This window comes from Corynebacterium hesseae, from assembly GCF_037850265.1.
Classification (GTDB): domain Bacteria; phylum Actinomycetota; class Actinomycetes; order Mycobacteriales; family Mycobacteriaceae; genus Corynebacterium; species Corynebacterium hesseae.
This window is the reverse complement of record NZ_CP137211.1, coordinates 1,084,200-1,199,542: the sequence shown is the minus strand read 5'-3', so window position 1 is coordinate 1,199,542 and position 115,343 is coordinate 1,084,200. Positions and strand designations below refer to the sequence as shown.

98 protein-coding genes and 1 tRNA gene (2 of these 99 cut by a window edge) are annotated in these 115,343 nt (G+C 61.7%); 37 read left to right on the top strand and 62 right to left on the bottom strand.

Annotated features, from left to right (window positions below):
- Positions 1-112, top strand: the final stretch of a protein-coding gene (locus tag R3O64_RS05600) for a maltotransferase domain-containing protein (protein ID WP_339017459.1). 1,895 nt of this gene lie to the left of the window's left edge; only the last 112 of its 2,007 coding nucleotides appear in the window; its start codon lies beyond the left edge, outside the window; it ends in the stop codon at positions 110-112.
- 106 nt (positions 113-218) lie between these two features.
- Positions 219-2,339: a 1,4-alpha-glucan branching protein GlgB gene (glgB, locus tag R3O64_RS05595; RefSeq protein ID WP_339017458.1), complete on the top strand. Its 2,121-nt coding sequence runs from the start codon at positions 219-221 to the stop codon at positions 2,337-2,339.
- A gap of 91 nt (positions 2,340-2,430) precedes the next feature.
- Here glgB and R3O64_RS05590 read toward each other — a convergent pair whose 3' ends face one another.
- From R3O64_RS05590 to rho, 21 genes are all read right to left on the bottom strand, one after another.
- A complete protein-coding gene (locus R3O64_RS05590; RefSeq protein WP_070563045.1) occupies positions 2,431-2,829 on the bottom strand; it encodes a low molecular weight phosphatase family protein in 399 nt (132 codons plus the stop codon).
- Positions 2,830-2,876: 47 nt separating this feature from the next.
- The gene (locus R3O64_RS05585) at positions 2,877-4,454 is read right to left on the bottom strand and encodes a peptide ABC transporter substrate-binding protein (protein WP_070561695.1); all 1,578 of its coding nucleotides are present in this window, start codon (positions 4,452-4,454) and stop codon (positions 2,877-2,879) included.
- Between the two features lie 206 nt (positions 4,455-4,660).
- A complete protein-coding gene (locus R3O64_RS05580; protein WP_339017457.1) occupies positions 4,661-5,584 on the bottom strand; it encodes a tetratricopeptide repeat protein in 924 nt (307 codons plus the stop codon).
- Positions 5,581-5,889: a thiamine-binding protein gene (locus R3O64_RS05575; protein ID WP_070597070.1), complete on the bottom strand. Its 309-nt coding sequence runs from the start codon at positions 5,887-5,889 to the stop codon at positions 5,581-5,583. Before R3O64_RS05575 ends, R3O64_RS05580 begins: the two co-directional genes overlap by 4 nt.
- A 10-nt stretch (positions 5,890-5,899) precedes the next feature.
- Entirely contained in the window at positions 5,900-6,184 is a 285-nt protein-coding gene (locus R3O64_RS05570; protein WP_083312509.1) for a hypothetical protein, read from the bottom strand.
- Positions 6,184-6,876 carry an endonuclease NucS gene (gene nucS / locus R3O64_RS05565; RefSeq protein ID WP_144675888.1) on the bottom strand — a complete coding sequence of 231 codons (693 nt, stop codon included), beginning with the start codon at positions 6,874-6,876 and terminating at the stop codon, positions 6,184-6,186. The genes R3O64_RS05570 and nucS overlap by 1 nt, the downstream gene beginning before the upstream one ends.
- 23 nt (positions 6,877-6,899) lie before the next feature.
- Positions 6,900-7,385, bottom strand: a complete 486-nt coding sequence (locus tag R3O64_RS05560) for a DUF2550 domain-containing protein (protein WP_070624897.1) — start codon at positions 7,383-7,385, stop codon at positions 6,900-6,902.
- A gap of 197 nt (positions 7,386-7,582) precedes the next feature.
- Positions 7,583-7,951: a F0F1 ATP synthase subunit epsilon gene (locus R3O64_RS05555; protein ID WP_046648936.1), complete on the bottom strand. Its 369-nt coding sequence runs from the start codon at positions 7,949-7,951 to the stop codon at positions 7,583-7,585.
- Between the two features lie 10 nt (positions 7,952-7,961).
- Positions 7,962-9,410, bottom strand: coding sequence for a F0F1 ATP synthase subunit beta (gene atpD, locus R3O64_RS05550; protein WP_070528745.1), 1,449 nt, complete (start codon positions 9,408-9,410; stop codon positions 7,962-7,964).
- Positions 9,411-9,413: 3 nt separating this feature from the next.
- Positions 9,414-10,397 (bottom strand): F0F1 ATP synthase subunit gamma, encoded by a 984-nt coding sequence (locus R3O64_RS05545; RefSeq protein ID WP_070531166.1) that lies wholly within the window; start codon positions 10,395-10,397, stop codon positions 9,414-9,416.
- A 56-nt stretch (positions 10,398-10,453) separates the two neighbouring features.
- Positions 10,454-12,094 (bottom strand): F0F1 ATP synthase subunit alpha, encoded by a 1,641-nt coding sequence (gene atpA, locus R3O64_RS05540; RefSeq protein WP_070528750.1) that lies wholly within the window; start codon positions 12,092-12,094, stop codon positions 10,454-10,456.
- Between the two features lie 60 nt (positions 12,095-12,154).
- Entirely contained in the window at positions 12,155-12,970 is an 816-nt protein-coding gene (locus tag R3O64_RS05535) for a F0F1 ATP synthase subunit delta (protein ID WP_143335147.1), read from the bottom strand.
- Between the two features lie 6 nt (positions 12,971-12,976).
- Positions 12,977-13,549 (bottom strand): F0F1 ATP synthase subunit B, encoded by a 573-nt coding sequence (locus R3O64_RS05530; protein WP_046648931.1) that lies wholly within the window; start codon positions 13,547-13,549, stop codon positions 12,977-12,979.
- A gap of 45 nt (positions 13,550-13,594) precedes the next feature.
- Positions 13,595-13,837: an ATP synthase F0 subunit C gene (locus R3O64_RS05525; RefSeq protein WP_010187073.1), complete on the bottom strand. Its 243-nt coding sequence runs from the start codon at positions 13,835-13,837 to the stop codon at positions 13,595-13,597.
- 99 nt (positions 13,838-13,936) lie between these two features.
- Complete coding sequence (gene atpB / locus R3O64_RS05520) at positions 13,937-14,749, bottom strand: F0F1 ATP synthase subunit A (protein WP_070525178.1); 813 nt, start codon at positions 14,747-14,749, stop codon at positions 13,937-13,939.
- A 447-nt stretch (positions 14,750-15,196) separates the two neighbouring features.
- Positions 15,197-15,631 carry a hypothetical protein gene (locus R3O64_RS05515; RefSeq protein WP_070525176.1) on the bottom strand — a complete coding sequence of 145 codons (435 nt, stop codon included), beginning with the start codon at positions 15,629-15,631 and terminating at the stop codon, positions 15,197-15,199.
- 16 nt (positions 15,632-15,647) lie between these two features.
- Positions 15,648-16,823: an MraY family glycosyltransferase gene (locus tag R3O64_RS05510; protein ID WP_070525174.1), complete on the bottom strand. Its 1,176-nt coding sequence runs from the start codon at positions 16,821-16,823 to the stop codon at positions 15,648-15,650.
- Positions 16,824-16,833: 10 nt separating this feature from the next.
- Positions 16,834-17,511 (bottom strand): L-threonylcarbamoyladenylate synthase, encoded by a 678-nt coding sequence (locus R3O64_RS05505; protein WP_070597073.1) that lies wholly within the window; start codon positions 17,509-17,511, stop codon positions 16,834-16,836.
- 65 nt (positions 17,512-17,576) lie between these two features.
- Positions 17,577-18,497: a peptide chain release factor N(5)-glutamine methyltransferase gene (gene prmC, locus R3O64_RS05500; RefSeq protein ID WP_070708402.1), complete on the bottom strand. Its 921-nt coding sequence runs from the start codon at positions 18,495-18,497 to the stop codon at positions 17,577-17,579.
- A gap of 24 nt (positions 18,498-18,521) precedes the next feature.
- A complete protein-coding gene (gene prfA, locus R3O64_RS05495) occupies positions 18,522-19,598 on the bottom strand; it encodes a peptide chain release factor 1 (RefSeq protein WP_339017456.1) in 1,077 nt (358 codons plus the stop codon).
- Positions 19,598-21,508, bottom strand: a complete 1,911-nt coding sequence (gene rho / locus R3O64_RS05490) for a transcription termination factor Rho (RefSeq protein WP_339017455.1) — start codon at positions 21,506-21,508, stop codon at positions 19,598-19,600. The genes prfA and rho overlap by 1 nt, the downstream gene beginning before the upstream one ends.
- A 467-nt stretch (positions 21,509-21,975) precedes the next feature.
- Here rho and R3O64_RS05485 point away from each other — a divergent pair, with 467 nt between their 5' ends.
- The 5 genes from R3O64_RS05485 (at position 21,976) to mobA (ending at position 27,325) form a co-directional block, all read left to right on the top strand.
- On the top strand, positions 21,976-23,727 hold the full coding sequence (locus tag R3O64_RS05485; RefSeq protein WP_339017454.1) for a long-chain fatty-acid--CoA ligase: 1,752 nt from the start codon (positions 21,976-21,978) through the stop codon (positions 23,725-23,727).
- 50 nt (positions 23,728-23,777) lie between these two features.
- Positions 23,778-24,911: a GTP 3',8-cyclase MoaA gene (gene moaA, locus R3O64_RS05480; RefSeq protein WP_070525164.1), complete on the top strand. Its 1,134-nt coding sequence runs from the start codon at positions 23,778-23,780 to the stop codon at positions 24,909-24,911.
- A 10-nt stretch (positions 24,912-24,921) separates the two neighbouring features.
- Positions 24,922-26,139, top strand: a complete 1,218-nt coding sequence (locus R3O64_RS05475; RefSeq protein ID WP_339017453.1) for a molybdopterin molybdotransferase MoeA — start codon at positions 24,922-24,924, stop codon at positions 26,137-26,139.
- A 128-nt stretch (positions 26,140-26,267) separates the two neighbouring features.
- Complete coding sequence (gene moaC / locus R3O64_RS05470; RefSeq protein ID WP_070531177.1) at positions 26,268-26,753, top strand: cyclic pyranopterin monophosphate synthase MoaC; 486 nt, start codon at positions 26,268-26,270, stop codon at positions 26,751-26,753.
- Positions 26,754-26,758: 5 nt separating this feature from the next.
- A complete protein-coding gene (gene mobA / locus R3O64_RS05465; RefSeq protein ID WP_101736609.1) occupies positions 26,759-27,325 on the top strand; it encodes a molybdenum cofactor guanylyltransferase in 567 nt (188 codons plus the stop codon).
- Here mobA and R3O64_RS05460 read toward each other — a convergent pair.
- Together R3O64_RS05460 and R3O64_RS05455 are read right to left on the bottom strand one after the other, a co-directional pair.
- Positions 27,312-28,685: a multicopper oxidase domain-containing protein gene (locus R3O64_RS05460; RefSeq protein ID WP_339017452.1), complete on the bottom strand. Its 1,374-nt coding sequence runs from the start codon at positions 28,683-28,685 to the stop codon at positions 27,312-27,314. The genes mobA and R3O64_RS05460 overlap by 14 nt on opposite strands.
- Positions 28,666-29,865 (bottom strand): hypothetical protein, encoded by a 1,200-nt coding sequence (locus tag R3O64_RS05455; RefSeq protein ID WP_046648920.1) that lies wholly within the window; start codon positions 29,863-29,865, stop codon positions 28,666-28,668. The genes R3O64_RS05460 and R3O64_RS05455 overlap by 20 nt, the downstream gene beginning before the upstream one ends.
- 93 nt (positions 29,866-29,958) lie before the next feature.
- Here R3O64_RS05455 and R3O64_RS05450 point away from each other — a divergent pair, with 93 nt between their 5' ends.
- Genes R3O64_RS05450 through R3O64_RS05435 form a run of 4 tightly spaced genes read left to right on the top strand, consistent with a single transcriptional unit; the run spans position 29,959 to position 33,461 of the window.
- Positions 29,959-30,219: a DUF2249 domain-containing protein gene (locus R3O64_RS05450; RefSeq protein WP_046648919.1), complete on the top strand. Its 261-nt coding sequence runs from the start codon at positions 29,959-29,961 to the stop codon at positions 30,217-30,219.
- 22 nt (positions 30,220-30,241) lie between these two features.
- Positions 30,242-30,964, top strand: a complete 723-nt coding sequence (modA, locus tag R3O64_RS05445; protein WP_144675914.1) for a molybdate ABC transporter substrate-binding protein — start codon at positions 30,242-30,244, stop codon at positions 30,962-30,964.
- Between the two features lie 9 nt (positions 30,965-30,973).
- Complete coding sequence (locus R3O64_RS05440; RefSeq protein ID WP_339017451.1) at positions 30,974-32,704, top strand: ATP-binding cassette domain-containing protein; 1,731 nt, start codon at positions 30,974-30,976, stop codon at positions 32,702-32,704.
- A 58-nt stretch (positions 32,705-32,762) separates the two neighbouring features.
- Positions 32,763-33,461, top strand: coding sequence for a helix-turn-helix transcriptional regulator (locus R3O64_RS05435; protein WP_046648916.1), 699 nt, complete (start codon positions 32,763-32,765; stop codon positions 33,459-33,461).
- 5 nt (positions 33,462-33,466) lie between these two features.
- On the opposite strand, the gene thrB is transcribed toward R3O64_RS05435, so the two are convergent.
- From thrB to argS, 4 genes are all read right to left on the bottom strand, one after another.
- Positions 33,467-34,390, bottom strand: coding sequence for a homoserine kinase (gene thrB, locus R3O64_RS05430; RefSeq protein WP_154737119.1), 924 nt, complete (start codon positions 34,388-34,390; stop codon positions 33,467-33,469).
- Between the two features lie 16 nt (positions 34,391-34,406).
- Positions 34,407-35,729 (bottom strand): homoserine dehydrogenase, encoded by a 1,323-nt coding sequence (locus tag R3O64_RS05425; protein WP_070525145.1) that lies wholly within the window; start codon positions 35,727-35,729, stop codon positions 34,407-34,409.
- A 151-nt stretch (positions 35,730-35,880) separates the two neighbouring features.
- Positions 35,881-37,218, bottom strand: a complete 1,338-nt coding sequence (lysA, locus tag R3O64_RS05420; RefSeq protein WP_070525143.1) for a diaminopimelate decarboxylase — start codon at positions 37,216-37,218, stop codon at positions 35,881-35,883.
- Positions 37,219-37,230: 12 nt separating this feature from the next.
- Positions 37,231-38,892: an arginine--tRNA ligase gene (argS, locus tag R3O64_RS05415; protein WP_339017450.1), complete on the bottom strand. Its 1,662-nt coding sequence runs from the start codon at positions 38,890-38,892 to the stop codon at positions 37,231-37,233.
- A gap of 236 nt (positions 38,893-39,128) precedes the next feature.
- On the opposite strand from argS, the gene R3O64_RS05410 reads away from it, so the two are divergent.
- The 6 genes from R3O64_RS05410 (at position 39,129) to R3O64_RS05385 (ending at position 45,920) form a co-directional block, all read left to right on the top strand.
- Positions 39,129-40,781 carry an L-lactate permease gene (locus R3O64_RS05410; RefSeq protein WP_070531193.1) on the top strand — a complete coding sequence of 551 codons (1,653 nt, stop codon included), beginning with the start codon at positions 39,129-39,131 and terminating at the stop codon, positions 40,779-40,781.
- 313 nt (positions 40,782-41,094) lie between these two features.
- Positions 41,095-41,880, top strand: coding sequence for a (Fe-S)-binding protein (locus tag R3O64_RS05405; protein WP_101736598.1), 786 nt, complete (start codon positions 41,095-41,097; stop codon positions 41,878-41,880).
- Positions 41,880-43,385 (top strand): LutB/LldF family L-lactate oxidation iron-sulfur protein, encoded by a 1,506-nt coding sequence (locus tag R3O64_RS05400; protein WP_101736597.1) that lies wholly within the window; start codon positions 41,880-41,882, stop codon positions 43,383-43,385. Before R3O64_RS05405 ends, R3O64_RS05400 begins: the two co-directional genes overlap by 1 nt.
- Positions 43,382-44,011: a LutC/YkgG family protein gene (locus R3O64_RS05395; protein WP_144014730.1), complete on the top strand. Its 630-nt coding sequence runs from the start codon at positions 43,382-43,384 to the stop codon at positions 44,009-44,011. Before R3O64_RS05400 ends, R3O64_RS05395 begins: the two co-directional genes overlap by 4 nt.
- A gap of 104 nt (positions 44,012-44,115) precedes the next feature.
- On the top strand, positions 44,116-45,708 hold the full coding sequence (locus R3O64_RS05390) for an alpha/beta hydrolase (protein WP_070597091.1): 1,593 nt from the start codon (positions 44,116-44,118) through the stop codon (positions 45,706-45,708).
- A gap of 138 nt (positions 45,709-45,846) precedes the next feature.
- Positions 45,847-45,920: transfer RNA gene (locus R3O64_RS05385), tRNA-Arg, on the top strand.
- A gap of 202 nt (positions 45,921-46,122) precedes the next feature.
- On the opposite strand, the gene R3O64_RS05380 is transcribed toward R3O64_RS05385, so the two are convergent.
- From R3O64_RS05380 to R3O64_RS05345, 8 genes are all read right to left on the bottom strand, one after another.
- Entirely contained in the window at positions 46,123-46,563 is a 441-nt protein-coding gene (locus R3O64_RS05380; RefSeq protein ID WP_070597092.1) for a hypothetical protein, read from the bottom strand.
- Between the two features lie 308 nt (positions 46,564-46,871).
- Positions 46,872-47,078, bottom strand: coding sequence for a hypothetical protein (locus R3O64_RS05375; RefSeq protein WP_154737117.1), 207 nt, complete (start codon positions 47,076-47,078; stop codon positions 46,872-46,874).
- A 182-nt stretch (positions 47,079-47,260) separates the two neighbouring features.
- Positions 47,261-47,554 (bottom strand): molecular chaperone GrpE, encoded by a 294-nt coding sequence (locus R3O64_RS05370; RefSeq protein ID WP_070597093.1) that lies wholly within the window; start codon positions 47,552-47,554, stop codon positions 47,261-47,263.
- A 66-nt stretch (positions 47,555-47,620) separates the two neighbouring features.
- Positions 47,621-48,130: a MarR family winged helix-turn-helix transcriptional regulator gene (locus tag R3O64_RS05365; protein WP_070597094.1), complete on the bottom strand. Its 510-nt coding sequence runs from the start codon at positions 48,128-48,130 to the stop codon at positions 47,621-47,623.
- 24 nt (positions 48,131-48,154) lie between these two features.
- The gene (locus tag R3O64_RS05360; protein ID WP_339017449.1) at positions 48,155-50,728 is read right to left on the bottom strand and encodes an AAA family ATPase; all 2,574 of its coding nucleotides are present in this window, start codon (positions 50,726-50,728) and stop codon (positions 48,155-48,157) included.
- Between the two features lie 2 nt (positions 50,729-50,730).
- On the bottom strand, positions 50,731-51,855 hold the full coding sequence (locus tag R3O64_RS05355; protein WP_070597096.1) for a metallophosphoesterase family protein: 1,125 nt from the start codon (positions 51,853-51,855) through the stop codon (positions 50,731-50,733).
- Positions 51,856-51,917: 62 nt separating this feature from the next.
- Entirely contained in the window at positions 51,918-52,751 is an 834-nt protein-coding gene (locus R3O64_RS05350; RefSeq protein WP_339017448.1) for a hypothetical protein, read from the bottom strand.
- Positions 52,752-55,823 carry a DEAD/DEAH box helicase gene (locus tag R3O64_RS05345; RefSeq protein ID WP_339017447.1) on the bottom strand — a complete coding sequence of 1,024 codons (3,072 nt, stop codon included), beginning with the start codon at positions 55,821-55,823 and terminating at the stop codon, positions 52,752-52,754.
- Between the two features lie 242 nt (positions 55,824-56,065).
- Between R3O64_RS05345 and putP the strand changes: the two genes are divergently transcribed.
- The 3 genes from putP to R3O64_RS05330 all read left to right on the top strand — a co-directional run bounded on the left by putP (position 56,066) and on the right by R3O64_RS05330 (position 58,974).
- The gene (gene putP / locus R3O64_RS05340; RefSeq protein ID WP_070524987.1) at positions 56,066-57,628 is read left to right on the top strand and encodes a sodium/proline symporter PutP; all 1,563 of its coding nucleotides are present in this window, start codon (positions 56,066-56,068) and stop codon (positions 57,626-57,628) included.
- Positions 57,629-57,940: 312 nt separating this feature from the next.
- Positions 57,941-58,483, top strand: a complete 543-nt coding sequence (locus R3O64_RS05335; RefSeq protein WP_070531210.1) for an HNH endonuclease family protein — start codon at positions 57,941-57,943, stop codon at positions 58,481-58,483.
- Between the two features lie 47 nt (positions 58,484-58,530).
- Complete coding sequence (locus R3O64_RS05330; RefSeq protein WP_070531213.1) at positions 58,531-58,974, top strand: DUF2269 domain-containing protein; 444 nt, start codon at positions 58,531-58,533, stop codon at positions 58,972-58,974.
- A gap of 112 nt (positions 58,975-59,086) precedes the next feature.
- On the opposite strand, the gene R3O64_RS05325 is transcribed toward R3O64_RS05330, so the two are convergent.
- The 6 genes from R3O64_RS05325 to R3O64_RS05300 all read right to left on the bottom strand — a co-directional run bounded on the left by R3O64_RS05325 (position 59,087) and on the right by R3O64_RS05300 (position 68,401).
- Positions 59,087-61,102 carry a DEAD/DEAH box helicase gene (locus tag R3O64_RS05325; protein ID WP_101736589.1) on the bottom strand — a complete coding sequence of 672 codons (2,016 nt, stop codon included), beginning with the start codon at positions 61,100-61,102 and terminating at the stop codon, positions 59,087-59,089.
- Positions 61,103-61,389: 287 nt separating this feature from the next.
- Positions 61,390-62,568 (bottom strand): imidazolonepropionase, encoded by a 1,179-nt coding sequence (hutI, locus tag R3O64_RS05320; RefSeq protein ID WP_339017446.1) that lies wholly within the window; start codon positions 62,566-62,568, stop codon positions 61,390-61,392.
- Positions 62,569-62,589: 21 nt separating this feature from the next.
- On the bottom strand, positions 62,590-64,266 hold the full coding sequence (locus R3O64_RS05315; protein WP_070531219.1) for a urocanate hydratase: 1,677 nt from the start codon (positions 64,264-64,266) through the stop codon (positions 62,590-62,592).
- 280 nt (positions 64,267-64,546) lie between these two features.
- Positions 64,547-66,100 (bottom strand): histidine ammonia-lyase, encoded by a 1,554-nt coding sequence (gene hutH, locus R3O64_RS05310; protein ID WP_339017445.1) that lies wholly within the window; start codon positions 66,098-66,100, stop codon positions 64,547-64,549.
- A 188-nt stretch (positions 66,101-66,288) separates the two neighbouring features.
- Positions 66,289-67,017, bottom strand: a complete 729-nt coding sequence (locus R3O64_RS05305; RefSeq protein ID WP_070562946.1) for an IclR family transcriptional regulator — start codon at positions 67,015-67,017, stop codon at positions 66,289-66,291.
- 37 nt (positions 67,018-67,054) lie between these two features.
- On the bottom strand, positions 67,055-68,401 hold the full coding sequence (locus R3O64_RS05300; protein ID WP_154736986.1) for a YjiH family protein: 1,347 nt from the start codon (positions 68,399-68,401) through the stop codon (positions 67,055-67,057).
- A 365-nt stretch (positions 68,402-68,766) separates the two neighbouring features.
- On the opposite strand from R3O64_RS05300, the gene R3O64_RS05295 reads away from it, so the two are divergent.
- The 4 genes from R3O64_RS05295 to R3O64_RS05280 are packed head-to-tail and all read left to right on the top strand — an operon-like array spanning position 68,767 to position 74,674.
- Positions 68,767-70,164 (top strand): amino acid permease, encoded by a 1,398-nt coding sequence (locus R3O64_RS05295; protein WP_143335170.1) that lies wholly within the window; start codon positions 68,767-68,769, stop codon positions 70,162-70,164.
- Positions 70,165-70,166: 2 nt separating this feature from the next.
- On the top strand, positions 70,167-71,135 hold the full coding sequence (gene hutG / locus R3O64_RS05290; protein ID WP_339017444.1) for a formimidoylglutamase: 969 nt from the start codon (positions 70,167-70,169) through the stop codon (positions 71,133-71,135).
- A 33-nt stretch (positions 71,136-71,168) separates the two neighbouring features.
- Positions 71,169-71,561, top strand: coding sequence for a (deoxy)nucleoside triphosphate pyrophosphohydrolase (locus R3O64_RS05285; protein WP_070644756.1), 393 nt, complete (start codon positions 71,169-71,171; stop codon positions 71,559-71,561).
- A complete protein-coding gene (locus tag R3O64_RS05280; protein ID WP_339017442.1) occupies positions 71,558-74,674 on the top strand; it encodes a DUF3427 domain-containing protein in 3,117 nt (1,038 codons plus the stop codon). The genes R3O64_RS05285 and R3O64_RS05280 overlap by 4 nt, the downstream gene beginning before the upstream one ends.
- A gap of 354 nt (positions 74,675-75,028) precedes the next feature.
- Here the strand turns inward: R3O64_RS05280 and R3O64_RS05275 are convergent, their stop codons facing one another.
- Positions 75,029-76,264 carry an MFS transporter gene (locus R3O64_RS05275; RefSeq protein WP_239248461.1) on the bottom strand — a complete coding sequence of 412 codons (1,236 nt, stop codon included), beginning with the start codon at positions 76,262-76,264 and terminating at the stop codon, positions 75,029-75,031.
- A 105-nt stretch (positions 76,265-76,369) separates the two neighbouring features.
- Here R3O64_RS05275 and R3O64_RS05270 point away from each other — a divergent pair, with 105 nt between their 5' ends.
- Positions 76,370-76,891 carry a hypothetical protein gene (locus R3O64_RS05270; protein WP_230307869.1) on the top strand — a complete coding sequence of 174 codons (522 nt, stop codon included), beginning with the start codon at positions 76,370-76,372 and terminating at the stop codon, positions 76,889-76,891.
- A 36-nt stretch (positions 76,892-76,927) separates the two neighbouring features.
- Here R3O64_RS05270 and R3O64_RS05265 read toward each other — a convergent pair whose 3' ends face one another.
- The 3 genes from R3O64_RS05265 to R3O64_RS05255 all read right to left on the bottom strand — a co-directional run bounded on the left by R3O64_RS05265 (position 76,928) and on the right by R3O64_RS05255 (position 80,489).
- Positions 76,928-77,779 (bottom strand): hypothetical protein, encoded by an 852-nt coding sequence (locus R3O64_RS05265; protein WP_154762037.1) that lies wholly within the window; start codon positions 77,777-77,779, stop codon positions 76,928-76,930.
- Between the two features lie 63 nt (positions 77,780-77,842).
- The gene (locus R3O64_RS05260; protein ID WP_339017441.1) at positions 77,843-78,691 is read right to left on the bottom strand and encodes a DNA primase; all 849 of its coding nucleotides are present in this window, start codon (positions 78,689-78,691) and stop codon (positions 77,843-77,845) included.
- 76 nt (positions 78,692-78,767) lie between these two features.
- A complete protein-coding gene (locus R3O64_RS05255) occupies positions 78,768-80,489 on the bottom strand; it encodes a carboxylesterase/lipase family protein (protein WP_339017440.1) in 1,722 nt (573 codons plus the stop codon).
- Positions 80,490-80,604: 115 nt separating this feature from the next.
- On the opposite strand from R3O64_RS05255, the gene R3O64_RS05250 reads away from it, so the two are divergent.
- Together R3O64_RS05250 and R3O64_RS05245 are read left to right on the top strand one after the other, a co-directional pair.
- Positions 80,605-81,366: a hypothetical protein gene (locus R3O64_RS05250; protein ID WP_339017439.1), complete on the top strand. Its 762-nt coding sequence runs from the start codon at positions 80,605-80,607 to the stop codon at positions 81,364-81,366.
- Positions 81,367-81,519: 153 nt separating this feature from the next.
- The gene (locus R3O64_RS05245; protein ID WP_339017438.1) at positions 81,520-85,221 is read left to right on the top strand and encodes a multifunctional oxoglutarate decarboxylase/oxoglutarate dehydrogenase thiamine pyrophosphate-binding subunit/dihydrolipoyllysine-residue succinyltransferase subunit; all 3,702 of its coding nucleotides are present in this window, start codon (positions 81,520-81,522) and stop codon (positions 85,219-85,221) included.
- A 423-nt stretch (positions 85,222-85,644) separates the two neighbouring features.
- Here the strand turns inward: R3O64_RS05245 and R3O64_RS05240 are convergent, their stop codons facing one another.
- Both R3O64_RS05240 and R3O64_RS05235 read right to left on the bottom strand, forming a co-directional pair.
- Positions 85,645-91,257, bottom strand: a complete 5,613-nt coding sequence (locus R3O64_RS05240; RefSeq protein ID WP_339017437.1) for a G5 domain-containing protein — start codon at positions 91,255-91,257, stop codon at positions 85,645-85,647.
- Positions 91,258-91,642: 385 nt separating this feature from the next.
- The gene (locus R3O64_RS05235; RefSeq protein ID WP_339017436.1) at positions 91,643-92,419 is read right to left on the bottom strand and encodes a hypothetical protein; all 777 of its coding nucleotides are present in this window, start codon (positions 92,417-92,419) and stop codon (positions 91,643-91,645) included.
- Positions 92,420-92,580: 161 nt separating this feature from the next.
- On the opposite strand from R3O64_RS05235, the gene R3O64_RS05230 reads away from it, so the two are divergent.
- Positions 92,581-93,720, top strand: coding sequence for an Mrp/NBP35 family ATP-binding protein (locus R3O64_RS05230; protein WP_339017435.1), 1,140 nt, complete (start codon positions 92,581-92,583; stop codon positions 93,718-93,720).
- Positions 93,721-93,727: 7 nt separating this feature from the next.
- Here R3O64_RS05230 and R3O64_RS05225 read toward each other — a convergent pair whose 3' ends face one another.
- From R3O64_RS05225 to sigE, 3 genes are all read right to left on the bottom strand, one after another.
- Complete coding sequence (locus R3O64_RS05225) at positions 93,728-94,261, bottom strand: Sec-independent protein translocase TatB (RefSeq protein ID WP_339017434.1); 534 nt, start codon at positions 94,259-94,261, stop codon at positions 93,728-93,730.
- Between the two features lie 94 nt (positions 94,262-94,355).
- Positions 94,356-94,823: an anti-sigma factor family protein gene (locus tag R3O64_RS05220; protein WP_070562905.1), complete on the bottom strand. Its 468-nt coding sequence runs from the start codon at positions 94,821-94,823 to the stop codon at positions 94,356-94,358.
- Positions 94,824-94,907: 84 nt separating this feature from the next.
- Positions 94,908-95,573 (bottom strand): RNA polymerase sigma factor SigE, encoded by a 666-nt coding sequence (sigE, locus tag R3O64_RS05215; RefSeq protein ID WP_070563082.1) that lies wholly within the window; start codon positions 95,571-95,573, stop codon positions 94,908-94,910.
- 164 nt (positions 95,574-95,737) lie between these two features.
- Here sigE and R3O64_RS05210 point away from each other — a divergent pair, with 164 nt between their 5' ends.
- Positions 95,738-96,385: an O-methyltransferase gene (locus tag R3O64_RS05210; RefSeq protein ID WP_070597112.1), complete on the top strand. Its 648-nt coding sequence runs from the start codon at positions 95,738-95,740 to the stop codon at positions 96,383-96,385.
- An 85-nt stretch (positions 96,386-96,470) separates the two neighbouring features.
- On the opposite strand, the gene glgC is transcribed toward R3O64_RS05210, so the two are convergent.
- Complete coding sequence (glgC, locus tag R3O64_RS05205) at positions 96,471-97,688, bottom strand: glucose-1-phosphate adenylyltransferase (protein ID WP_070562089.1); 1,218 nt, start codon at positions 97,686-97,688, stop codon at positions 96,471-96,473.
- Positions 97,689-97,842: 154 nt separating this feature from the next.
- Between glgC and glgA the strand changes: the two genes are divergently transcribed.
- Positions 97,843-98,997, top strand: coding sequence for a glycogen synthase (gene glgA / locus R3O64_RS05200; protein ID WP_070562091.1), 1,155 nt, complete (start codon positions 97,843-97,845; stop codon positions 98,995-98,997).
- An 11-nt stretch (positions 98,998-99,008) separates the two neighbouring features.
- Positions 99,009-100,466 (top strand): GH32 C-terminal domain-containing protein, encoded by a 1,458-nt coding sequence (locus tag R3O64_RS05195; protein ID WP_339017433.1) that lies wholly within the window; start codon positions 99,009-99,011, stop codon positions 100,464-100,466.
- A 510-nt stretch (positions 100,467-100,976) separates the two neighbouring features.
- Here R3O64_RS05195 and R3O64_RS05190 read toward each other — a convergent pair.
- The 7 genes from R3O64_RS05190 to dapE all read right to left on the bottom strand — a co-directional run bounded on the left by R3O64_RS05190 (position 100,977) and on the right by dapE (position 105,878).
- Entirely contained in the window at positions 100,977-101,861 is an 885-nt protein-coding gene (locus tag R3O64_RS05190; protein ID WP_070524936.1) for a methyltransferase domain-containing protein, read from the bottom strand.
- Between the two features lie 10 nt (positions 101,862-101,871).
- Positions 101,872-102,039 (bottom strand): DUF3117 domain-containing protein, encoded by a 168-nt coding sequence (locus R3O64_RS05185; RefSeq protein WP_010187237.1) that lies wholly within the window; start codon positions 102,037-102,039, stop codon positions 101,872-101,874.
- An 89-nt stretch (positions 102,040-102,128) separates the two neighbouring features.
- Positions 102,129-102,428, bottom strand: a complete 300-nt coding sequence (locus R3O64_RS05180; protein ID WP_070524934.1) for a DivIVA domain-containing protein — start codon at positions 102,426-102,428, stop codon at positions 102,129-102,131.
- Between the two features lie 3 nt (positions 102,429-102,431).
- The gene (locus tag R3O64_RS05175; RefSeq protein WP_070524932.1) at positions 102,432-103,169 is read right to left on the bottom strand and encodes a glucosyl-3-phosphoglycerate synthase; all 738 of its coding nucleotides are present in this window, start codon (positions 103,167-103,169) and stop codon (positions 102,432-102,434) included.
- Between the two features lie 3 nt (positions 103,170-103,172).
- On the bottom strand, positions 103,173-103,985 hold the full coding sequence (gene folP, locus R3O64_RS05170) for a dihydropteroate synthase (protein WP_339017541.1): 813 nt from the start codon (positions 103,983-103,985) through the stop codon (positions 103,173-103,175).
- Between the two features lie 26 nt (positions 103,986-104,011).
- The gene (locus R3O64_RS05165) at positions 104,012-104,782 is read right to left on the bottom strand and encodes a TIGR00730 family Rossman fold protein (protein WP_070530393.1); all 771 of its coding nucleotides are present in this window, start codon (positions 104,780-104,782) and stop codon (positions 104,012-104,014) included.
- 7 nt (positions 104,783-104,789) lie between these two features.
- Positions 104,790-105,878, bottom strand: coding sequence for a succinyl-diaminopimelate desuccinylase (gene dapE / locus R3O64_RS05160; RefSeq protein ID WP_339017432.1), 1,089 nt, complete (start codon positions 105,876-105,878; stop codon positions 104,790-104,792).
- Positions 105,879-105,969: 91 nt separating this feature from the next.
- On the opposite strand from dapE, the gene R3O64_RS05155 reads away from it, so the two are divergent.
- The 6 genes from R3O64_RS05155 to R3O64_RS05130 all read left to right on the top strand — a co-directional run bounded on the left by R3O64_RS05155 (position 105,970) and on the right by R3O64_RS05130 (position 112,036).
- Entirely contained in the window at positions 105,970-107,328 is a 1,359-nt protein-coding gene (locus tag R3O64_RS05155; RefSeq protein ID WP_339017431.1) for an amino acid permease, read from the top strand.
- Positions 107,329-107,346: 18 nt separating this feature from the next.
- Positions 107,347-108,318, top strand: coding sequence for a 2,3,4,5-tetrahydropyridine-2,6-dicarboxylate N-succinyltransferase (dapD, locus tag R3O64_RS05150; protein WP_339017430.1), 972 nt, complete (start codon positions 107,347-107,349; stop codon positions 108,316-108,318).
- 126 nt (positions 108,319-108,444) lie between these two features.
- Positions 108,445-109,875, top strand: a complete 1,431-nt coding sequence (locus tag R3O64_RS05145) for an amino acid permease (RefSeq protein ID WP_339017429.1) — start codon at positions 108,445-108,447, stop codon at positions 109,873-109,875.
- 561 nt (positions 109,876-110,436) lie between these two features.
- Positions 110,437-111,282 (top strand): DUF559 domain-containing protein, encoded by an 846-nt coding sequence (locus R3O64_RS05140; protein WP_070524918.1) that lies wholly within the window; start codon positions 110,437-110,439, stop codon positions 111,280-111,282.
- Between the two features lie 69 nt (positions 111,283-111,351).
- Positions 111,352-111,561: a helix-turn-helix transcriptional regulator gene (locus R3O64_RS05135; RefSeq protein WP_070524916.1), complete on the top strand. Its 210-nt coding sequence runs from the start codon at positions 111,352-111,354 to the stop codon at positions 111,559-111,561.
- Complete coding sequence (locus R3O64_RS05130) at positions 111,545-112,036, top strand: transcriptional regulator (protein WP_283175837.1); 492 nt, start codon at positions 111,545-111,547, stop codon at positions 112,034-112,036. The genes R3O64_RS05135 and R3O64_RS05130 overlap by 17 nt, the downstream gene beginning before the upstream one ends.
- A 418-nt stretch (positions 112,037-112,454) precedes the next feature.
- On the opposite strand, the gene R3O64_RS05125 is transcribed toward R3O64_RS05130, so the two are convergent.
- The 4 genes from R3O64_RS05125 to fdxA form a co-directional block, all read right to left on the bottom strand.
- Entirely contained in the window at positions 112,455-113,018 is a 564-nt protein-coding gene (locus R3O64_RS05125) for a GtrA family protein (RefSeq protein ID WP_070562861.1), read from the bottom strand.
- 107 nt (positions 113,019-113,125) lie between these two features.
- The gene (locus R3O64_RS05120) at positions 113,126-113,932 is read right to left on the bottom strand and encodes a pseudouridine synthase (protein WP_143335618.1); all 807 of its coding nucleotides are present in this window, start codon (positions 113,930-113,932) and stop codon (positions 113,126-113,128) included.
- On the bottom strand, positions 113,933-115,018 hold the full coding sequence (dapC, locus tag R3O64_RS05115; RefSeq protein ID WP_070562115.1) for a succinyldiaminopimelate transaminase: 1,086 nt from the start codon (positions 115,016-115,018) through the stop codon (positions 113,933-113,935).
- 3 nt (positions 115,019-115,021) lie between these two features.
- On the bottom strand, positions 115,022-115,343 hold the 3' portion of the coding sequence (gene fdxA / locus R3O64_RS05110) for a ferredoxin (RefSeq protein WP_070524905.1). Its footprint extends 2 nt past the window's final position; only the last 322 of its 324 coding nucleotides appear in the window; only part of the start codon is in view: it crosses the right edge, with 1 base visible at position 115,343; the stop codon is at positions 115,022-115,024.

Here is a 115,343-nt window from a genome sequence, read left to right as displayed (position 1 = left end):
CGTGCGCCTGGAGCCACTGCGTGACGTCGCCCACATCTTCGTCCTCCCGCCGGCACACCATGACCTGCAGGAGCGCATTGCCTGGCGCCGAGTGAACGACTACCGCGCTTAAGCCCTCAGGCCAGTAGATACCCCGCGCTGATTCCGTCCCCCTTTCTGGGTAGCGCGGGGTTTCTTTTCGGCCCCGCGAGCACGTGTTCTTGGGTAATTTGGTCTGTATGAACATCCCGGCCTCAGACCTCGAACGCCTCAACCACTGCCGCCACCACGCGCCCCATGATTTCTATGGTTGGCACGATGGAACCGTCCGCACTCGCCGCCCCGGTGCCGAAGCCGTCGAGCTCGTCACCGCCTCCGACACGATCGCCATGCGCGCGGTTGGGGATGATATCTGGGAGGCCCCGCTCGCCGAAGAAGCAGACTACCGCCTGCGCATCACCTACCCGGGCCAGCCCGCCATCGAGGTAGCGGACGGTTATCATTTCCTGCCCACCTTGGGCACATTGGATCAGCACCTCATCGGGGAAGGCCGCCACGAGCGCCTCTGGGAAGTACTGGGCGCAAATCTCAAGAGCTACACCACCGACCTGGGTGAGGTCGAAGGAACCGCATTTGCCGTATGGGCGCCCAACGCGGAGGGCGTGGCCGTGGTCGGTGACTTCTGCGGCTGGAACCCTACCCAATTCCCCATGCGCAGCCTCGGCTCCACGGGCATTTGGGAGGTCTTCATCCCCGGTGTGGGCGAAGGCGAGCGCTATAAGTTCGCGGTCCACGGCAAGAACTCCCCGCGCATTGATAAGGCGGATCCCCTGGCCAAGCGCACCATTGCCCCGCCGGAAACCGCCTCTGTGGTGGCCCGCTCCAGCTTCGAGTGGAGCGACGAGGAGTGGATGAGCAAGCGCACCGGGGACCTCGACGTCCCGATGAGTGTCTATGAGCTCCACGTCGGCTCATGGAAGGTAGGCGCCAACTACAACAGCTTGCGCGAAGAACTCATCCCTTACCTGGTTGAGCACGGCTTTACCCACGTGGAGCTGCTGCCCGTGGCCGAGCACCCCTTCGGCGGTTCCTGGGGTTACCAGGTCTCCGGCTACTACGCTCCCTCCGCGCGCTGGGGCTCCCCGGATGAGCTGCGCGCGCTTATCGACGACTTGCATAACGCTGGCATCGGCGTCTTCATCGACTGGGTGCCCGCGCACTTCCCCAAGGACGAATGGGCGCTGGGCCGCTTCGACGGGCAGGCACTCTACGAGCACCCGGACCCGCGCCGCGGTGAGCAGGCCGATTGGGGCACCTACGTCTTCGACTTCGGCCGCAACGAGGTTCGCAACTTCCTCGTGGCTAACGCCCTGTACTGGGCCGAGGAGTTCCACGTCGACGGCTTGCGTGTCGACGCCGTTGCTTCCATGCTCTACCTGGACTACTCCCGCGAGGAATGGCTGCCCAATATCTACGGCGGGCGCGAGAACCTGGAGGCAGTCCAATTCCTCCAGGAGACCAACGCCACGCTGAACCGTAACCACCCGGGCGTGCTGACCATCGCTGAGGAATCCACCTCCTGGCCCGGCGTGACCGCACCGACGCACGAGGGCGGACTGGGCTTTAGCCTGAAGTGGAACATGGGCTGGATGAACGACACCCTGGAGTACTTTAAGCACGAGCCGATTCACCGCCGCTACCACCACGGTGAGCTCACCTTCTCCATGGTCTACGCCTACTCGGAGCGCTACGTACTGCCGTTTAGCCACGACGAAGTGGTCCACGGCAAGGGCTCCTTGTGGGAGCGCATGCCGGGCGATGACTGGAATAAGGCCGCGGGCCTGCGCGCGCTGTACGGCTACATGTTCTCCCACCCGGGCAAGCAGCTGATGTTCATGGGCCAGGAGTTTGGCCAGACCACCGAATGGGCAGAGGGCCACTCCGTGGACTGGTCCAATTTGGAGGGCTGGGGCAACGAGTGGCACCACGGCATTAAGCGCCTGGTGCGCGACCTCAACGCGGTGTACAAGCAACAGCCAGCCCTGTGGACCCAGGACTTTACGCAGGATGGCTTCCAGTGGGTTAAGGCTGATGACTCGAACAACAACATGCTCGGCTACGTCCGCTATGGCAAGGACGGCTCCGCCTTGTTGGCAGTGTGCAACTTCTCCGGTAGCTCGGTGCCCAACTATGACCTCTGGGTGCCGCGCGATGGCGAGTGGGAGCTGCTCATCAACACAGACGACGCCGTCTATCAGGGTGCTGGCAACGACCTTGCCCACCGCGTGCGCTCCGAAGGCAACCACGTACAGCTGCACCTGCCGGCCAACTCGGTGCAGTGGTATGCCTTCCGTGGCTAGTTTCTAAGAACACAACTGCCCGACCTGCCAAAGATCACCGCTGAGATCGAATTCCAGCCGCTAGTTTTGGCAACTCGGGCAGTTGCAGTTTTCAGTCTCGTGCGTGAGTATCGAGGAAAGCTCTTACGCGAGCATCAATGTCATCGCGCAACGCATCCATTCGCTCCCCTCCCTCTAGACCACGCACGGACGGGTCCTCAATCTCCCAACGCTCAGCCACTCCGTCATAGTCGGCATCACCAACGATGATGACGTGATCCACCGAAGACGCGAGGCCGGCATCAAGCAACGTTGGCGTTCCTGACATGTCGGCGCCGACCTTTGCAAGAGAGGCCTGCGCCTCGGCGTTCACGCCCTGCGCACGATGCTGTTCAGTGGTCTTTACGCCTGCGGAGTGAACTTCCCAATCGGGCGCATGCTTCTTAGCTAAGGCAGCCGCCATCTGAGACTTACCGCGGTTGGTATTGCAAAGGAAAAGTACGGAGGTCATGCCTCCGCACTTTAGTCATATTTCGGTGTGCCTGTAGGGCCAGATCCCTAGTTCTTCTTCACCGCGTAGTACACCGGCAGGGACTTCCAGTTGAACGTCACGTCCTGGACGTTCTCGGACCAGCCGCCGACCACGTTTGGGTAGAACAGCGGGATTGAAGGAAGGTCACGCAGCAGCAGCTCCTGTGCCTGGTTGTAGAGCTTCGCGGCTTCCTCCTCATTTGCGGCGCCGTTGGCCTTCACAATCAGTTCATCGAACTCCGGGTTGGAGTACTTCGAGTCATTGGAAGCTACACCCGTGGTGAAGTTTGGCCCAAGGAAGTTACCCATCGAGGGATAGTCGGCGAACCACGCCGTGCGGTAGGCGCCATCCATCCGCTCGGTGCGGTAGGCATCGCGGAAGGACTTGAAGTCCGGGTAAGGGTTGCCCACGGCCTGGATTCCCAGCGTGTTGCTGATGTTGTTAGCCACGGCATCGGCCCAGTCCTTGTTATCACCATCGGTGTTGTAGTTGATCGGGAACGAGCCTTCAAAAGCACCGTACATCTTATCGGCCTCCGCCCACAGCTTCTTCGCCTCCTCCGGGTTATAGTCCAGGTTTTCCGAACCGGGCAGGCTGTCGTTGTATCCGTTCAGCACCGGTGACGTGAACTCGCGGGCCGGTGTGCGGGTGCCATGGAAGATGGTCTCCGCGATCTCCTCACGGTTGATAGCCATCGAGATTGCCTTGCGGCGCAGCGTGCCTTCTTCCCCACTAAAGTGCGGGGTCTCCATGTGGATGGACATCTCCAGATAGGTAGCGGCCGGCTTGGTCTCCTGACGGCCGGCCAGGTCCTGCTCATAGCTGCCGAAAGCGGACGACGGGATCGCTTCGAGCACGTCGAGGTTATTCGCCAACAGGTCCATGTAGGCCGCGCTGGAATCGGCGTAGAAGGCGAATTCGATGCCGTCGTTCTGCGCTGCGCGGTCGCCCTTGTACTCCGGGTTCGGCTCGATGATCAGGTTCTGGTTGTGGTTCCATTCCTTGATCTTGTAGGGGCCGTTCGACACCGGGGATTCGCCAAAGCCCTGTGGGTCCTCCAGCGCGGCCGCGGGGACTGGGAAGTAGGCGTTGTAGCCTAAGCGGCTCGGAAAGTCGCTCTCCGGTTGGGTGAGTTCGATGGTGAAGGTGCGCTCATCGATGACCTTGAGGCCTTCCATTTCTTTGACGCCTTCCCCGTAGCCCTTGATGGAGGAGAAGAAGCTCTCATTAAGTTGTTCATTGGCCACCGCGTAGTTCCACGTATCGACGAAAGAATCAGCCGTCACGGCTGAGCCATCAGAGAACTTCAGGTCAGGCTTGAGCGTGACCTTGTAGGTCTTCTCTCCTTCCTTGTCGATGGACTCCGCCATCTCGTTGTGCACGTTGCCGTCGGCGTCGTAGTACACCAATCCGGAAAACAGCATGTCGACGATGCGTCCGCCGCCGTTCTCATTCGTCATCGCGGGAATGAGCCCCTGCTGTGGTTCAGTACCGAGCACGCGAACATAGTTGGATCCGCCGGCACTATCGGAGCTATCGCTTCCGCAGGCGGTAAGGCTAAGAGCAAGAGAGGCGGCGCCAACAACGCCGAGGAGCTTGCGCATGAGAGTCCTCCAGAAAGAGTCAAACAACCATTGTGCTGTATCGCACAAAAAGCAATTTAACATGCCATACGTCACCTCATTGCTTGAACGCAAAAAAGACCCTCAGGAGAAGCCTCAACTGAGTCATCCTGAGGGTCCAGCCCGCGACAGTCCGGGAAGGTCGCTCTCGGGCCCGGCACAAGCTGGGCACTATTTCTACGCCGTCTTTAATACAACGCGCTGGCCAGCTTCGTGCGTGCGGCCAGTACGCGCGGGTCACCGGACTCAAAGAGACCAAAGAGCTCCAAGAGGCGGGTCTTGAGCTGTTCCTTCTCATCCCCAGCGGTGCGCTTCATGGCCTCAATGAGGCGCTCGAAAGCTCGGTCAGGGGCACCGGCGACGACCTCCGCGTCGGCGGCGTCGAGCTGCTTTGCCACGTCCTCTGGGGCGGCATCGGCGGCGGCGATGGGGTCCTCGCTACGGTTAGCCGGATCCAAGCGCTTGAGCAGCACAGTGGTGTCACGCGCCTGCTTAATCTCCGCATTATCCGGCTCAGCGGCCAGAATCTCCTCATAGGTAGCGATGGCAGCGTCGAAATCGCCACGGTTGAGCGCGTCCTCAGCCAGGCCCAGGCGCGGATCTGCTGCTTCTTCCTCTGGGCTCTCCCCCGCTACATCTTGGTCTGGCAAACCCTTGAGCTGGGGGCCGAGCTTGTCGACGATCGCCGCTACCCACTGCTCCAGGTTCTCGCGCGGCTGCCCGCCCTCAAAGTTGGTGACGGGCTGGCCGGCGGCGATGGCAACGGTGGTCGGCAGATTCTGTACGCCGAAGACCTGCGCCACCTGGGGCACAACATCAGCGTTGATATAGCCCACGATGAACTTCAGCCCACCTGCGGTCGCCATCTCCTCGAAGTCCTTCTTGAGCTGCTCGGAGGCCGGGGAGCGCGGCGAGCCAATCAAGGCGATGACGGGTACTTCCGCAGAGCGGCGCACCAAGTCATTCTCGAAGTTCTGCTCGGTGACCTCAAAGAAGGGCTGTACACCTGCCGAGGCACCAGTAGTACCCTGTTCCTGTGCTTTCGCCTTGGCCTCTGCCTGCTGCTTGATAGCACCCAGGTCGAGGGCTCCTCCTACGTACGGTCCGGTCACTTATTCTCCTCCAGGTAACGATTAACGGAATCTACTTTTTGGGTTATCTGCCCGGTCACGCCTTCGCGGATATCGGCTTTAATCACCAGGCTCGTGCGGGGCGAAACCGCGCGCACGGCATTGGTAGCTTCCTTGATAACCGCGAAGACCTCATCCCACTCGCCTTCAACAAGGGTAAACATGGCATTGGTCTCATTGGGTAAGCCGGAGGCCCGGACCACACGCACGGCTTCGGCGACGGCCTCGGACATCTCAGCGCGTTCATCGCCCACGACGGAGGGGGCTACGGAAAAGGCAACAATCATGCCCGCTATCCTACCGCCGCTCCCAGCAGTGCCGGTGCCAGTGTCGGCGATCATCTGCGCGCCCGCCGGTATCCCGCGGCCACGCCACGATGTGCGCCACCCCGGGAGGTATGTTCTGGTTGCATCCCGGGCACACGTAGTACTTCTGAGCGGCCGCGCTGCCGACGTGTCTCATAACGAAAGGCTCGCCATGGGTCCAGCTCGGCCCTGGTACCGTCTGCGAGCCGAGGAAGGCACTGCCGTCGCGCGGCAGTGACCGTGGCTCTTCGCGGATCCTACGATTGCGGCGCGGCACTAGAACAACCGCAGCTCGTTGGACTCGATGCCGCGCAGCTCTTGGTAGTCCAGGACGACGCAACGGATACCGCGGTCTTCCGCCAAGGTCCGCGCTTGGGGCTTGATTTCCTGCGCTGCGAACACACCGTGGACCGGTGCTAGCAAGTCGTCGCGGTTGAGCAACTCAAGGTAACGCGTGAGCTGCTCAACGCCATCAATTCCGCCGCGGCGCTTGACCTCGACCGCTACGAATTCATTCTTGGAGTTCTTGGCCATGATGTCTACCGGACCAATCGCGGTGGGATACTCGCGGCGCACCAGCGAGTACTTCTCACCCAACGTTTCGATGTGTTCCGCCAACAGCTCCTGCAGGTGAGCCTCCACGCCATCCTTGACCAAGCCGGGGTCTTCTCCCAGATCCATGTCGATCTCCTGGTGGATCTGGGCGATGGTGATACGCAGCTGCTCACCTTTCGGGTTTTCTACCAGCCACAGCTTCTCTCCTGTGTCTTCACCGTCGATATCCTCAATTGCCGACTCCGAAAAGGTGCACGGCGGAGTCATCCAGTTTAGCGGCTTATAGGCACGGTCATCCGCATGGATGGACACCGAACCATCGGCTTTGATGAGGATGAGACGGTCCGCCATGGGAAGGTGGGCGTCGAGACGGCCTACGTAATCTACGGAGCATTGGGCGATGACAACACGCATGCCCTCTACCCTATCGTTGGGCGCTACTTCTTTGGTAAGCGGGTAGCTCGCTGGCGCATCTGGCGATAATCCAACTTCTCTTGGCGCTTCGACGGCGCCGATTCCACCCACGCATTCAAGGCCATGATCCCGTGCGCATCAGAGGCAATCTCATAGTCCCGCCCATCGATGCTAATACGGATGATCTGGTGACCCGAGGGCATAAAAGAAGCCTCGTCATCATCCATTGGGCGGGTGCTGCCCAGTTCGATGTCGAGGCGATTAAAGCGTTTGTTGGCGCGCGGCAATACGGAGCGAAGCTTGAAGTACTCCATGTACTCGCCGTCATAACGCACGAGGCCGTGGCGCCACGTATGGGAGTCCTTCGAAGGAAGCCGGCGCAGAAGGATGCTCGTTCCGCGGGAACGCACCGTAAAAAACCGTACTGCGGCCAGAATGACGACAACCAGAAGAATCAGTGCGCACAGACCTAAAAGAATAGATAGCCCTTGGAGCACCTGAGAGTTCATGGGTTGATTTCCTTCACCGCGAGTAAGAAACGTTGCGTTGATTCTACCGCTCGCGGAGGAAACAATGCTAGTCCTTGCTTGACCTTTGGCGCAGATCACGAAGGAACCCCACCCCCTCTTAGCGAGGGGGTGGGGTTCCTAGGTGAGAGTGGGAAGGGCGGTCATTGCTGCCCGTCGTTTTCCTCTCCGCTCATCCGTTAGCTGTTGAAGCGGCGGGCGGCGCGCAATGCGGCATCGCCACGGGACCTCGTCAGCTCGCGCTCAGACTTCAGGTCTTCCTGTGCCTGTGCTTCATCGACCTCCGAGGCCCAGATGGCCCAATCGGCGAGGACGGTGATCTTGTTCTCGGACACGGAGAGGAAGCCACCCTGGACAGCGGCGACGCGACGCTCGCCGTCGGCCGGGTGGATGGTCACTACGCCATTGTCGATCAACTGACCAACCATGGGCTCATGGCCAGGAAGCACGCCGATCTCACCCTCGGTGGTTTCAGCCGTCACCATGGTGGCCTTTCCGGTCCACAGCAGGCGCTCGACGGAAACCAATTCGGCGGTGATGTCAGCCATGTGCCTCTCCCTACTTCTTCTCGGTCAGCTTCTTGTACGCAGCCTCGACGTCGTCCAAGCCACCCAGGCCGTTGAAGGCCTGCTCCGGGTAGTGGTCGAATTCGCCGTTGCAGATGCGCTCGAAAGCATCGATGGTATCGGCCAGCGGCACGTAGGAGCCCGGCAGGCCGGTGAACTTCTCTGCGACGAAGAAGTTCTGGCCCAGGAAGCGCTCGATGCGGCGAGCACGCTGAACGGTGATCTTGTCTTCCTCAGACAGCTCGTCCATACCAAGGATGGCGATGATGTCCTGGAGCTCCTTGTTCTTCTGCAGGATACCGATGACACGCTGTGCCACCTCGTAGTGGCGCTCGCCCACGATGGACGGCTCCAGAATACGAGAGGTAGAGGTCAGCGGGTTCACTGCCGGGTAAATACCCTTCGAAGCAATACCACGGTCCAACTCGGTGGTGGCATCGAGGTGGGCGAAGGTGGTCGCCGGAGCCGGGTCGGTGTAGTCATCGGCCGGCACGTACACGGCCTGCAGGGAGGTAATGGACTTACCCTTGGTGGAGGTAATACGCTCCTGCAGCACACCCATCTCATCAGCCAGAGTCGGCTGGTAACCCACGGCGGAAGGCATACGGCCCAGCAGGGTCGACACCTCAGAACCGGCCTGGGTGAAACGGAAGATGTTGTCGATGAACAGCAGCACGTCCTGGTTCTGAACATCGCGGAAGTACTCCGCCATGGTCAGGCCGGACAGAGCCACGCGCATACGGACTCCTGGCGGCTCATCCATCTGGCCGAAGACAAGTGCGGTGTCTTGAAGAACGCCCATCTCCTCCATCTCAAGGAAGAGGTCGGTGCCCTCACGGGTGCGCTCGCCGACGCCGGCGAAGACGGAGGTACCGGAGAACTCGCGTGCGATACGAGTAATCATCTCCTGGATAAGAACGGTCTTACCCACACCTGCACCACCGAAGAGGCCGATCTTGCCGCCCTTCACGTACGGGGTCAGCAGGTCGATGACCTTAATACCGGTCTCCAGGATCTCGGTCTTACCCTCCAGCTGGTCGAATGCCGGCGGCTCGCGGTGGATGCCCCACTGCTCGCCGTCGCGGCCCAGACCCGGCTGGTCAAGGCAGTCACCGAGGGCGTTAAAGACGTGGCCCTTGACCACATCGCCAACCGGGACGGAAATCGGCTTGCCGGTGTCGGTCACGGCGGCACCGCGGACGAGGCCGTCGGTCGGAGCCATGGACACGGCACGGACGAGGTTGTCACCGAGGTGCTGAGCGACCTCAAGGGTGACGGTCTTTGCAACAGCCTCGAGGGAAACCTCGACGGTCAGTGCGTTGTACAGTGCCGGCAGCCCGCCACGCGGAAACTCCACGTCGACGACCGGACCGATGACACGCACCACACGGCCGGCGGTAGCCGACGACTGTGTGTTCTGCTCTTGCAGAGCTGTAGTCATAATCTAGTCACTTTCTGCGCTTTCGGCGAGCGCCCCAGCGCCACCGACGATCTCTGTGATTTCTTGGGTAATCTGCGCCTGACGGGCCTGGTTGGCCACGCGCGAGAGGTCCTTGACCAGCTCGGTTGCGTTGTCAGTTGCAGACTTCATTGCGGTACGGCGTGCGGCGGACTCGGAGGCCGAGGACTCCAAGAACATCGCAAACAGGAGGCGGGACACGTACTGCGGAAGCAGTGCGTCCATGAGGGTGTCCGCATCCGGCTCGAAGTCGTAATCAGGAGTGATCTGATTGTTCGGCTCGGCGTCGGAAAGCGCGGACTCACCCATGTTGTAGTCCTCTTCCTCAATAACCGGTACCACCGGCAGCAGCTGCTGCACACGCGCGGTCTGGGTCAGCATGGACTCGAACTCGGTGTACACAACGTGGACCTGGTCGAAACCGCGAACGGTCTCGCCCTCCACGTGAATACCCTCGCGGGTCTTGGCCTGGCCATTCGAACCGGCAACGAAGCCGTCGATGATGTGGCGGCGCACGTCGTGCGTCTTCTCCCAGGTTGGATCCTGCGAGAATCCAGTCCAGCTGCCTGCGACCTCGGCCTCACGGAACTTGTAGAAGCCAACGCCCTTGTTGCCGGTCACGTAGCGGACGGTCTCGAAACCCTCACTCTTGAGCAGGGCTTCCAGCTCGGCCGCCTTCTTGAAGATGTTGTTGTTGTAGCCACCGCACATACCGCGGTCCGAAGAGACCACGAGAATGGCGGCCACCTTTGCATCTTCGCGTTCCCGGAGCATCGGGTGATCCAGGGACGTGTGCGCCGCCAGCTTGTTGAGCACGTTGGACAGTTCACGTGCATAAGGCTGCGACGCCTCTACCCTGGCCTGAGCCTTGGTAATGCGCGAGGTAGCAATGAGCTCCTGTGCCTTGGTGATCTTCTTGGTGGAATTGACGGACCGGATGCGGTCACGCAGTTCACGAAGATTAGCCATGGTGTTCGCTCCTCCCTTCTTTATCTAGACGGTTAATTCTTAGAGCGTGCGAAACTCTATTTGGCCGTCTTGCGGGAGACGTTGAGCTCGGTCTTATTCACGTCATCCGCGGCGAGCGGGTCAACCGGTGCCTCGGTGCCGAGGTTGTTGCCCTCGGTCGTGCGGAAGGACGGAATGAAGTCCTTAGCAGCTGCAACAAGTGCATCCTTGGACTCGTCGGTCAGAGCGGTACCGCCCTGGATCTGCTCGAACACCTGCGGGGTTGCAGAGTTGAGGTGATCGTGCAGCTCCTTCTCGAAGCGGCGTACGTCCTCGACGGGAACGACGTCGAAGATGCCCTGGTCTGCGAGGAAGATGGACACCATCTGGTACTCGACAGGCTGCGGGGAGGACTCGGACTGCTTGAGCAGCTCGACGAGACGCTCACCGCGCTCCAGCTGAGCCTTGGAGGCCGGATCCAGGTCGGATGCGAAGGCCGCGAAGGCCTGCAGATCGCGGTAGGCAGCCAGCTCAAGACGCAGGTTACCGGCGACCTTCTTCATACCCTTGGTCTGTGCGGCACCACCAACACGGGAGACCGACACACCGACGTTAATTGCCGGACGGACGCCCTGGTTGAACAGGTCGGACTCCAGGAAGACCTGGCCGTCGGTAATAGAAATTACGTTGGTCGGAATGAAGGCGGAGACGTCGTTCGCCTTGGTCTCGATGATCGGCAATGCGGTCATGGAACCTGCACCCATGTCGTCGGAGAGCTTCGCAGCGCGCTCCAGCAGACGGGAGTGGAGGTAGAAGACGTCGCCCGGGTAAGCCTCGCGGCCCGGCGGACGGCGCAGAAGAAGGGAAATCGCACGGTAGGCCTCAGCCTGCTTGGTCAGATCATCGTAAATGATCAGGACGTGGTTGCCCTGGTACATCCAGTGCTGACCCAGAGCTGCACCGGAGAACGGTGCCAGCCACTTGAAGCCAGCGGCGTCGGACGCCGGAGCCGCCACGATGGTGGTGTACTCCAGTGCGCCGTGCTGCTCCAGGGTGTGGCGCACACCAGCAATGGTGGAGCCCTTCTGGCCGATGGCGACGTAGATGCAGCGAACCTGCTTGTTCTTGTCGCCAGATTCCCAGTTAGCCTTCTGGTTCAGAATGGTGTCGATACAGACAGCGGTCTTACCCGTCTTACGGTCACCAATGATCAACTGACGCTGACCGCGACCAATCGGGGTCATCGCGTCAATAGCCTTGATGCCGGTCTGCATCGGCTCTTCCACCGGCTGGCGCTGCAGCACGGACGGTGCCTGCAGCTCGAGGACGCGGTCCTCTTCAGCGGTGATCGGGCCCATGCCGTCGATCGGCTGGCCCAGGGGGTTAATTACGCGGCCGAGGAATTCCTCGCCCACAGGGATGGAGAGAACCTCGCCGGTCCTCTTGACCTCGTCGCCTTCTTTAAGCGACTCGAAGTTGCCCAAGACCACGACACCGATGGAGTTGGTGTCAAGGTTCTGTGCGACGCCAATCACGCCGCCGGGGAACTCGAGCAGCTCATTCGCCATGACGGACGGCAGGCCCGAAACCTGCGCAATACCGTCAGCTGCCGAAATGACCACGCCGACCTCCTCACGGGAGGCCTCCGCGGAGTAGCTCGAGGTGTAGTTCGCAATCGCGCTACGGATCTCGTCGGAGGAGATCGTCAGCTCCGCCATGTTCTTCCTGCTCTCGGTAGTATCTTCCAGCAATTACTTAATCGTTTCTGTCGTTTCGGCTTATGCCATCTGCGCACGAAGGCGAGCAATCTTGCCTGCCGTCGAGCCATCGATGACTTCGTCGCCGACGCGGATGGTCATACCACCGAGGAGGCTGGTGTCAACCTCAGAGTGGATGGACATCGCACGACCATAAATTTTGCCCAGCTTTTCAGCGAGTGCTGCCCGCTGGCTATCGTTCAGCTCACCCGCGGTGGTCACTCGCGCGATGGTACGGCCCTGCAGCTTGGCTGCGGTGTCCGCCAAACCGGCGAGATCATCAATCGGGTTCTGCTCCGGGCGGCCAATGGCCTGCAGCGCAAGCGCCTCAGTAACCATCGTGACCTTGCCGTAGAGCACGCTTGCCAGCAGCCCGACCTTGCGATCGGACGTAGCAGTACGGTCTGAAAGCAGCTGGGTCAGTTCGCCTTCGCGGTCAAGCACGCGCGACAGGGAGAAGAGCTCGTCCTCCACCTGGCCCAGCTTGCCCTCAAACTCAGCGCCACGCAGCAGAGCGCGGCGGCCGAGGATGATGAGACCACGGGCAATATCACGCGGCGTCGACCACTGTGCGGCGGCGGCCTCCTGCAGCACCTGGAGTGCAACCGGGGTGACCTTTCCGCCGAAAAGGGTCTGGGCCAGGGACTTGCGCTCCTCGGAGGTAGCGGCGTCGTCGGTCAGCGCGACACGCAGTTCGCGGTCACCGTCGAGGACGCGGACAACCTCGAAGAGGTCCTGGCCTGCCTGGGTAGCAGTCGCCACCGAGCGGTCGCCGGAGAGGAACTCATCCAGCTTGGACTCAACGGTACCGAGTGCTTCGCGGCTAGCTGCCTTCATCGTTGCCTACTTTCCGGCCGGTGCCACAGTGTCGAGCTCGGACAGGAAGTTATCAATCGTGGAGGACTGCTTGGTGGCGTCCGAAAGTTCGCCGCCGAGCAGCTTCTCTGCCAGGTTGATGGAGTTCTGTCCGATGTCGGAACGCAGCTCAGACACGACCTGTGCACGAGAAGCTTCAAGCTGCTTCTCGCCGGCGGTCAGGATGCGACGAGACTCTTCCTCTGCAGCTTCCTTAGCCTCTGCCTCGATCAGCTTGCCGCGCTCGCGCGCCTGCTCGCGGATCTCCGCAGCCTCTGCTCGAGCATCAGCGAGCTGAGCATTGTACTTTTCCAGAGCGGCCTTTGCTTCGGCCTGCTGAGCCTCCGCACGCTTAAGGCCACCTTCGATCCGGTCTTCACGCTCCTGCAGCATCTTGTTGTATGCCGGAAGAACAAGCTTCCAGAACACAATCAGGATGATGGCGAACGGAATGATCGACCAGACCAAGTCGTACATCTTGGGCAGAAGGATGGAGTTGCCGCTCTCCAGCGGCAGGTGCTCACTTCCCTCTGCTGCAAGGTAGTAAATGACGTTGTTCATGGGGCTCCGTTCTTAAAGTTCGATTTACTTTGTGTAAAGCGCTCTTTAGAACAGGAAGCCTGCAACGAGGCCGATAAGTGCCAGGGCCTCAACGAAGGCGATACCCAGGAACATGGTGGTACGCAGCTGGCCGGCCATCTCCGGCTGGCGAGCCATGCCCTCGACGGTCTTGCCGACGAGGATACCGATGCCCAGACCCGGGCCGATGGTTGCGATGCCGTAGCCGATAGCGCCGAGGCCCTTGAGGGTGGACTCGTCAGCAGCCTGAGCAAGAATGATTTCGTTCATGATGAAAGTCGTTCCCTTTCAATGTTTTCCCGCGAATTGTTCCGCGGGGGAAGTGGTGATTTCTGGGGTATTTAGTTAACCGCGAGGTTCGCGTTGTTGTTAGTGCGAATCTGCATGCAGCGACAGTTCGATGTATACCGCCGTCAGCAGGGCGAAAATGTATGCCTGCAGGAAGATGACGATAATTTCGTACAGCGTGAACAGAACCGCTGCGACCAGAGTGAGGCCACTCAGTGCGGTCCAACCGTTGAACTGGAAGAAAAAGAAGTTCGTTGCCGAGTACAACAGGACCAAAATGAGGTGGCCAGCCAGGAAGTTCGCCATAAGACGAAGAGCCAGCGTGACTGGACGCATGACAAACGTAGAGAAAGCCTCAATCGGTACAACAAGCACGTGCAGCAACGGCGGAAGGTTAGGAATAACCACCGAGGACTTGACGAACTTGCCGAAGCCAAAGCGCTTTGCGCCGGCGTAAATCATGGCGATGTACGCAACGACTGCCAGCACGATTGGCATACCAATACGAGCATTCGGAGAGATGTTTAGGGCTGGAACAATAGTTGCTACGTTCCAGAACAAAACACCGAAGAAGATCGTGGCCAGGATCGGAAGGAAACGACGTCCTTCCTTACGGCCCAAAATGTCTTCTGCGATGTGAATTCGTACGAAGTCAATCGCATGCTCCGCTACGTTCTGCAATCCTTTAGGAACCAGCTTCGGGTTCCTGAAGGCGACAACAAAAAGGAGCACCAAGATAGCCGCCATAAACAGGCGGACCAGCATGATGCGATCCAAAGCGAACCAACCGTTGGCGAAATCGGCGAAAAGAAGATCGACGACTCCACCATCTTCGGTTACGTGCCCCGGGAAAAATTCTGGATCCAGTTCGGGTGCGTGAAACTCACCCTTCATGGCCAATGTCGTAACGCTCAGCGTTCTCTCCCGTGTTCGGGCCACACAGCTTGTCGAAGGCTATGTGGTGCGATGGACGTCTCAAGCTCTTTGCCCTGCTCACGGACTCCGTCGCACATCAGCGTAAACAGGGCAAGGATAAACCGTACTTTTTCGGGATAGCATGACGCTAACCCGCGGTAACCCGAAGAGAATGCTATCAGTTCGCCCTCAAGTTTTCGCACGTGGGGGCAGCGTTGTGAACCTAAAGGCACAGCCCAGCGCCGTGCGGCCGCATAAAACGCCCACATTCTGCCAAAACCCTACTAAGTGTATTTGGTCACACACCCGCGTTTTCCCACCTTGACGGGGGTAATGAGCGCCCGAAGCGGCGTCATTTCGCTACACAAAAAGCCACCCTCCCGGGGTCACCGGGAGCAGTGGCTCACTGAAAAAGGTCGAGAAAGGCTAAGACACGTAGGTCACGTTGGAGGTGACCACACCCCATACCTCAGTTCCCAACGTCACCGCCAGCGCCAGTAGGACGGTGACGAAGAGGGCCATCGTGTCGTAGAACTCTAGGTCCTTGATCAGCAACAACACCATGATGAGGATGACGACCTTAAGCAACCAGCCACCTAGGACCACAGCCATCGTCGTCGAGGGTGTCGTGCGTGCGGTAATAAGCACCGAGGCCGCGGTAAAGAGCACGAAGCCGCCGCCGATGGCCGCGCCGACGAGTACTCCCCAAATTCCGGGCACTCCGCGAACGCCACCCCAGATGGATAGGGACGCGATGGTTACGACGATAAGGCCGATGACCCCGAGGCGCAGGGCGCGCTTCAGGGGGCGACGATGATCGTCGTAGGGCGAAAGCTCTTCGGAGGTCGTTGAATCAGTCACAGCCCCATACCCTACCTCAGGAAGGATCAGTTTCCAGCACCACACTGGTAGCCCGCGGCCGACGCCCAATCTTGCCCTGGCGCAGCGGAATCAGGGTCACGCCGAAGGCCACGCCAAGCGCGAGAACCGCCAAAGCCACGGCCGCGGGGGCCGGAACGATAGAAAAGGAGACGGCCCCAAACGCCACCGCGGAGACCCATAAATAAAGCACCAGTACTGTGCGTCGGTGCGTGTGCCCCAAGGAGAGCAGCCGGTGGTGAATGTGTGCCTTATCGGCAGCGAAAGGCGAGCGCCCCTGCGATACGCGGCGAATAACAGCCCAGACAAGGTCCAGGACTGGAATAAAGACCGCGGCGACCACGACGATGACGGGTGACATCAACGCCACAATGTCCACGGTGCCGTACAAAGACATGTTGATCTTGCCGGAGGCGGAAGTCGACGCCGCGGCGAGCAGCAAACCAATCAGCATCGCACCGCTATCCCCCATGAAGATGCGGGAGGGCTCAAAGTTGTGAGGGAGGAACCCGGCACACACGCCAACAAGAGCGGCAGCGATAATCGCCGGCGGATACGCGGACACCGCACCGCCCTGGTCGTGCAGCACTGTCAGCGAGAAAACCAAGATGGCGCCGCCGGCGATCATGCCCAGCCCGGCCGCCAAACCGTCGAGCCCGTCGACGAAGTTGATGGCATTGATAAGCAGGACCGTAAAGAACGTAGTCAAGAGTGTCCCCTGGACCTGGTCCAAGATGACCGTAGTTCCATCACCAAAAGGCAGGAAGAGAAGCGTCCACGTCAGCCCCAATCCGCTCATGATGGCCGCGGCCACGAGCTGACCGATGAGCTTGACCAGAGCGCTCAGCTCCACCAAGTCATCCACCACGCCCACGAGGACGATGGCTGCGGCTGACCAGAGCACAGCATTCATCTCAGGCGTGACGGGCATAAAGCCTCGAGTCAAGGCTGGAAGCTGGCCCGCGAGATAGACGGCGGCCGCAAAACCCGTGAACATCGCAACCCCGCCCAGCTGCGGTGTGGGCTGGGAGTGGCTATCGCGCAGGCGAATCTCCGCCACCTGGCCGCTGCGTACTAAGAAGGTGCGCACCAGTCCGGTGGTGAGGTAGGTAAACGCCGCCGCGACAAAGATCACCAACGCTAGCTCGCGCAGCGGCACTCCGGTTCCAGCCACTGATGTCTCCTTAAGAGGATTGGGCGCCCGGGCGGGTGCGCAAGGACTCTGCGGATACTCCGATGACCTCACCGATCTGCTCAGCGCTCAATGCGCCTTCGCGCAAAAGGTAAGGGCGGGAGCCAGACAGATCGATAATGGTGGATGGCTTTCCTACCTCTGCTTCTCCCCCGTCGAGGTAGACGGTGACGGCCTTACCCAGCTGTTGCTTGGCGGCAATCGCCGTGGTGGGTGGGGTTTGTCCGGAGATATTCGCGGAGGACACCGCCATGGGGCCGACCTCACGCAAAAGCTCGATGGCGATGGGATGCAGCGGCATGCGCAGCATCACCGTGCCGCGGGTATCGCCCAAGTTCCACGGAAGCGAAGGCGCCTGCGGGACGACGATGGATAGTCCGCCCGGCCAGAAGGCCTCGATCAGCGTTTGCGCGGTATCATCCAACGACGCGACAAGACCTTTGACGGTATCCCAGGAGCCCACGAGCACCGGTACCGGCATGTCCGGGCCGCGGTGCTTGGTGGCCAGCAGGCTAGCCACGGCGTCGTTATCAAAGGCATCGCAGCCCAGCCCGTAGAGCGTATCGGTGGGCATGACCACGAGCCGCCCCGACTTGGCTGCCTTGACGGCAAAAGCCATTCCTTCTTCGCGCTCGGCGGCGTCCGCACAGTTATAAATCTGTCCCTGCATTGGTCTCTCCTTTAATCCCGTTCGTGTCGGCTTGTCGACCAATCTTCGACCAATCTTCGACCAATCTACTGTACTCCCCGCTGTGCCGTGACAAAGCGGGCGGTGCCAGTGAGATCCTTGAGCACCTCGATGTGGCTAAATCCTCCATGCGCGCGCAGGGCTTCCTGCACCTGTTGGGAGGTGTCGTCGTCGTGCTCGATGCCCACGCGGCCACCGGGGCGCAGCAGCGCAGCGATGGTCGGGATCATCGCGTTGATGGTTTCCATGCCATCTACTCCCCCGAACACTGCCTCGTGAGGATCCTGGTAGACCTCCGGTTCCAGGTCCGGGGTCTCCGGTACGTATGGCGGATTCGTCAGCACGAGGTCAACGGTGCCGTGCAGCTCCGGCAAGAGGTCTGCCTCGGTGACATCCCCTTGGACCACGTTTATAGTTCCCGCCCCGCCCCGCGCAGCGGTCGCGGCGTTGCGGCGGGTGTAGGCCAGGGAGGCGTCGGCAAGCTCCACCGCCCACACCTCGGCCTGTGGCACGTAGTGCGCAACGTAGAGCGCGAGCGCTCCGGACCCAGCGCACAAGTCCACGACGCGGGGAGGCTGCGAGTTAAATTCCTTTGTCCCGTACGAGTTAAGTTCCTTTGACCCCGACGAGTTAAATCTCTTCAGAGATTTAACTCCCCAGTCGGCGAGCACTTCCGTTTCCGGGCGTGGAATGAACACGCCCGGGCCAACCTCAAGCTCGAGCGGACCAAACCACGCGACGCCCAGGATGTGCTGGAGTGGTTCGCGCGCTTCACGACGCCCCACCAACGCCCCATAGGCCACGTCAAAACCGGGGATCGGTTGCTCGTCGAGGGGGATGTCCATGTGCCCGCAGTGGATGAGGTGGGCGGCCAACAGGCGCGCGTCCCATTCGGGTGAAGGTACCCCGGCAGCGCGAAGGCGCTCCGTGGCATCACGAAGCGCCTCCCTATAGGTGTGAAAAGTCACCGCTAATAACCGTGCCTTGGCCTTCTATCCCTCGGCCTCGAGGCGCTCGGCGCGCTCCTGGGCCTGCAGGGCCTCGATGAGGTCGTGCATGTCGCCGTTGAGAACGGAGTCGAGGTTATTTGCCTTGTAGCCGATGCGGTGATCGGTAATGCGGTTCTCCGGCCAGTTATAGGTGCGGATGCGCTCAGAGCGGTCCATGGTGCGCACCTGGGATGCACGCTGCTCGCCGGCCTCGGCCTCGCGTGCCTCGCGCTCCATCTGATCCAGGCGGGCTTGCAGCACCTGCAGGGCGCGCGCCTTGTTCTGGATCTGGGAGCGCTCCTTCTGACAGGTCACCACCAGGCCAGTGGGCAGGTGGGTAATACGCACGGCGGAGTCGGTGGTGTTCACGCCCTGGCCGCCCTTACCGGAGGAGCGGTAGACGTCGACGCGGATGTCCTTGTCATCGATGTTGACTGCTTCGACTTCTTCCGGCTCCGGGTAGACCAGCACTCCGGCTGCGGAGGTCTGGATGCGGCCCTGGGACTCGGTCACCGGGACGCGCTGCACGCGGTGGACGCCGCCCTCAAACTTGAACACGCTCCACGCGCCATCACGGGACGGGGTCTTGGATTTGAAGGAGATGGACATGTCTTTGACGCCACCGAGGTCGGACTCGTTGAGGCCCAGGACCTCCCACTGGAAGCCGGCCTTGTCGGCGAAGCGCTCGTACATGCGGGCTAGGTCGCCAGCGAAAAGTGCTGCTTCTTCGCCGCCGGCGCCGGCCTTGATCTCCATGATGATGTCCTCGGAGTCCTGCTCATCGCGCGGAGCGAGCAGATCCGCGAGCTTCTCCTCCAGTTCCACGACGAGCGGTTCGAGGCGCTCAACCTCAGGCTGGAACTCGTGGTCCTCATAGGCCATCTCTTCGGCGTCGGCCAGGTCTTGGCGGGCCTGGACGAGTTCATCGTTGACAGCAACGATGGGGCGAAGTTCAGCGTAGCGCTTGGACAGCTTGCGGAACTGCTTCTGATCTCCGGCTACGTCCGGGTCAGCCATCTGCATCTCGATGCCCTGGTACTCGGAGACGATGTCATCAACGAGGGAAACCTGGTTCGACATTATTTGTAGTCCTCCTCATCCATATCTGCCGCCATGGGCGCAGACGAGGCCACCTGCATGAGGAATTCGCCGTTGGAGCGGGTCTTCTTGAGCTGCTTAATCAGCAAATCGATGGCAGCAAAGGAATCCAGGCCGGAAAGGATGCGGCGCAGCTTGGTCATGATGCGCGCCTCCTCCGGAACCAAGAGGAGTTCGTCCTTGCGGGTGCCGGACGGGTTGACGTCCACGGCCGGGAAGATGCGGCGCTCGGAGATGGCGCGGTCGAGCTTGAGCTCGGCGTTACCGGTGCCCTTGAATTCCTCGAAGATGACCGTGTCACCGGTGGAGCCGGTTTCCACCATCGCGGTGGCGATGATGGTCAGCGAGCCACCGTTTTCGATGTTGCGGGCAGCACCCAAGAAGCGCTTCGGCGGGTACAGGGCGTTGGAGTCCACACCACCGGACAGGATGCGGCCCGACGCCGGGGAGGAGTTGTTGTAGGCGCGGCCCAGGCGGGTAATGGAATCGAGGAGGACGACGACGTCCTTGCCCTGCTCCACCAAGCGCTTGGCGCGCTCGATGGCCAGCTCCGCCACGGAGGTATGCTCTGACGGCGGGCGGTCGAAGGTGGAGGCGATGACCTCACCGTTGACGCTGCGCTGCATGTCCGTGACCTCTTCGGGGCGCTCGTCCACGAGGACCACCATGAGGTAGCACTCCGGGTTGTTCGTGGCGATGGCGTTGGCGATGTTTTGCAGGATCGTCGTCTTACCGGCCTTCGGCGGGGAGACGATGAGCGCGCGCTGGCCCTTACCAATCGGCATGATGAGGTCGATGACGCGGGTGGTGAGGATCTTCGGGTCCGTCTCCAAGCGCAGGCGCTGGTTCGGGTAAAGCGGGGTGAGCTTGGAGAAGTCCGGGCGGTCCTTCGCAGTCGCCGGATCCAGTCCGTTGACGGTGTCGACTTCCACCAGCTGGTTGTACTTGCGGCGGTTGCGGCCGTTGCCGTGGGTGTGGGTCGGGCCAGAAACCTTGACCTTGCCGGTCAGCGCGTCGCCGGAGCGCAGGCCCAGGCGGCGCACGAGGTTGTTGTTAACAAAGACATCGGAGCTGGCCGCGCGGTAGCCGGTGGTGCGCAGGAAGGCCACGTTGTTGTCCACGACCTCCAGGATGCCGCCGACTACCTGTACTTCATCGCCCTCGCGGATCTGCAGATCGTTGCCACCATTGCCGCCACCATCGCGGTCACGCCCGCGGCGGTTACGGCGGTTGCGGCGGTTGCGGCGGCCGCCGCCATTGTTGTCATCGTCGTTGCGGTGGTTGTCGCGGCGGTTATTGTTGTGGCCGCCACCGTTATTGCCACCGTTGCCGCCATTGCCGCGATCACCGTTATCGGAGTTGTTTCCGCCGCGGGACTGGTTGTCCTCGGACTTTCCATTATTGTCCTCAGCACCGTTGTTATTTCCGTTGCCCTTGGCCTCTTCGCGGGCCTCGCGCTCCTGGCGGCGGGCGCGGTTGCGGCGGGCGCGGCGAGCCTGGGAGCGGGACTCGTAGCGGTGCTCGTCGTTACCGTCGTTGTGCTCGGACTTATCAGCCTTGTCAGATTTGGCAGCTTCATCAGTCTGCTGCTTCGGCTGGTCCTGCTTGCGCTTCTTATCCTGCTCCGGCTGCTCGGACTCCTGGTCTGCGGCGCCGGCAGGGCGAGAAGCCTTGCGGGTAGCGCGGCGCGGCTGTTCGTCCTTCTTGGGCTCCGCTTGGGCAGCGGCCTTCGCACTGCGCGCTGGCACCTGGCCGGTGGTCAGTGCGGTGATGAGATCCCCCTTGCGCAGTCCGGAGACGCCGCGAAGTCCGCGCTCCGCAGCCAGCTTGCGCAATTCCGGCAGCTTCAGGGACGCGAGATCCTGTGCTGCGGTCTTGTCCGTATCGCTCACGGATATCCTTTCGTCGCTTCACCAACGCGCGCCGTCTATTCAGCCGCACCCGCACTGTGCGTGGTGCCGCTCCACGTGGGCGTTGGAAGCCAGTGTGTAATTGAGATGGTCCGCCGCCACCAGCGAGTTCACGCAACCGCGATCCCCGTGGGCGGTGGTTTTCTTTGGCTCTCCCCCCTCTCCGGCCCTGCGGAGCAGAACGTGAAGAACTCCTTGCAGAACTCCGAAAAGAACTCAAGGAAGCGGCCGCGGGTCAATCGCGGGGAGATATTTTAAGAAGGCGACTGCGAGCGTATCTCTACCCTCTCATTGCCGCGCGCACCGTTGGACTGCCATGAGTTTTTCACCGCAGGTGTGCGCACCGTGGAGGGAGCTCGGAGGTGCGAGGAAGGCTTTCCCCGCCAGTCGCGAACAACTATACCGCATCCATCCACCGCGCTCACACTGACACAGCTAAAGTGGTGCGCATGCTCTCCACAATGCAGGATATCCCGCTGTCCCTCACCCGCATCCTGGAGTACGGCTCCTCCGTCCACGGCCAAACTCAGGTAGTCACGTGGCACAGCGCCAATCCCGGCAACGAACGCGAAGAGACGACCTTCGCCGATATCGGTGCACGCGCCGCCGCTTTCGCCCACGCCCTGCATGACACGCTCGGCATTACTGGTGATGAACGCGTGGGTTCCCTGATGTGGAATTGCGCAGAGCACCTCGAGGTGCTTTTCGGAACGGCCTGCAAGGGAGCGGTGTTTACGCCTCTCAACAAGCAGCTCATGAATGACCAGATCCGGCACATCATCAACCACGCCGAGGTTCGCGTCATCGTCGCAGATGCCCGGTTAGCGGAGCAGCTCGCCCGCGTATTAGACGGAGTGGAGTGCGTGCGCGCGGTGGTGTTCACGGGCGTCGATAAGCCCAGCATTGCCCTGCCGGGCAACGTTGAGGTTTATAGCTACGAACAGCTTCTGGATGGGCGCTCCACCGTGTACAACTGGCCGGTGCTGGATGAGCACACCGCTGCCGCCCTGTGCTACTCCACAGGCACCACCGGCGCTCCGAAAGGTGTGCTCTACTCGCATCGCGCCCTGTTTTTGGAGGGGATGCAGTTGCGCTCTTCCGACTCCCTGTGCGTGACCCATGGTGAGACCTTCTTGTGCTGCATTCCCATCTATCACGTGTTGAGCTGGGGCGTTCCCTTTGCGGCGTGGATGACGGGCACGCCGCTGGTGCTTCCCGACGCCGACGTCTCCCCCGCCACCCTGGCCAAGATCATCGCCGCCACCTCCCCACGCGTGGCGCATGGCGTGCCCACCATCTGGATCCAGCTCTTCGTGCACTACCTCAAGAACCCGCCGGAACGCATGACGCTGACGGAGATATTCGCCGGCGGATCGCCCGTCCCGCCGCAGCTCATCAAGAGCTGGGAGGAGCGCTATGGCGTGGACGTGGTTCACGTGTGGGGCATGGCGGAAACCACCACGGTGGGTACCGTGGCGCGCCCGCCCTCAGGTGCTTCGGGTGAGGCCCGGTGGGCCTACCGCATTTCCCAAGGGCGCTTTCCTTCCTCCCTGGAATACCGGGTGGTCAATGACGGCCACGTGGTCAACACCACGGACCGTAATGCCGGCGAGATCCAGGTGCGCGGCAACCTGGTGACCGGCTCCTACTATCACTCGCCCACCTCAGAGGACGGCGGCGCCGCCCACGAATTCCGCGGGAAGGACGTCGAAGATGCGGTCTCCAAGTTCACGGCCGACGGCTGGCTGCGCACTGGTGACGTCGGATTCGTCAACGAGGATGGCTTCCTCACCGTGGAGGATCGCGCGCGCGATGTCATCCGGTCCGGCGGCGAGTGGATCTACTCCGTCCAGTTGGAAAACCTCATCATGGCCAACCCGGTGGTGCTCGAATGCGCCGTCATTGGCTACCCCGACAAGCAGTGGGTCGAACGCCCACTAGCTGTGACCGTTCTTGCGGCGGATATCAGCCCCACGATTGAGACCGCCGAGCGCCTGCGTGACGGGATGCGCTCTGAGCTTCCATCGTGGATGCTGCCGGAGTACTGGACCTTCGTGAAGTCCATTGATAAGACATCGGTGGGCAAGTTCGACAAGAAGGATCTTCGTGCCCATCTTGCTGAGGGTGCCTATAACATCATCCGGCTCAAGGGCCCGGGTGAGGCACAGCGCCTCGATGCCGAAGAGGGCGCCACGCAGTAGAGGGGCCGTGCGACTATAGATCTGCTATTACTCCGGCTAAAGTGTGGTTAATGTCTGATCGCGTCTTTCTGCCTACGCCCTCCCCGCGCGGTTCCACCCGCGGCGGTGCCGACGCAACGCCTCCGGACCTGCCGCCTGCATTAAGCGATGGTCGCCGCGACTTGCTCGACCGTTATGGACGCCAAGCGCGCGACCTTCGAGTCTCGCTGACCGATCGCTGCAACCTCCGCTGTACGTATTGCATGCCCGCCGAGGGCCTCGAGTGGATGCCCACTGCCCAGACACTCAGCGACGACGAGACCATCCGCCTCATCAGGATTGCCGTAACCCACTTGGGCATCCGCCAGGTGCGCTTTACCGGCGGCGAACCTTTGCTGCGCAAGTCGCTAGAGAAGATTATCGCCGCCACCACACAGCTACGCACAGACGAAAAGTTGGCCCCCGCCACCGCACTGACGACCAATGGCTTGGGACTCCCCCGCCGCCTGGACGATCTCATTGAGGCGGGGCTGGACCGCGTCAATATCTCCCTAGACACCATTGATCCTGAGCTTTACGCCCGCCTCACCCGGCGCGACAGGCTCGGCGATGTCTTCGCCGCCATCGAAGCCGCCACAACCGCCCACCGCGAAGGGCGTCTGGGCACGGTCAAAGTTAATGCCGTAGTTATGCCCGGAGTAAATGAAGAGGACATCGTCCCCTTGGCACGCTACTGCCTCGAGCGAGGCGCGCAGCTGCGCTTCATCGAGCAGATGCCGCTGGGCCCACGCGAAGAATGGGATCGCTCCCGGATGGTGACCGCGGAGGATATCTTGGCTCGTTTGGGTGAAGAATTCGAGCTCACACCTGTGCAGGGTCCCCGCGGCTCAGCCCCCGCCGCGCTGTGGAACGCACAATCGCGCGATGGCTTAATACCGGTAGGCCGAATCGGCGTCATCGCATCCGTGACAAGGCCTTTCTGCGGCAATTGCGACCGCACGCGACTCACCGCGGACGGCGCTGTACGTAATTGCTTATTTGGAAACTCAGAGACGTCCTTGCGGGACTTGTTGCGCAGCGGCGCTAGCGACGCGGAACTCGCCGCCGCGTGGGCGGGCGAAATGTGGAAGAAGCTGCCGGGCCATGGTGTGGATGATGAAGGATTTCTCCAGCCCGATCGCCCGATGTCCGCCATCGGCGGCTAGATTGGGTGCAATGACAAGCACTGGGACTGACTTAAGCATCGAGGAGTATTTCGACCGCCTCCACGCATTGGTTCGCGCCCTGCCTGCGGAACGCGCTCCCCTTGTACAAGGCCGCGTTCTGGCCGAGCCACTCTTCGCCCGTCTTCCCCTCCCGCCGCAGGATAATTCGGCGATGGACGGCTTCCTTGTCCCAACTCCGGCGTCACCTGATGACTTAACCACCCCATTCACGCTGCCTGTTATAGGTGATGTCCCAGCAGGCTCACCCGCCCAGGTCCCGCGTCCTGGGACCGCGGTGCGAATCATGACTGGCGGGGAGGTTCCGGAGGGTTTTGATGGCCTGGTCATACCAGTAGAAAACACCGATGTGTCCCCGGGGCCCGGACCTGTGCCTGAAACCGTCACGGTGCACCACCTGCCCGACCGTAACCATATACGGCGGCGCGGCTCCCACATCGACGCCGGCCACCAACTCGCCGGTTCTGCCACGCTTGTCGACGCCCCCCTTATCGCCGCCGCCCTCTCCTCCGGTGTTGACAGCGCCGTGGTTCACCGCATCCCACGAGTGACCATCATTGCCACGGGTGAGGAGCTGATCAACGGCCAGCTTTCCGATTCGAATGGGCCCATGCTCGAAGCCCTCATTTCTTCCACCGGTCTCTGCGAGATCACCCGCACGGTCTGTGGAGATTCCCCCATTGAGCTGCACCGGCGCTTCAACGCGGCCGCTGCGGATTCCGATCTCATTGTCACCACCGGCGGCGTCTCGGCCGGCGCCTTCGACGTGGTTCGCGCCGTGATTGAGGATGCCGTGGAACGCGATGATTACTGGTTCGGCCACGTCAACCAACGGCCCGGCGCGCCTCAGGGCCATGCGCTCTGGGACGGTATCCCCGTGGTGTGTTTGCCGGGCAACCCGGTGGCGGCGTTTGTCTCCGCACACCTCTACCTCACCCAACTGCTGCGCTCTCTGCGCGGACTGCCCCGCCCCGCGGGTGTCAAGGACCGGCCGTGCCTCACGGCCGTCGCCGGTGCGGACTTCCCCGAACCTCACCACCCGCTCATTCAGCCGTGCTCCATCACCATGACGGAATCCATTACCGCAAGCCCACCGCCGGGTCCGCGTATGCGCAGCCACCACGTTGCCGCCCTTCCGGGCACACACGGCTTTGCGCTGCTGACGAGTCCGGTCGCCGCCGGCGAGCAACTTACCGTCTACCCTTACTAGCTTCACAATCCGCCTCCACATCCCCCACCCCTCCGATGCTGCCAAAGATCGCGCATCTGAACACCCGGATCGGCCCACTCTTCGTCAGCTAGGCTAGGTCCACGCTAGGAAAGGATCCCTGTTTAGACATGAAGTTCACTCACCTCAACGACGCCGGCTCCGCCTATATGGTGGACGTCACCGAAAAGCAGCCCACGGTACGCACCGCTACCGCCCAAGGCGAGGTCGCGTGCTCACCAGAAGTTCTCACCGCGCTGCGGGAGGGAACCGTGCCTAAGGGGGACGTGCTTGCGGTTGCGCGTGTGGCTGGCATCGCGGCTGCCAAGAAGGTTCCAGATCTCCTTCCGCTGGCCCACACCATTGGGGTGCATGGCTGTGCGGTGGACATTGAGCTGCGTGAAGACCACGTCTTCATCGAAGCCACAGTGCGCACCGCCGACCGCACCGGCGTGGAAATGGAGGCGCTCACCGCGGTGAGCATCGCCGCCTTGGCGCTCATTGACATGGTCAAAGGCGTTGACCGCTCCGCCTATATCCGGCGCTGCGGCATCACCGCGAAGTCCGGGGGCCGCTCCGGTGATTGGTCCCGCGAGCTGCCCGGAACGAAAGGTTAAGCGAAGTGCCAGGTGTCATTGTTTTAGCCGGCGGGCGCGGCCAACGCATGGGAGGCGTGGACAAGGCTAGCGTGAGGCTCGCCGGTGAACGCCTCATCGACCGACTGTTGCGCCAGCTTCCTTATGGCGCGCCGGTAGCGGTCGTCTCGCCCTATCGTTTGGGCATGCCCCAGGTGTGCGAAAGCCCCCTCTTCGGCGGGCCAGCTGCAGGTATCGCCGCGGGCCACGCCGCACTGGCTGGTGACGCGAGGGCTACCACAGCAGTCTTTGCCGTCGATGCCCCGGATTCCCCGCAGGTACTGCCTGCCCTCCACAAGGCTCTGGGTAGCTCGGGCGCGGATGTCGCTGTGGCTACCCTCGACGGGAGCCTACAACCGCTGTGTGCGCTGTGGCGTACTAAGGCCCTCACCCGCGCGCTGGAGGAGCTCGGAGATCCACGCAACAACCCGGCCATGCGCTTACTGAGGCTCGCGGGCACCATCGCCGAGATCGAGGCAACGCCCGCAGTACGCGATATCGACACCTTGGACGAGCTACGAGCGCGGCGCGAGCGACTTGCTACTCAACGATAATCTGGCCGTGTTGCCCCTTCTCCGCATTCGTCATGAGGTGGTTGACAAAGGAATAGGTGCCCGGCTCGTTGAAGGTCATCTCCACGAATCCGCCCTGGGCAGGTAGAAGGTCGAGCGCCTGGGAGCCGGAATCCTTCGCGCCCTTAATCAGGTAGGCGCCTTCCTTGTACACGGTGTCGAATTGTTCGCCCACGACGTGGAAGCTCAACGGCAGATCCGGGCCGAGGTTGACCACCCAGATGCGCACGGTATCGCCCACCTTGGCGCGCAGCGGAGCAACATCATACTGGTTGGGATAGTAATTGAAGGCCGTGAGGTCATAGTCGCCGTCGCTGACGCGCTGCGCGTTAGCGCCCTCAGCTTCCTTACCCGCAGAGGCTAGAAAGACCTCGTTCGCCGTCATGACGTACTCCGCATCGACGTCTGCCAGCGCGTCCTCCCCGCGAGGATCGATGATGACCGCTCCCGCCATGCCATTGGCAATGTGCAAGCTCATCGGCATGGTCGAGCAATGATACATCCAGATACCCGCCCTGTGTGCCACGAATTCATAGGTCAGCGATTCACCCGGCTGGATCGACTTCATGTTCTCATCCGGGTTGACCTCACCCGCGTGAAAGTCCACCGAGTGCCCCATCGAGCCCTCGTTTTTGATGGTGATGCGGAACGTATCCCCTACCTTGCCGCGCAAGGTAGGCCCGGGTGCTTGCCCGTTGAAAAGCCACCGGGTTTGGCGCACGCCTGGGGCAACCTCGACTTCTTCCTCAGTCATCACCCACGTTTCCTCATGGAGCTCGCCTTCGGCGGGGGCAAGGGAGGCATCAAAAGCCTTAAAGTTCTCGCGGGCTGCCATGCGCTCGGCAGCCGAGGGCACCGTCGCCGGTGCGCCGGCGGAGCCGGTGCTTTCCGACGCCCCCGCATGATCATGCTCACCGGATGCTGACTCGTCGACGTTGACCATGAACGTCATACCTTGCATCTTGTGCCCGGCGATCGTGCAATAGCCTTCCACAGACTCCTCGATGATTCCGGCGTCGAGCTGCACGGTCTCGCCCGGTTCCACCCGGCCCGTCTCCTCGCGCCCAATCTTGAGGTCATGAACCTGGTCACCGGTGTTGGTGAAATTCACTACGAGGTGACTGCCCGCTGCCACGTCAATGGAGGACGGGACAAAAGCCATGCCCTCCACGGAGACGTCAACAGTCACGGCGTCGGCGGATGCCACCGTAGCTGGGTCCTGCTTGCCTGTGGTCGAGTTGAACACAGCCAGCCCAATGACAGCGAGGAGCGCGACGATGATGATGAGCCAGGACGCCCACTTCTTTTCGGAATGCTCCTTCTTAACGGGCACGCTTGACATGAACTTCTCCTTGAGATGATGCGACGGCCCATGCCAGGGCCACAATATTGGCGATGAGTCCAAGCCCCATCATGATAAGCCCGGCTACAGACACACCTGCAATGCCGAGGAGGCTGAGCACACCGCCCACGTTAATGAGCCCTACTCGCAGGAACCCGGCAATATGCCCGTGCGCGGGACGGGCCGCCCCGGCCAGGATGGGCAGCATGTGATGGAGCACCCCGGTGACCAGCTGCAGCAGGCCGGCGCCCAGAAACGCCGGCATGAGCAGTAGCGTGACCGCGCGTGGGTAGGCCCCTGCGATGGTGGCCGCGGCGTCACCGGCGCAGAGCGCCACCATCCATACCAGCCCCGCCAACGCGGACACACTAGCCGTGGTCTTCTCACCACCAAGCGCACCGGCCAGCACTGGCTGGATGATGAGTACGGCAGCAAGCACGGTGAGCAGCTGCGCCATGCCGGCGGCGCGGGTGAGCCCGGAGGCGTCGGCAAGCATGGCCACCCCCAGCCCCACGCAATGCACGGTCAAAGCCCGGCTGCACCGCACCCGCGCAACCGCTGAGATTGGGGTTCGGGTCAACGTGGGCAACAGCGTGATGACCGTGCCCAGGATGGTAAGAAGGCCGAAGCCCCACACCATCCCGCGTGAGTGCGCGGCCACCAACAGCGAGTAATTCCCTACCCCGTGCGCAGCCAGAATGACCAGTAGCACCGAGAACACCATGAAGCAGGCCGCCGCCAGATAAAAAGGAACGGTCACGGCGAAAGAACCAGACAGAGAGCCCCGGAGCGTGGTCCACAGCGCCCACAGGTGCCACGCAACGGCAGCGATGACCAGTGCCGAGCCACTATCCGAGAGCACGCCCCAGTCATAGCCCGCGCGATCAACAAGGAGAAGAACCAGCCCCACCTGAACCAGGCCTACCCGCGCGCCCACCCCTCGGAAGCCGACCGCCGGAGTGCGGGTGAGCGCCTCCGTGAAGTGGGTACTGAACACGAGGATCGCGGTGGTCAGCGCGCCGAGGGTGAATGGGTGGATGAGGTCCCACCACACGACGGGTGCTCCCCCAAAACTTGCCACGGTGATTCCCACGCCGACCGCGATCCAGAACGCGACGAGGCTAAAGGCAAGGGTGTGCCAGCGCCGGCGCGAAGCCAGGGAGACATCACGCAGAGACATATCCGACATTCCTATTTGCACGGATATAATCGTAGTAAATTAGTTGCACGGGCAGCAACGCCCGCCGCCCTAGAACTCGAAAGGAATCCATCAATGAACTTGCCGCTTGTCGACACTTCCAAGGGCCGCGACATTCCCACCCTTAACGCGTCCGAAATCCCTCATGCAGTGCGCCACGGCGCTATCCATGGGGCACTCGGCACCCTCAACGTGGGCGAATCCATGATTCTCATTGCTCCACACGACCCGCTTCCGCTGCTCAAAGAAGTGGACCAGCGCGAAGAATCCTTCGACCGTGAATACCTCAAGAAGGAACCAAAGGAAGTGCATATTAAATTCACGCGGACCGCGTAAAGATGCCGTAACGTAACTGACCATGCGCCGCTTGAAAATTGCTGTCTCTGTTCTCGCCGCCGCGCTGACTGTCGCCGGCTGCTCCTCCAGCTCCGATGAACCGTTGCAGGTTTTCGCCGCCTCCTCCACGCGCGTGCTCAATGACGACCTCTCCGGCGCATCCGAAACCCCGCTGGCGTTTAACAACGGCGGCTCTTCCGCCCTAGTTCAGCAAATCAATGAAGGCGCTCCCGCGGATCTGCTCCTCACGGCTTCCCGGGAGACCATGGAGGATGCAACTGCGCAGGGCACCGTTGACACACCCGTGGCCTTAGCCAGCAACGTTATGGTCATGGTGGTGCCGAAGGGCAATCCCTTGGGACTGCGCTCCGCGGCCGACCTGGATCCCTCGGCACGCCTCGTGCTCTGCGACCCAAGCGTCCCCTGCGGCGCCATCTCTACGCGCATCATGGAGGCCAACAACTGGGACCTGCACGCTTCCTCCTTGGAGGGACAGGTAGCTGACGTCCTGGGTAAGGTCGCCTCCGGTGAGGCGGACGCCGGGTGGGTCTACTCCACCGATGCCGCCGCTAGCGAGGACGTCGAGGCCATCCCACTCGACCACGCGGAAGACTTCCGCAATGAGATCATGGGCGCGGTGGTATCTGATTCACCCCGACACGACGAAGCTCAGGATGTCCTCAACCTCCTCGACTCGGATTTTGACAACACCTGGGAAAAATTCGGTTTTACCCCGGTGGACTAAGTGTCACGCGTGATTTTGCACGAACAGCGCCCGCGGACAACGTGGCCGGTCATCGCCGCCGGCGTGCTCGCTGCGGTCTACATCCTTGCCCCGGTGCTCGCCCTCGGGCTGCGAGTTCCCTGGCCGAACCTCGCCGACACGCTGAGCGCTCCAGCGACCCATGACCTTCTCCGCGTCAGCCTTTCCGCGGCGGCGTTGTCTACCTTGCTATCCACGATCCTGGGCACCTGTCTGGCTCTGTGGCTCCAGCAGCTACGCCGTGTGTCTCACCTCGTGCGGCTGGTGGTTTACCTCCCTTTGGCCATGCCTCCCGTGGTAGGCGGGTTGGCGCTCACCGCGCTGCTCGGGCGCCGCGGACTGCTTGGCCCGGTTTTGGAGCAGGCTGGGCTGCACGTGTCTTTCGCCTTTCCCGGTGTTGTGGCAGCTCACTTATTCGTCACCCTGCCCTTCGTGGTGGTGGCGGTGGATTCTGCGCTGCGGCAGCTCGACCCCGAAGTCGTGGCCAGCGCACGGGGCATCGGGCTGAGCACAGGAACCATTCTTCGGCGCATCATCCTGCCCGCAATCCTCCCTGCCGTGTTCACCGGCGGTGCTCTGGCGTTCGCCCGCTCGCTGGGTGAATTCGGGACGACGATCACCTTCGCCGGATCCCTGCCCGGTTCTACCCGAACCATGCCCAGCGGCATCTACCTTGAGCGTGAGGTCAGCGCGGACAATGCCTATGCGCTGTCGGCCGTATTGATCGGGATAGCCATCCTCACGCTCACCGCGGCCGGAATTCCTCTGCTGCTGCGCCGCCGCCGCGAGCAAGCTGTGCGCGCTTTGCAGCCGATGGACCCGGTTGCGCTCCGCACGATGACCTCCCCGCAGGACTCTCCCCGCGATCTCTTAGCCACGGTCGGCGACACCACCACGACGTTCCGTGGCGGGCGCGTGACCGCGGTGGTTGGCCCCAACGGCGCGGGAAAGACCACGTTGATGCGTTTCATTAGCGGACGCTTGCAGGGAGCCCAGACAAATGCCGAGCGTGTGGTCATGCTCTCCCAGGACCCCGGGCTACCACCCACTGCCACCGTGGAACAAGCTTTGACCATGGTGACCAAGGATGCACAAAGGACCCAGGAGTTGCTGAACGCAGCTGGATTGCAGGAGCTGGTCCATGTTTCCGAGCTTTCCGGCGGGCAGGCCGCGCAGGTTGCCCTCCTGCGCGCACTTGCGGCGCGCCCAGAGGTCTTGGTCGTGGACGAGCCTTTTGCCGCCATGGACGTCGAATCAGCCGCCCGGTGGCGCCACCTGTTGCGCCTCTCGGCGGCCGACCGCACCACCATCATTGTCACTCACAACCGCGTGGACCTCACCACGCTGGCGGATGACATCGCTGTGATGGAAGCCGGCGAGGTCATCTCCCAAGGACCCGTGGATCAGCTACTGGAGCAGCCCACCACTCATTTCATGGCGGAGCTATCAGGCGTCAATCTGCTACGGGGTAGCCTCCGCGATGGAGTGTTCACTCCTGCTCGCAGCGGTGACCACTGGGCGGCCTTCCCCCAGAGCGCACTGAACTTCGACAACGCCGGGGCGCTGAGCGCCACAATTCTTGCTGACTTGGGCAGCTCAACCCTGGTGGAGATCGATGGCCAACGGGTGACTCTAGACCAACCGGCACACAGCAAGGCCCCCGGTGAGGTTGTGCCTGTGTTCCTCGATTCCGCTGCTTTAAGGCTTTATGCGCTGAAATAGGGGAAGAGCTGCGAGCAGATGTAAGATCCTCGTAGCATTGTCCAAGGAGAGGCCGTTTATGTCTACGTCATCTGCGCATAGCCCGCGCTCGTCTACTGAGCTGTTTCCTGACACGATGAAGCTCTCCCCCAAACAGAGCGAGGTTCTCTCAACCCTGCAGACATTCCCGCAAGGAGCACGTGCCGCCGAGATTGCACAGGAACTGGGGATGCACGTTAACACCGCGCGCGGCCACCTTGATGAGCTCGTTAACGCCGGCGCGGTGCGGGTAGTTACCGCCCCAGCGCACGGGCGCGGGCGCCCCTCCCTGATCTTCCAAGTACGAGTACCCGACAACCGTTCGGTGGCGGAGGAATACGTCACGCTGATTAGCGTCTTGGTCACAGCGCTGGCGGATAAAGAGCAGCTCAATGACTTTTCATCCGAGCAAGCACGAGAGATCGGCCGCGCGTGGGCTAAAGCCACGGCGAACAGCCGCGGTGCTGAGGCACTGGCACCGCTCTACCGGACGATGCGCGATATGGGCTTTGACCCGGTAACCTCGGTGGAGCAATTCGCCGAGGAAGGCCGCACCACAGTGCAACTCCACGCCTGCCCGTTCGTCACGGCCGGAATTCAGCCCTCCCCCTTCGTCTGCGCCATCCATGATGGTTACCTAGATCAAGCGGCTGCCGATTCCGGCGGGCGGCTTAGCCTGAAGCTCATTCCTAAAGCCGGAAACGGCGTGTGCCGAATCGATGTGGAAGAGAGCAGCTAGCTAGGCTAACCGCGCTCGACGGAGACCGGCCCGGCGACCTCCAGCTCCAGCACGCGCAGGTTCTGCCCGCGGGCATCATCGAGGATCTCCTCCTCGATGGGCTCGGTGTGCAGGACCATGACGGTGGGGCCAGCGCCGGAGAGATAGGCGGCGTAGCCGCGGTTGCGCAAGCGGTTCACCCACTCCGCGGTGACCGGCAGGACATCAGCGCGATAGGGCTGGTGCAGGCGGTCGCGGGTACCCTCCCACAGCAGGTCCGGGTAGGTGGTCAGCGCCGCCACGTTTACTGCAGTGCGGGAGACGTTGAAGGCGGCATCGGCATGCGTGACGTGCGAGGGCAGCACGCGGCGCACGGCTTGCGTCGACGCATGAAAGTCCGGTACCAAGGCCGTGGCCTTAATCCTCGGGTGCACGTCCAAGGTCGCGGCACGGTACTCCGGCAGCGAGCGGCCGTCGACAGGCACGGTGGTCCAAGAGACCACGGCGTTGCCCAACACAGAGGCAGCTGCGTTATCCGGATGCCCTTCGAACGCCGAGGACAGCTGCACAACCTGCTGTTCCGAAAGCGGGAATCCCGCCAGGCCATTGCCCGCGGCCACGCCGGCCACCGCGGCGGACGCCGAGGAGCCCAGGCCACGGGACTGCGGGATGTTGTTCGTGCACACCACGCGCAAGCCGGAGACCTCCACGTCGGCAGCCTTCAGCGCTGAGCGGATGGCCTTGACAACGAGGTGGGAGCCATCGCGTGGCAGCTCGTCAGCGCCCTCGCCGAAGATCTCCACCTCCAGGCCGGAGCGGGTGACCTCCACCTCCACGGTGTCGTAGAGACTCAGCGCAATACCCAGGGTGTCGTAGCCCGGGCCCAGGTTGGCCGAGGATGCTGGGACCTGGACGGTGACCTTGGTGCCTACTTCGATATCGATACTCATTGTTCTCTCTGAGTCCCTATACGCCCAGGCGGATGACGGAGTGAACGGCCTTGACCTCATCGAGCTCGCCGAGGGCTGCGACGATCTCCTCGAGCACCGCTTCCTTCGCCGCGTGGGTCACCACGATGAGGCGAGCGGTGGCATCGCCGTCCTCCTGGCGCACGGTGCGCAGGGAAACCCCGTGGCGGGCAAAGACACCGGAGATGGCAGAAAGCACGCCGGTGCGGTCTTCAACTTCCATGTCGACGTGATAACGAGTTTCCACTTCTCCGAACTCCGCAATAGGTAGGTTGGCGTAGGTGTTCTCCCCCGGCGCTTGGCCGCCGTGGACAATGTTGCGTGCGGCGCCGATGACGTCACCCAGCACAGCCGAAGCCGTCGGGTTGCCGCCGGCACCGTTGCCGTAGAACATCAGGGAACCGGCGGCCTCCGCCTCGACGAAGATGGCGTTGTAGGACTGGCTAACCGACGCCAACGGGTGATCCTTCGGGACCAGAGTCGGGTGCACGCGGGCATTGACGGATTCCGCGCCGGTTTCCTCATCAACCAAGCGTTCACAAATAGCGAGCAGCTTGATGGAATAACCGGCTTGGTTGGCGGCCGCGATATCGTCCGCGGTGATCTTGGAAATGCCCTCGCAATAGACGTCGTTGAAGGTCAGGCGGGTGTAGAACCCCAGGGAGGCCAGGATGGCAGCCTTAGAGGCGGCGTCGTGGCCCTCCACGTCCGCGGTGGGATCGGCCTCGGCGTAGCCCAGACGGGTGGCCTCAGCCAGCGCGTCCTCGTAGGAGGCGCCGGTGGTCTCCATAGCGTCCAAGATAAAGTTGGTGGTTCCGTTTACGATTCCGGAGATGCGCTGGATCTTGTCACCGGCCAGGGAACGGCGCAGCATGCCGACGACCGGGATGGCGGCAGCCACGGCGGCCTCGAAATAAAGGTCGACGTCGGCGCGCTCAGCAGCCTCCGCCAGCTCATCAGCGTGCGCGGCCACGAGGGCCTTATTGGCGGTAACCACGGATTTGCCAGCATTAAGGGCGGCGAGAACGAGCTCGCGCGGGAAGTCAATGCCGCCGATAACCTCGACGACGAGGTCGATATCATCGCGCAGGACAAGCGCCTTGGCGTCGTCGGTCAGCAGCTCCTCCGGCACGCCTGGGCGCAGCTTGTTCTTGTTGTGCACGGCAACGCCGCGGATCTCCACCGGGCCGCCGATGCGGTGCGCAAAAGCGTCCGCATTCTCCTGCACGAGGCGGAAAACCTCGGCGCCTACGGTGCCAAACCCAAGCAGCGCAATACCTACTGGTTCGCCTTCGGGCTTCTTGCTACGGTTCGTCGTCATGGTGTCCCTTTGTTGATGTTGCGTTTGATTCTTACGTGCTAGCCCATCACTATACAGAACGAGCTGTCTATTTCTATACAAAATGGCCGGCACTGGGCGCGACCGGCCATGTCATAGTGAATAAAATACGGTGAGCTGTGACAACGCCGCGCTAATCGACGTCCAACGCCAGCAAGTCCTCCACCGTCTCCCGGCGCAGCATGAGCTGGGCCTTGCCGTCGCGCACGGACACGACCGCCGGGCGCAGAGCACCGTTATAGCGCGAGGCCATCATGTACTGATAGGCGCCGGTGGTGGCGAAGGCGAGGAGATCACCGGTGGTGATATCCGAGGGGAAACGGCGCTCGTTGACCAGAATGTCACCGGACTCGCAGTGGAAGCCCACGATGCGCGAATCCACGGGCTCGCCCCGGGTGCGGCGGTTGACCACGCGCACGTCGTACTCCGAGCCATAAAGCGCTGGGCGGATGTTATCGGACATGCCGCCGTCCACGGAGAGGTAGCGGCGCATCGGCAGATCCGCCTTGCCGGTCTCCACATCCTTGACCGTGCCCACGCGGTACACGGTGACCGCAGAGGCACCCACCAGGGAGCGACCGGGTTCCACCAGTACGAAGGGCGGCGTGATGTCGAGCTCGGTGGCGGTGCGCTCCACGGCGTCGAGCAGATCCTTGGCCAGCGTGGCGACGTCGAGCGCTTCCTCGTATTCCATGTAGGGAATGCCGAAGCCGCCGCCCAAGTCCAGCTCCTCGAGGGCAACGCCGAGCTCGCAGTGGATGCGCTTGTACAGGCTGAGCACGCGCTCGGCGGCCAGCTTGAAACCATCAGCATTAAACACCGAAGACCCCACGTGGCAGTGCAGGCCCACAAGCTTAAGGTTGGCGGATTCCAGCACCTTCTGCGCGGCGTTGAAGGCGGCACCGGTGGACAGGGAAATGCCGAACTTCTGATCCTCGTGCGCCGTGGCGATGAACTCGTGGGTATGTGCATCCACGCCGGGCTTCACGCGGATCATCACCGGCTGCACGCGGCCGGCGGACGCCGCGATACTATTGAGGCGCGAGAGCTCCTCCTCGTTGTCGAGGACAACGTGCCCGATACCGTTGTCCACGCACAGCTGCAGGTACTCGTCTTCCTTGTTGTTGCCGTGGGCGGTCATGCGCTCCGCCGGGAAGCCTGCGGCCAGGGCCAGCTTGGCCTCGTTGAGGGAGGCCACGTCGAGGCACAAGCCCTCCTCGTCAACCCAGCGCACGATGCGCTTGGTGATGAATGCCTTGGAGGCATAGTGCACGTGGTCGGGCCCGCCGAAGGCTTGGGCCATATCCCGGCAGCGCGAGCGGAAGTCCTGCTCGTCGAAGACGTAGAGCGGGGTGCCGTATTCGGCGGCCAAGTCCGTCAGCGCTACACCGCCAATCGAGACCACACCATTCGAGTCTCGAGCGGCGTTGCGCGGCCACACGTGGGCCGGAAGAGAATTGAAATCAGTCATCGATACCTTTTCTTACATCTTCTCCGGCGCGCTGACCCCGACCATGGTCAAGGCATTGGCCATGACCTGGCGGGTGGCTGCAGCCAGAGCGAGGCGCGCGGAGTGGATCGGTTCGGTCTCTTCGCCTACCTTCGGCAGCACCTGGCACTGGTCATAGAAGCGGTGGAACACGGCGGCAAGCTCCTCGGCATAACGCGCGATGCGGTGCGGTTCACGCAGCGTGGCGGCGGTGGCCACAACCTCGGGGAACTCGCCCAGGGTGCGGATGAGGTCGCCTTCCTTGTCGTGGGTGAGGAGGTCGAGGGGGGCGTCGCCAAGCGCGGCAGTGTCGAAGCCCAGGTCCGTGGCCTTGCGCAGGATCGAGCAGATGCGGGCGTGGCCATACTGCACGTAGTAGACCGGGTTATCGGACGACTGGGAGGCCCACAGGCCCAAGTCAATGTCCAGGCTGGAGTCCACGGAGGAGCGCACCAGCGAGTAGCGCGCGCCGTCGACGCCGATGGCCTCGACGAGGTCATCCAAGGTGATAACGGTTCCCGCGCGCTTGGACATCTTGACCGCTTTACCGTCGCGGACCAGATTCACCATCTGGCCGATGAGCACCTCGACGGCCTCCGGGTCATAACCCAAAGCCTGGGCCGAGGCACGCAAGCGGGCGATGTAACCGTGGTGGTCAGCGCCCAGCATGTAGATGGCCAGGTCGTGGCCGCGGTCGAATTTATCGGCCACATAAGCGATATCACCGGCGATGTAGGCGGCGTTGCCGTCGGACTTGATGACCACGCGGTCCTTATCGTCGCCGTATTCGGTGGACTTCAGCCACCACGCGCCCTCGGCTTCGTAGAGCTTGCCGTTGTCCTTGAGCGTCTGGATAGCCTTCTCCACGGCACCGGATTCGAAGAGGGAATTCTCGTGGAAGTACACGTCGAAGTCCACGCCGAATTCGTGGAGGGACTCCTTGATCTGGGCAAACATCATCTCCACGCCGTCAGCGCGGAAGTTCTCCTGGACCTCGGCATCGCTGCCCTCAAGGGCGCTGGGGTTCTTCTCCACTACCGCCTGCGCGATGTCCTTGATGTAGTCTCCGCCGTAGCCATCCTCCGGGGTGGGCTCGCCCTTGGCCGCGGCCACGAGGGAGCGAGCAAAACGGTCGATCTGTCCGCCGTGATCGTTGAAGTAGTACTCGCGGGTCACGTCCGCGCCGGAGGCCTCGAGCACGCGGCCGAGTGAGTCACCCACGGCGGCCCAACGGGTACCACCCAGGTGGATGGGACCAGTCGGGTTCGCGGAGACGAACTCCAGGTTGATCTTCTTGCCCTGGTAGGTGGTGTTGCTGCCGAACTCTGAGCCGGCGTTAAGAACCTGGGCCACGATGGCACCTTGTGCGGCGGCAGCGAGGCGAATGTTGAGGAATCCCGGGCCCGCGATGGAGGCCTCATCGATGGCGTCGTTGCCTGCAAGGGCGTCGGCAAGCCACTGCGCCAACTCGCGCGGCTGGGCGCCAGCCTTCTTAGCCACCTGGAGGGCCAGGTTGGTGGCGTAATCGCCGTGCTCCGGGTTGCGCGGGCGCTCCACGGTCACGGTCTCTGGCAGGACTGATGCGTCCAGCTCATGCTCGGTGAGCACGGCGGCAGCGGTGTTCTTGATCAGGACGGAAAGATCTTCAGGATTCATAGGGCCAAAGTCTATCGTCCCCGCCGCTGGGAGGCACTATCAGGTCGCGGACGTTAGCAAGGTCACCCACCCCCGTAGTGTGAATCCGGCGACACAAGCACTCGCATGGTTTTACCCTAAACTTGATATCTGAATCGATTTATTCTTTCGCCTCTCTCGCCCGGCCGAAACTTGTGGTGCCACACCGCGGGGACCACCGCAGGGACGCCGGCGGGACTCAACCTGAAGTGAGCGTTATGTCTACATTCACAATCACCACCGACGCCATAGCTGGCAACGTGGGGCTTACCGCGCTGGTGTCCACGCTGCCGCTCATCGCGTTCTTCATCATGCTCTTGGGACTCAAGGCCCGCGCCCACACCTCGGGTGCGGTAGCGCTCCTCGTAGCGCTTCTCATCGCCGTCTTCGGCATGGGCATGCCCACCGGCATGGCATTGTCCTCCGCGGTGCGCGGCGGGCTCTTCGGCCTCTTCCCCATCGTCTGGGTGATCATCACCGCCATCTGGTTCTACGAAGTGACCGTGGCTTCCGGACGATTCAATGACCTGCGCAAGACCTTTGACTTGCTGGGCGATGGCGATATCCGCATCCAGGCCATCCTCATCGCCTTCTGCTTCGGCGGCCTGCTGGAGGCCCTCGCCGGCTTCGGCGCCCCCGTGGCGATTACGGCGACCATGATCCTGGCCTTGGGTGTTAAGCCGCTCAAGGCGGCCACCACGGTGCTCATTGCCAACACCGCGCCCGTGGCCTTCGGCGCGGTGGGCATCCCAGTCACCACCGCGGGCTCGGTCGGCGGGCGCACCGCCGAGCAGACCGCTGACATCGCCGCGTTGATTTCCCTCCAGGTCCTGCTCATTGCCGCCGTCGTGCCTTTCTTCATCCTCTTTATCCTTGACGGCATGCGCGGTGTTAAGGAGGCCGGCCCCGCCGCGGCCGTCATCGGCATCTCCTTCGCCATTGCCCAGTGGGCCGCGGCTACCTTCTTCGCCTACCAGCTCACCAACGTCGTGGCCTGCATCGTCTCCCTCGGCGCGGGTTTCATCTTCCTGCGTGTGTGGAAGCCCAAGGGTGTGGACAGCCTGCGTGAGCGCATGGAGTTGCCCGCCCAAGAGGAGGTCACGGACCTCAACGGCAGCCGCATCTGGATGGCACTGCTGCCCTATGCCGTGGTCACCGCTGTCTTCGCCATCGCCACCGCATGGCCTGCCATCTTCGGCTTCCTGCAGCTCAACGTTGCCTGGCCGCTTCTCGAAGGCACCGTCTTCGACGCCGAAAGCCACGCCATGGATACCGCGTTTAAGTTCAACGTGTTAGGCAACCCGGGCACCCTGCTGCTGATTTCCGGCATCATCGTGGCTGCTATCTACATGTCCTTCAACGAGAACGGCCGCTACACGCTGGAGGCATCGGCACCGCTAGCTAAGTTTGGCGAGGTTATCTCCCGCATGAAGTTCTCCGCGCTGACCATCATCCTGGTCCTGGCGCTGGCCTACACCATGAACTACTCCGGCCAGACCATCTCCATCGGCCAGTTCGTGGCCTCCGTCGGCGGCATCTTCGCGCTTTTCTCCCCCGTTCTGGGTTGGATCGGCACCGCTGTTACCGGTTCGGATACCTCCGCTAACGCCCTTTTTGCCAACCTCCAGGTCACCGCTGCTGAGCGCATCGGCGTTAACCCGGACCTTATGCTGGCTGCCAATACCTCGGGTGGCGTTGTGGGCAAGATGATCTCCCCGCAGTCGCTGGCCATTGCGGCCACTGCGGTTCAAATGGAGGGCGAGGAATCCCGCATCTTCAAGGCCGTTGTGGGCTACTCCGTGGCCTTCCTTGCCGTCGTGTGCATTATCGTTTTTCTCATGACCAACGTGCTGGGCTTCCTGGTTCCTTAAGTTCTCAGTCCTCAGCACCAACTACCCCCAGAATCGGGCACTTCACTCGCCACATCTGGGGGTTTTCGCTTGCCCGCTTTTTGTGACCGCTTCATCTCTGCACGTAAGGAATTTCACAACATTAATGTTGCGATAAAACGCCAGGTAGGAGGGCTAATTCCGCCTCGATAATGTGAGTTTTGGGCGGTAGGCTCATAGATACAAACTCGAAAAATGCCCACTGCGGCTGTCCTGGTAGCGCGCATCCGAGTACACCATCGCTGTGCCAAGCACAGGACAAGCTACAGAGAGGCAGACTAAGGAGCACACGCGAATGCGAATAGCATTGTTTTCCACCTGCATCGGTGATTCACTCTTCCCCGATGCTCATAAGGCCACGGCCCTCATTCTCTCTCGCTTGGGCTATGACGTCGTCTTCCCAGAGGAGCAGACCTGCTGCGGCCAGATGCACATCAACACCGGCTACCAGGAGCAGACCCTGGGCATGATCCGCACTTATGCGGACGCCTTTGCGGATCCCTCCATCGACTACGTGGTCTCCGCCTCCGGCTCCTGCGTGGGCGCCGTGCGTGAGCAGCACGAGATGATCGCTGATCGTTTCGGCACTTCCGCCGATGTGGACGGCGCCAAGAAGGCAGCCGGCAAGACCCTGGATCTGCCGGAGTTTCTGGTCGACGTCGCCGGGGTTACCAACGTCGGCGCTTTCTTCCCTCACCGCGTGACCTACCACCCCTCCTGCCACGGCCTGCGCTTCCTCAAGTTGGGTGACCGCCCCTACCAGCTGCTGAAGGAGGTCGAGGGAATCGACCTCGCCCCGCTGCCTAATGCAGAAGAATGCTGCGGTTTCGGCGGAACCTTCGCCCTCAAGAACGCTGAGGTCTCCGCAGCGATGGTCGGCGATAAGACCCGCCACATCCGCGAAACCGAGGCCGAATACGTCACCGGCGGTGACTCCTCCTGCCTGATGAATATCGGTGGTGCTCTGACTCGCCAGCGCTCCGGTGTTCGCGCTATCCACTTGGCGGAAATCCTCGCCTCCACCAAGGAACACCCGTGGACTCCTACCTCTGCGGCCTACTCCAAGGAGAAGATGCTCTAATGACTTCCTTCCTCGACACCACTCCTCCGCGCGCCCCCGAAGGCTACGGCAACCTGCGCGGCTCGAAGGCCTTCGTGCCGCTGGCTCACGTGGGTCTCAACAATGCTACCCAGCGCCGCAACCTGCACCACGCCACCACCACCATTCGTGATAAGCGCCAGCACGCCGTGGATGAGACCCCGGACTGGGAGCAGCTTCGCGACGCCGGCTCCGCGCTCAAGGATGACGTCGCCGTACGCATGGGTGAATTGCTGGTCCAGTTCGAAGAGCAGGTGACCAAGCGCGGAGGCATCGTCCACTGGGCACGCGATGCCAAGGAGGCCAACGAGATCATCGAGGGCCTTATCCGCGAAACCGGTGAGACCGACGTGGTGAAGATCAAGTCCATGGCTACCCAGGAAATCGCGCTCAACGAGCACCTGGAAGAAGCCGGCATCCACGCCCAAGAGACTGACCTGGCGGAGCTCATCGTCCAGCTGGGAGAGGACAAGCCTTCCCACATTCTGGTCCCGGCTATCCACCGCAACCGCGCGGAGATCCGTGACATCTTTGTCAACAAGATGCCGAATACCGATGACTCGCTCAAGGCCGAGCCGGCGGAACTGGCTGAAGCATCCCGTAAGTTCCTGCGCGAGCAGTTCATGAAGGCCAAGGTGGCCATCTCCGGCGCTAACTTCGGTGTGGCAGAAACCGGCACCATCAACATCGTGGAGTCTGAGGGCAATGGCCGCATGTGCCTGACCCTGCCGGAAACCCTCATTACCGTGATGGGTATTGAGAAGCTGGTCCCGACTTTCCAGGACCTCGAGGTCTTCCTCCAGCTGCTGCCGCGCTCCTCCACTGCTGAGCGCATGAACCCGTACACGTCGATGTGGTCCGGTGTGACCGAAGGCGACGGCCCGCAGAACTTCCACATCGTGCTTCTGGACAATGGCCGCACCGCAGCCCTGTCCTCCCCCAAGGGCCACGAAGCACTCAAGTGCATTCGCTGCTCTGCCTGCCTGAACGTCTGCCCGGTCTACGAGCGCGCCGGCGGACACGCCTACGGCTCTGTCTACCCGGGCCCAATTGGCATCTCCCTGACGCCGCAGTTGACTGGTATGAAGGACCACAACGATCCGTCGGCAAGCTTGCCTTATGCCTGCTCCCTGTGTGGCCGTTGCGACGAGGTATGCCCGGTGCGCATCCCGCTCTCCCAAGTCATTTTGGAGAACCGCTACCAGAAGGTCACTAACGCCACCCCGCCGGTGGAGGAAAAGCTCTTCCAGGTCGTGGAGCTGGTGTGGAAGAACCCGAAGATCTGGAACCAGATCACCCACATGGTGGCGCTCGGCCGTGTCCTCGGTGGCTTCAACGGAGTCATCGACAAGCTACCGCTGTTCATGTCTGGTTGGTCCGAGGTACGCGATACTGCCGTTCCGCCGAAGAAGTCCTTCCGCCAATGGTTCAACTCTGACGAAGCTCAAGAACTCCTCGCCCAAGCCAAGAAGGAGGGCATCAAGTGACCACCGCCAAAGAGGAAATCCTCAACCGCATTGCCGCCGCCCAAAAGCAGGCCGGCCTGCCGGACCACGTAGAGATCCCGCGCGAATACCAGAAGGAAGGCACGCTCAACGAAGATGAGCTGCGTGAGATGCTCGTGGACCGCCTCGAGGACTACAAGGCTGACGTGCACGTCACCGATGAGTCCGGCCTGAACTCCACCCTCGTGGGCATCCTCAAGGAGCGCGGCTGCTCGAACGTCGTCTACGCCCCCGGCATGGACGCTGGGCTTCTCGCCGGCTTCGAGGGCACCATCACCCCGGATGACAACGCCAAGGACCCGCGTGAGCTCGACGCCGTCGACGCCGTGGTGACCGAATCCCACGTCACCTCCGCGCAGACCGGCACCATCGTGCTCGAATCCAATGAGACCTGCGGCCGTCGCGCGCTGACCTTGGTGCCGGACCGTCACGTGTGCATCGTGCGCAAGGACCAGATTGTCTACGGTGTCCCGGAGATGGTCTCCCGCATCAACCCTGAGCGCCCGGCAACGTGGATCTCGGGCCCTTCCGCGACCTCGGATATCGAGCTCTCCCGCGTGGAGGGTGTCCACGGCCCGCGCGATCTCATTGTGGTGATTGTTAAGTAGTGAGGCTTTCGGGGGCACCCGCCCTGTATGAGAGCTCGGCTCACATCACCCCTGACGCATAGGATAAGGCTCGTACCAATTTACGATTTTAGGAGCCTTGTTCTATGCGTCTTTCTCGCGTTTTAGGTTCGGTTCTAGGACCTGTAACCATCGCCGCTGGCTTGGTTGCGGCACCTGCCGTTGCTCACGCCGACCAACCCGCCATCAACTGGGGCCCGTGCCCGGAAGGGGTCACCGAAGAGCGCGCCGAATGCGGCCACGTGACCGTGCCGACCTACCATAATGCTCCCGAGAAGGGCACTATCGACGTCGGCCTTATCCGGTTGAAGGCCACGGGCGAGCGCCAAGGCACTCTGTTCACCAACCCGGGCGGTCCAGGCGGTGACGCGTATAGCTGGGTCAACTTCGCTGCCTGGCCTGAGGAAGTCAAACAAGGATACGACATCATCGGCGTTCAACCGCGTGGTTTGCGCGAGTCCGCACAGGTGAACTGCTCGTCAACTGAGGCGGGCGGAAACCCTCTAGAACAGCTGACAAAGATCGGCTCCATTACCCGCGATGACTGCGAGAAGAACACTCCGGGCTACACCGATTCCCTGACCACGGAGAACACCGCCAAGGACTGGGATGTCGTGCGCCAGGCGCTTGGTGAGGAGAAGATCAACATCTTCGGCCTCTCCTACGGCACCTTCTTGGGGTCCACGTACTCCACGCTCTATCCGGAGCACACCGACAAGGTCGTGCTGGACTCCGGAATGAACCCCAACATGGCGTGGAACCAGATTTTCGCTTCTCAGCAGGCTGGTTATGAGAATGCTCTGCATGACTTCTTTAGCTATGTGGCGAAGAACGACGCCACCTACCACGCCGGCACGACACCGCTGAAGGCCTACGAGCGCTGGTCTCAGATTGTGGCCGCGGAGGCGGGCGTGCGCCCCACCGTGCTTCCTCCGAACGCTCAGATTGGTGACCTCCCGCCGGGGCTCGAGTTTGCCGGCCAGCCCGGCGCCAATGTCATGACTGCGACCGGTGAGCTGCGCGTACAGGCAGAGCACCTCGCGGGCAAGGTCCAGAACCCGCAGGCTGTTCAGGCCACTTCGCCGACGCTCACCGCTACCCGTGACCTCCTTCCCCGCCCGGAGTCGTGGGACTCCCTAGCCAAGCACATTGGCGGCGTCGAAGCCATCAACTTTGAGGCGCAGGCCGCACAACAGGGCGAGCAGGACCCGCAAAAGGTCCAGCAAGAGATTCTCAACTCCATGAGCATGCAGAACATCATCATGTGCAATGAGAACACTGCGCCGACGGATCCGGCCTTCATACCGGCCTTCCTCTGGTCTAACTATGTCACGGTTGACCCGTTCTCACTGTTCAACGCGATGTATGCCTCCGGCGCCGGTTGCTCCGGCCGCGCACCGATCACTACCCCGATTGCCGTTTCTGGTGACAAGCTGCAGACCAAGCCGCTGCAGCTGCAGGCTACCGGTGACCCGCAGACCCCATACGCTTTCTACCGCGGCCTGTCTGACCCGATGCAATCCCGCGTGGTAACCGTCCACGGCCCAGGTCACGGGCACTTCGCGGTGGGCAACAAGGCTGTTGACCAGATTGTGGTTGACTACCTGCGCACTGGCGAGGTCCACACCGCGGATGCCCCGGGCTTCTTTGACCAGCCCCAGGAACAGCCGGCCCAGTAAGCGCCCCAGCGAAAAACTCGAAGCAGTGGCTACTCCGGCCGCTGCTTCTTTCCCACCACACCCCCATCGGCGCTAGGCCAATTACTGCGCTTCAGTCTTTATAGGTTAGAATCGCATCGTTGGCATTTCGCCAGCAATGCCCTTGTAGCTCAGCGGATTAGAGCATCGGTTTCCGGTACCGAAGGTCGCAGGTTCGATCCCTGTCAGGGGCACTTTTTCATGCCCACCTATCGCGAATCGGCCAGTACGCCCCGGCCCACCTTTCACGACGCCACGTTTGCGGGTGGGCGGCTTGGCGCATTTTGCATCTCCCCAGACCTGAAACCCGCAACCTGCAGGTGGGCGTCGTCAAGCGCCCTCCGGCACCAAACCACTCACTTGGAAGTTTCGGGATCGAGGTCTGGGGATATGGAACTAGTGCAAGCGCGCCTTAATATCCGCAACCACTTCTTCCGGGTTCTTCGCCGAAGCAATGAGAGAACTCCGACCCCATTCAATGCGCACCGTCGGCCCAGAGACGATATAGGCTGGTGCGCCATCGACGATGCGCGGGCCCGCACCTTCTTTAAGCCCCGTCTCAGGACCGATACTCACCCCGGTGATCTCGCGCAGGGGAATTCTCTTTGTGAAGACGCCAAAGACGGACACCGCAACCTCGCCATCGTTGACGGCGATCTTCACCCGCATCAGCAGGCAGGCCACGGTTGCAATGATGACTAGGGCACCAAATAGGATTGCTGCCCACGTGGAATCAATCATCGTGGGCACCACCGCTGCCACGACGGCAAGGCCAACGACTATTCCCATCCACAGGAGCGGACCGTTGAGATAGCGAATGTAGATGCGAGAGTCCATGGAGTTCAGGCTATCGGATTAGCGCTCTCTCGGACGAATACGCCCTTCGCGCTCACCGAAAGGACGGGCGGCGGCTGATCAAGGAACGGCGGTGAGCGCGAAGGGTGTAGGAGTCATCATGCCTCGAGACATCGCACTCGGAGATTAATTCTCAGGCTTAGCAGTGGCTCAAGCCGCCTGATGGATCCACGTCACGAGTTAGAGAGATGAGCCTGGTAATAAAGAGGAGGCCCCAGCAGACAAATCTGCTGGGGCTTAAAGTCAAGCTGTTCTCCCCCTGCCAGGCGGCAGCGAGGGAGCGAACCAGGTTACTGGGTGATGTACTGGTTGACGATCGGCTGGGTGATGTCCAAGGTGCCGTGCTCGATGTAGTACATGCCGAACATCATGGCGCCCAGCATCACCACGGAGAGAAGCATGGAGGGAATCCACTGAACGAAGACGGATACCCAGCCGTCAGCCTTGTCACGTGCAGCTGCTTCGCGCTGTTCCTGAGCCAAATCGCGCTCGACCATTATGTTTTGTCCTTTCACTTAGCTCCCCTAGCCAGATGGCGCTCTCGCTCAAGCTGCCTCTGAAAAGCGCGGGGATGCTCGCCCTTTAACACAGAGTATCTTAGCAGTTTAAACAGAGCCGCCCGTAGTTAAACCCAGTAAATCTAGCCGCCATCCACCTTTAGTATGACACCGACTGTGGGTTAGACCCCAGGGTCTTCGTTGTTGTTGAGCGCTTCGACGAATCCCTCGCGGTCTTGGAACATACGCTCAATGTCCTCATCCGCGCCGATAATCCACAGCTGCGAGGCGTCATCGAAGGTCAGCGCGCCCTCCGGGTGCTGCTCGAGGGCCGCCTCAAGCGCGGTGGCTTGTTCCTCGGAGAGCTCATCCAGATCATCGACCGGGCCGACTTGAGCGCTGAGCTCTTTCAGCGGAGTAATGTCGTACGTAGCGTACTGGCGCTCGGGATGCTCAAACAGTTCTTGTCCCATCATGGTGCGGACAGATCACCTCCAGGTGAGTAAACGGTCGAAAACTAACACTACCCGTACGAAGCACAACTAGTCGGTGTGAATACCCAAGCGCTCATCCGGCACGAAGCCGTCATATCCTGGAAGGTTGCTTTCTGAAAGGACGCCCTCGCAGAAACGCAGGACCGCCGGAGCGTCGGCAGGATCGAGGTGATCAAAAACCATGCGGCGCACGGACTCGACGTGCTCAGGTACCGCCGCCTCTAGACGCTCCCGGCCGGACTTCGTCATGACGACCTCCACGCCACGCGCATCGCCCGCACACTTTTCCTTGCGCACCAAACCCCGTTTTTCCATGCGGGTGATTTGGTGGGAGGCGCGGGAGCGGTCCCACTCCAACTCCGTGCATAATTCGCGCAGGCGCCGCGTGTGCTCGGGTGCTTCCGAAAGAGAAACAAGCACCGAAAACTCCGCGGCCGAGATATCGCCGCAGGCCAACAGGGTTTCCTCCATACCGCGATTGATCTTGCGAATGCTAGCTAGAATGTGGCGCCACAGGTCCTGTTCGCTTTCGGTGAGCCATCGAGTGTCCGCTGTCATGGCTCATACCCTACACTCCGGGACTTAAGCCCTTGTAAGTTTCTCCATATCTAGCTCCATTCGCCCAGGCACCCAGGAGTAGCGCTGCGGCATACAGGTCAGCACGATGACCTGAGTGTTTTTCCCGGCCTTACTGAACAGCGCCGCCATGAGCTGAAGGCGCTGGGAGTCCGTGGAACCCAACGCATCATCGATCAAAACAGGCACCGGTTCATCGGAGACCAGCTGGGCTATGGCGAAGCGCGTCAGGATGCTCAACTGCTCTTTGGCACCACCCGAGAGCGCGTCGAAGGACACGGTCTCCCCATCGCGGCTGCGAGCTTCGACCTTGAGCTCTTCCGACAGCTCGAAGTCCACATCCCCGCCGAAGACTGTTCGCGCCAAGCTATTGAGCGCTGTGACAAACGGCGCGGCATAGCGCTGGCGTGCGGCGTCACGGTGGCGCAGCATGAGAGTGCGCAGGTAACGCGCAGCGTTCGCACGGCGCTCGATAGCGGCGTGGCGCTCACGAGCAACCTCGAGCTCGGCGGCGGCTTTCTCCGCATCCTCAGCCGCACCGGAATGCATATCGATGAGTCCTCGGAACTCGCGCATGTCACCGACTGCGGCATTCACCGCTGCCTTCAGGGAGTCCACGTGTGTACGCGCTCCCTTGGCAAGATGCTCGGCGGTGTCCACGTCCACCGCGGACATCTCCGCCAGCACTGCTCTTTCCTCCTGCAGCTTGGCCTGTGCTGCCTCGATAGCCGTGGTCACGTCGGCATCACTGAGTTGAGCACGGGCGGCCTCCACGGCTGCGGCCTTGGCATCGCGCTGCGCGGTTGCCTCCTCCGCGCGCACGGTGGCTACCTCTAATGCCGCGCCAGCCTTGTTCTCACGGTAGGGTGCCACAGCGCGGTCGAGTTCATCGAGCTTCCTGCGTAGCTCCTCTTCCTCCTGCTCCACCACGTCCAGCTCTCGCGGTTCCGCGGCCTCCTCAGCGCCCTCGACGTCCTCAGCCTCTTCTGCGCCGGCCTCAAAACGCGCACGCAGTTCACCGAGGTCCTCCCCTCCCAACGCAGCAGCCAGTTCGCGCGCCGCGGAATCCGCGGCGGATGCGAGTTCGGTGTGTTTCTCGTGAGCGGCACGGGCCGACTCGAGGTCTTCGCACCCGGCATCCTCCAGCAGGCGCGCGAGCTCAGCGCGAGCCTTCTCCACGCCTTCCTCACCGCTTTCGCCGGCACCTGCGGCATAGCGGGCGGTGACCTCGCCTACCTGAAGGGTCGTGCCCTCACGCAACTCGACTGCAAGTTCTTCACCGCTCTCCAGAGAGCGTTCCTCGCCATCGACGGCGACGGAGCCCTTCCCGGAAAAGTACAGCTTGGCAGCAGCCGCCGCTCGCAGGCGCTCCTGGACAGTGACCTCACGAGCCGCCTCTTCCAGTGCTTTCAAGTTTGGCACGTCTGGAGCGGCAGCCAGCTCACGGCGGCGCGACGCCAAGGTCTCTTCCAGCTTGGTCAACGCTTCGAGGCGGGTGCCCAAGGCCTCACGTTCTGCGCGCCGCTGCGCGCGGCGGGCGCGCTGGCGCTCCTGGCGCACGGCCTCATAACGCTTGTGCACCTCGGCGCGTTCTTCTTCCAGCTTCGTGCGCGCCGCGGACTCTTCCTCGGCGCGCTCGCGGGCTTCGCTAACCGCAGTTGCGGCACGCTCGGCCGCTTCAACCGCTGCGGAGTGCTCAGCAATCACAGCCTTGCGCCGCGCCGATTCCTCCTCCGCGCGCGTCACAGCTTCCGCTGCCCGGGTCACCGCTGCCTCCTGCGCCGTGACCTTCTCCTGTGCGGCCCGGGCGGCGACTAGTTCGCCGTCACGGCGCTCGCACTCTTCTACGGCCGCTGGCAAAGCCGCTTCGGCATCGGCCTTCTTCAGCTCAGCGGCTTCATAACGCTCCACCACACCGTCGAGCTCTCGTAGCGCGGACTCAGCCTTCGCGTGCTCCTCCTCCGCCTCTGACAGCGTGGCGATCGCGGCCTTATAGTCCCCCGCCGGCTTGTCCGTCTTCGCGGTGAAATACTCCTTGTACTCCGCCTCGATGCGCGTGAGCAGCTCGGAGTCTTCCGCCACGGCATTCGCCCCGGTCTGCTCCTCTAGTGCCGCAGTAAGGGAAGGAATGCCCACGGCGGCGATGCCCTCGTGGCTATCGTTTTGGCGGACGAAGAGGGCGTCGACTAGCGCGCGGTCCATATGTTCACTGAGAATGCGCTCGAGCTCCCCATCCGCTTCCGCACCGGTCCACTGGCCCGGGCGCGGGGAGAACACATGCAGCTCCGAGGTGCGCTTCTTCACCCACCGCTTGTGGATGCGGAAATGATAGGGCCCCACGGTGGCCTCCAGCGTGACCTCTGGACCCACATCGCGGCCGGCGGGCTGCAGCGCCCTCACCGCCTTAGAGTTGGCGGTGTGTTTTTGCGTCAGCACAAAATCAATAGACTCCACCAATGTGGATTTGCCAGCCTCATTCGGCCCGCCGATGACCACCACACCGGTTTCTGGAAGGTCCTTGACCTCCAGGTGATCCACGCCCCGGACATTATTGAGTTCAACAGAATGTAGCTGCATCATGATTAAGCTCCCTTCGCGCTGAGGCGGAACAGCAGGTTGGCGGCGTCGCGGGCGGTGGGATCATCTAAGTCCTCAAGCAGCTCCGCCAGGGCATCCGCGGCATAACCGCTCAAACTCAACTCGCTGAGCTCCTCTTCGGAGGGCGCCAGATGCAGGTCCATGGTTCTCTCGCGCGGCTTGAGGGAGGCAAAGACCTCCTCCAGCTCCGCCAGCCCCTGCTCCAGACGAGCCTGCGCGCTCAAACCCACGGTGCCACGCAGGCTGTATTTCACCGCGGTACGAATCTTCTCCGGCACGGCCTCGAGCTCCGCAAGGAAGCTTTCAACCTCCTCGAGTGAGTCAACGTCCGCATCAATCGCCCGGAAGTCCCAGCGACCGACGCGGTGCTTGGCGACGTCCACCCGCTCCCCCTCAACGGTCACCACCAAGGCATTGCCCGAATCGCGCTCCCTATCGTCGAAGGCCGTAGTCTCCGGGCTGCCGGAGAACCACACCTTGCCGGTACGGCCCAGCGATTCCGTGGAGTGCGTATCCCCCAAGGCCAGATAATCAATAACGCCTTTATCCAGGCACTCCTCCACGAAGGAGAGGTCGATAGTATCAGCGTCCGAGTCCTCGCCCTCGCCCGCGCGGGACTCCACCTGGCCATGCCCCACCGCGATGCGAACCGTGCCCTCATCGGCAGGCTGCAGCGGCTCCAGCGCGCGGCGCACCAGGTCATAATTAGCCCGCTTGGACAGGTAGGGAGCGCCGACGATTTCCACGCCTGGGCGCACCTCGATGGGCTCTGAATCCGCGATGACGTGCACGTTATCCGCAAAGGAGTTGAAGAAGATGGAATCCGCCACGAGAGGATCGTGGTTGCCGGGCAGCAGGTAGACCGGCACCGGCAGGCGCTTGAACATGTCCTTGGCACGCAGCAGCGTGGATTTGTTCAAGGAGTTGTGCTCAAACACATCACCGGCCACGACGATGAACTCCGCCCCTGTCTCGGTGGCCAACTCCCCTAGCCGCAGGACCGCTGCTTCGCGGTCATCATCAAAGCGCGACTGCGCGGCGGGACTTAAAAACCAGCGTGTCATTCCCAGCTGGAAATCTGAGGTGTGGATGAACGTAACCGCGGCCATGCAAACTCCCTACAACGTGGTCCAGGGCTGGCGCTTGAGCCTCTCCCCTGGGGTGGCAATGTCTAGTGCGTCAGATGATAGTAAAGGTCCTCGACATCGGAGACGGCCCGAAGCAAATCTATGTTCGTATGGCTGACAGACCTCATGGCCTTGCGCAGCAACTCCGGGTCGGAATCATCGACAGCGGGAGCGGTCTTCGGCTCCGGCAGGGGCGGGAGTTCTCGCCCCTCCCAGAACAAGGCATTGCGCTCCTCGGCAGAGATTTCAGAGGCCGCGGAAGCGGAATAAGAGTCCTCCGAGGCCGCCTTGGCCTGCTCCATGACCGCTTGCTCCAGCCGCGCAAAATCGAGGCCACGCAGGGCGAAGATAACGGACGGGTCAGCGTCCATGCGCGCGGCCAGTCGGTCCGCCACCGCCACGACGTGCTTGCACACGTACTCCGGGTCGGGGCAGGTGCAAGAGAAACGGAGGTCGTCGGGGTATTCGGCGATGAGGATGTCGAGGGAGGCGTCGGCAAGCATGCCCTCCCTAGCCTGCGCCACGGAGTTGGGGGTGCGCGCGAACATCTCCGACAAACGGCCGATGTCCTCGTTATTGCGGTAGGGGACCTGAATGAGCACCGCGAAAGGCTCGTTCTGGGAGCCAGCAACCTTGCCGTGAACCGCACCATTGCGCACGTCAAGGCCCACGACGTGGCCTTCCGTGGCGTATTGGCGGCCACGGCGAATGCGGCCGGAATCCGTCTGCTGGTTGACAAAGTTGAGCAGGCGCGTGGCCGCCGGCTGCATGGTGCGCACGCGGTCGACGCGGTTGACCTCTTCCGGCGTGCTCACGCGCTTGCGGGTGCCGAAGTTGGCGTAGATGACGTTATTGTCTTCAGGATTCTTCGGTGCCATTTACTTCTCCTGCTCCCTATAGCTCATGAGATCCGCCAGCTGCTCGGGGCTCAGTTCGGTGAGCCAGCCCTCGCCCTCGCCCACGACGGCACCGGCCAGCTGTGTCTTGCCGTCGAGGATGTCTTGGATGGATTCCTCCAAGGTACCGGCGGTAATCATCTTGTACACCTGCACGTTGCGCTGCTGGCCGATGCGGAAGGCACGGTCCGTGGCTTGGTTCTCCACAGCCGGATTCCACCAGCGGTCCATGTGCACGACAATCGACGCCGCCGTGAGGTTCAGCCCGGTACCGCCCGCCTTGAGCGAGAGCAGCATGACAGGCGCCCCGTTATCGGCCTGGAATTCCTCCACCATCTGATCGCGCCGGTTTTTGCTGACCCCGCCATGGAGGAAGGGAATCTCGCAGCCCAGTTGTTCAGAGAGGTAAGGCTGGAGAACGTCGCCGAAGGCCTTGTACTGGGTGAAGATCAGTACGCGCTCCTGAGATTCGATGGCCTGGTCGATGATCCGCATGAGCTCCTCCACCTTGCCGGAGCGGTGCTTGCCCTTGATGGTGACGGGGCTACCATCGGCCAAGAAGTGCGCCGGGTGGTTGCAGATCTGCTTGATGCGCGTCAGTGATGCCAGGATGAGGCCGCGGCGCGAGATGCCCTCCTTTTTCTTCGCCAGGGCCTGCTCCACGTCATTGACCAGGGCCTTGTAGAGTGCTGCCTGCTCATCGGTCATGCGCACGGTGATGATCTGCTCGGACTTTTCCGGCAGGTCATCGATGATATTCGGATCCGTCTTAAGGCGGCGCAGGATGAACGGACCGGTGAGAAGGCGCAGGCGCTCCGCCATAACATCGCTGCCCTCGCGCTCGATGGCCTTGGCAAAGTGGTTGCGGAAGAAGGAGGCGGAGCCCAAGATTCCCGGGTTGCAATAGTCCAGGATGGAGCGCATCTCCGACAGGCGGTTCTCAATCGGTGTGCCGGTCAGCGCTACGCGGTGACGTGACGGGATGGCGCGCACCGCCTTGGAGGAGCGCGTGGAGGCGTTCTTGATCGCTTGAGCCTCATCGAGGACCACGCGGTCCCACTCCACCTTGCTCAAGGTCAAAAAGTCACGGCTGACCGTGCCATAGGAGGTAATGACGATATCGGCCTCCTGAGCTGCGCTGACCAATTCCTCGCCCTTCAGGCGCCCAGTGCCGTGTTGCACCATGACCTTAAAGTCCGGCACGAAGCGCGTAGCTTCCCTAGCCCAGTTGCCCACCACGGAGGTCGGCGCGACGACGAGGGTTGGCTTCCACGCCTCCGCTTCCCCATCTGTCTCCTGGGCAGCCTTTTCCACCGCCAGCAAAGACAGCAGCTGCAGGGTCTTGCCCAAACCCATGTCATCTGCCAGCACCGCGCCGATGTTGTTGCGGGACATCCAGTACAGCCAGTCCACACCGCGGCGCTGATACTCGCGCAGCTCGGCATGGACCGTATCGGGGATGTCCACGCGGTCGGGTGCCGTACTATCCAGCCCACCGAGCAGCGAGGTATGCCACTCGGATCCGGTGAAGGCCACGGGGTCCTCCGCCATGGACTTCAAGGCCATCTCGCGCAGGTCTGCAAGCGTTACCGCTTCTTCTTGCTCACCCTCATTGAATTCCTTGCGGCGGCGCTCCACCTCGGCCACCAATTCTTCCCAGCCGGGCTGTTCCAGCTGGCGCGCCATCTCTGCGGTAGCGGCGAGTTGCTCCAACTCCTTCAGGGCGCGCTTTCGTGCGGTATCGGCCAACTCGCGCATGTACTGCGAGATCTTGTTGAGAGCCTGGGTATCCGCCATGACCCACTCGCCGCGCAAACGAATCAGCCCGGACTTAGAAGTGATGAGCTCTTGCATTTCGGCGTCGGTAAGCTGCGTGTCACCCACCGAGAGCTTCCAGTCATAGCTGAACAGCTTCTCCATACCAATGTGCGCCTTGGTGGCGGCATCGGCCGGATCACGGACCTCCGTGGTTTCCAGCTTGGCCTTGGTCTCCATGTGGGACCAGGACTTGGGCAGCAGCACGGTGAAACCGGCCTTGCGCAGGGCGGCGGCGTCGTGGGTAACAAAATCCACGAGCTGCTCGGTGGTCAGGTAGACGTCCCAATCCCCCGCATTCCGGCTCGCCGGGGCGGAGTTGTACTTCAGCCGCGGAGCCACGTCGAAGGCATGGCGACGGGCCTCACGCAGCTTCTCGACGCTCCCCCGATCCAACTGGTCCTGCCGCACCGGCAGCGGCGAATCCGTACCGGAGCGCACCAGCAAGCGGATAGGCCACGCTGCGTCCTCGACGGAGTCAGTACTATTTGGCGGTTCCTCCACGAGGAAGACGAGCTGGAGGTCGACAGAAGTAATAGAGTCTTTCCACTCATTGAGCCCACGAAGCAGCTGGGCGCGCCCCTTCTTGACCGGCGCGGTTTTCAGCAAGGCCTGCGCGAATTCATGCCAGGGCGCGGCGCGTGGGGCATCGATCTGCGGGCGCAATTGGGTATAGGCAATCCAGTGCGTGAGCTCGTCGGCCAAATCATCCGAGAGCGCCCGGTTATTAATGGAGAGGATGCCGGGCGCGGAGGCTAGCATCTCTGCCAGCCAGCTGCGCTCGCCCAAGCCAGAAGCCAGTTGCCACATCGGGTACCACTCACCCGCCTGATACGACAGGCGGATGGTCACGCGGCCGGCACGGACGAAACGGTACAGGCCGCGATAGGCGCGGATGAGCCACAGGAGGTCCGGCGCAATAGCTGCACGCTGTTCCGCCGAAACCGCCTGGCTATCGGTATCGAGGTATTCCAGTTTGGCCAGTGTTTCCACTGCCTCATCCGGGGCGAACATGGCCATGGGGACCATGAGGGAGACGTCCTTGCCCTTCGGTGTGCGGAGGGAGACGCGCGCTCGGTTCCGGAAGGTCTTCTTGCTCAAGATGGTATCGACCACATCCGGAAAGGTTCCCTCCGGGACTGCTGAGGGCATGACGATCTTGTGCCCTTCGACCTGTTCGATCCATAGACTCAGGCCGGAGACGGGCAGCCAGAGGCCATGCAGCAGGTAAGAAGCCATAGGGGCCAGTTTAGCAGCACACCTTTGTGGGGAAAGGGTTGCAGAAAGTTCCCGATTCCTGCCCAAATACGCAATTGTTACAGTCTCGTTACATAACGGCGTAACACCAGTAAGACCGTGCATTAAGCTGTGACCAAGGTAACCAAATACTGGTCAAGGTGCCGAATTTCAGTTGGGTAGGGCCTTTTGCCTCGTTAGCGTGGATGAGTCCTATTCTTAATCTCAATCTCAAGGAGAGATCAGTGCAAGACTCCACTTGGTATGTCGTTGCGATGATCATCTACCTGCTTGCCATGGCCGCCATCGGCTTCTGGAGCTACAAGCAGACGGATGAGTACGACGACTACGTTCTCGCCGGCCGCGGCCTTCACCCGTTCGTAGCCGCCCTATCCGCCGGCGCCTCCGATATGTCCGGCTGGCTGCTTATGGGCCTGCCCGGCGCATTGTTCCTGACCGGCATGTCCGAGCTATGGATGGCCATCGGCCTTCTCATCGGCGCTTGGGCCAACTGGAAGTGGGTCGCGCCGCGTCTGCGTTCCTACTCCGAGATCGCCGGCAACTCGATTACCGTTCCCTCCTTCTTTGAGAACCGCCTGCACGATAAGTCGCGCTTGCTGCGCATTATCGCGGCGGCGATCATCATCTTCTTCTTCACCTTCTATGTCTCCTCCGGCATGGTGGCCGGCGGCCGCTACTTCGAGTCCAGCTTCGGCGGTGACTACATGGTCGGCATGCTCGTCGTGGCTGCCGTGACGGTCTTCTACACCTTCGTCGGCGGTTTCCTCGCGGTGTCCTACACCGATACCGTCCAGGGCCTGCTCATGTTCGCCTCTCTCATCATCGTGCCGATCATGGTGCTCTTCTCCTTGGACAACCCGGGCGAGATTTTCAGCTTCGCCGCTGAGAACCCGTACGCCACCGGTGGTGTAATTGAGAACCCTGACTACTTCTCCTTGTTCTCTGGTGTGTCTGCCGCCGTCATCATCGGCAACCTGGCCTGGGGCTTGGGCTACTTTGGCCAGCCGCACATCATCGTGCGCTTCATGGCGCTGCGTAAGCCTTCCGACGCCCGCGCGGGCCGCTTCTACGGTGTGAGCTGGATGGGTATCTCCCTCATCGGTGCTATTTTCGTCGCGCTCTCCGGCACGGTTTTCTTCACTGAGACCAGCCACTCCATCACTGACCAGGAGAACTACGAGACCATCTTCCTGGACATGGCACAGGTTATGTTCCACCCGCTCTTCGCAGGTCTGGTCCTGACCGCCGTTCTGGCAGCCATCATGTCCACGATGTCCTCCCAGATGCTCGTGGTCTCCACCTCCCTCATTGAGGATCTCTACCTCATCTTCGCCAAGAAAAAGCCGAGCCAGAACGTCCTGATCAACCTGTCCCGTACCGCTGTCGTGGCCATCGCCGTCATCGCTGCCGTGTTGGCCATCAACCCGTCGGATTCGATTCTGGGTCTGGTCGGCTTCGCCTGGGCCGGCTTCGGCTCCGCCTTCGGCCCGCTGGTGCTGCTGTCGCTGTATTGGAAGCGACTCAACTCCACCGGCGCCATCGCCGGCATGATCACCGGTGCTGTCGTTGCGATTGGCTGGGGCATGAGCCCGCTGGGCGATACCCTCTACGAGCTGGTACCGGGCTTCATCTCCGCTCTGCTCGTGACTGTCGGCGTTTCCCTGGCCACCAAGGCTCCGGATGAGAAGGTCACCCAGGAGTTCGAGGAGGCATCCCGCCTGGCCAAGCTCGTTGAGAAGAACGATGACTTGGACTTCGAGGAGGCAGCGGAGCAGGTTCAGAAGTAGGCCTCTCCCCCTCTCCCCTCACGCGCGAACCCCGCTCCAGCAGTCCAGTTACTGCTGTGGCGGGGTTTCGCTTGTGATTGGATCGGATGGCTCTACATGGTCGCTACTCAAAAGGCATTTCCCAAAAGGTGCCTTTGCTTCGAGAACGCCGTGTCCGAGCCTTTAAAGGGTGTCTTTACCCCCCAAAGAAACCTTCTTACTGATGCCTTCTGGGAAATGCCTTTTGACTGCATCCATGTAGCCCTCCCTGTGCGCTCACAGGCTTCCTGCTCATACGGGAACCGCGAGCACCCCCGCGCAGTCTAAAAGTCCATGAACCTGCGCACGGCCTATATAGGCTTCCTCTCCGTGGCAACTGTTGTCTACGGCGGCTATCACCTCCTCCCCGGCCCAGACCTGGGCGTGGCAACCGTGCCCGCGCGCGTGCAGGTCCCCGGCTATGAACGGGAAGACTTCGGCGGATGGGCACCTGGAACACGGGACAACGTCAAGGCCGCGCAGACTATCGACGGGGCCCTCTACGATCCCTATGCCCGCGCGCCCGCGCCGGACCGCGTGGAAGTTGACCACGTCTTCCCGCTCGCGGCGGCCTGGGACCTTGGGGCATCAGTGTGGCCGCCGGATAAGAAGATGGCCTTTGCTAACGATCCGCTCAACCTCGTCGCCACCGCCCGCAACCTCAACCAGGCCAAGTCCGATTCTCTGCCGGCCGATTGGCTCCCGCCCGCCGACCGTTGCGACTACTCGCAGCGGCTTGCCGCAGTGGCCCGCAAATACCAACTACCGCTGCCCTCCCGCGACTACGTAGTCATGCGCCACCAGTGTCGATTCGATTTCATCTCACCGCGCCGTTAGACTCTCGCAGGGAAAAGCCCCGTACAGAAAGGTATAAGCACCCTCCCATGACTAGCTTGCTCATCTTCCTCCACGCCTTCACCGCTATTTTGTTGGTCGGTACTGTGTGTATCTCCACCTCCGCCTTCCCCGGCCAGCTGGCAAAGGCGGCCTCCGGTGATGCTTCTGCGGCTGGTGCCGCCGGTGTCCTCAACAAGATCACCTCGACGTATGGCTATATCTCCGCTATTGTTCCGGTCATTGGTCTAGCTGTCTTCCTTACTGACCTCAATACCTACAAGTCCCAGGTCCAGTTCCACATCGCCCTTCTTCTGGCTGTCATCGCCTGGGTTATCCTGCTCGTCGTGGTCATCCCGAAGCAGAACCAGGCCATGTCCGCGATTGCTGCCCCGGGCAGCGCCGATGTGGCCAAGCTAAAGAAGCAGCTGGCTATGTTCTCCGGCATCTTCAACCTGCTGTGGGTTGTGTGCGCCATCCTGATGTACGTCTAATCCTTCGGGTCTAGGCCCCAATAGCGAAAACCTCCCAAGCTCGCACGATGCGTGAACGAGTTTGGGAGGTTTTCTTGTGTTGCTCTAACGCCGCTGCGGCGCCGAGCGGAGGCTAGTCGCGCCAGCCGCCGCGGCGTCCACCACGATCACGGCCGCGTCCACCGCGGTCACGGTCACGGTATCCGCCACGATCACCGCGTCCACCACGTCCTCGCCCGCCGTAACCGCCGCGGCCGCGGTCATCGTCGAAGTTCCGGCGCGGCGGGCGTCCGGTATCCTTCTGAATCTTGATGAGCTGGCCGGAAATGCGGGTGTCCTTGAGACGGTCCAGCACCGCCGGGTCCAGGTTCTTCGGCAGGTCCACCAGGGTGTGGCCCACGGCGATGGTGATGCGGCCGAAGTCCTTGGAGGTCAGGCCACCTTCGTTGGCCAACGCACCCACAATGGCGCCGGGGCGCACGCCTTGGCGCTTGCCGACGTCCAACCGGTACGTCTCAAAGTCCCCGTCCGGGCGGCGCGGGCCGCGGTCACGGTCGCGGCCACCACGGTCGCGCCCGCGGCCATCACGATCGCGGTCACGCCCGCGGCCATCGCGCTCAAAGCGATCGCGCTCGCGGCGGTCCTTCTTGGACACCGGGCGCTCCTTGAGCAGGAAGTCCGTTCCGCCCTGCAGCTGCACAGCCAGGGAGGCCGCGATGTCATCCATCGCCACGTTCTCTGCCGCGGAGTATTCGCGCACCATGTCGCGGAAGAAGTCGAACTGCTTGTCCTGCTGGGAGGCACCGATGGCCGCGAAGAACTTCTCCTTGCGCTTGGCATTGACCTCATCCGCGGTCGGGAGATCCATCTCCTCCAGGCGGGCGTTGGTCACGCGCTCGATGGAGCGCAGCATGCGGCGCTCACGCGGGGTGACGAACAGGATGGCCTCGCCAGTGCGGCCAGCACGGCCGGTACGGCCAATGCGGTGCACGTAGGACTCGGTGTCATTCGGGATGTCGTAGTTGACCACGTGGGTGATGCGGTCGACGTCGAGGCCGCGGGCAGCAACGTCGGTAGCCACCAGGATGTCCAGGCGGCCATCCTTGAGCTGATCGACGGTACGCTCACGCTGCTGCTGCGCGATATCGCCGTTAATGGCAGCGGCGTTGTAGCCGGCCTCCTTGAGGCTGTCAGCGACATCCTCCGTGGCATGCTTCGTGCGGCAGAAGACGATGATGGCGTCGTAGTCAATGACCTCGAGGATGCGAGTGAAGGCATCCATCTTGTGGCGGTGCGGCGTCAGGAGGAAGCGCTGCGTGATGTTGTCATTGGTGCGGCGCTCCGACTTCACCGTGATTTCGGCAGGGTTGTTGAGGTACTGCTTGGACAGGCGGCGAATGGAGTTCGGCATCGTGGCCGAGAAGAGTGCGACCTGCTTGTCCTCTGGTGTGTCCTCAAGAATGCGCTCAACGTCTTCCTGGAAGCCCATGTTGAGCATCTCGTCCGCCTCATCGAGGACGAGGAAGCGCAACTGGGAGATATCCAGGGAGCCCTTCTCCAGGTGGTCGATGACACGGCCCGGGGTACCCACAATGATCTGGGCACCACGGCGCAGACCAGAGAGCTGGATGCCATAAGCCTGGCCACCGTAGATAGGCAGGACTTCGATGCGACCCAAGTGGTCGGCGAAGGACTGGAAGGAGTCCGCAACCTGGAGAGCCAGCTCGCGCGTGGGCGCAAGGACAAGGGCCTGCGGATAGCGAGCCTCAGTATCGATCTGGGAGAGCACCGGCAGTGCAAAGGCTGCGGTCTTACCCGTACCCGTTTGGGCGAGGCCGACGACGTCGCGGCCCTCCATGAGGATCGGGATGGTTTCTTCCTGAATCGGGGATGGCTTGGTAAAGCCCACCTTGGACACGGCTTCCTGAACGTCATCGGGAAGGCCGAGGTGTGCAAAACCCTGGGAGTTGTCGTTGGCTGAAGCTTCTTCAGCGCCGGTGTCCTCAGGGTTATTCGCAGCCCCGGTGTCATGGTTCGACACCTGCGAAGCGTCCAATGCTTCGCCACCTTGCGAGTTTTCCTGAGATTCCGACTTATTGAATTCTTCCGGCTCGTTGACGCCGCCGGTGGCGTTATCGGTAATGCTCATTGCTCAAACCAGAGTACGGCACTGAGGTGAGATTAGCTATTTCTCCCCACGACCTGTCTCTTCCCGACGCGGCACCCCGGCACCTCGAACTTCAGCCAAGGCCCTTTAACTCAGCCCCATTTGACCCAGCCCTTTGAATCACACTTAGTCCCCGTCCGCGAAGGCCCGAAAAGACCGAAGATACCAAACCCAAAGGCACCATTTGCGGCTTCCGAAATCTAAAACCCCACGTCAATACATGTCGGTTTCTTTATAAGGTGCCCCTCAAATGGTGCCTTTGCCCCGGCCTAGACTTCGCGGCCGCCCACGAAGGTCTTCCAGGTCATCGGCATGCCCGGGCGGTAGGCCAGGTGGATAGCGCTCGGGGCATCGAGCACGTGCAGGTCCGCGGCTGCACCGACCACCAGCGAGCCCTTGGCCGGGCGGCCCTTCGCGTCCTTGCCCTCACCGACATCCTGGCGGCGCAGCGCGGTGGCACCGCCCAGCGTGCCGGCGGCAATGGCCTCATCGAGGGTGAGGTGCTGCTGGAGCACGGCCGTAGTCACGCAGAAGTTCATCGAGGACGTGTACGAGGTGCCCGGGTTGAGGTTGGAGGCGATCGCGACGGTCGCGCCGGCATCAATAAGCTTGCGGCCCGGTGCCAGCGGCTCACGCGTGGACAGGTCGCAGGCAGGCAGCAAGGTGGCCACCGTATCCGAAGACGCCAGCGCCTCAACATCGGCGTCGCTGAGGTAGTTGACGTGGTCCACGGAGGCCGCACCCAACTCCACGGCGAGTGCTACGCCTGGACCCTCGCCGAGCTGGTTGCCGTGCACACGCACGCCTAGTCCTCGGGCCTTGCCGGCCTCCAGCACGCGGCGAGACTGCTCCTCATTGAAGGCACCGCGCTCGCAGAAGACGTCGATCCATTGCACGTGCTCGGCCACCCCGTCGAGCATGGGACCAACCACCTCGTCGAGGTAGGTCTCGGCCTCTGCTCCCGGTGGCACGAGGTGCGCGCCGAGGAAGGTCACGTCATCGACGTGGCGGGCCGCCACGCGAGCGGCCTCAACCTCGGAGGCGGTGTTGAGGCCGTAGCCGGTCTTGGTCTCCAGGGTCGTCGTTCCCCCGCGGCGGGCGGCGGCGATGCGCTCCACCAGAAGCTTTTCCAGGCGCTCCTCCCCCGCCGAACGGGTCGCGTCCATGGTCACGGCGATGCCACCGGCCTGGTAGGACTCGCCCGCCATGCGAGCTTCGAACTCGGCGGAGCGGTCGCCGTCGAAGATCATGTGGGTATGGGAATCCACCCAGCCCGGCAGAACTGCGCGCCCGCCAAGGTCGACCTTCTCGTCCGCGACTGGCGCCTCGGAGGCCGGTCCGATCCAGGCGATGGTGCCGTCGGTGTTGGCGATGAGGGAGGCGTCGGCAAGCGTGCCTGCCTCCGACACCGTGCGCAGCTCTGAGATTCCAGTAAACAGGGTGGACATGATCTTCTTTTCCTCTCTTGTCTAGTCGCGGGCCTTGAATTCCATCGGGATACGCACGCCGCGCTCGTCGGCGACTTCCTTGGCGCGAGTGTAACCGGAATCCACGTGGCGGATAACGCCCATGCCCGGGTCGTTGGTGAGCACCGCGCGCAGCTTGGCGGCGGCCAGCTCGGTGCCATCGGCGACGGTGACCTGGCCCGCGTGGATGGAGCGGCCCATGCCCACGCCACCGCCGTGGTGGATGGATACCCAGGTGGCACCGGAAGACACAGCGGTCATGGCGTTGAGCAGCGGCCAGTCAGCCACGGCATCGGTGCCATCGAGCATGGCCTCGGTCTCGCGGTACGGGGAGGCCACGGAGCCGGAGTCCAGGTGATCGCGGCCGATGACGATCGGGGCCTTGATCTTGCCTTCCTTGACCAAGTCATTGAAGAGCAGGCCAGCCTTGTGGCGTTCGTTGTAGCCCAGCCAGCAAATACGCGCCGGCAGGCCCTCGAACTCCACGTACTCCTCAGCGGCATCAAGCCAGTTGTGCAGGTGCTCGTTGTCCGGGAAGAGCTCCTTAAGCGCTTGGTCGGTGACCTTGATGTCCTCTGGGTCGCCGGAAAGCGCTGCCCAGCGGAAGGGGCCAAGACCCTCGCAGAAGAGCGGGCGGATGTAGGCCGGGACGAAGCCCGGAAACTCGAAGGCGCGCTGGTAGCCGGCCTTGCGGGCCTCGTCGCGGATGGAGTTGCCGTAGTCGAAGACCTCGGCGCCCTCGTCCTGGAATTCAACCATGGCCTGGACCTGGGCGGCCATGGCCTCGCGGGCCTTCTTGGTGAAGGTGGTCGGGTCCGCCTTGGCCTCGTTGTGCCAATCCTCGACGGTGATCTCGGTTGGCAGGTAGCTCAGCGGGTCGTGCGCGGAGGTCTGGTCTGTGACGATGTCCACGGTGAACTCGCCCGCGCGCTGGCGGCGCAGCACCTCCGGGAAGACCTCGGCGGCGTTGCCCACGAGTCCCACGGACAGCGGCTTCTTGTTTTCCTTGGCGTCGAGCACCAGCTTGAGGGCCTCATCCAGGTCGGTAACGACCTCATCGAGGTAGCGCTTGGACTGGCGGCGCTTCAGGCGGGTCTCGTCCACGTCGACAATGAGGCAGGCGCCGCCGTTCAAAGTAACGGACAGCGGCTGCGCGCCGCCCATACCGCCGCAGCCACCGGTCAGGGTGAAGGTGCCGGCGAGCGTGCCGTTGAAGCGCTTCTTGGCCACGGCCGCGAAGGTCTCGAAGGTACCCTGCAGGATGCCCTGGGTGGCGATGTAGATCCAGGAGCCGGCCGTCATCTGGCCGTACATCATCAGGCCCTCGTCCTCGAGTTTGCGGAAGTGCTCCCAGTTGGCCCAGTCACCGACCAGATTAGAGTTGGCAATGAGCACGCGCGGCGCCCACTCGTTGGTCTTCCAAATACCCACCGGCTTGCCGGACTGCACCAGCAGGGTCTCATCGGATTCGAGGTCCTTGAGGGACTCCACGATGGCATCGAAGGCTTCCCAGCTGCGGGCAGCGCGTCCGGTGCCGCCGTAGACCACGAGGTCCTCGGGGCGCTCGGCAACCTCGGGGTCGAGGTTGTTCATGAGCATGCGCAGCGGGGCTTCGGTCTGCCAAGACTTGGCGTTCAGTTCGGTTCCGCGCGGGGCGCGTACTTCGCGGGGTTCAGACATGACTTCCTTTCGCTCGTGCTTTTCGACGCCTTCCCAAGCCCCAGGCCGGTTTCCCGGGGCTGTCCCTTTAAGGCTTGGTCAGCGTCACACAGGACAAGTTACTGTGACGCAGCACCATGAGCCAGGACACTTTTGGCCTAGCTGTCTCAGATACAAGACTGTCGCACGACCAGTACTGCAGCTGCGCGCTGCCCGCAGGTCTGCACTTCTAGGTCTGCACTTTTGAAATCAAGGGCGCACGAGAAAGCCCCATGGCACATGCCATGGGGCCGGGGTGGAGTTAGCGCAGCGTGCCGACGGCCCCTTCTACCGCAGCCACCAGCGCACCTTCCTTAACCAGGCGCACGGTCTCCTCAATCTCCGGGGAGAGGTAACGGTCAGTGCCCGGCCCCTGGACAGTCTTGCGCAGAGCGTCGATGACCGCGCCAGTACCTTTGGCCGGCTGGCCCTCACGCATATCAATAGCGCGGGCGGCGGTGAGAATTTCGATGGCAAGCACGCGCTGCAGACCGTCGACCGCCTTGCGCAGCTTGCGCGCACCCGACCAGCCCATGGAGACGTGGTCTTCCTGCATCGCCGAAGACGGGATGGAATCCGCCGAAGACGGGTTGGCCAGGCGCTTGAGTTCAGAGACGATGCCCGCCTGCGCATACTGCGCAATCATGTGGCCGGAGTCCACGCCCGGATCATCGGCCAGGAAGGCGTTGAGGCCGCGGTTGCGAGCGACGTCGAGGAAACGGTCGGTCCGGCGCTCAGAAATGGAAGCCAGGTCAGCCACAACAATGGCCAAAAAGTCCAGCGCATAGGCCACCGGCGCGCCGTGGAAGTTACCGTTGGAAACCACGCGCCCATCCTTGGCCACAACCGGGTTGTCGACGGCCGCGGCAAGCTCCCGCTCCGCAACCAAGGCGGTGTGCGCCAGGGTATCGCGGAAACCACCGGCCACCTGCGGCGCGCAGCGCACCGAATAGGCGTCCTGGACCTGCTTCTTCTTGAAGTCCTCGAGGGCCGCCTCGAGAATCTCCGAGCCTTCCGCCACCGTCAGAATATTGGCCGCGGCATCGGCCTGGCCCGGGTGCGGGCGCAGCTGCTGCAGGTCATCGGCGAAGACCACCAGGGTGCCCAGCAGGCCTTCCACGGTCATTGCGGTGGCAATGTCCGCGGTTTTGGCCAGTTCTCGCAGATCTGTAATAGCCAGGCACAGCTGGCCCAGCATGCCGTCGGTGCCGTTAATTAGCGCCAAGCCTTCCTTCTCCCGCAGCTTGAGCGGCTCAATGCCGGCAGCCTCCAGGGCCTCAGCGGCTGGGGTGATGTCGCCGCCATCGACGCGCACCTCGCCCTCGCCCAACAGCGCCAGCGCGCAGTGCGCGAGCGGCGCCAAATCACCGGAGCAGCCCAAGGAGCCGTATTCGCGAACCACTGGGTGGATATTCGCATTGAGCACCGCGGCATAGGTCTGCGCCACCACCGGACGCACGCCGGTGCGGCCAGTACACAGGGTGGACAGGCGCAGCAACATGAGCGCTCGGATAACCTCTTGCTCTACCTCCGGGCCCGTACCCGCAGCATGGGAGCGCACGAGCGAGAGCTGCAGCTGCGCGCGCATCTCCTCCGGAATGTGACGGCGGGCCAGCGCGCCGAAGCCGGTAGAGATTCCATAGACCGGAGTCGGGTCCTGGGCCAGCTCCTCGACGCGCTCGCGAGTGGAGGCGATTTCCGCCAGGGCATCCTCAGAAATCTCTACCTGTGCGCCATAGCGCGCTACGGCTACAACCTCTTCGATGCTCAGCGCACCGATACCCACGGTCACGGTGGAGGGATAAGAATTGGACATGTAAGGCTCCTTCAACGTCACTGCATTACCCGCACCTCGCCCCTTTTAATAAGGGGAAGAAAAGGCACGCGAAAATACGTACTTGCTTTCACAAGTTTAGAAAAATAGTGATACGCGCGACAGCCTTACGCGCTGCGCACATAGTACAACAGGTTCCCCGGCGCGCAAACACTTCACGCACCCACGCGCTAGCGGCGCCCGTACATCCTCGCCGCCACCTGCTGCGCAGCCGCGTGTAATTTCTGCGCCACTCCGGCGGCATCAACGGTGCCCACAGGAAAAGTCACCGCCAACGCCGCCGCGGGCCTGCCCACGTGGTCCACCACCGCCACGCCAACCGACGCCTGCCCCCGCGCCACCACCTCAATTTCTTCGGCCCAACCACGCTCGCGTACCTGGCGCAGTATCTCCTTGTACTCCCCAAAACCTAAGGAACCAGGGAAATAGGCCGCCCGCCATTCCGCTTCTGGTAGCAGCGCCAGCATGGCGCGCCCGGAGGCCGTCTTTTGTGCCTGCAGGCGCACTCCCCTCTCCGTGACCAGTGACAGCGCCCCCGGCGCGCGCACCTCGTTGAGGTAGAGGATCTCCGACCCCGCCAAACGTGACAGGTGCCCCGAGCCGCCCACAGTGCTGGCGATGCGTTCAAGATGCCCCTGCGTTGCCTTCACGAGGGGCTGCTGCGTGGCATAAGCCGCGGCCATGGAGTAGGCAGCGAGCCCCAACCCATAGGTTTGGTTCTCCGGGAGGTGCACCACGAATCCCGCGTCTACCATCTCCTTGAGCAGGTGGTAGGTGGACGAGCGCGGCAGGTTCAGCTCACTGCGAATGCGCGCGGCGGAAATCGGCACGTCGATGGTGGACAGCAGCCGGAGGATTTCCAGCGCGTTGCGCGCCGCCGGGACTCGGGAGGTACTCATGGGCCCACATTCTAGTGAGCCCTCGACTGAGCCTTCCTTAGGTCACCAGGAAGGCAATCGGCGTCGCAATAATGATGGTCAGCACCACGCGCTCGAACCAGATGACCACAATCTGCCACAGCTTGATCGGAATCTTGGTGGCCAGGATGCAGGGCACCAGCGCGGAGAAGAAGATGATGGCGGAAATCGCCACCACGCCGATGACAAACTTGAGCACCATGCTCTCAGAGCCCGCCACTGCCGTCGCCGGCAGGAACATCTCCGCAATGCCCATTGCCGCGGCCTTGCCCGCCAGCTCCGGTTCCGGCAGCTGGACAATCCACGCGAAGGGATAGAACAGGTAGCCCAACCAATCGAAAAGTGGAGTGAAGTTAGCCAGCAGAAGGCCAATCAGGCCCACGGACATAATGGAGGGCACGATCGCCGCCGCCATGCGCACGCCATCGCGCAGGTTCTCCCAAATGGCAGCACCCAAGGACGGCGCGCGGTCCAGCGCCAGCAGCGCCTCGCGCCACGCGGCCTTGATGAAGTTACCCTTGACCGGCTTTTCGGGGTCCGGTTGCACGCCGTCCACGTACTCATCAGGGATCCTGCTCAGCGGCGGAATCCACACAGTGATTGCAGTAACCACAAAGGTCACCACGAGGGATACCGCGAAGTAGGTGCCCCACATGCCCATCAGATCGAGCTGCTTGGCGACGATCACCATGAAGGCCGCCGAGACCGTCGAGAAGCCCGTCGCGATGATGGATGCCTCACGCGCAGTGTAGCCGCCGCGCTGATACACGCGGTCAGTAATCAGGATTCCCAGCGAGTAAGAGCCCACGAAGGAGGCCACCGCATCGATGGCGGAGCGCCCCGGCGTGCGCCAGAGCGGGCGCATGATGGGCTGCATGAATACGCCGACGAATTCCAGGAGGCCATAGCCAATCAGAAGGCCGAGGAAGGCGCCGCCAATCGGCACGATAAGGCCTACCGGAGTGGCAATGGAATTCCACAGGAAGGGCACGATGTCCTCGTTGGCCAGCACTCCCGGCAGCGTTCCAATGACCATGAGGAAGGAGACCACTAGGCCCACCACGTTGAGCGCGGTAAAGACCGCCTGCAGTGGCCCCTCCCGCCAATTCTTGTTCACGATGCTGCGCACCGTGCCATAAAGCGCCAGCGCCAGGATGAACCAGGGCACGAAGGCATCGGCATAAGTGCGGATGATGGTGACCATGTGGTCAAGCGGGATGGACTTCTTTCCGTCATAGCTAATGGGAAAGAAGAATACGAAAGCGCCAATAGCGCTGTAGACAAAGAGGCGCCAGATGCCCTTCTTGGAGGGGACATCGTCGTCGCTCTCGTAGAAGGCGTCAACGATTGCGTCTTCAGAGTTCATGTTCTACCTCACGGTGGTGGAAACTACACGTCATTAGCATGGCCACAAACGCGTTCTCTTAAATGATCGCGCCGATCAAGCACACGCCAAGAAAAGGCGGTTGCTTGAAGCCGTGCCCACGCGACAGCCACACGCAGGTCTTCCACATACTAGCGGCACCACACATACTTGTCACACACGTCACCCCCACAAGCGGAATGAGTTCCCCGCCATAGAGCCCAACCGTGCCACCCCACCACAAAATTGACCCCACGTCTGAACTAGAGGAAAGTAACTCCCAGACCCACCCGCACCAACTACTCCCCTTAATCCGCGGCGCTAGGACCACCAAGCGCCATACAGGGGACAGAGGAGGACGCATCCCCGTGGCAGAAACCACCGCCAAGCGCCCCGGCTTGAAACACCGGCACCTGCACTTCATCGCCTTAGGCTCGGCCATCGGCACCGGCCTGTTCTATGGCTCCGCCGGCGCCATCCAAGCCGCCGGCCCCTCGGTGCTCTTGGTCTACCTTCTCGGCGGCGCCGTCGTCTACTTCCTCCTGCGCGCACTCGGTGAGATGTCCGTGCACCACCCCGTCACTGGCTCCTTCGCCGAGTACGCCCGCACCTTCCTAGGCCCCTGGGCCGGCTATATCACTGGCTGGATGTTCGCCTTCGAGATGGTCATCGTGGCCCTGGCGGATCTCACCGCCATCGGCGTCTACATGCAATTCTGGTTCCCCGGCTCGCCCAAATGGGTGTGGGTAGCCGCCACACTGCTTCTCGTCGGCGGCGCCAACCTCGCCACCGTCAAGGCCTTCGGCGAGCTGGAATTCGCCTTCACCATCGTCAAGGTTGGTGCGGTCATCGCGATGATCCTCGGCGGCGTGGCTGTCCTAGTATTCGGCCTCTCCACCGCGGAGACCACCGGCCCGGCCAACCTGGTCAACGATGGCGGTTTCTTCCCCAACGGTATTTCCGGAATGGTCGCCTCCTTCATCCTGGTCCTCTTCGCCTTCGGCGGCACGGAGATCGTCGGTGTGGCCAGTGCGGAGGCAGAAGATCCCGCCAAGTCCGTGCCGAAGGCCGTCAACACCATCCCGGTGCGCATCCTGCTGTTCTATGTCTTGGCCATCCTGGTCATCCTCATGATCAACCCCTGGCGCAGCATCACCGGTGAGGAAAGCCCCTTCGTCCAAATCTTCTCCACCCTCGGCGTCACCTGGGCCGCGGCCGCCCTCAACATCGTCGTCATCACCGCGGCTGTTTCCGCCATTAACGCCGATCTCTTCGGCGCCGGCAACGTCCTTACCGGCCTGGCACGCCAGAACCTCGCACCACAGATCATGGCGAAGAAGACCCGGGGTGTGCCCGTCATGACCATGATCATCCTGCTCATCGTCATGATCATCGGCACCGCGCTCAACGCCCTCATCCCGGATAACGTCTTCGAGGTCATCGCCTCCCTGGCCACCTTCGCCACCATCTACGTGTGGCTGATGATTCTCCTGGCCCATGTGGCCTCCCGCCGCCAGATGCCCACCGAAGAACGCGCCAGCCTGGAATACACCGTCCCCTTCTGGCCCTGGGGCCAATACTTCTCTATCGCCTTCATCATCTTCACTTTTGGCATCATGGTGTGGCAGGAGCAGTACCGCCCGGCACTCGCCACAGGCGTTATCTTCATCCTCCTCATGACAGCCATCTTCTACCTCACCGGCCGCCGCACCGCCGCGCGGGCCCCACAGGGAACGGGCCCGCAAGAAGCAGACGCGAAAGGATAACCATGAACACCGTTGATGCCCCCGCCTACTCCCCTGCCCCCGAGTGGTCCGGCCGCTCCGATGGCCCGGGCCCCGAGCATGCGCGGTGGCACAGCGTGGTTCGCCCGCTGGACGTCGCCAAGCCCCAGGCAGATCCCGGCGTCGCACTCTTGGGCTTCGCCTCCGACGAGGGCGTTGAGCGCAACCATGGACGCCCCGGCGCGGCTGCAGGCCCGGCCGCCCTGCGCAGCGCCCTGGGTTCCCTGGCGCTGCACCATACGCACCCGCTTTACGACGCCGGCACGATCACCACCCAAGGCACCGACCTGGAGGGCTCCCACGAGCGCCTCTCCGAAGCAGTGGAGACACTCTCGCGCGCCGGGCACCTGCCCATCATCCTCGGCGGCGGCCATGAGACGGCCTTCGGCTCCCACCGCGGCGCCTTCCGCGCCCAGGGCCCACTGCAGATCATCAACCTGGACGCGCATTTCGATCTCCGCACCGCGGACGTGCCCACCTCCGGCACCCCGTTCAAGCAGATCTCTGAGCTGGTCGGCCGCGAAGACTTCGACTATTCCGTCCTGGGAATCTCCCGCCCCAACAACACGCCGGTGCTTTTCAACGAAGCCGCCGCCCTCGGCGTCACCGTCGTCCTCGACGAGGAATTGCTCAGCATGGACCGCGCCGAACTGCGCGCCACCGCCGAGCGCATCTGCGCCGGCACCACACCCATCCACCTCTCCATCGACTTGGACGTTCTGCCCGCCGACCAAGCCCCTGGTGTCTCCGCCCCCGCAGGCCTCGGCGTCCCGGTAAACATCATCCGGGAACTCGCACTCACCATCGCCGCCACGGGACGCCTGGCGCTTGTCGACGTCGTCGAGCTCAACCCCGCCTTCGACACCGACGCCCACACCGCCAAGCTGGCCGCGCGGTTGATTGATGACATTGTGACTGCGCATATTTCTGCTGCCACGGGCGCGAATTCCTAGATAAGACCGGGGCCAGCCGGCATACTGGTCCCCATGAGTTCACCGATTCGTGTTGTCGGCGCCGTCTTCGTTGAGGGCAATCGCTTCTTGGCCTGTCGAAAGGCTCCTGGAAAGTCCCTCGCCGGCATGTGGGAGTTTCCGGGAGGCAAGATTGAGTTGGGCGAAACCCCGGACCAGGCGCTGGCGCGTGAGATCAAGGAAGAGCTTTCCGTAACCGCAACCGTTGGCGACAAGGTCACCTCGACCTTGTACGAGTATGACTTCGCCACCATTGAGCTAACTACATTCCTGTGCCGCATCGAGTCCGGTGAACTAACCCTTAGTGATCACGACGAGACGCGTTGGGTGACCTCACCTGAGGCACGGGAACTCGACTGGGCTCCCGCAGACATTCCCACCGTCAAACTCATTTCTTCGCGCCTATGAGCTCCGAATCCATCCTGCCCTTCGGCATCTACGAAACCCCGGTCACCGCTCGTATTCAGGAGCGGATCGAGGAGACCAAACGGGCTCGCCCCACGGCTGCTACTGGCATCGCTCACGAGTCCACGAAGGACGTCAATCCGCGCTTCGCCGCGGCAGTGTCTCAGCATTTCGCCAAAGCACTTGAACAAAAACTCACCGAGATGACGAAGGCGGAAGACCGCGTTGCCCTCATCAATGCGCTAGCACAACATCTTGGTGCGGATGAGTCTATCGCCGCAGAACAGCTGCTCTACGCCATCTATCGATCAGAGCTCGAGGAGGCCCCGGAGCTTCCGGAAGTCTCGCTCAACACCAGTGCCTTGTTCACCAACAGCGTGGACGACACCAATATGTCGGTTGAGATCGCCCGTGAGATTAGAACGGCGGACTCCGTCGATCTGCTGTGCGCTTTCATCAAGAGCTCGGGCATTGCGATCATCAGCGATGAACTGGAATACCTCAGGGATCACCAGATTCCGTTGCGAGTCATTACGTCCACTTACTGCGGGGCGACCGAAGCAGCCGCAGTGCGCCGACTCGTGGAAGATTACGGTGCTGAAGTCCGCATTTGCTACGAACACAAGAGCACACGTTTGCATGCCAAGGCCTGGCTCTTCCGCCGCCAGTCTGGTTTCGACACCGCCTTCATCGGCAGCTCAAACCTTTCGCGCTCAGCGCTGGTTGATGGTTGGGAATGGAACGTCCGGGGTTCTCGTTCCTCCACGCCGGAGATCATTGAGAAGTTCATCAAGACCTTCGATAGCTATTGGTACGACAATCACTTCAAAACCTTTGTTCCGGAGAAGGACTACGCGCGCCTCAAGGAGGCTCTTGGCAGCGCCAAGTTCCTCGAATCAAAGCCCGGCGAGAAGCTCGAGCTATCTGGCCTTCGCGTCGAGCCCTACCCCTACCAAGAAGAGATGCTCGAAGCTTTAGAGTCCGAGCGCGAAGTTCACGATCGTCACCGCAACCTCCTCATTGCCGCCACCGGTACAGGCAAGACGGTCGTGGCCGCATTGGACTACCGCCGCCTTTGCGAGAAGCTGGGGCGAAGGCCACGGCTGCTTTTCATTGCCCACCGGCGTGAGATTCTCACCCAGGCCCAGCGGACGTACCGCGAGGTTCTTCGTACTGCCAGCTTTGGCGAACTCCTCCTAAGCGGTGAGCAACCCAGCCAGTGGGACCATGTTTTCGCGAGCATCCAGTCTCTGCATGGCGAGCGCCTAGCACAGATTGCGCCGGACCATTTTGAGGTCGTCGTCATTGATGAGTTCCACCACGCCGAAGCTTCGACCTACCGCGCAGTCCTTGACTACTTGCAGCCGCGTGAGCTCCTGGGGCTAACGGCTACGCCGGAGCGCGGTGACGGCGAGAACGTCCAGAAGTATTTCGACTATCGCGTAGCCCATGAGCTTCGCCTCTGGGATGCATTGCGCCTCCAGCTCCTCGCGCCGTTGCACTACTACGGAGTCGACGATGATACCGACCTGACAAGCCTAACCTGGAACCGTGGAAAGAAGGACTACCAAGCTTCGGAGCTAAGCGAGTTTTATATCAAGGCCGGAGAAAAGCGCACCAAGTTCATCATCAACGAGCTCAACCGTCGCATCTTCGATCTCTCCGAAATGAAGGCCCTTGGCTTCTGCGTGACCATCGCCCACGCCGAATACATGGCGGAGCAATTCAACCTTTTTGGCATCCCTGCCCTAGCGGTCAGCAGCAAGCTCAACGTTGATGAGCGTCGTCGCGCCATCGAGCAGCTTCGCGAAGGCACTATCAAAATCATCTTCGCGGTCGATATTTTCAACGAAGGCGTCGACATCCCAGCGGTCAACACGCTGTTGCTTCTGCGCCCGACGCAAAGCCCGGTGCTCTTCGTCCAACAGCTTGGCCGGGGTCTGCGCCTCAACGAAGGAAAGAACGCCTGCACCGTCTTTGATTTCTTAGGTCTCCAGCACGAGGAATTCGATTTCGAAGAGCGCTTCAAGGTGCTTACCGCCGCTCGCGGAAAGAACCTCGCCAAGGAGGTAGAGCAAGGATTCCCCACTGCCCCGCCTGGCTCTAGCATCACCTTGGACCGCGTAACGACCGAGCGCGTTCTCAAGAACATCAAACGCTTGGCCCGGAACACCGTTAAGAAGATACGAGCACTCATTACTGACTACGGCTCGACCGACCTCGCAAGCTTCATAAATAGCTCTGGCGTCCCCGTGGAAGACATCTACCGTCGCAAGGGCATTACGTGGACCACGCTGCTTCGCGACGAGAACCTGCTGCCCTCCGGCCCTGCGAGCGAGCACGAAGAGTTTCTACTCAGCCGAATCCGGGTGCTGTTACACATCAACGATCCCAACCGCCTAGCGGCCTACAGTCTCCTGGTTTCTCCGGATGGGCCATATGAGAACGATATGACTCCCGAGCAAGTCCGGTACGCCACCATGCTTGTGCTGGCTCTGTGGGCGAACTCAAATACGGCAATTCCAGAGACCATTGACCAGGCCCTGGGCATCATCCGCGCCTGCCCTGCCTTCGTCGCCGAAGTAACTCAGGTTATGCGGCTCACACTCGACCGCTCCCGAGTCATCCCAGAGAAATCGACGAATAGTGTCTTGGAAACACACGCGGATTACAGCCTCGCCGAACTCGTCGGCGCTTTGGACGACGGCTCTCTGCGCAAGCTCGCCAACCTCCCACGCGAAGGAGTCCGCCGCTTCGATGCCTCTAACACTGATCTTTTCCTGGTTACTTTCCAAAAGGATGAGAACGTTAGTGCTTCGACAAACTACCGCGATTACCCGCTAGCACCGGATCGTTTGCACTGGGAATCCCAATCCACCACATCACTTAAGTCCGCGATGGCCCGCCGCTACATCCACCACCATGAGCTCAACGGCAACATCATCATCGCAACCCGTTTTAATAAGAAGAACAAGGTGGATACGGCTTCGGCATATACCTTCCTAGGAAACGTCGATTACGTCACGCACAGCGGTGAGAAGCCGATCCAGTTCGAATGGAGCCTCCGCCGTGACATGCCCAAGCAGCTTTATGCAGCCGGGCGCACTGTGGCTTAAACCTCACATTGAGTTAAACCAGGAAGTTGACGCCGTAACCACCATAAATTAATCTTTTCTTAGCAGATTAAGAAGTAATTAATCTCTGTTGCCTTGATGCAGAAAAATGGAGGTCGGTTATGGGAGCCGCGAGCGAGCGTAGCCAAAAGCGCTGGAACCGCCCAGATACCGGTTCCGAAACTTCCGTGTATGGGTTTACGCGTTTTAGGGAACGCAGCTTCAAGACTGGCACCACCCCACGCTGGGCTGCATGCAGCAAGAAAGCGCGCCACACGAGCTAAGTAGCATTAGCCCCGCCCCGAAACTCCGTCAGCACAACTCCGCTAGCAATTCGCAGTCGGACTATTCTGCTCTCTATCGCTGCGGGTGGTAGCGGCGGCGCAACCCACGCAGAATGATCTTCCGCTCACCCAAGGTGTCGCGGCCGAATGCCCACGCAACAATGCCGGCCGCAGCCACCACTGCGCAGAAGCCGAAAGCGGTCTCAAATCCGTACTTATCCGCCAGCAGCCCGATGAAAATCGGGCCTAAAATCTGCCCGAAGTCACCTGCCATCTGGAACGTCGACAGCACCTGTCCGCCCGAGCGCTGCGAGCCGACAATGTCCGCCACGGCTGCTTGCTGCGACGGAGCGATGAGGCCCGATGCCGCGCCGGACAGGGCGGAGAGGATGAGGAGGGATACGATGTTCGCCGCCAAGCCCAGCGTGCCAACGAACAATGCGGAGCCCACCAGTCCTGCAATGATGAGCGGGCGGCGCCCGACCCGGTCGGACCATGATCCGGAGAACTGCAGGACAATGGCGTTGCCGGCGGCGAAGGCCGCCAGAGCGACGCCCGACGTCGAGGCGCCGTTGGCAAAAATGGCGGCTGCGAACAGAGGGAGGACAGCCACGCGCACGCCCATGTTGATCCAGCCTTGGGCAAAATTCGACGTCAGTACCGCCCGGTAGGCGGTATCCTCCCAGGCTTCCGCCAAGTGCATCGGACGGAGTTGGCGCCGGCGCTCATCGGCGCGATTGACCGACGGCATGAGGATCCACACAACCAGCGCGGCGATGGCCACACCGGTGCCGTAAATAAAGAAGGGCCACCGGAACCCCAGGAAGGAAAGGCTCGCACCCACGAGCGGACCAATCACGTTGCCGAGAAGAAAGGATGTGGCGTAGGTGGCCGAACAGCGCCCGCGGATGCTGGGCGGTGCCAGGCGCACGATGAGCCCCATCGCCGCGACAGTAAACATCGTCGAGCCAATGCCGGCGATAGCCCGCAGAGCGACGATCTGCCAGTATTCCTGCGCCATTCCCACCAAACCGGTGGTGAGCGCCACGGTGAACAAACCTGTCACGTACACGCGGCGCGTGCCCACGCGGTCAATGAGGAAGCCGGCGGCCGGGGCGAAGACAAGGCGGCTGGCGGAAAAGACGGAGACAACGAGCCCGGCCGCCGCCATCGAGACGTCGAAGCTGACGATGAACTGTGGAAGCAGCGGCGCAATGAGCCCGTACCCCAAGGCGATGATGAACCCGGCGGTGACCATGACCCAAATTTCCCGCGGGATCTTAACCTGCGGAGCTGCAGTATTTTTCATATCGCCATTCACTGTATCCCACCCCGTCAAATCGTCGAACGTTTCATCGAGCATACGTTCCCAAAGAGTTCGGTGATGTCCGCGCGGATTTCTAGTGTGTGGGCCATGAAGAACTACAGCAGCATTCACACTTCCGTTCAGTCCCCGTCCACTCTCAGCACCGGTGAACTCACCGCGGATATCCTCTACCACCACCACGAAACGCTTCGCTCCATAGAGAGCATCATCCGCCATCCACGCTCGCTTGCGCGGCCGACGCCGCAGTGGCGCCCGCCATCAAAAGTGCTGCCACCGGTAGAGATATATGGCGGTGAAGCACTCCCGCTGACGCTTACCATTTCGCGCCACCGCGTGGGTGAGCGGGCTAAGGCCCGCGTTCTGGGTTATGGCGAAAAGCGCGTGCCCTCTTACCTCGTTACGGTGCGCATTACTGATCCCACTGGCCGCCCCGTCGCCCCTTCACTAGCGGAAGCGTGGGTGCGGGCCCTAGTTCCTGAAGAACTCGTCTCCGCGGTGCATGAGATTTCCAGCAGCAGCGCGGCTACGTTTGTGTGGCTGGTGGATAGCGCCTACACACCGGTGCATTCCCCGCTTTCCCTTTTCGAAGGGTTTAGTCAGGCCGCCTAATACCGGTGGGCCTCATCAGGTCGAGATGCTCAGCCGCTAGAAATAGCGCTGGATCCGGTCCAGAAAACCTTTGGGCGGCTCCTCATCAAGAGAAAGCGAGAACCTGTCCTCCGTCAGCACGCGATCCAAAGCTGGGCGCGTCTCCGGGTAGTCATAAAGGCGGAGGATCGGCTTCGGAGCCAAGCGGATTGCAATGCACACCACAAGTGCCGTAAACGTCTTATCAATGACGTCAGAGCACAGGTTCTGAAGCAGTATGGCGAGGCGTTCATCATGCAGTATGAGCTCCCACAGCGCTATAAGTTCAGCGGGGCCGCGCTGGCCGTAATCGCTGGGAAGTAACCACGTAGAAACGGCGGACAACAATCCTGCGACAATGCCCAGCCCGGTACCAGCAAGCATCATGGCAAGCATTCGTTTAAACACACCACGGCGCGCAAGCCAGCCAAACAAATAGGCCACCACCACGGCTGTTGGCAAATACGCCAAGAGCGACGGGTTATTGATACTAGCCAGGCAAGCGCTCAAAACTGCGGTGCCCATTCCCAAGACAGGACCGTAAACGATTGCTATGAAAGCCGTGCCCATCATGTCGAGGTACAAGGGAATGTTGATGTTGAAGATCAACGACGACAAGAGGAGGTTTGCCGCCACTGCAAGCAAAGGGTTGAACAGAGCATGGTTACCCAAGGACCGCCACTGTGCGGCAATGAAGAAAATTGCGCCGAGCAGACTCAGGCACCACACGCCGGTCGAAAACACGGAGGAAAAGACAAAATCCCGATGGCCAAAGTCCGGATTCAACGACAGCACCCAAGACAAAGCCACACACACTAGCGCTGAGCCAACACACAGACGCTGGTACAGCGATGCCTTGTCATTCGGCATTTGTCTTGGTTGCTCCTCTTCAACGCCAGGGAAAAGTACGCTCCTACCCTACCCCGGACGCTTTTAGTCGTCGGCGTCGCCTTCCTCGATGTCGGAGTCATCGTCATCATCGTCTTCGAAGAGAACGTCATCATCGTCCTCATCATCGGCGCCGAAGATGTCATAGACCTCCGGCTCGTCGAAGTCATCGTCATCGATGCTCACCAGCTGTGCTTCCCAATCTAAGGCTTGATCAGAAACCAGGCTCAGCACGTCGAAGAGGCGGTCGAAGTCGGTGTAGGTACCCAGTTCAAGGGCCTCGGCGGGAACCTCGATGATGGGGGCTAGCCCGCCGTCCTCGTCGTCCGCATCACCGAAGATGGCAACACGCTCTTCCTCGCTGATGTCCTCCGGGGTATCGATTTCCCAGAGCTTGCTGATCGCCTCATCCTCCAGCTCATCGAGCTCTTCCTCATCGAAGTCGAAGGAGAGGAAACGCACGATCGCGCTCGGGACACCGTCGATGGTTTCCACGAGCACGCGCAGTTCCGAGTCGTTGGCAACTTCCGCCACGACCAGGTTCGGGTTGAACTCATCCTGGAGAAACTCCAACTCAGCGATGCGTTCATCGGTGCCCTCCAGCAGGTCACGCAGCACCGTCACCACCTGGTCCGTGGCGATGTGACGGGATACGGCCTCAACCGCATCCTCCACAGAGAACGCCACGGAGACCAAAACGGCCTCGAAGTCTTCGTCATCCTCGTCCACGTCGGCGGCGGCGATGTATACGTTGGCGGCTGGCAGAAGTGGGTCAATTTCCACAAACTGGATTTCCAAATCGGAGGTGATGGGCACGAACATCACATCGTCATTGACGCGGGACTCAATGCCCTCCCCGTCCAGCGCAGAGGCGATATCTTCAAAAAAGCTCATGTGATAAACATCCATCCATGTGGGAGTCTCACCCAGGCTGCTGCCAAGGCCCCACACATCTTACCTGCGTTCGCCGTCAATAGCTTTCCTCATCGAGCAGGAATCCCAGTTCCTTCAGAATCTCCGGGCGCCCAGTACCCCACTCCAACATGTCATAGGCCTCCCATGCTTGGCGACGCCCCTCCATCGGCGCCTCCTCGACGCGCGGCTCCACATCGAAGACCATGGTCGAGCGCTGCGGGGCGCGATATTGCGGCCAGTTCTCTAGAGGTGCGCCGCCCCGAATGAACTCGCCCCACTGCGCCTGCATGGTCTCGGTCACCTCCTCCATCTCGGAGGATTTGGCAATGCTGTTAAGAAAGGAAACGCGCGACGCCCCTGGGTCACCAAAGATATTGGAGAGCTCCATCGAGTGCATCGCCCCCAAGCCCAACCAACGCAGTGCTGCCGGGGCGAAATCGAAGCGGTACATCCACGTCGGATAGCGCCGCGCATGCTCTGAAGCCACGCGGACGGTGGGGGCCCAGAAGAGGGCGTCGGTAAGCAAGTCCCCAAAATCGCGGCGCGACACCGCACCACCGTATGCCGCGACGACATCCGGTGCGCTCTCCGGATCGAAGGAAGCTAGCAGGCGCAGCGCTGCGCGCTCACGCGCGCTCTGACGTTGGTAGAGGAACTTGCCAAAACTAGCTTCACCGGAATTAGTTCCTACAAGTAACGGCACGGGGTGCTGGTTGCCGGCCTCGAAGGCCTCGATGGGGTGCTGTGGGATGAGGTCGCCGTCGACAGTCGGCGCGTAACAGGAATTCAGATACAGCAACTCCCCCGCGCGCCACATCATGGACTGACCGGAGCGCACCACGTCCGCGAAGTCCTCGCGGCGTAAATCATCCGCGGTGGTATCACGCGGCAAAGCCATCTTATGAACGAGCTCGCGGGCCCAAAAGACTGACTGCGCTCGCGAATGGATCATGCCGATAGGTGGTGATTGAGCAATCGCACGGTGGAAAAGCCCCTCGGCGCGCGGAACAGCCATCAACGTCAGGACTGCCGCGCCGCCGGCGGATTCCCCCATGAGTGTGACGTTGTCGGGGTCCCCGCCGAAGGCCGCGATATTGTCCCGCACCCACTCCAAAGCCATAACCTGATCCGCCACGGCTGGGTTGGCGCAGGCCTCACCGCCTAAGCTGCGAACATCGAGGTAGCCCAAAGCCCCCAGGCGAAAATTCACCGACACGTAAACCACGCCCATCTGCGCCGCAAACTCGAAACCGCGCAGCATCAACATGTGGGAGGAGCCCACGATGAAGCTGCCGCCGTGCAGATACACCACGACGGGCAGCTTCTCCCCTGCCCGAGAACCTGACGGAGCATCGGGCCCACCAGTCTGGTGCGGGCGGACAACATCGAGGGTCAGGCAGTCCTCCGAGCCTTCAATACGGTCGGTCCAGGAATAGACCGGCTGCGGAGCAACGTGTCCAAACTCGCGGCAATCCCGGATCCCTTCCCATGCCGGGGCCGGGCGCGGCTCCATGAAACGATTCGCGCCCGACGTATCCGCGCCGAAGGGAATCCCGCGCCACGATCGCACGGGCGCGCTCAGCGGACGGTCCGTCCGCAATTCCTCTTCGATGCAGCCGCGGACCCAGCCGCCGCTGGTGAGGACCGTGAGATCGTCGGCAAGCGCGGTGCGTGCTGTCTCGTGGGCGGCGCGGGCACGGGCGTGGAGGGAATCTGCAAGCAAGCGCGCCGCGGCCGCGCTGACCTCACGCGGAGGGGAAGGCTCAAACTCGCTCATGTCTCATACCCTAGTGTGCTAGCTTGCCGACGCGCTCAATAAAGCTTTTTCGATACGGTGGTAAACATACAGTTCAGATTCAAAATCAGCATTAGTAGAGAGATAAGGTGAGCCAATGCTCGACAAGATCTTTGACAAAAAGAACAAAACGGTTAGCCGCCGGGATTCATCTAAAGAAGGGGCCAGCACTTCCGAGACCGTGGGCACCCTGGAGGTTGATGAGTCCAATCGCATTACCCAGGGTTTCTTAGGGGCCATCGACAAGATCGTCTCCGTACAGTCCTCCGTCATCATCAACTACGTCGAAGGCGTGAAGAAGCGCAACTCCGACGCCAGCCCGGCGGAGCTCCAAGCGCTCATTGACAAGCACTTTATGAACATCATCACCGGTACAGGTGCCGCCGCCGGCGCATCCGCGGCTATCCCTGGCATCGGCCTGGTCACCGGCGCAGCCACTATCGGCGCGGAATCCTTGGTCTTCCTCGAGGCCGCCGCGTGGTACATCCTCGCCTCGGCGCACCTGCGCGGTGATGACATCCGGGATAAGGAGCGCCGCCGTGCACTCGTGTTGGTGGTGCTCACCGGCTCCCAGGGCAGCGCCTTGGTCGATACCTTTGTGGGTGATGTGACCTCGCTGTCTGGTGTTACCTCCGCGGCCACACTCTCGCGCTTCTCCGGCCCTACCCTCAGCGGGCTCAACGGCCGTCTGACCAAGCTGTTTATGAAGCAGGCCACCAAGAAGCTGAAGTGGGCGTGGGTATCTAAGCTACTGCCGATGGGTGTCGGCGCGGTGCTGGGAACAACCGCCAACCGCAAACTGGGCCGCCAAGTAATTGACCATGCCAACACCCAACTCTCCCCCCTGCAGGGGGAGTAAAGGCCGCGAAACACGCCCAGGATAGTGGCCAAACTTACAGGGCCCGTATCATAAAGGAAGACACCTTTCGGGGTGCCTTTCGCACCCGTGGATTGGCCTACTAGAGTCGAATAAAGACAAACTTAGAAGCACAGAAAGAGGCGAGCATCTGCCGTGAGCAACTCGAGCATCTATGGCCCGAATGCGTGGCTGATTGACGAACAGTTTCAGCAGTACTCAAAGGATCCGAACTCCGTAGACAAGGAGTGGCGCGAGTACTTTGAGGCCAACGGGGCACCGAAGTCGGACGCTCCGGCCAACGCCCCCGCACAGAAGAAGGGCGCGGCACAGGCTGCAGAGAAGTCCCCTGCCGCACCGGGCGCCAAGGCACCGAGCGACTCTAAGGCTTCCGCCGCATCCAAGAAGGACGCCAAGAAGGCGGAAAAGAAGTCCGAGTCCCCGTTGGACCGCATCAAGGACGCACCGGAGCCGGGTTCCCGCGTGCTCAAGGGCATGTTCAAGGCAATCGCCAAGAACATGGACGAGTCCCTGGAAATCCCCACCGCTACCACTGTGCGCGACATCCCGGTCAAGCTCATGTGGGAAAACCGCGCGATGATCAACGATCACCTCAAGCGCACCCGCGGCGGCAAGATCTCCTTCACCCACATCCTGGGCTACGCGCTGGTTAAGGCCGTTCAGATCCACCCGGACATGAACGTGCGCTACGAAATCAAGGACGGCAAGCCCACCGTGGTCCAGCCGGAGCACGTCAACCTGGGCCTGGCCATCGACCTTCCGCAGAAGGATGGTTCCCGCGCCCTCGTCGTGGCCGCCATTAAGGAGGCGGAGAACAAGACCTTCGCCGAGTTCATCGATTCCTACCAGGACATCGTTGACCGCTCCCGCAAGAATAAGCTGACGATGGATGACTTCTCCGGCGTCACCATCAACCTGACCAACCCGGGCGGCATTGGCACCCGTCACTCCATCGCCCGCCTGACCAAGGGTTCCGGCGCCATCATCGGTGTCGGCTCCATGGACTACCCGGCTGAATTCGCCGGCACCTCCGCAGACCGCCTGGCTGATTTGGGCGTTGGCCGCCTGGTTACCCTCACCTCCACCTATGATCACCGCGTTATCCAGGGCGCTGAGTCTGGTGAGTTCCTGCGCACCATCGGCCAGCTCATTCTGGACGACGCCTTCTGGGACGAGCTCTTCGAGTCTCTGGGCGTTCCCTACCAGCCCTTCCGCTGGGCTGCCGACGTCCCTAACACGGGCGTCGACAAGAACACGCGCGTCCTGCAGTACATCGAGGCTTACCGCTCCCGCGGCCACCTGCTGGCTGACATCAACCCGCTGGGCTGGAAGCAGCCGGGCCTGCCTTGGCCGGATCACCGCGACCTGGACCTGGCTACCCACGGCCTGACCATCTGGGATCTGGACCGCACCTTCAACGTCGGCGGTTTCGGCGGCAAGGAGACCATGACTCTGCGCGAGGTGGTCACCCGCCTGCGCTCCGCTTACACCCTCAAGGTCGGCTCCGAGTACACCCATATCCTCGACCGCGATGAACGCAGCTGGCTCCAGGAGCAGATCGAGGCCGGCATGCCGAAGCCGACCAACTCTGAGCAGAAGTACATCCTGCAGAAGGTCAACGCGGCTGAAGCCTTCGAGAACTTCCTGCAGACCAAGTACGTAGGCCAGAAGCGCTTCTCCCTGGAGGGCGCTGAATCCCTCATCGCCCTGCTGGACTCCATCGTGGACACCGCGGCTGGCCAGGACCTCGACGAGGTCGTCATCGGTATGCCGCACCGCGGCCGCCTCAACGTGCTCTTCAACATCGTGGGCAAGCCGCTGGCAGATATCTTCGGTGAGTTCGACGGCAACTACAAGGGCGGCCAGCTCGGCGGCTCGGGTGACGTGAAGTACCACTTGGGTGCTGAGGGCGAGCACCTGCAGATGTTTGGTGACGGCGAAATCAAGGTCACCCTGGCCGCTAACCCGTCTCACCTCGAGGCCGTTGACCCGGTCATGGAAGGTATCGCACGCGCCAAGCAGGACATCCTGGACAAGGGCGCGGAGGGCCACACCGTCGTGCCGATCATGCTCCACGGCGATGCTTCCTTCACCGGCCTGGGCGTGGTCCAGGAAACCATCAACCTGTCCAAGCTGCGCGGCTACACCACCGGCGGTACCGTCCACGTGGTTGTCAACAACCAGGTTGGCTTCACCACCACCCCGGACTCCGGTCGTTCCACGCACTACGCCACCGACCTGGCCAAGGGCTTCGACTGCCCGGTCTTCCACGTCAACGGCGACAACCCCGAGGCAGTTGTCTGGGTGGGCAAGTTGGCCACCGAGTACCGCCGTCGCTTCGGCAAGGACGTCTTCATTGACCTCGTCTGCTACCGCCTGCGCGGCCACAACGAGGCCGATGACCCGTCGATGACCCAGCCGCTGCTCTACGACATCATCGATGACCACAAGTCCGTCCGTGAGCGCTACACCGAGGAGCTCATCGGCCGCGGCGACCTCTCCGATGAAGAGGCAGAGGCAGCTGCACGCGACTTCCACGACCAGATGGAGTCCGTCTTCACCGAGCACAAGAAGGCGCAAGAGGCTGGCCCGAAGGAGCAGACCGGTATTACCTCCTCCCAGGAGCTGACCCGTGGTCTGGATACCTCGATCACCGCCGAAGAGATCGCCGAGATCGGCGATGCCTACGGCACCCCGCCGGAGGACTTCGAGTACCACAAGCGTGTGGCCAAGGTGGCCAAGGAGCGCCAGAAGACTTCGCGTGAGGGCGGCATCGACTGGGGCTGGGGCGAGCTCATCGCCTTCGGTTCCCTGGCAAACTCCGGCAAGGTCGTGCGCCTGGCCGGTGAGGATTCCCGCCGCGGTACCTTCACGCAGCGCCACGCGGTGGCCTTCGATCCGCGCACGGGTGAGGAATACAACCCCGTTGGTCACCTGGCTGAGTCCAAGGGCAACGGCGGTAAGTTCATGGTCTACAACTCCGCGTTGACCGAGTACGCCGGCATGGGCTTCGAGTACGGCTACACCGTGGGTAACCCGGATGCCGTCGTGGCCTGGGAGGCACAGTTCGGTGACTTTGCCAACGGTGCTCAGACCATCATCGATGAGTACATCTCCTCCGGTGAGGCCAAGTGGGGCCAGCTCTCCAGCCTGATCCTGCTGCTGCCCCACGGCTACGAGGGCCAGGGCCCGGACCACTCCTCCGCCCGCATCGAGCGCTACCTCCAGCTGTGTGCTGAGGGCTCCATGACGGTGGCCCAGCCTTCCACCCCGGCTAACCACTTCCACCTGTTGCGCCGCCAGGCCCTTGGTGAGATGAAGCGCCCGCTCGTAGTCTTCACCCCGAAGTCCATGCTGCGTAACAAGGCAGCGACCTCCTCCGTTGAGGACTTCACCGAGGTTAAGAAGTTCCAGTCTGTCATCAACGACCCGAACTTCGTTGACATCAACGGCAAGAAGGTCGGCGATACTGACAAGGTCAAGACCATCATGCTGGTCTCCGGCAAGCTCTACTGGGAGCTGGCCAAGAAGAAGGAAGCCGATGGCCGCGATGACATCGCCATCGTGCGCGTGGAGATGCTCCACCCAATTCCGTTTAACCGCCTGCGTGAGGCTTTCGAGGCGTACCCGAACGCAACGCAGATTCGCTTCGTGCAGGACGAGCCGGCCAACCAGGGCCCGTGGCCGTTCTACAACGAGCACCTGCGTGAGCTCATCCCGGATATGCCGGAGATGGTCCGTGTATCCCGCCGCTCGCAGTCCTCGACTGCTACCGGCAACGCGAAGGTTCACCAGATTGAGCAGAAGAACCTGCTTGAGGAAGCCTTCGATATCTAAAGGCGATTAAAGCCGAAAGCGCGCTGGCACAAAGCACAGCGCAGCGCCATCACAAGCCCCGGCCGCCACGAACTCACAACGAGCGTGGTGGCTGGGGCTTTTCTATCTGTCAGGGACCCGCCAATACTGGCACAGGACCGCCAAATGCACGGGCCCAAGACTGAAACCAGTGTGTTCCCTGGCAGCGAACAACGCCGACGCAGCGCTTGGCGACGCTCCACCGGCCACCCCCAAAACCCCGCTACCGCTCACCACGCACTTCCCTATCACCTTTCAATTGCAGGTCACCTAGCGGGGCAAGGACACGGGCAACGTAACCGCCCCATACAAAAGCGAAACGCCCGAGCTATAGCTCGGGCGTTTGCTCGTGGTTTACTCAACCACTGCCTTGGGACCGGCGTGGCCCCTGAGGACACCTAGCGTCTAGGAATCCTTGGGGCGGCTAGGGCGCAGAATCAGAACTGCACCAGCGATGAGTGCCAATGCCACACCAATGAGGCCTAGGACGCTGGCACCGGTGTTGGCGAGTTTGCCAGACGAGGTGCTCTTAGAGGAGGCCGGGGTGCTCGACGTTGTGCCAGACTGGCTAGCCTGGCTCGGCTGGGCACTCGCGGTCTGCTCGGACGACGGCTGTGCTTCCGTACCCGGCGTCTGCGGCTCCTTCGGGTCCTCCGGCTTCAGCGGCTCAGCTGGCTTCGTCGGCAGCTCCGGAATGTGCGGAGGCTTGAAGAAGTGCGCCAGTGCCGGCGGGATAATCACCAGCGGGATGAGCGGCCACAACTTGCTGAGGTTCGGGATGCTCGAGGTACCCGGCTTATCCGGCTTTTCCGTCGGAGTCTCGGTCTGGCTTTCAGAAGGCTTTTCCGTCGGTTCCTCGGTCTGGCTTTCAGAAGGCTTTTCCGTCGGTTCCTCGGTCTGGCTTTCAGAAGGCTTCTCTGTCGGTTCCTCGGTCTGGCTTTCAGAAGGCTTCTCTGTCGGTTCCTCGGTCTGGCTTTCAGAAGGCTTCTCTGTCGGTTCCTCGGTCGGGTCTTCAGAAGGCTTTTCCGTCGGTTCCTCGGTCTGGCTTTCAGAAGGCTTCTCTGTCGGTTCCTCGGTCGGAGCTTCGGAAGGCTTTTCCGTCGGTTCCTCGGTCTGGCTTTCAGAAGGCTTTTCCGTCGGTTCCTCGGTCTGGCTTTCAGAAGGCTTCTCTGTCGGTTCCTCGGTCGGAGCTTCGGAAGGCTTTTCCGTCGGGTTGTCGGTCGTCGGGACCGGCGGTACCTCGCACTTGCACTTGGAGCCCACACGAATCTTGCGCGGAGTCGGCTCCTTGGTAACTTCCTCGGAGGTCTCAGGATCACCAACTGGCTTGCCATTTTCGAGCTTCCAGGTCTTGGTGACTTCCTTCTCGCCGAAGGCGCCAGCCTGGTCCTCAACAACCTTGCCCACCTCGAGGTTCGGGTCGTACTCAATGAGGGTGTCGTACGGGGTATTCTCGGTGTGCTTGTCGGTGAGCTCGGTCTGGTTCTTGGACGGACCAACCTCGACGATGTGCTTGACCGGGTCGCTGATCTTCTCGGAGTTGTCCTCCGTGGAAATCTCACCGTTTTCGGCGTTCACCTTGACGGTGTGCTTGACCTCACCCTGCTTACCTTCCTGGACAACCTTGGTTTCACCAGGCTGCAGGTCAGGGTTGACACGCACCTCGACTTCGAACGGAGTCTTCTCAGTCCACTCGAACTCGGTGGAGGCAGGCTTGCCCTTCGTACCGACCTTGATGATCTTCTTGACCGGCTCGGTCACACGCTCAGTGTTGGACTTCGTGTCCGTCACCTTCGAATTCTCGATTATCTGGGTAGTCGTGACCTTATCCTTACCCAGCTGACCCTCTTGGACTACTTCCTGGGTACCGGCTTCCAGAGTGTCGTCGTAGATGATTTCAGTCTCGAACGGAACAGCAACTTCGTACTCTGAGGAGTGCTCGCCTGTGGTCTTAGTACCGACGCGGATGATCTGCTCGGTTGGTTCCTTGGTGCGCTCAGTCGTCACTTCCGGGTCACCGGAAGGCTTACCGTCGACGACCTTCTGAGTAGAGGTTACGGTCTCGCTTCCGAGCTCGCCCTGCTGATCGACGACCTGCTCACCCTCCTTGAGGCTGTCATCAAAGACAATCTTGGTCTCGAACGGAACAGGCTTTTCAACCTTGGTCACCACGGAGGTGTCCTCAGCTGCGGGGCCGTACTCGATGATTTCCTTGACCGGGTCCTTCGTCTGCTTCTCTTCTGGGGTAACCGTCGCCTGGTCACCCTTGGCGGTGAAGTCCGCGGTGTAGGTCTTCTCACCCGGCACGCCCTTCTGGACAACCTTGATCTCACCCGGCTTGAGCTCCGGGTTCGGGCGGGTCTCAACCTCGAACGGAACCTGGGCAGTCCAGGTGACCTTCTCGGAAGCCTCAGACGGCTTGGTACCAACCTTGATCACCTGGTCAACAGGCTTCTTGGTGATTTCCTCAGTGATCTGCGGATCACCCGGCTTGGAGTTGGTGATATCACGCGTGATTGTCACCGTCGTCTCACCAGCAACACCCTCGGTCTCAATCTTGGACGTACCGGCAGGCATGTTCGGATCGAACTCGATCTTTACACCGAACGGAACCTCAGACTTAACGGTTTCAGTCGTAGTACCGGTGGTCTTGGTACCAACACGGATGATCTGCTCGGTTGGTTCCTTGGTGCGTTCAGTGGACACGGTCGGGTCGCCCGAAGGCTTACCGTCCACGATCTTCTGAGTGGAAGTCTCAACCTCAGTGCCGAGCTCGCCCTTCTGATCGACGATCTGCTTGCCCTCTTCCAGGGTGTCATCGAAGACGACCTTGGTCTCAAACGGAATCGGCTTCTCGGTCTTGGTCACCAGCTCGCTCGGGGCCAGCCCCGGGCCATACTCAATGATGCGCGGCTTGGCTTCCTTGGTGGTCTCTTCCTCGGCAACCTGTGCCTCGGAACCCTTAGCGGTGAACTTAGCAGTGTAAGTCTTCTCGCCGTTTGCGCCTTCCTGGACAACACGGGTCTCACCAGGCTTCAGGGCGGGGTTCTCACGGACCTCGGTCGGGAACGGAATCGGGACTGTCCACTTGACGTCCTTGGCGCTTTCGGCAGGCTTGGTGCCGACGACGACGGCTTCGTTGACGGGAGCCTTGGTGCGCTCCCAGCTACCGTCCTTGTTCTGCTTCTCCGAGCCAGGCACGCCCTCGGTTTCAACCGTGTAGGTACCCGCCGGGACGGTGTCGTCATACTTGTACTCGACGTCGAACGGCACCTCGCGCGTCGGGACGTCGACAACGTTGACCACAGCGTAAGCGGTATCCGTAGAGCCGTCCTCGTAGGTCACAGAAACCGGAATCTTGACCTGGTCACCTGGCTTCGCATCCGCGGGTGCGGTTGCGGTGACCTGGCCATTATCGTCAATGCTGACGGTCCAGCCGGCAGGAACATCACCCAACTTGTATGGGTTTTCCTTCGCGACGTTGACGTTCTCCGGCTTGTCGAGAGCGACCGGCAGCTTAGCAGTATCGCCCGGGTACACCGTTTCTACCGGGTAGGACGGCTCAGCTTCCCAGTTGTTGGTCAGCTTCACCACGGTGGTGACTGGCACCAGCGGGGTGGAGCCGTCCGGAGTCGTCACAGTAACGTTGATGGTCTTCTTGTCACCCGGCTTGGCATCTGCCGGCGGGGTGGAAGATACGACACCGGTGTTCGGGTCGACCGTGTACTTCCAGCCGTCGACCTCCTGTTCAGTGATCGGTGCGCCGCTCTCATCGGTACCGAAGGAGAACTTCGAACCCTTAGGTGCGTCCTGGACGTTGTGATTCACAGCCTGATTCGGGCCAGTGGTCTCCACGGAGTACGTCGGAGAGATGTCGCTCTTCAGAACAACGACGGTGCCGTTGACCTCTTGCGGCTTGTCAGCGTTCTCGTAGTGGGCAAGAACCGGAACGTTCAGGATGTAGCCCTCGGGCGCGGTCCGTGGAATGGTCGTGGTGATTTCACCAGTGTTCTCGTCAATCTTGACGGTCCACGTGCCGCTGTCATCCGTGACGGTCATCTCGGTCGAGCCGTCCTTGAAGGTGTAGCGCTTCGGTGCCTCGTCGGTCGTGTTGCCGCTCAGTCCGCGCTCCGGAATCTCCGGCTTGAGGGAGACCTTGGCAGTCGGCTTATTGGTGACCGTGTCGTAGTTCGGGATCTTGATGTCGACGATCGCCTGGAACTGGGTCTCGATCTCATCGGTGGTGTGATCTGGGTAGGTCGCCTTCACCTTCGGGGTGATGATGGTGCCCGGTGCCACGGTGTCGTCTGCCTTGGCGGTGACCTTGCCGGTCTCATCGATGGTAACGGTCCAGCCTTCAGGCACAGTGGACTCGTCGATCTCGAACTTGGCCGGGTGGACTGGCTTGTAGCCCTTCATGATGGACTTCGTACCCACCTGTGCGGTGAGATCGTCACCTATGGTGCCCTTCGTCAAGCCCGGGCGCACGAGGTCGGTGACCTGGGTGTTGTTCGGGTCGACAACCACGAGGAGTTCCAGCTCGTCCGTGGAGCCGTTGGAGTACTCCACCGTCACCACAGGGCGCGCAAAGGTTCCCGGACGCGGATTCTCCGGAGCGGTGACAGTGACGTTGTAGTCCTCGTCCATCTCCACGGTCCAGCCCTCGTAGACGTACTTCTCGTCGAGGGAGACCTTAGCTTCGAAGCCACCGTCGCCCTTCTTCTTCGCCAGTTCCTTGATCAGGTCAGGGGTCTGGGTGAAGGTGACCTTTTGAGGTTCGGTAGCAATCGGGCCGGTTGCACTATCGACGCCCGAGATAATCGAAGCGTCCGTCTTGTCGTACTTTGGGGAGTGGTACTCCGTGTCATCCAGGGAGAACGCCTTCGAATCGATGACGTTCGCCTTGTTGTAGCGCGTCAGCGAGTTGGAGCTGTCGAAGGCCTTGCCTTCACCTTCGGGGTTGTTGTTGTCATTAGCAGCCTGGAGCTGATCCACGGTACGTGGCTTCGCCAAAACGGAAAAGTTCACGTTCTTGTCAGTTGCCAGGTCGGTACCGCGGTACTCAGGCCAGGTGAAGAAGACCTCGCCGGTCGCTTCGTCGATACGCAGGTTCTGCGTACCGCCAGACGCTGCCGGGTCTGTGGTGCCGATGAACTTGCCGTTGCCGTCGTAGGCCTCCACGACCATGCGAGACATCGAGTCATCAGTGCCACCGTTTTGCACAGCAGGAACGTTGATCGTGCCGACCTTGGTTTCCTCACCAGGGACGATCACGTGCTTTTCGAAAGACTCCCACGAGACTGTGATCGGGTTACATTCGATGTTCTCGCTCGGCCACGGGTTGACAACAGCGCCGAATGTGGCACTGGCGCCTTGCGTGGCTTTCAGGCCGTTAGGGTTGTCTTTCGTGTAGCGCCCCTGCCAGGCGTAGCGCACCGGGTTAGCTGCACCAGCTTCTGCGAACTGCTTGACCTCTGCATCGGTGAGTTGCGCGGAAAGGTTCAAGTTTCGTTGGCGGCCGGCAGAATCAATGACGATGCTCTCGTCAGCCTTGTGGGTGACGTTCTCGCCAAGGAAGGTCTGACCGACATTCATGGAGGGCACCGCGCCGGCATTCAAGACGGTGCCAAGGTTACCTGAATTGGTAAAGGACCAATCGGCGAATGTGCGATCCTTCGAGTTGTCAAAGGAGAGGCCCAGACCCCACAGGGTCTTGTCAGGGCTCGTTGCACTCGGCTCCAGGGTGTTCCAGCTAAAACCGGCCTGGCTGCCGCTCGGATCGCCACTGTTGACAGCACACGAACCGGCCGGCAGGTCCGAGGCCTTCTGGGCATCCTTCTCAACTGCGCCGGACTTGTCGCGGATGCCACCGCTCAGCGTGGCAGCGGTGGCCTCCGGGACCACCGTGTTAAAAGAGGTAATGCTCAGCCCACTGAGCGCGAGGGTAATGGCAGAAAGAGCTGCTACTCCCCTGCGGGAAGAGCGACGCCTAGACGTGTCACTGCTTTGTGCATTCATTCTTTATGTCCTTTCAAATGCAGCACATTTCCCCACCTCTGGCGTAGAGGCCCGAAAGCCGCTGCGTCTTATCAAGCTCTTCCTCACAAAACTCCTCGAGAATCGACAGGAAGAGACAGATGAACGCATCAAATTCTACATACCCCCACAGAAAAATACTAGGAAAAAGGGATTTTACCTGGGATTTTTAAGGATAACTACGTCCCGCCTGGAAAATATAAATTTCCCTGAAACGCCCAATCTATGAGATACTGTTACGTTTCTGCACGTAGGGAAAGGGCGGTACTGTGAGACGTCGCCAAGCAGAGCGTGCTCATGGCTGTTTTATGCAGTCCCCCATCGCCACCCCCAGACGACTAGGAGCTACCCCCTATACTTGCCCCTCTTAGGATTTTTCGTGGACTAAATCCGAGCCACCAGAGGAATTGGAGTCACCTTCCTCGTTGAGGTTCTGCGAGAGGTTTGCCTCCATCCAGGCGCGCACGGCCTCCTCAAAGTCCTCGGAGTCGTCCACTTCCCCTACGACTTCATCCAAGTCCTGCGCGGTGAGGAACTTGGTAAAGGACGCAATCTCTAGTTTCTCATCGCGGTTGAATAACCCGTCCTGGTAGACCACGACGTAGTTTTGCGGCAACTCCGGCTTGGAGTTGGGGCACCCCTCCGCACCTGCGGGCTCCACCACGGAGACCTCTGGGGGCAACGAGGCCATGAGCGCGACGTGAGTGCGTTCCAAGAAATCCACGTCCTTGGTCCCCTCATCCTTAGCGGCCGCATAGTCCTTCGACATCTCGCGGGCCTCCACCGGGTTGTAGACGTTTAGAAACTCGCCAGTGCAACCAACGAAGAAGTTACCGTTAGTGCTCACCCCACTGACGCGCTCACCGCCGCGTCGCACCAGCATCGGTTCCTGGGACACGGTGGCCGCGCGCCCCTCATCGCGCAGAGTCTGGCGGTAGATTTCCGCCAAAACGCGCTGCTCATGGGACGTCGGGTCAATCATGATGGTGATTGGTGCCTCAGACACAGGCTTGGGGTCTGGCTTGGGCTCATATCCCGCGCAGGCGCTGAGCGACGCCCCCACAACCCCCACCAACGCCACCCCCGCGACGCGGGAGAAGGTACGGGAACGTGAGGTATGGCGGGGCATCAAAATAAGGCGCATTCTTTCTCTTTAACCAGACATGGAGCAGGACATAAACCACAACATGTCACTACTGTGCGGCTGCAGCGCTGAGGCGCAGCATCTGGCTGAATTTTACACATCCCATTGCCTTGACGCGGTGTGGCTCTCCTCAGCAACGGGTGACTAGACTGGTGCGGGTTATGACTAGCGCTATTACTGAATCTTCCGTTCGCGACGCGCTCACCCGCGTCGATGACCCAGAAATTGGCCGCCCCATCACGGAACTCGGCATGGTGAAGTCCGTGGCCGTTAACGGCTCAGACGTGGCTATCGAGCTGTATCTCACCATCGCGGGTTGCCCGATGAAGAGCACCATCGAGTCCAATACCCGCGCGGCCGTGGCGGAGCTTGACGGGGTCGGCGAGATTAGCATCTCCATGACGCCGATGAGCGACGAGCAGCGTAAAAAGCTCAAGCAGAAGCTGCGCGGCGGCCAAGCCGAACCGGAGATCCCCTTTGCCAAACCGGAATCCACTACCCGCGTTTTCGCGGTGGCCTCCGGCAAGGGTGGCGTGGGCAAGTCTTCCGTCACAGTGAACTTGGCGGCTGCCTTGGTGAACAAGGGGCTCAAGGTGGGCATCGTGGATGCCGATATCTACGGCCACTCCGTGCCCAGCCTGCTGGGTTCCACTGCGGGCCCCACAGTGCTTGACGACGAAATGCTGCTTCCCCCAGTTTCGCACGGCATCAAGCACATCTCCATCGGCCAGTTCGTGGAGGGCAACGCGCCCGTCGTCTGGCGCGGGCCTATGCTGCACCGCGCCCTTCAGCAGTTCCTTGCAGACGTCTTCTGGGGTGACCTTGACGTACTCCTGCTGGACCTGCCGCCGGGTACGGGCGACGTGGCCCTGTCGGTGGCCCAGCTCATCCCCAACGCCGAGCTGCTCATCGTCACCACCCCGCAGGCAGCTGCGGCCGAGGTGGCCGAGCGCGCCGGTTCCATCTCGCAGCAAACGCGCCAGCGCGTGGCCGGCGTGATTGAGAACATGGGTGCAATGGTCATGCCGGATGGTTCCACCATGGATATCTTCGGCTCCGGCGGCGGCAGCGTGGTGGCCGAACGCCTCAGCGTGCTGCTGGGCCACGAGGTTCCCCTGCTGGCCAGCATCCCGCTCGATCCGAGCCTGCGCGCCGCCGGCGACGCCGGAACCCCCATCGTTGTCTCCGCGCCCGACTCCCCCGCTACAAAGGCCATCACCAAGGTGGCGGATTCCATCGCCGTGCGCTCCGATTCCCTCGTGGGCAAGAAACTCGGTTTGGGCGTGACCCGCAAGAACTAATCGGGTCTTAGGTGACATCCTCCCAGGAGGAGCTGCCCTCGCCGGTGGGTGTAGCCCCGCCGCGCGGGGGCTGCTGCGTACCCAGGTCCGGGTAGACCTGCGAATAATCAAATGTCGGCCGCCCCGTATTCTGCTCCGGCGCTGGCTGCGCTGGCCTCTGCGGCGCGGGCTGGTTGTTTACTTCTGCGTCGTGCTCGTACGGGCTGGTGCTCTTCTTGATGTCCTCGGCCATCTTCTTCGGGTTGAAATCGTCCCAGGCGGAATCGTCGCCGTCGAAAAGCGCCTTGGTGATAACCCCACGCGGGCCCATGCGCGTCCACTCGGCCGCCTGGCTCAGCGGTACGCGAAGGTCATCGAACTCCGCGCCGAGACCACTCATCTCACCGTTGAGCTCCGCCTTAGCGTTGGCAATTGCTTTGCGCGCCGCGTAGATGGCTGCGCGGACGTCCATGATCACGCCTGGCAGGCGCTCAGGACCAATGATGACCAAGCCGAGGAGAACGATAAGGAGTATCTCTACCCAACCAATTGAGGAAAACACGAAACTATCTTAACCACTTCGCTGTATGTGACAGGCAGGACCGGTATGTAGGGCGCGCCGAGGAGCCTTCGCCACTTCGCACGTGACTGTGGTGTCAGCCCCTCTGGTTATGGCGAATAGCGCGGACGACCATCTCCACCTTGTCAAGGAAGTCTTGGCGAGGCCGATGGGCGGGCATCTCCGCGTCCGGCCCAGGCCCAGCGCCCTGATTAGCAATACCCGCAAGTTTAGCCATGAGGGAATCCGGCGCCTTGACGTGGGAATCCACGCTGCATTCCCGAATCCATTCGGCGGCATTGCGCTGGTGGTGAATGTCCGCTCGGCACTCCGCGCAGTGCACGAGATGAACGCGCACGCGGTGGGCATACTTGGCCGGCATTTCACCATCGACAAAGGCGACGACCGCCTCGGGCCCCAAGTGGCCGATCGTATCCGCGCGCTGCGCGCGTGACTTGGCTTTATCGCGGACTTTGGCTTGGGCCTCAGTAAAGAATCCGGACGAGCCTAGGTAGTGGCCATGTTCCTGATCCCCCGAGGACTTCTTATGCCCTGATTCCTTCACCTCAACGTCACCTCAACTCAGCGCGTGCTTTAGGCCTTCACTTAGCTGCGAGTTTCGCAGTCCTAAGGCTAAACGCTGCCCAGTCTAGCGCGTGCGCAGCAGGCTGCGGGTGTCCGCGTTGGTCTGCGCTTCCTTTTCCAATGCGGCGCGCAACTGGGAGCGGCCGCGGTGGATTCGAGAGCGCACGGTACCCATCTTCACACCGAGAGTTTCGGCGATTTCGTCGTAGCTCATGCCAACGACATCACAGAGCACCACCGCAACACGAAAATCAGGCGCAAGGTTATCCAGTGCCGATTGCAACGCCGGGTCGAGGTTAGCCACCGAGTAGGCCTGCTCCGGGGTCATGTCAGTGCCGGGGACACGCTCATAATCCTCCGGCAAGGCCTCCATGCGAATCTTGGAGCGGTGGCGGACCATGTCCAAGAAGAGATTCGTGGTAATGCGGTGCAGCCATCCCTCAAAGGTTCCGGCCTGGTATTTATTCAAGGAGCGGAAGACGCGCATGAAGGTCTCCTGCGTAAGATCCTCGGCGTCATGCTGGTTACCGGAGAGGCGGTAGGCCAAACGGTAGACACCATCAGCATGTTCGGCAACGAGTTCCCCCCAAGAGGGCATGTCGCCCTGGCCGGCGTCGAACGCTGCGGTTCCGGTCAGCTCTTGGGCTTCTGCGTTCTCGGAAGAGCTGACGGTGGAAGAAGAATCACGAGTGCTTTGAGCGGTCTCAACACTGCGCTGCTGTGTGGTCATGAGGATCATCATTCTATAGTGCGGGCCGAAACTCCAGCCAGCGCACTGTGAGCAGCCTGTGAATCCGTCACTCCTCTTACATGCGCTTCTTGTGCCACACGGAGAGGACAATCGCGGGCGATTCTCGGCGCGCAGCTGCAGCGAGTTCACTATGGTTTTCTATTGTGACTACTACGGCTTATGACGCAATGCGAACCTATATCGAATCCACCAGCGAGAGCTCTGAGGTGCTCGCCGCCGCCCGCGCCCACGCGGAGGAGTACGGACTTCCTTCGCCGGATGAGGCCACCGGCCAGCTGCTCAGCACGCTCGCCGCGGTTTCTTCCGGTACCTCCTCCCGCCCCCAAGCGGTGGCGATTACCCCGGCCGCATCAGTCGTGGGGCTGTATTTGCTGGCGGGGATGCCGGACAACGGAATCCTGACCTGCATTGACCCAGAGGCCGAGCACCAGGCCAGCGCTAAGCAGGCCTTCCGCGATGCCGGCTACTCCCCTAGCCGCGGGCGCTTCCTTCCTTCCCGCCCCCTCGACATCATGGGCCGCTTGGCTAATGACACATACCAGGTGATTTACGCCGAGGTCCCCGCCCTCGACATGCCTGCGCTTCTCAAGGCCGCCTGGCCTTTGCTCCATCAGCACGGCACGTTGGTGTTGGCCAATGCGCTTCTCGACGGCACCGTGGCCGACCCCTCCCGCACCGACCGCGACACCGCCGCCGCCCGCGAGGCCGACGAATACGCCCGCTCCCTCGACGGTGCGGCCGTCACACGCCTGCCCTACGGTGCGGGCTTGACGCTCATCACCAAGATGTAGTCTCCACCAAGCACTACAAAAGCGGGCGTGGGGTGGACTTCAATCCACCCGCACGCCCGCTTAGTGTCCTTCGCTGTCTTGCGGCTTAGACCCTGACGTTCTTGCCCACGACAACCACGCCGCCTTCGGAGACCTTGAAGCGCTCCTCATCGCGTTCGCGGTCCACACCGATGATGGCGCCGTCACTAACAACCACGTTCTTATCCAGGATGGCGTGGCGGACCACCGCGCCACGACCGATGCGCACGCCGGGAAGGATGACGGAGCCTTCCACCGTCGCCCCATCCGCCACGTGCACGTCCGAAGCTAAGACGGAGTTGCGCACCGTACCACCGGAAATGATGCAACCCGGAGCCACCATCGAGGACTGCGCAATACCGTTCTGCACAAACTTCGCCGGCGGGAAGTTGGAGTCATCCGTGGAATGAATAGGCCACGAACGGTTGTACAGGTTGAAGATTGGGTGCACCGAAATCATGTCCATGTGCGCCTCATAGAAGGAGTCGATGGTACCGACGTCACGCCAGTAGCCATGGTCACGCTCCGTGGAACCGGGTACTTCGTTAGCCATGAAGTCATAGACGTGCGCCTGATCGCGCTTCACGAAGTAAGGGATAATGTTGCCGCCCATGTCGTGGGCGGAATCCTCATCCTTTTCGTCTTCCAGCAACGCGTCGATAAGCGCCTGCGTGGTGAAGACGTAGTTGCCCATAGAGGCATAGGTCATGTTCGGGTCATCCGGGGTCGCCGGAGGATTGGCAGGCTTCTCGACGAACTCCGTGATCGTGCCCATCCCATCCGCCTGAATGCAGCCAAAGGCGGAAGCCTCCGAGCGCGGGACGCGGATACCCGCCACCGAGCAATCCAGACCGGTGGCGATGTGCTCTTCCACCATCTGGGCCGGGTCCATGCGGTAGACGTGGTCGGCGCCGAAGACGATGACATAGTCCGGCTTTTCGTCATAAATCAGGTTCAGCGACTGCAGGATGGCATCGGCCGAACCGTTGTACCAGCGCTTACCACGACGCTGCTGAGCCGGCACGGAAGCGATGTACTGCGGGGTGGGTCCAGACAGGTTCCACGCTTGGGAAATGTGGCGGTCCAGAGAATGGGACTTGTACTGGGTCAGCACCGCAATCTTGAGGAAACCGGCGTTGACAAGATTGGACAGCACGAAATCGATCAGGCGATAGGAACCGCCGAACGGAACGGCGGGCTTAGCGCGGTCTTCCGTCAGAGGAAAAAGGCGCTTTCCCTCACCGCCGGCAAGGACAATGGCAAGGACATTTGGAAGGCTTCTCACATCACCCAATCTATAGACGTTTTCTGGATCGCGCAGTCGAAGAGTGCTTGTTTTTACCCCCTTTTGATTGCCTCTCGCCTCCCCCGCAGGCCTACGCGCCACATGGCCTCTCAAGGTTTAGCGCGAGCTGTGGATAATCCGTATTCTGGCGGTTATGAGAGCCGGAATTTTTTCTAAGGAGTATCCGCCGGAGATTTATGGCGGAGCGGGCGTCCACGTTGCAGAGCTCACGCGCTTCATGCGCGAGATCATCGATGTTTCAGTTCACTGCATGGGTTCTGAGCGCGACGAGAAGGATGTGTTTGTGCATGGCGTTGATCCCTCGTTGAAGGAGGCTAACGCCGCACTGCAGACACTCTCCACAGGGCTGCGCATGGCCAACGCCGCCTCCGATATTGATGTGGCTCACTCCCACACCTGGTACACGGGACTGGGTGGGCACCTTGCCAGCCGCCTGTACGGCATCCCCCACGTGGTCACCGCACACTCGCTCGAACCCCACCGCCCGTGGAAGCGCGAACAGCTTGGTGGTGGCTATGAGATCTCCTCGTGGTCGGAAAAGAACGCCATGGAGTACGCTGACGCCGTCATCGCGGTGTCGGCCGGAATGAAGGACTCAATCTTGGATGCATACCCCCGCATCGACGCCGACAAGGTCCACGTGGTCCTCAACGGCATCGATACTCAGGTATGGCAACCGGGTGAGTCGGCGGTGCTGGATAAGTTGGGCGTCGACAAGCAGCGTCCCATCGTCGCCTTCGTGGGGCGGATCACCCGGCAGAAGGGCGTCAAGCACCTGCTGAAGGCTGCCCAGAACTTTGACCAAGACATTCAGCTTGTGCTGTGTGCCGGCGCACCCGATACGCCGGAGATTGCAGCGGAGACCGAGGCCCTCGTGGAGGAGCTGCGCGCCCAGCGTGACGGCGTGTTCTGGGTCAAGGACATGCTCTCGCGCGAGGAGATTAAGCAGGTCTACTCCGGCGCCGATGTGTTCGTCTGCCCCTCAATTTATGAGCCTTTGGGAATCGTCAACCTTGAGGCAATGGCTTGTGGCACCGCCGTGGTGGCGTCCAATGTGGGCGGCATCCCCGAGGTCGTTGTGGACGGCGAAACTGGTGTTTTGGTCAACTATGACGCAGATGACGACGCCACCTTTGAAGCCGATCTTGCCGCCGCCGTGAACCGCGTTGCTGCCGATAAAGAGCTGGCACAACGCTTCGGTGCTGCGGGCCGCCAGCGCGCCATCGAGGACTTCTCGTGGGCTACCATCGCGCAGCAGACCGTGGACATTTACCGCTCGTTAATGTAGGAAGGACTGCCGTGACGCATAAAGAAACGCACCATCGCCCAGAACTTCACTTCGTTCCCGATAGCGGGATCCTCGACGCCCCCGCAGGAATCGTCCGGGACGGTCATACCTGGCATCTGTTCCACCAGTACCGCCCTGACGCTGGCCAGCCTGCGCGCTGGGGCCATTCCACCTCCGAGGAAACAGCCTTCGCGTGGCTGGACTGCGACGACGTCCTCGCCCCCGTCGGTGGCGAGCTGTCACTACGCGCAGGCTCAGTGGCGGAGGGCAAGGACGCCCTCAACCTTTATTTCACCTCGGTGACCTCGGTGGGCACCAGCGTGCGCTTGGCGCGGTATACCGACTACGCCGATGAATGCATCGTGTCTGATGACCCTTCTGCGCTCGATCCGGATGTCGTCCGCTTTGGGGAGGCCGTGGGCGCCCACACCAACTATGACCGCTTCCGCTCGCCTTCCGTGGTCCCGGATTGGGCCAAGGAAGACCGCGAAGAGGGACACGATGGCTGGCTGATGCTGGCGCTGACCGGTCATTCCGATGCCCCTATGCCGGTAATTCTGGACAGCCCCAATGGCGAATCTTGGACTCTTCTTGGGCCCTTGAGCTTCGACGGCGACCCTGGCTTCGAAGACGGCGAAGTCCCGGCTACCTCCCCCATCCCGCCGGTGGTGTCACCGCGCTTGGTGCGCCTTCGTGACGAGGTAGATAGGGAAATCTACGATGTCCTCTTCGTCACCTTAGAGCGCGAGGGCCGCGACGTTTCTGGCTACATCGTGGGCCGCCTCGACGGCACCGTGTTCACCGTGGCACGAGGTTTCCAGCGCGTGGACTATGGCCATGACTTCTCCCGACCACGTAACACCAACACCACGACCGGAACGATTCCGCAGGAGCGCCGCTACGACCGCGCCGTCATCCTCGGCCTGCTCAATGGCAATGGCCGCGGCGATGACGCCACCAAACACCCCACGTGGGAAGCTGAGGGCTGGGCTAGTAGCTTGTCACTGCCACGTGCGGTCACGCTGCAGGGCGGTGTGCTCTACCAGACTCCGGCGGAGGGGCTGCCGGATGCTGTGAAGCTCTCGGACTACGCACGGTCTTGGACAGGTGTATTGGAGGTGCCGGCGGGCTCGAGCGTGACTGTCACGCTGAAGGACGGCTCCGGTGACGCCGCTGCGGTCATCCGCCACACGGGCGAGGAAATCAGCTTGGACCGCTCCATGTCGAAGGCCTTCGACAACTACTTCAAGGACTCCGCCCCAGCAGTGGCCAAGCTGGCCGAGGGCGATTCGGATACCCTCACCATCATTCAGGACGGTGCCAGCGTTGAGGTGTTCGTAGACGGCGGATTGGTCGCCATGAGCTCCCGCGTCTACTTCGAGGGTGGTTGCTCTGCTATCGAGGTCAGCACCGAGGGCGAGGCTACTATTGAGCAGTCCTGGAACAGGAAGGGCACCAAGCTCTCTTAAGAGCATCGAACGACGATTATAGAAGGAGGCCCAGGGCGACTGGGCCTCCTTTTGTGTGCGGGCCCACTGTGAAGTACCAGACCCGTAGCGCCCCTGTGCCCGCGGTCATCTTTTCTCGCGCATGACTCATCAGTTCCACTCGCTCCCCTTCCTCCCTTCGCGCTCACCGGGAGCGGTCTTGGCGGCTGATTGAGGCTCTTGGTCAGCGCGAAGGGAGGATTCGAGGGGAGGATTCGACGAGAGGGGTCAGCGGAATAGCCAGCGCGTCAACGCAAGCTCCAGATCACAGTGAGCAAAAATCCCAGGGGGGTTGCTTCACAGGCCGCCCCGCCCTTCGCGCTCACCGAAGAGCTAAAACCTTCCGACGGCCCCACTGCCGATGAGCGCGAAGGGTCGTTCCGGAGAGAGAAGGGTCGTTCTGAAGAGAAGCGGGCCGTTCCGAAGAAAGAAGGGCCGTTCCCCGGGGCTGAACAGCAAGGGCTGGCAATGAAGCCGAGCGCAAGCGATGAATTAGGCCGAGCGCAAACGATCCAGACGGGCGTGGGCGGTCACGGTCAACGTCTGCGGCAACGAGGCCATACGCTCAGCCAGCTCCTCCGGACTAATGTGGCGCGCCGAGGGGCTCATCCCCACCTGCGCAGCGATGGACGCCTTATCCAAGACGATGGGGAAAGAAATATCGACCGGATCCGCTGCCTGCTTAAGGAACCCTTCCGCCTGCGTGTAGAGGCGATCCACCTTGCCTTCTTCCACGCCGAGAATTCCCAGCGGCTCTCGCAGCTCATCCAGGTGACCGGACTGCGGGGTCAAGACGATGACCTCCCCGCCGGGTGCGAGAACGCGCTGGAACTCCGCCGGATTGCGCGGCGCGAAGACCACCGAGATGGCATGGATTGAATCATCCTTCAAGGGCAGGCGCTCCCACACATCCGCAACCACGGCGCCGACGCGCTCGTGCGACCTTGCCAGATGCTTTGCCGCATGCGTAGAGATATCGAGGCCCACGCCGCGAGCGCCCTCGATCGAATCGAGCGTGTGCGCCAGGTAGTAACCCGTGCCAGCGCCTACCTCCAGGAGCGAGGGGGCGGTGTCCTCATTGAGGCCTGCTTGCTGAGCCGCGTCCTGACTCTCCAAAGAATCTTGCACCGCTCCAGTGACTGCCTCCACGAAGGGCGCGAAATGCCCCATCGCCAGGTAGGTTTCACGGGCGGTGACCATCGCGGCATCGTCACCTTGATGCTTCAGACCCGCACCAGCTGCCAACGTGACGTAGCCTTGCTTGGCCACGTCATAGGAATGGCCGGTCTCCGACACGAGGCGGGAAAAATCATCCGCGCCCTCAAGGGCGCTGCCATCGGCGGGATCGGCCAGAATATCGACGATATGTGAAAGCATGCTCCCTAGACTAGCTAGAAACTGCTACGAGGAGTGAACCCAACTCCGCTGCTTCTTCTTTGCTGAGCTCAATAACAATGCGTCCACCCCCGTCAGAAGGAATGCGCATGACGATCTTGCGGGACTCCTCTACCGCTTCCATCTCTCCACCAGTGGTACGGGGCTTCATCGCTGCCATATTGAGTCTCCTTCGACTGTATTTTGTACGTCCTTCTAGTCTAGCTCTTTTTCGGCTGCCGGCGGCAGACTCGTCGTTGTAGGCTCGGCCTAGGCCTGGACCGAAGGTTCTGAAGGTTCGCCCGATGACGCCGCCTTAGCACCCGAACGGCGCTCCACTGCCGCCAACAGGGCATCCACTTGGTCCTGGCGGTAGCCGCGCGCAACCACGTCAAAGCGCAGGTCATCGAAGCGCCCCTCCTCGAGGGCCCGAAGATTCTCTCGATCGGTATCCACGGCCTTGTCGGGAGCGTCCATGACAGGCCCCCGGCCCACGAAGCTTCCCCACGCCCACGTGCCGATGATGATGAGGGCAATGAGCACAACGATAAGAAGAATCCAGGACATCATGCGCTAAATCCTACCCAGCAATGGTGGCCTTTGGGCAACAGGCCCAACCACGCCAGCACGGGACAGGATGGTGCGCGCAACCACATCGGCCATCGGGGCTAGCTCCTCCAATGGACGGTTACGATGGGTGCGGGTGCCCAGGTCAACCTCGGCGAGGGCATAGGGGCCATAGCGCTTGGCGACGTCTATCAGCAGCCCCGCTTCCACCCCGTACCCTTCCACGAACGGCAGCTCCATGGCGGCCGCGCGTCTTAAGGCGTATTCGCCGCCGAGTGGTTGGTCAATGTGTGCGAGCTCCGGGAAGAACTGCCGCAAAAGCGGCTTGGCGCTGAGTTCAGTAACCCGCCCGCCACCGGTAGGCTTGCCGTTCAAGCTTCGCGCATAGCGGGCCTTAACCAGCTGGACGTGCGGATCCACGAAGGGCTCGCTGAGCGCTGTAACCATTCCGGGCGCGGCGGATTCTAGGTCCGCATCGATGAAGACGACGATGTCGCCCTCAGCTGCCGCCACGCCGCGCCAGAGGGATTCACCCTTGCCGGGTCGGGGCTCCTCAGGCAGGATCTCCCGCCAATTGAGCACCTGAGCCCCTGCCGCCTGGGCCTCAGCCGCAGTTTCATCGCTCGAGTCCGCATCGATGACGATGACCTCTAGAGGTTCATCCGCCAGGCAAGCACGCACCACGTGCGCGACGGTGCGCTCCTCATTAAGCGCAGGGATAACCACGGAAACGCTGTCGGTCATGGCTTAGGCCAGCCCCCGCGTCGTGGCCAAGGGTGCCATCTGGCCCTGGATGGCGGCGGTCATGCGGATGACGTCGAGAGTCGGGGCCACCTCATGGACCCGAAAGGCCGCCACGCCCCGTGCCGCCGACCATGCCGTCGCTGCCAGCGTGCCCGCGACGCGCTGGTCCACGGCGCGGTCGAGGGTCTCACCCACAAAGTCCTTGTTCGACAATGCCATGAGCACCGGCCAGCCGGTCGCCACGATCTCGTCGATGCGCCGCAGCAACTCCAAGCCGTGGAAGGTGTTTTTGCCAAAGTCGTGCGTGGGGTCGATAAACGTCAGCTCCTCCGGGCAACCGAGGTCGGCGGCTCGCTCGGCCAGCCGCGTGGTCTCGCTGATGACATCGGCAACCACATCATCGAAGTGCACGCGGTGCGGGCGGGTGCGCGGTGTGACACCGCCAGTATGCGAGCACACGTAGCCCACCTTGTGGTGGCCGGCCACCTCGATGAGCTCCGGGTCCCAGCCGGCCCACGTGTCATTGACCAAACCGGCCCCCGCAGCGATCGCGGCATCTGCTACCTCAGCGCGCCACGTGTCCACGGAAATCAGCGCTTCCGGGCGGCGGCGGTGCAGCTCCGCAATGGTGGGCACGACGCGCTCGATTTCCTCGACGGCGTCGACATGCTGACCCGGGCCGGCCTTGACGCCTCCGATGTCGATGATGGAGGCGCCGTCGTCAAGCGCTTGCTCCGCGCGCTGGATTGCTGAGTCGAGCTCGAAGGTGGCACCCTTGTCGTAGAAGGAGTCTGGGGTGCGGTTCACGATTGCCATGACCCGCGCGAGGTTGTGCGCTTGGGTCACTTGCTCTCCTGCTCCCGCAGGCGCTTGTCCGACATGACCTTGTGCGCGGCCAGGATGTGGGCGACGGCTTCATCGATATCGTCGGTAACCAGGAAGAGATCGAGGTCCTCGGCGCTGATGAATCCACCCTCGGCCAGGGTCTTCTTCATCCACTCCACCAAGCCGGACCAGTATTCAGTACCCATGAGCACGATGGGATAGTTGGTCACCTTGCCAGTTTGGACCATGCACATGACCTCGAAGAATTCATCCATGGTGCCCATGCCGCCGGGAAGACAGATGAAGGCCTGGGAGTACTTGAGGAACATGGTCTTGCGGGCGAAGAAATAGCGGAAGTTAAGCCCCAGATCTACGTAGGGGTTCAGGCCCTGCTCGTGCGGAAGCTCGATGCCCAAGCCCACAGACAACCCTCCGGCCTCGTGCGCGCCGCGGTTGGCCGCCTCCATGATGCCGGGGCCACCGCCGGTGATGACGGCATACTTGGCTTCCACTAGTCGGCGCCCCAAGGCCACACCTAGCTGGTAGTTCGGATCCTCCTCCGGGGTGCGAGCGGAACCAAAGACGGTCACGGCCTTGGGCAGCTTGGCCAGGGCGTCGAAACCATCCACGAACTCGCCCTGGATGCGCAGGACGCGCCACGGGTCGGCGTGCTGCCACTCGTGATCGGCGCCGGACTGAAGTAGGCGCTGATCAAAAGTGGAGGACTGCTCTCCAGCAGTACGCACGAGAAGAGGTCCGCGCAGAGTGCGCAGTTGCTCAGGCGTCATGGTGGTCTTATCCCTTCAGGTAGTTCAAGAGTGCGGTCGAGACTTCGGCGATCTGGGTGACGGGCACTTGCTCGTCCTTCTTGTGGGCAAATCCCGGGTCACCAGCGCCGAAATTGACGGCCGGGGTCCCCATCTCGGAGAAGCGGGCCACGTCGGTCCAACCATACTTGGCGCGGACGTTGCCGCCGACGGCGTCGACAAGCGCGCGTGCCGCCGGCTGCCCCAAACCGGGCAAGGCGGCGCCGGCGATGTCATCGACCTCCACGGTGATGTTTTCGTGTTCGCCGAGGACCTCCATCAGGTGCGCCAGCGCCTCCTCGGAGCTGCGGTCCGGGGCGAAGCGGAAGTTGACGAACATCCAGGCCTCGTCCGGGATGGTGTTAGTGGCCACGCCGGATTCGAGGTGGACGATGTTGAGGCCTTCCTTGTAGGTGCAGCCGTCAATCTCCACGTCACGCGCCTGGTAGTTGGCCACGTTGAGCATCACCGGCGCCAAGGTGTGCGCAGCGTTGGAGCCCAGCCAGGCACGGGCCGAGTGCGCGCGGGTGCCGTGGGCAGTAACGCGCACGCGGATGGTGCCCTGGCAGCCGGCCTCGATCATGGCGCCGGAAGGCTCCCCCAGCAGAGCAAGATCCCCCTTCAGCCATTCCGGGTGATCCTTTTGCAGGTGGCCCAGGCCGTTGAACTCGGTGGCAACCTCCTCGCCCTCGTAGGCGATGACGGTGAGATCGTGCTTCAGCTCGTCGGAGTTATATAGCTGCGCAAAAGCGTTGAGGTAGACGGCCATGCCCGACTTCATGTCCACGGTGCCGCAGCCATACATGATCTTCCCGTCCTCCGACATGGTGTGGGGGACGTTATCGGCCAGAGGAACGGTATCGATGTGGCCGGCTAGGACCACGCGGCTTTCAAAACCCCGGTTCGTCCGGGCACACACGGTGTTGCCATAGCGTTGCACCTCCACCGTGTCCTGGTCCAGATCGCGCAGGGCCTCCTCGACGGCGTCGGCGATAGCCTCCTCGTGATGGGAAGGGCTTGGGATATCCACCAGGGCCTTAGTGAGCTCGATGGGATCGGAGAAGAGATTTAAAGTCACAACCCGCCATGCTAGCGCCCCCGGATGCTCAGCGCATTGCGTAAAGTACTTCCCATTACAAACAATCAATAGCGTTGAAGGTGATCACCCTATGGCAGCGGCCACACAACTCAAAACCCGCCACCTCACCATGATGGGGCTCGGATCCGCAGTGGGTGCGGGACTCTTCCTGGGCGTGGGCCTAGGCATTCAGGTGTCCGGCACCTCCGTTCTCATCTCCTACTCGGTGGCCGGCGCGCTCATCGCCTTGGTGATGTGGATGCTCGGAGAGATGGCCGCCGCACGCCCTTCGCTGGGCGCGTTCTCCACTTATGCAGGACAGGCTTTTGGGCCGTGGGCCAGGTTTACGTTGGGCTGGATTTACTGGTTCATGCTGGTCATGGTGATGGGCGCGGAGATTACCGGTGCTGCGGCCATCATCTCGAATTGGTTCGGGGTCGATCCGTGGATACCGGCTTTGGTGGCTGTGGTGTTCTTCGCCGTGGTCAACTTTGCCGCCGTGGGTGGTTTCGGCGAATTCGAATTCTGGTTCGCCATTATCAAGGTGGCCACCATCGTGGCCTTCCTGGGCGTCGGCGTGCTCATGGCTTTAGGCATCCTGCCCGGAATGGACCTCTCACTGGCGGGCCACAACTTTACAGAGAACTTCCTGCCCAACGGCGGCCCCGGTTTTGCTGCCGGCCTGCTCGCCGTGGCTTTCGCCTTCGGTGGCATCGAGCTGGTCACCATTGCCGCGGCGGAATCCGAAGACCCAGCCCACAACGTCGCTACTGCCGTGCGCGCCATCATCGTGCGCATCATGGTCTTTTACATCGGTTCCATCCTGGTTATCACCCTGGCCTTGCCTTTCAGCTCCATCCAGGACGCCGACGTCGCCGCGGACTCGCCCTTCACGCTGGTCCTCGCCGCCGCGAAAATCCCCTTCGCTGCGGGATTCATGGAAGCCATCATCGCCCTAGCGCTGCTCTCTGCCTTCAACGCACAGATCTACGCCACCTCCCGTCTGGTCTATGACATGGCGAAGGACCATAGCGCGCACCACATCTTCCTTCGGACGAACGCCTCCGGTTCCCCCATTTTTGCGGTGGTGCTCTCCATCATCTTCGCCTTTGCATCGGTGGTGCTGCAGTACTGGAACCCGCCGGGATTGTTGGCCTTCCTCTTCAACGCGGTTGGCGGCTGCCTGCTGGTCATCTGGTGTTTCATCGTGGCCTCCTATATCAAGCTGCACCCACAGATGCAGGCCAACGGCGAGCTCACCACGCTGCGCGTCCCGGGCTTCCCGTGGCTGCCGTGGCTCACCGCCCTAGCGCTGGTCGGCCTCACAATTCTTATGCTTTTCGACGCCTCCGCCCGCAACCAAGTCCTCGCCGTCCTCATCCTGACCGTGGCCCTGGTTGTGATCTTTCACCTACTACCGGGTAACTCACGGCGCACGACAGAGGCGTAGCTGCTAGGGTGTGAGCCTATGACTTCAGCATCCGCACGCGGCCTGGCAACCATTACCCACGACGGCACCGTCCTGGACGTTTGGTTCCCGGCAGTTCACACCGATATCTCTGTAGAAGCCAGCGGCACCGAGCGCTTGGAGGAGGTTCCGCAGCAGTTCGCTGACCTGGTTGGCCCCGATGAGGAGCGCGGCGTCGCCCGCATCGCCGTGGAGACTAAGATTGCAGACCTTGACGCAGCACCTGCCGATACCTACGACGCTTACCTGCGTCTGCACCTGCTCTCTCACCGCGCAGTCAAGCCTCACGGCCTGAACGTGGACGGGATCTTCGGCAAGCTGGCCAACGTGGTGTGGACCAACTACGGCCCCTGCGCGGTTGCCGATTTCCAGATGGTCCGCGGCCGCCTCGCTTCCCGCGGCCCGGTCGTGGTCTACTCCGTCGATAAGTTCCCGCGCATGGTGGACTACGTCGTCCCGTCCGGCGTGCGCATTGGCGATGCCGACCGCGTGCGCCTAGGCGCCCACTTGGCTGAGGGCACGACCGTGATGCACGAGGGCTTTGTCAACTTCAACGCCGGCACCCTGGGCGCCTCCATGGTCGAGGGCCGCATCTCCGCAGGTGTTGTCGTGGGCGATGGCTCCGATGTCGGCGGCGGCGCCTCCATCATGGGCACCCTCTCCGGCGGCGGCAAGGAGGTCATCTCCATCGGCGAGCGCTGCCTGCTCGGCGCGAACTCAGGTGTGGGCATTTCGCTTGGCGACGACTCCGTCGTCGAAGCCGGCCTCTACGTCACCGCCGGCACCAAGATCGCAGTCTTTGGCAAGATCGCGGAGGCCCTGGGCCTGTCTGAGGGCGAGACTGTCAAGGGCTCTAAGCTCTCCGGCGTCTCCGGCGTTCTGCTGCGCCGCAACTCCGTCACCGGCGCCGTCGAGGCCGTGGACTGGAAGTCTGAGGCTGTGGCCCTCAACGAGGATCTGCACAAGAACTAAGCGCTGTTGCTTGAGGCCCCCGTTTCTGCGGGGGCCTTTCGCGATCGTGGACTTAAGCCCTCCGCATTGTGCACAAGCGCTATAAAATCGCCCCTTTATGCCCAAACGCCTTGGCAGCTGCCTACAATGCTAAAGGTGACTGCTCAAAACGATTCCTCTCCTAGCTCACTCGGCAGCGGCTTGAAAGTCCGCCACCTGACCATGATGGGGCTGGGCTCCACTATCGGTGCCGGTCTTTTCCTAGGCACCGGCGTAGGTATTTCCGCCGCCGGTCCCGCGGTTCTCTTGGCCTACCTCATCGCTGGCTTCCTTGCCATCTTGGTCATGCAAATGCTCGGTGAGATGGGCACGGTCATCCCCGCTTCCGGTTCCTTCTCTGAATACGCCGAGCACGGTATCGGACGCTGGGCAGGCTTCACACAGGGCTGGATTTATTGGCTTGCCACCGTCGCCGTCCTCGGCGCGGAAATTACGGGCGCTGCTGGTTTCATCGGCGCATGGTTCGACTGCCCGCCGTGGATCCCCGCGGCCATCTGCGTGGCGCTCTTTGGCACCATCAACCTCTTGCGTGTGCGCTTGTTCGGCGAGTTCGAGTACTGGTTCGCCTTCATTAAGGTCGCCGTCATCATTGCCTTCCTTGTCATCGGTGCGCTGCTGATCTTCGGGCTGCTTCCTGGCCACACCTTCATCGGGACGTCCGTCTTCCTTGCCGACGGCTTCATGCCCAACGGCCTCGGCGGCGTGGCCGCCGGTCTGCTCGCCGTGGCCTTCGCCTTCGGCGGCATCGAGGTCGTCGCCATTGCCGCAGCGGAATCCGAGGACCCCGAGAAGTCCCTTGTCAACGCGGTGCGCACCACCATTACTCGCATCTCGGTTTTCTACTTGGGCTCCGTCCTCGTCATCACCTTCCTCCTGCCCTACTCTTCGCTCGGCTCCGCGCAATCTGCCGCCGAGTCTCCGTTCACGATGGTCTTGGACCGGGCTGGAATCCCTGGTGCTGCGGCCATCATGGAAGTGGTCATCGTGCTCGCGCTACTCTCAGCGTTCAACGCGCAAATCTACGCATCCTCCCGCATGATGCACTCGCTGGCCTCCCGCGGTGAGGCGCCCAAGCTCTTCGCCGCAACAGATCGTCGCGGCGTGCCAACCGCCGCCATTGCGCTGTCCGTTGTGCTCTCCGCGGTCATGGTTGTTCTCAACTATGCGGATACCGGATGGCTACTGTCCTTCATGCTGAACGCCGCTGGTGCTTCGCTGCTCATCGTGTGGGTCTTCATTGCAGTGAGCCAGTTGCGCCTGCGCCCACAGCTCGAGGCCATCCACCCGCTGCCGGTGCGCATGTGGGCCTACCCCTACCTCACGTGGTTCGCGCTGGCATTGTTTGCAGCTATTGCGGTGCTCATGCTTAGCGACGCCTCCGCCCGCATCCAACTCTTCTCCGCCGCCGCCATGTTCGCTGTGCTCGCCATCGCCGGCGTCATCAACGCGAAGGCCCGCGGCATCGCCCCGACCTCGCGCCTGCCCCTACCGACGGCCGAGGAGCTGGAGGCCCGCTAGCCGCCCCTCCCGCTGCAACCCCACGCCCTTCGCGTCCCTTCCTCACTCCTCCTCGCACCCACCTCACTCCCTTCGCGCTCACCGGCTCACTGCGTAGCACCGTATCTCCGCTCCCTGTGGCCGCCAAGGGCATGCCGCATGAGCTGTCACCCCAGCAAGCGCCCTTCGCGCTCACCAACGAAGGGCGGACAATGACAGGCGCCTGCCCCGTGAGCGCAAAAGGTAGGTGGACCCGAACGGCGCTCGATGCAATTCCCAACCTCACCGATGCAATTCCCGACCAAGCCTATGCCCTTCGCGGTCACCGCCGAAAGCTCGAGCAGCTAATCAGCGAGCCCTGTGAGCGCCAGGGGCACGGAGGGATTTAAGGGGCTGTGTTGGACGACAACGCCGAATCGATGCGGCGATCCGAACACTGCAAAGCCCAAACGATAGGGAATGCGCGAAACAGGATGACGACGCGTCAACATAAACCCTCAAAATCTGGCTTTGAGGCAGAGTTATCCACAGGCGGAGAATTGACTATCGACTCGTCGCCAAGCACTGCATACCTTGAGTTTTATGAAGGCATGGACTACCGCGGAGCTCCGCGAGATGGGGTTGAGCAAGGAGGCAATCCGGCGGAAGCTTCGCGCGGGAAAGCTGTTTCGCGTGCATCGGGGGATCTATAGCGACGAGTGGTCGCCGTTAGCTGTGGCAAAGGCCCTGGCTCACGGGCTGAGTCGAATACATTTCACGGGTAAGACCGCGCAGGAGATTCACTTGGGGCGGAATTTGACGTTTCCGCTGGAGGCCGAGGGGCCGCGAACGCTCAAGGGGAAGAGCTTTCGGGTGACGCATTCGCGGCTTTCGGCCACAACCCTGGTCAACGGACTTCCGGTCATTCAGGTTCTCTGGGCGGCGCGGCGAATAGCCGCAGCGTGTGGTCAATTGCTGGAAGAGCATTATCGCGGCAAGACAGGCCCTGCTCGCCTCGAAGATGACCGGCGGAGAATGCAGCGAGTCCCACAACGCTTGAAGGAAACTATCCGTCGCACGCCCATCGGCACAGACAGCGTGCCGGAGCGCCAGCTCAGTCGAAGACTGCGCACGGACGGAATCTTCCCTGAACACAATGCGCTCATCGCGGGCTACCGCTTTGACTTGAAGATTGGCAAGCTCATAGTCGAGGTCGACGGCTGGGAGCACCACAAACACAGTCGCGCTTTTCAAGCAGACCGCTCGAAGCAGAACGCCGCAGTGGCACATGGCTATACGGTTTTGCGCTTTACTGCCGACGATATCCGCTACCACCTCGACGATGCAGTTCTACTCATCAAAACCACACTTGAACAGCTCAAAGGCCGTAAACCGAAGCTGCCGGCTGTGGTGATGCAGCCCTACTGGACATGGCATGTTTGCATGTAACTCTTGCTCTACTGACAAGTTTTCTTTACACTAAGACATGTAAGCACGACACATCGTAAAGGAGACCAGATGGCCGAGCACCAAAACATGGTTCGCAAATGGCGTCGGTGGCTCGAGATGTCACAAGCTGACCTCGCTGAACGGGCGGGCGTTTCCCGTCAAACTATCGCCAATATCGAACGCGGCAACTACTCCCCCTCCGTCTACCTAGCGCTAGACATCTGCCGCGAACTAGGAAAAACCGTCGAAGAAGTCTTTGGAGATGAACAACATGATTAACGCCCTGGCCAACTACACCCTCAACGAGATCGAACGCGCCTCCCGCGATGAATTCGAGCGCGAAACCTTTTACAAAGCCTGCGCCGTCGCAGCGCCGCCTGTGCAGTTCTTGGAGCTCGTCATCGCTGCCATCCTTGCTTGGGTACTTCCCGGCCAGATGAGCATGTTGTGTTTCCTCGCCATAGTGCCGTCTGTCATCGGCAATGCCATCGGCACGGCGTGGCTGCGAAAACGCGTCGCTACCCCGCTTGTGGGTCGTAATTGGTCCGCCATGGCCGTTTACTTAATACCGGCAATCGCGATGTTCGCGGGAATCGCCTATAACGCCTATGCGCCTGCCGACGGCCACAATCCCACCGCTTATCTAGCCGGCACCGCAGTTGGCGCTATCGCCGTCCTCATCCTCGCCCCATTCATCCGCCGCCATCAGCACCGCCGCGACCAAGAGCGCCTCGACGCCGAGCTCGACGACTAGGCAGCTCTTCCCCGCCCACCTTCCTCCATCCCGCCCTTCGCGCTCACCGCGGACGGCGGGTTCCTCTATTTTGCAGGCGCCGGTGAGCGCCAAGGGAGAATAGGGCCACGCCGAACCAGGCGTCGAAGTGCATCTCACCCCGCCATCTCACCGGTCAAACCGCCAGCACGCCCCTTCGCACCCAACGGTAGCAGTAGCTACCGAATTTATTGGACGCCCGTGAGCGCGAAGGAGGCATTTCCACCAATTACCCCTAAGCGCTCACCAGGGCGATGGAGCGCTGCCTCGTCGTGTTTCCGGTGAGCGCGAAGGGAGCATCTGCTTGCCGACGCCCCCCTTCCCGCTCACCGCAGCATCGAAAAGACCCCACCGGCCGTCGCTGGTGAGCGCGAAGGGCAGGCGGGGAGAAGGGTCGATATTAAGCGGGTTCGGTCTCGTGGACCACGACCGGCGCCTTGGGCTTCGAGCGGAAGGTCCACAGCTTGTTGAAGATGAAGTTAATCGGCATCGCCACCACGATGGAGATGGCATTGGCCCAGTAGTACATCGTGCGGAAGCCGGTAGAGTCGTCGAAAATATGCGGCGGCAGCTGCAACGGCGAGGTCGGATTCATCAGCAAGTACTGCACAGCAAGAGTTACCAAATACGCGCCAATGCCCGTAATGAGGAACGGGAAGAAACCCCGCAACCACGAGACTTTGCTAACGGATTTAAAAGTCCACATGCGGTTGAGCTGGTAATTCCACGTATTCGCAACGAGGAAGGCGATGGTGGAAAAGAGCATGAACCAGCGCACGTGAAACTGGGTGCCGAAGAGGTTGAACATCGCGTCATGCGGCGTAGCGCCGAACCAGGACAATCCACACTTTGCGGCCAGGATTGAAACTGCAATATTGACCAACGCGCCTGAACCGCCAACCAGACCGAACTTAATGAACTGGCCAAAATTCGAGGCAAAGCGAGCAAAGCTCAGATCCGCCATGGACACGCCCTTCGTACAAAATGCTCAAATATGATGAATAAAACTTCGTTTGAGTTTAGTCCCTCATTCAGCACAAACTAAAACGCACGCCGCATTAGCGCCCAATCTCACAGCTGAAACTCCCGGTTGCGGCCGGTAACTGGATCGCTAAAACTCAAAGCGACATGGGAAAGCAGCAGCGGCGTGGAGAAATCATAAAGATCCAAGCCTCGATCCACGGGATAAGTATCATCCCCCACAATCGGATGTCCCAGGTGGTTAAGTACCACGCGGATCTGGTGGGTATGGCCGGTGAGCGGCCATACATCGGCAGTCGTTCCACTAGCACGCACGCGGGTCACCGTAGGCGTACCGGTGGAATCCACGAGGACCTGACGTTCACCACGCACGCGCCGCATCCCCAGCCGTACAGTGCCGTCGAAGGAGAAGGGCGCGGCCACCTGAGCCCGGTAGTGCTTCACCACCGCACGCTCCTGAAAGAGTTGCTGATACGCAGCGCGCGTGCGGGGATTGCGCGAGCACAGCACCAACCCCGAAGTCAACCGGTCCAGCCGCTGCAGCGGCACGATGGAGTCCTCATTAAAGTCCACGCGCAAGCGTGTCTGGAGCGTCTCGCGGACGATGCGACCATTCGACGTCGTGGGTAAGAAGTGCGGCTTGTCCGCGACTATCAGGTCCCCGTCCTCATATACCACCCGGTAATCAAAGGGAATGGGCTCTTCGGAAGGTACCGAGGGGTGATACCACGCCAGCGTAGGGCCAGGAAGTAGAGTGCCGGGCTCCAAGCGCGTGCCAGGAGAAAACGCGGAATCGCCCGCCTCACCTGCCCAATAGGTAGGAGTGGCGGGCACGATGCCAGTGAGCATCACTTTACGCGGGCTAATCCCCTCCCGCGCCGGCGGGCGAAAAGCCACTTACTCAGCCAAGCGCGCCACCGCCGCCGCGATGCGCTCGTCCGTACCGTTGAGGCCAATGCGCACGAACTGCTCGCCCGCTGGGCCATAGAAGTCACCCGGTGCAACGAGGATGCCGCGCTCGGCCAGCCAGTCGACGGTCTCGCGGCAGTTCTCACCGCGCGTTGCCCACAGGTAGAGCCCAGCCTCGGAGTGCTCGATCCTAAAACCAGCTCCGGTCAGCGCCCGCATGAGATCCACACGGCGCGCGGCGTAGCGTTGGCGCTGGAGGGCTTCGGAGGGGTCGTCGTCAAGCGCGGCAACCATCGCCGCCTGGATGGGGCCCGGAACAATGAGCCCCGCGTGCTTACGCAGCTCCAGCAGCTCGGCGATGAGCTTGGCATCGCCCGCAAAGAAACCGGCGCGATAGGAGGCCATGTTCGCGCTCTTGGACAGCGAATGCATGGCGATAAGCCCGGTATTGTCGCCATCGGTCACGCGCGGGTCCAAGATGGACACCGGCGGGTTCTCATCATCCCAGCCCAAGCCCATGTAGCACTCGTCCGAGGCCACGATGGCATTGTTCACGCGCGCCCAAGCGACGATTTCACGCAGCTTCTCGACGCCCAACACCCGGCCCGTCGGATTCGACGGCGAGTTAATGAACACGAGCGACGCATCTTGGAAGTCCTCGTCGGCGCGCAGGGGCTTAGCACCGGCCAAGAGGGCGCCGACCTCATAGGTGGGGTAAGCCACCGTTGGGAAGGCGACGGTCTCACCGCGCATACCCAACAAGGTGGGCAACCAGGCGATGGCTTCCTTGGTACCAATGACCGGCAGCACCGCGTCCACGTTCATGGTGTAGCGGCGCTCAAGTGCCTTCGCGATAGCCTCACGCAGCTCCGGAGTGCCCTGAGTCTGCGGATAGCCGGGAGCCTCGGCCGCTGCTGACAGCGCTAACTGCACGCCAGGGGCAACTGGATCAACGGGATTACCCACCGATAGATCAACGATCCCGTCCGGATGCGCCTGGGCTTTCTTCTTGGCACCGGCGAGCGAGTTCCACGGAAAATCCGGAAGCGTGCGTCCAAGCGGCGTGCGGCTCATGCTCTACTCCTGGTTCTGGGGCGGGAGCTTAGCGATCATCGGGACGTCAAAGTCCTGAGGTCCAAGTGCTGCCGCGCCACCCGGGGAGCCGAGATCATCAAAGAAGGCGGCATTGGCGTCGTTGTAGTCCAGCCACTCATCCGGGACGTCATCCTCGTAGAAGATGGCCTCCACCGGGCAAGCCGGCTCGCAGGCGCCGCAGTCCACGCACTCGTCTGGGTGGATGTAGAGCATGCGCTTGCCCTCGTAGATGCAGTCGACCGGGCACTCTTCAACGCAGCCGCGGTCCATCACGTCGACGCAGGGCTGCGCGATGGTGTAAGTC

Excerpts from the sequence above, each read along its gene's own strand:
- R3O64_RS05530 (WP_046648931.1), bottom strand. The coding sequence starts at position 13,549 with ATGAACAACGTCATTTACTACCTTGCAGCAGAGGGAAGTGAGCACCTG.
- R3O64_RS05365 (WP_070597094.1), bottom strand. The coding sequence starts at position 48,130 with ATGACAGCGGACACTCGATGGCTCACCGAAAGCGAACAGGACCTGTGG.
- glgB (WP_339017458.1), top strand. The coding sequence starts at position 219 with ATGAACATCCCGGCCTCAGACCTCGAACGCCTCAACCACTGCCGCCAC.
- R3O64_RS05405 (WP_101736598.1), top strand. The coding sequence starts at position 41,095 with ATGCGAATAGCATTGTTTTCCACCTGCATCGGTGATTCACTCTTCCCC.
- R3O64_RS05375 (WP_154737117.1), bottom strand. The coding sequence starts at position 47,078 with ATGGTCGAGCGCGATTTGGCTCAGGAACAGCGCGAAGCAGCTGCACGT.
- dapD (WP_339017430.1), top strand. The coding sequence starts at position 107,347 with ATGACTTCAGCATCCGCACGCGGCCTGGCAACCATTACCCACGACGGC.
- R3O64_RS05280 (WP_339017442.1), top strand. The coding sequence starts at position 71,558 with ATGAGCTCCGAATCCATCCTGCCCTTCGGCATCTACGAAACCCCGGTC.
- R3O64_RS05325 (WP_101736589.1), bottom strand. The coding sequence starts at position 61,102 with ATGAGCATTACCGATAACGCCACCGGCGGCGTCAACGAGCCGGAAGAA.
- moaC (WP_070531177.1), top strand. The coding sequence starts at position 26,268 with ATGAAGTTCACTCACCTCAACGACGCCGGCTCCGCCTATATGGTGGAC.
- R3O64_RS05330 (WP_070531213.1), top strand. The coding sequence starts at position 58,531 with ATGACTAGCTTGCTCATCTTCCTCCACGCCTTCACCGCTATTTTGTTG.
- R3O64_RS05305 (WP_070562946.1), bottom strand. The coding sequence starts at position 67,017 with ATGAGTACCTCCCGAGTCCCGGCGGCGCGCAACGCGCTGGAAATCCTC.
- glgA (WP_070562091.1), top strand. The coding sequence starts at position 97,843 with ATGAGAGCCGGAATTTTTTCTAAGGAGTATCCGCCGGAGATTTATGGC.
- R3O64_RS05380 (WP_070597092.1), bottom strand. The coding sequence starts at position 46,563 with ATGGACTCTCGCATCTACATTCGCTATCTCAACGGTCCGCTCCTGTGG.
- R3O64_RS05255 (WP_339017440.1), bottom strand. The coding sequence starts at position 80,489 with ATGAGCGAGTTTGAGCCTTCCCCTCCGCGTGAGGTCAGCGCGGCCGCG.
- R3O64_RS05190 (WP_070524936.1), bottom strand. The coding sequence starts at position 101,861 with ATGCTTTCACATATCGTCGATATTCTGGCCGATCCCGCCGATGGCAGC.
- R3O64_RS05400 (WP_101736597.1), top strand. The coding sequence starts at position 41,880 with ATGACTTCCTTCCTCGACACCACTCCTCCGCGCGCCCCCGAAGGCTAC.
- R3O64_RS05265 (WP_154762037.1), bottom strand. The coding sequence starts at position 77,779 with ATGCCGAATGACAAGGCATCGCTGTACCAGCGTCTGTGTGTTGGCTCA.
- folP (WP_339017541.1), bottom strand. The coding sequence starts at position 103,985 with ATGGCAATCGTGAACCGCACCCCAGACTCCTTCTACGACAAGGGTGCC.
- R3O64_RS05355 (WP_070597096.1), bottom strand. The coding sequence starts at position 51,855 with ATGGCCGCGGTTACGTTCATCCACACCTCAGATTTCCAGCTGGGAATG.
- R3O64_RS05475 (WP_339017453.1), top strand. The coding sequence starts at position 24,922 with ATGACAAGCACTGGGACTGACTTAAGCATCGAGGAGTATTTCGACCGC.
- R3O64_RS05525 (WP_010187073.1), bottom strand. The coding sequence starts at position 13,837 with ATGAACGAAATCATTCTTGCTCAGGCTGCTGACGAGTCCACCCTCAAG.
- hutG (WP_339017444.1), top strand. The coding sequence starts at position 70,167 with ATGAACACCGTTGATGCCCCCGCCTACTCCCCTGCCCCCGAGTGGTCC.
- R3O64_RS05140 (WP_070524918.1), top strand. The coding sequence starts at position 110,437 with ATGAAGGCATGGACTACCGCGGAGCTCCGCGAGATGGGGTTGAGCAAG.
- thrB (WP_154737119.1), bottom strand. The coding sequence starts at position 34,390 with ATGAGTATCGATATCGAAGTAGGCACCAAGGTCACCGTCCAGGTCCCA.
- R3O64_RS05360 (WP_339017449.1), bottom strand. The coding sequence starts at position 50,728 with ATGATGCAGCTACATTCTGTTGAACTCAATAATGTCCGGGGCGTGGAT.
- R3O64_RS05185 (WP_010187237.1), bottom strand. The coding sequence starts at position 102,039 with ATGGCAGCGATGAAGCCCCGTACCACTGGTGGAGAGATGGAAGCGGTA.
- R3O64_RS05155 (WP_339017431.1), top strand. The coding sequence starts at position 105,970 with ATGGCAGCGGCCACACAACTCAAAACCCGCCACCTCACCATGATGGGG.
- R3O64_RS05555 (WP_046648936.1), bottom strand. The coding sequence starts at position 7,951 with ATGGCTGACATCACCGCCGAATTGGTTTCCGTCGAGCGCCTGCTGTGG.
- modA (WP_144675914.1), top strand. The coding sequence starts at position 30,242 with ATGCGCCGCTTGAAAATTGCTGTCTCTGTTCTCGCCGCCGCGCTGACT.
- R3O64_RS05260 (WP_339017441.1), bottom strand. The coding sequence starts at position 78,691 with ATGAGCTTTTTTGAAGATATCGCCTCTGCGCTGGACGGGGAGGGCATT.
- R3O64_RS05125 (WP_070562861.1), bottom strand. The coding sequence starts at position 113,018 with ATGGCGGATCTGAGCTTTGCTCGCTTTGCCTCGAATTTTGGCCAGTTC.
- R3O64_RS05235 (WP_339017436.1), bottom strand. The coding sequence starts at position 92,419 with ATGCGCCTTATTTTGATGCCCCGCCATACCTCACGTTCCCGTACCTTC.
- R3O64_RS05425 (WP_070525145.1), bottom strand. The coding sequence starts at position 35,729 with ATGACGACGAACCGTAGCAAGAAGCCCGAAGGCGAACCAGTAGGTATT.
- hutI (WP_339017446.1), bottom strand. The coding sequence starts at position 62,568 with ATGTCCACCCTGTTTACTGGAATCTCAGAGCTGCGCACGGTGTCGGAG.
- moaA (WP_070525164.1), top strand. The coding sequence starts at position 23,778 with ATGTCTGATCGCGTCTTTCTGCCTACGCCCTCCCCGCGCGGTTCCACC.
- R3O64_RS05180 (WP_070524934.1), bottom strand. The coding sequence starts at position 102,428 with ATGATGTCCTGGATTCTTCTTATCGTTGTGCTCATTGCCCTCATCATC.
- R3O64_RS05390 (WP_070597091.1), top strand. The coding sequence starts at position 44,116 with ATGCGTCTTTCTCGCGTTTTAGGTTCGGTTCTAGGACCTGTAACCATC.
- R3O64_RS05230 (WP_339017435.1), top strand. The coding sequence starts at position 92,581 with ATGACTAGCGCTATTACTGAATCTTCCGTTCGCGACGCGCTCACCCGC.
- R3O64_RS05590 (WP_070563045.1), bottom strand. The coding sequence starts at position 2,829 with ATGACCTCCGTACTTTTCCTTTGCAATACCAACCGCGGTAAGTCTCAG.
- R3O64_RS05585 (WP_070561695.1), bottom strand. The coding sequence starts at position 4,454 with ATGCGCAAGCTCCTCGGCGTTGTTGGCGCCGCCTCTCTTGCTCTTAGC.
- R3O64_RS05335 (WP_070531210.1), top strand. The coding sequence starts at position 57,941 with ATGAACCTGCGCACGGCCTATATAGGCTTCCTCTCCGTGGCAACTGTT.
- R3O64_RS05460 (WP_339017452.1), bottom strand. The coding sequence starts at position 28,685 with ATGTCAAGCGTGCCCGTTAAGAAGGAGCATTCCGAAAAGAAGTGGGCG.
- nucS (WP_144675888.1), bottom strand. The coding sequence starts at position 6,876 with ATGCGTGTTGTCATCGCCCAATGCTCCGTAGATTACGTAGGCCGTCTC.
- atpD (WP_070528745.1), bottom strand. The coding sequence starts at position 9,410 with ATGACTACAGCTCTGCAAGAGCAGAACACACAGTCGTCGGCTACCGCC.
- R3O64_RS05435 (WP_046648916.1), top strand. The coding sequence starts at position 32,763 with ATGTCTACGTCATCTGCGCATAGCCCGCGCTCGTCTACTGAGCTGTTT.
- sigE (WP_070563082.1), bottom strand. The coding sequence starts at position 95,573 with ATGACCACACAGCAGCGCAGTGTTGAGACCGCTCAAAGCACTCGTGAT.
- R3O64_RS05535 (WP_143335147.1), bottom strand. The coding sequence starts at position 12,970 with ATGAAGGCAGCTAGCCGCGAAGCACTCGGTACCGTTGAGTCCAAGCTG.
- R3O64_RS05250 (WP_339017439.1), top strand. The coding sequence starts at position 80,605 with ATGCTCGACAAGATCTTTGACAAAAAGAACAAAACGGTTAGCCGCCGG.
- R3O64_RS05240 (WP_339017437.1), bottom strand. The coding sequence starts at position 91,257 with ATGAATGCACAAAGCAGTGACACGTCTAGGCGTCGCTCTTCCCGCAGG.
- R3O64_RS05350 (WP_339017448.1), bottom strand. The coding sequence starts at position 52,751 with ATGGCACCGAAGAATCCTGAAGACAATAACGTCATCTACGCCAACTTC.
- R3O64_RS05145 (WP_339017429.1), top strand. The coding sequence starts at position 108,445 with ATGCTAAAGGTGACTGCTCAAAACGATTCCTCTCCTAGCTCACTCGGC.
- lysA (WP_070525143.1), bottom strand. The coding sequence starts at position 37,218 with ATGACTGATTTCAATTCTCTTCCGGCCCACGTGTGGCCGCGCAACGCC.
- R3O64_RS05450 (WP_046648919.1), top strand. The coding sequence starts at position 29,959 with ATGAACTTGCCGCTTGTCGACACTTCCAAGGGCCGCGACATTCCCACC.
- R3O64_RS05285 (WP_070644756.1), top strand. The coding sequence starts at position 71,169 with ATGAGTTCACCGATTCGTGTTGTCGGCGCCGTCTTCGTTGAGGGCAAT.
- R3O64_RS05345 (WP_339017447.1), bottom strand. The coding sequence starts at position 55,823 with ATGGCTTCTTACCTGCTGCATGGCCTCTGGCTGCCCGTCTCCGGCCTG.
- prfA (WP_339017456.1), bottom strand. The coding sequence starts at position 19,598 with ATGTCGAACCAGGTTTCCCTCGTTGATGACATCGTCTCCGAGTACCAG.
- hutH (WP_339017445.1), bottom strand. The coding sequence starts at position 66,100 with ATGTCCAATTCTTATCCCTCCACCGTGACCGTGGGTATCGGTGCGCTG.
- R3O64_RS05130 (WP_283175837.1), top strand. The coding sequence starts at position 111,545 with ATGAACAACATGATTAACGCCCTGGCCAACTACACCCTCAACGAGATC.
- R3O64_RS05455 (WP_046648920.1), bottom strand. The coding sequence starts at position 29,865 with ATGTCTCTGCGTGATGTCTCCCTGGCTTCGCGCCGGCGCTGGCACACC.
- R3O64_RS05410 (WP_070531193.1), top strand. The coding sequence starts at position 39,129 with ATGTCTACATTCACAATCACCACCGACGCCATAGCTGGCAACGTGGGG.
- R3O64_RS05485 (WP_339017454.1), top strand. The coding sequence starts at position 21,976 with ATGCTCTCCACAATGCAGGATATCCCGCTGTCCCTCACCCGCATCCTG.
- R3O64_RS05270 (WP_230307869.1), top strand. The coding sequence starts at position 76,370 with ATGAAGAACTACAGCAGCATTCACACTTCCGTTCAGTCCCCGTCCACT.
- R3O64_RS05175 (WP_070524932.1), bottom strand. The coding sequence starts at position 103,169 with ATGACCGACAGCGTTTCCGTGGTTATCCCTGCGCTTAATGAGGAGCGC.
- R3O64_RS05575 (WP_070597070.1), bottom strand. The coding sequence starts at position 5,889 with ATGATTGTTGCCTTTTCCGTAGCCCCCTCCGTCGTGGGCGATGAACGC.
- R3O64_RS05275 (WP_239248461.1), bottom strand. The coding sequence starts at position 76,264 with ATGAAAAATACTGCAGCTCCGCAGGTTAAGATCCCGCGGGAAATTTGG.
- R3O64_RS05370 (WP_070597093.1), bottom strand. The coding sequence starts at position 47,554 with ATGATGGGACAAGAACTGTTTGAGCATCCCGAGCGCCAGTACGCTACG.
- R3O64_RS05165 (WP_070530393.1), bottom strand. The coding sequence starts at position 104,782 with ATGACGCCTGAGCAACTGCGCACTCTGCGCGGACCTCTTCTCGTGCGT.
- R3O64_RS05300 (WP_154736986.1), bottom strand. The coding sequence starts at position 68,401 with ATGAACTCTGAAGACGCAATCGTTGACGCCTTCTACGAGAGCGACGAC.
- dapC (WP_070562115.1), bottom strand. The coding sequence starts at position 115,018 with ATGAGCCGCACGCCGCTTGGACGCACGCTTCCGGATTTTCCGTGGAAC.
- R3O64_RS05505 (WP_070597073.1), bottom strand. The coding sequence starts at position 17,511 with ATGCAGGGACAGATTTATAACTGTGCGGACGCCGCCGAGCGCGAAGAA.
- argS (WP_339017450.1), bottom strand. The coding sequence starts at position 38,892 with ATGAATCCTGAAGATCTTTCCGTCCTGATCAAGAACACCGCTGCCGCC.
- atpA (WP_070528750.1), bottom strand. The coding sequence starts at position 12,094 with ATGGCGGAGCTGACGATCTCCTCCGACGAGATCCGTAGCGCGATTGCG.
- R3O64_RS05315 (WP_070531219.1), bottom strand. The coding sequence starts at position 64,266 with ATGTCTGAACCCCGCGAAGTACGCGCCCCGCGCGGAACCGAACTGAAC.
- R3O64_RS05135 (WP_070524916.1), top strand. The coding sequence starts at position 111,352 with ATGGCCGAGCACCAAAACATGGTTCGCAAATGGCGTCGGTGGCTCGAG.
- atpB (WP_070525178.1), bottom strand. The coding sequence starts at position 14,749 with ATGAAGGGTGAGTTTCACGCACCCGAACTGGATCCAGAATTTTTCCCG.
- R3O64_RS05560 (WP_070624897.1), bottom strand. The coding sequence starts at position 7,385 with ATGAACTCTCAGGTGCTCCAAGGGCTATCTATTCTTTTAGGTCTGTGC.
- R3O64_RS05545 (WP_070531166.1), bottom strand. The coding sequence starts at position 10,397 with ATGGCTAATCTTCGTGAACTGCGTGACCGCATCCGGTCCGTCAATTCC.